The sequence below is a fragment of the Sinorhizobium chiapasense genome, assembly GCF_045277575.1.
Taxonomy (GTDB): Bacteria; Pseudomonadota; Alphaproteobacteria; order Rhizobiales; family Rhizobiaceae; genus Ensifer; species Ensifer chiapasense_A.
This window is the reverse complement of record NZ_CP144205.1, coordinates 571568-683971: the sequence shown is the minus strand read 5'-3', so window position 1 is coordinate 683971 and position 112404 is coordinate 571568. Positions and strand designations below refer to the sequence as shown.

General features: G+C 62.9%; 105 protein-coding genes, 2 tRNA genes, 1 pseudogene and 1 riboswitch (2 of these 109 only partly in view). Of the genes and pseudogenes, 52 read left to right on the top strand and 56 right to left on the bottom strand.

Annotated features, from left to right (window positions below; translation table 11 throughout):
* Window positions 1–178, top strand: the end of a protein-coding gene (betA, locus tag QM996_RS03280) for a choline dehydrogenase (protein ID WP_500269276.1). 1472 nt of this gene lie to the left of the window's left edge; the window shows 178 of its 1650 coding nt (coding positions 1473–1650); its start codon lies off the left edge, out of view; the stop codon is at window positions 176–178.
* Between the two features lie 3 nt (window positions 179–181).
* Here the strand turns inward: betA and QM996_RS03275 are convergent, their stop codons facing one another.
* The gene (locus QM996_RS03275; protein WP_500269275.1) at window positions 182–664 is read right to left on the bottom strand and encodes a DUF2214 domain-containing protein; all 483 of its coding nucleotides are present in this window, start codon (window positions 662–664) and stop codon (window positions 182–184) included.
* On the bottom strand, window positions 661–1050 hold the full coding sequence (locus tag QM996_RS03270) for a DUF6152 family protein (RefSeq protein ID WP_500269274.1): 390 nt from the start codon (window positions 1048–1050) through the stop codon (window positions 661–663). The genes QM996_RS03275 and QM996_RS03270 overlap by 4 nt, the downstream gene beginning before the upstream one ends.
* 383 nt (window positions 1051–1433) lie before the next feature.
* Between QM996_RS03270 and QM996_RS03265 the strand changes: the two genes are divergently transcribed.
* From QM996_RS03265 to QM996_RS03245, 5 genes are all read left to right on the top strand, one after another.
* Window positions 1434–3347, top strand: coding sequence for a HAMP domain-containing methyl-accepting chemotaxis protein (locus QM996_RS03265; RefSeq protein WP_500269273.1), 1914 nt, complete (start codon window positions 1434–1436; stop codon window positions 3345–3347).
* Between the two features lie 233 nt (window positions 3348–3580).
* On the top strand, window positions 3581–4339 hold the full coding sequence (locus QM996_RS03260; RefSeq protein WP_500269272.1) for a phosphoadenosine phosphosulfate reductase family protein: 759 nt from the start codon (window positions 3581–3583) through the stop codon (window positions 4337–4339).
* Window positions 4340–4382: 43 nt separating this feature from the next.
* Window positions 4383–5336, top strand: coding sequence for a sulfate adenylyltransferase subunit CysD (cysD, locus tag QM996_RS03255; RefSeq protein WP_500269271.1), 954 nt, complete (start codon window positions 4383–4385; stop codon window positions 5334–5336).
* Window positions 5336–6841 carry a sulfate adenylyltransferase subunit 1 gene (gene cysN, locus QM996_RS03250; RefSeq protein ID WP_500269270.1) on the top strand — a complete coding sequence of 502 codons (1506 nt, stop codon included), beginning with the start codon at window positions 5336–5338 and terminating at the stop codon, window positions 6839–6841. The genes cysD and cysN overlap by 1 nt, the downstream gene beginning before the upstream one ends.
* Before the next feature lie 138 nt (window positions 6842–6979).
* Complete coding sequence (locus tag QM996_RS03245; protein ID WP_500269269.1) at window positions 6980–7174, top strand: hypothetical protein; 195 nt, start codon at window positions 6980–6982, stop codon at window positions 7172–7174.
* Between the two features lie 20 nt (window positions 7175–7194).
* On the opposite strand, the gene QM996_RS03240 is transcribed toward QM996_RS03245, so the two are convergent.
* Window positions 7195–7338 (bottom strand): hypothetical protein, encoded by a 144-nt coding sequence (locus tag QM996_RS03240; protein ID WP_291153720.1) that lies wholly within the window; start codon window positions 7336–7338, stop codon window positions 7195–7197.
* A gap of 542 nt (window positions 7339–7880) precedes the next feature.
* Between QM996_RS03240 and QM996_RS03235 the strand changes: the two genes are divergently transcribed.
* The gene (locus QM996_RS03235) at window positions 7881–8054 is read left to right on the top strand and encodes a hypothetical protein (protein WP_500269268.1); all 174 of its coding nucleotides are present in this window, start codon (window positions 7881–7883) and stop codon (window positions 8052–8054) included.
* Window positions 8055–8137: 83 nt separating this feature from the next.
* On the opposite strand, the gene QM996_RS03230 is transcribed toward QM996_RS03235, so the two are convergent.
* Complete coding sequence (locus QM996_RS03230) at window positions 8138–8536, bottom strand: hypothetical protein (protein ID WP_500269267.1); 399 nt, start codon at window positions 8534–8536, stop codon at window positions 8138–8140.
* 245 nt (window positions 8537–8781) lie between these two features.
* A tRNA-Pro gene (locus tag QM996_RS03225) sits at window positions 8782–8858 on the bottom strand.
* Window positions 8859–9175: 317 nt separating this feature from the next.
* Between QM996_RS03225 and QM996_RS03220 the strand changes: the two genes are divergently transcribed.
* On the top strand, window positions 9176–9613 hold the full coding sequence (locus tag QM996_RS03220; protein ID WP_500269266.1) for a hypothetical protein: 438 nt from the start codon (window positions 9176–9178) through the stop codon (window positions 9611–9613).
* Window positions 9614–9679: 66 nt separating this feature from the next.
* Here QM996_RS03220 and QM996_RS03215 read toward each other — a convergent pair whose 3' ends face one another.
* Both QM996_RS03215 and QM996_RS03210 read right to left on the bottom strand, forming a co-directional pair.
* Window positions 9680–9862, bottom strand: a complete 183-nt coding sequence (locus QM996_RS03215; protein ID WP_500269265.1) for a YegP family protein — start codon at window positions 9860–9862, stop codon at window positions 9680–9682.
* A 1143-nt stretch (window positions 9863–11005) separates the two neighbouring features.
* A tRNA-Gln gene (locus QM996_RS03210) sits at window positions 11006–11080 on the bottom strand.
* 211 nt (window positions 11081–11291) lie between these two features.
* Between QM996_RS03210 and QM996_RS03205 the strand changes: the two genes are divergently transcribed.
* From QM996_RS03205 to QM996_RS03195, 3 genes are read left to right on the top strand one after another with little or no spacing between them, the layout of a single operon-like run.
* A complete protein-coding gene (locus tag QM996_RS03205) occupies window positions 11292–11588 on the top strand; it encodes a cupin domain-containing protein (protein WP_077962107.1) in 297 nt (98 codons plus the stop codon).
* 17 nt (window positions 11589–11605) lie between these two features.
* Entirely contained in the window at window positions 11606–12529 is a 924-nt protein-coding gene (locus QM996_RS03200; RefSeq protein WP_500269264.1) for an MBL fold metallo-hydrolase, read from the top strand.
* A 2-nt stretch (window positions 12530–12531) separates the two neighbouring features.
* Entirely contained in the window at window positions 12532–12984 is a 453-nt protein-coding gene (locus tag QM996_RS03195; RefSeq protein ID WP_500269263.1) for a thiol-disulfide oxidoreductase DCC family protein, read from the top strand.
* Between the two features lie 132 nt (window positions 12985–13116).
* On the opposite strand, the gene QM996_RS03190 is transcribed toward QM996_RS03195, so the two are convergent.
* The gene (locus tag QM996_RS03190) at window positions 13117–14025 is read right to left on the bottom strand and encodes a DUF1499 domain-containing protein (protein WP_500269262.1); all 909 of its coding nucleotides are present in this window, start codon (window positions 14023–14025) and stop codon (window positions 13117–13119) included.
* 267 nt (window positions 14026–14292) lie between these two features.
* On the opposite strand from QM996_RS03190, the gene QM996_RS03185 reads away from it, so the two are divergent.
* Together QM996_RS03185 and QM996_RS03180 are read left to right on the top strand one after the other, a co-directional pair.
* Window positions 14293–14676 carry a hypothetical protein gene (locus QM996_RS03185; RefSeq protein WP_500269261.1) on the top strand — a complete coding sequence of 128 codons (384 nt, stop codon included), beginning with the start codon at window positions 14293–14295 and terminating at the stop codon, window positions 14674–14676.
* A gap of 308 nt (window positions 14677–14984) precedes the next feature.
* Entirely contained in the window at window positions 14985–15236 is a 252-nt protein-coding gene (locus QM996_RS03180) for a hypothetical protein (RefSeq protein WP_500269260.1), read from the top strand.
* Window positions 15237–15407: 171 nt separating this feature from the next.
* Here QM996_RS03180 and ppdK read toward each other — a convergent pair whose 3' ends face one another.
* Window positions 15408–18074, bottom strand: coding sequence for a pyruvate, phosphate dikinase (gene ppdK, locus QM996_RS03175; protein ID WP_500269259.1), 2667 nt, complete (start codon window positions 18072–18074; stop codon window positions 15408–15410).
* Between the two features lie 361 nt (window positions 18075–18435).
* Here ppdK and QM996_RS03170 point away from each other — a divergent pair, with 361 nt between their 5' ends.
* Entirely contained in the window at window positions 18436–20211 is a 1776-nt protein-coding gene (locus tag QM996_RS03170; RefSeq protein ID WP_500269258.1) for a caspase family protein, read from the top strand.
* A 3-nt stretch (window positions 20212–20214) separates the two neighbouring features.
* Here the strand turns inward: QM996_RS03170 and smc are convergent, their stop codons facing one another.
* The 4 genes from smc to QM996_RS03150 all read right to left on the bottom strand — a co-directional run bounded on the left by smc (window position 20215) and on the right by QM996_RS03150 (window position 25813).
* On the bottom strand, window positions 20215–23676 hold the full coding sequence (gene smc, locus QM996_RS03165) for a coiled-coil domain-containing protein (RefSeq protein ID WP_500269257.1): 3462 nt from the start codon (window positions 23674–23676) through the stop codon (window positions 20215–20217).
* Window positions 23677–23911: 235 nt separating this feature from the next.
* Window positions 23912–24283: an endonuclease domain-containing protein gene (locus QM996_RS03160; RefSeq protein ID WP_500269256.1), complete on the bottom strand. Its 372-nt coding sequence runs from the start codon at window positions 24281–24283 to the stop codon at window positions 23912–23914.
* An 86-nt stretch (window positions 24284–24369) separates the two neighbouring features.
* Window positions 24370–25191 (bottom strand): DsbA family protein, encoded by an 822-nt coding sequence (locus QM996_RS03155; RefSeq protein WP_500269255.1) that lies wholly within the window; start codon window positions 25189–25191, stop codon window positions 24370–24372.
* A 115-nt stretch (window positions 25192–25306) separates the two neighbouring features.
* Window positions 25307–25813: a DUF721 domain-containing protein gene (locus QM996_RS03150; RefSeq protein WP_500269254.1), complete on the bottom strand. Its 507-nt coding sequence runs from the start codon at window positions 25811–25813 to the stop codon at window positions 25307–25309.
* A gap of 93 nt (window positions 25814–25906) precedes the next feature.
* Between QM996_RS03150 and mutY the strand changes: the two genes are divergently transcribed.
* Window positions 25907–26995, top strand: a complete 1089-nt coding sequence (mutY, locus tag QM996_RS03145; protein ID WP_500269253.1) for an A/G-specific adenine glycosylase — start codon at window positions 25907–25909, stop codon at window positions 26993–26995.
* Window positions 26996–27115: 120 nt separating this feature from the next.
* Window positions 27116–27733, top strand: coding sequence for an HAD family hydrolase (locus tag QM996_RS03140; protein WP_429807828.1), 618 nt, complete (start codon window positions 27116–27118; stop codon window positions 27731–27733).
* A 52-nt stretch (window positions 27734–27785) separates the two neighbouring features.
* On the opposite strand, the gene QM996_RS03135 is transcribed toward QM996_RS03140, so the two are convergent.
* The 4 genes from QM996_RS03135 to QM996_RS03120 all read right to left on the bottom strand — a co-directional run bounded on the left by QM996_RS03135 (window position 27786) and on the right by QM996_RS03120 (window position 30367).
* A complete protein-coding gene (locus QM996_RS03135) occupies window positions 27786–28187 on the bottom strand; it encodes a YkvA family protein (protein WP_500269252.1) in 402 nt (133 codons plus the stop codon).
* A gap of 239 nt (window positions 28188–28426) precedes the next feature.
* Window positions 28427–29557 (bottom strand): site-specific DNA-methyltransferase, encoded by a 1131-nt coding sequence (locus tag QM996_RS03130; protein ID WP_500269251.1) that lies wholly within the window; start codon window positions 29555–29557, stop codon window positions 28427–28429.
* Between the two features lie 135 nt (window positions 29558–29692).
* Window positions 29693–30043: an antibiotic biosynthesis monooxygenase family protein gene (locus tag QM996_RS03125; protein WP_173515850.1), complete on the bottom strand. Its 351-nt coding sequence runs from the start codon at window positions 30041–30043 to the stop codon at window positions 29693–29695.
* Between the two features lie 3 nt (window positions 30044–30046).
* Window positions 30047–30367, bottom strand: coding sequence for an NIPSNAP family protein (locus QM996_RS03120; protein ID WP_500269250.1), 321 nt, complete (start codon window positions 30365–30367; stop codon window positions 30047–30049).
* A 93-nt stretch (window positions 30368–30460) separates the two neighbouring features.
* Here QM996_RS03120 and QM996_RS03115 point away from each other — a divergent pair, with 93 nt between their 5' ends.
* The gene (locus tag QM996_RS03115; RefSeq protein WP_500269249.1) at window positions 30461–31141 is read left to right on the top strand and encodes an ArsR/SmtB family transcription factor; all 681 of its coding nucleotides are present in this window, start codon (window positions 30461–30463) and stop codon (window positions 31139–31141) included.
* A 23-nt stretch (window positions 31142–31164) separates the two neighbouring features.
* On the opposite strand, the gene QM996_RS03110 is transcribed toward QM996_RS03115, so the two are convergent.
* A complete protein-coding gene (locus QM996_RS03110) occupies window positions 31165–31833 on the bottom strand; it encodes a GntR family transcriptional regulator (protein WP_500269248.1) in 669 nt (222 codons plus the stop codon).
* Between the two features lie 180 nt (window positions 31834–32013).
* On the opposite strand from QM996_RS03110, the gene QM996_RS03105 reads away from it, so the two are divergent.
* Together QM996_RS03105 and QM996_RS03100 are read left to right on the top strand one after the other, a co-directional pair.
* Window positions 32014–32709, top strand: a complete 696-nt coding sequence (locus QM996_RS03105; RefSeq protein ID WP_500269247.1) for an HAD family hydrolase — start codon at window positions 32014–32016, stop codon at window positions 32707–32709.
* Window positions 32710–33035: 326 nt separating this feature from the next.
* Window positions 33036–34142 carry a type 1 periplasmic-binding domain-containing protein gene (locus QM996_RS03100; RefSeq protein WP_500269246.1) on the top strand — a complete coding sequence of 369 codons (1107 nt, stop codon included), beginning with the start codon at window positions 33036–33038 and terminating at the stop codon, window positions 34140–34142.
* A gap of 68 nt (window positions 34143–34210) precedes the next feature.
* On the opposite strand, the gene QM996_RS03095 is transcribed toward QM996_RS03100, so the two are convergent.
* The gene (locus tag QM996_RS03095) at window positions 34211–34762 is read right to left on the bottom strand and encodes a hypothetical protein (protein ID WP_500269245.1); all 552 of its coding nucleotides are present in this window, start codon (window positions 34760–34762) and stop codon (window positions 34211–34213) included.
* Between the two features lie 380 nt (window positions 34763–35142).
* Here QM996_RS03095 and thrC point away from each other — a divergent pair, with 380 nt between their 5' ends.
* From thrC to QM996_RS03075, 4 genes are all read left to right on the top strand, one after another.
* The gene (gene thrC, locus QM996_RS03090) at window positions 35143–36543 is read left to right on the top strand and encodes a threonine synthase (RefSeq protein WP_500269244.1); all 1401 of its coding nucleotides are present in this window, start codon (window positions 35143–35145) and stop codon (window positions 36541–36543) included.
* 16 nt (window positions 36544–36559) lie between these two features.
* Window positions 36560–37861 (top strand): M16 family metallopeptidase, encoded by a 1302-nt coding sequence (locus QM996_RS03085; RefSeq protein WP_500269243.1) that lies wholly within the window; start codon window positions 36560–36562, stop codon window positions 37859–37861.
* A gap of 385 nt (window positions 37862–38246) precedes the next feature.
* Entirely contained in the window at window positions 38247–38858 is a 612-nt protein-coding gene (locus tag QM996_RS03080; RefSeq protein ID WP_173515843.1) for a GNAT family N-acetyltransferase, read from the top strand.
* On the top strand, window positions 38858–41767 hold the full coding sequence (locus QM996_RS03075; RefSeq protein ID WP_483501628.1) for an EAL domain-containing protein: 2910 nt from the start codon (window positions 38858–38860) through the stop codon (window positions 41765–41767). Before QM996_RS03080 ends, QM996_RS03075 begins: the two co-directional genes overlap by 1 nt.
* Before the next feature lie 122 nt (window positions 41768–41889).
* Here the strand turns inward: QM996_RS03075 and QM996_RS03070 are convergent, their stop codons facing one another.
* Window positions 41890–42495, bottom strand: coding sequence for a YqgE/AlgH family protein (locus QM996_RS03070; protein ID WP_429808907.1), 606 nt, complete (start codon window positions 42493–42495; stop codon window positions 41890–41892).
* A gap of 169 nt (window positions 42496–42664) precedes the next feature.
* Here QM996_RS03070 and QM996_RS03065 point away from each other — a divergent pair, with 169 nt between their 5' ends.
* Together QM996_RS03065 and QM996_RS03060 are read left to right on the top strand one after the other, a co-directional pair.
* Window positions 42665–43507, top strand: a complete 843-nt coding sequence (locus tag QM996_RS03065; protein WP_500269242.1) for a protein-disulfide reductase DsbD domain-containing protein — start codon at window positions 42665–42667, stop codon at window positions 43505–43507.
* A 74-nt stretch (window positions 43508–43581) separates the two neighbouring features.
* Window positions 43582–44067, top strand: a complete 486-nt coding sequence (locus tag QM996_RS03060; protein ID WP_500269241.1) for a peroxiredoxin — start codon at window positions 43582–43584, stop codon at window positions 44065–44067.
* Between the two features lie 46 nt (window positions 44068–44113).
* Here the strand turns inward: QM996_RS03060 and rnhA are convergent, their stop codons facing one another.
* From rnhA to coxB, 13 genes and pseudogenes are all read right to left on the bottom strand, one after another.
* Window positions 44114–44581 carry a ribonuclease HI gene (gene rnhA / locus QM996_RS03055; protein ID WP_113537975.1) on the bottom strand — a complete coding sequence of 156 codons (468 nt, stop codon included), beginning with the start codon at window positions 44579–44581 and terminating at the stop codon, window positions 44114–44116.
* A complete protein-coding gene (locus QM996_RS03050; protein ID WP_500269240.1) occupies window positions 44578–45558 on the bottom strand; it encodes a homoserine kinase in 981 nt (326 codons plus the stop codon). The genes rnhA and QM996_RS03050 overlap by 4 nt, the downstream gene beginning before the upstream one ends.
* Before the next feature lie 39 nt (window positions 45559–45597).
* Complete coding sequence (ispH, locus tag QM996_RS03045) at window positions 45598–46608, bottom strand: 4-hydroxy-3-methylbut-2-enyl diphosphate reductase (RefSeq protein ID WP_173515839.1); 1011 nt, start codon at window positions 46606–46608, stop codon at window positions 45598–45600.
* A 3-nt stretch (window positions 46609–46611) separates the two neighbouring features.
* Window positions 46612–46980 carry a DUF1304 domain-containing protein gene (locus QM996_RS03040; protein WP_500269239.1) on the bottom strand — a complete coding sequence of 123 codons (369 nt, stop codon included), beginning with the start codon at window positions 46978–46980 and terminating at the stop codon, window positions 46612–46614.
* Between the two features lie 56 nt (window positions 46981–47036).
* Window positions 47037–47804: an SURF1 family protein gene (locus QM996_RS03035; RefSeq protein WP_500269238.1), complete on the bottom strand. Its 768-nt coding sequence runs from the start codon at window positions 47802–47804 to the stop codon at window positions 47037–47039.
* Complete coding sequence (locus QM996_RS03030) at window positions 47773–48156, bottom strand: DUF983 domain-containing protein (protein WP_500269237.1); 384 nt, start codon at window positions 48154–48156, stop codon at window positions 47773–47775. Before QM996_RS03030 ends, QM996_RS03035 begins: the two co-directional genes overlap by 32 nt.
* Window positions 48153–48358 (bottom strand): annotated as a pseudogene (locus QM996_RS03025) (L,D-transpeptidase family protein); the annotation flags it as partial. The pseudogene QM996_RS03025 and the gene QM996_RS03030, both read right to left, overlap by 4 nt.
* A 113-nt stretch (window positions 48359–48471) precedes the next feature.
* Complete coding sequence (locus QM996_RS03020; RefSeq protein WP_483501618.1) at window positions 48472–49350, bottom strand: cytochrome c oxidase subunit 3; 879 nt, start codon at window positions 49348–49350, stop codon at window positions 48472–48474.
* Between the two features lie 64 nt (window positions 49351–49414).
* On the bottom strand, window positions 49415–50008 hold the full coding sequence (locus QM996_RS03015) for a cytochrome c oxidase assembly protein (protein ID WP_500269236.1): 594 nt from the start codon (window positions 50006–50008) through the stop codon (window positions 49415–49417).
* Between the two features lie 10 nt (window positions 50009–50018).
* The gene (locus tag QM996_RS03010; RefSeq protein ID WP_113537983.1) at window positions 50019–50159 is read right to left on the bottom strand and encodes a cytochrome c oxidase system small membrane protein; all 141 of its coding nucleotides are present in this window, start codon (window positions 50157–50159) and stop codon (window positions 50019–50021) included.
* A complete protein-coding gene (locus tag QM996_RS03005; protein WP_500269235.1) occupies window positions 50159–51115 on the bottom strand; it encodes a protoheme IX farnesyltransferase in 957 nt (318 codons plus the stop codon). The genes QM996_RS03010 and QM996_RS03005 overlap by 1 nt, the downstream gene beginning before the upstream one ends.
* 98 nt (window positions 51116–51213) lie before the next feature.
* Window positions 51214–52902 (bottom strand): cytochrome c oxidase subunit I, encoded by a 1689-nt coding sequence (gene ctaD, locus QM996_RS03000; protein WP_500269234.1) that lies wholly within the window; start codon window positions 52900–52902, stop codon window positions 51214–51216.
* Window positions 52903–52922: 20 nt separating this feature from the next.
* Entirely contained in the window at window positions 52923–53804 is an 882-nt protein-coding gene (coxB, locus tag QM996_RS02995) for a cytochrome c oxidase subunit II (protein ID WP_500269233.1), read from the bottom strand.
* Window positions 53805–54146: 342 nt separating this feature from the next.
* Between coxB and QM996_RS02990 the strand changes: the two genes are divergently transcribed.
* Window positions 54147–54701, top strand: a complete 555-nt coding sequence (locus QM996_RS02990; RefSeq protein ID WP_373419799.1) for an invasion associated locus B family protein — start codon at window positions 54147–54149, stop codon at window positions 54699–54701.
* Between the two features lie 139 nt (window positions 54702–54840).
* Here QM996_RS02990 and ribB read toward each other — a convergent pair whose 3' ends face one another.
* The 3 genes from ribB to QM996_RS02975 form a co-directional block, all read right to left on the bottom strand.
* Window positions 54841–55941, bottom strand: a complete 1101-nt coding sequence (gene ribB / locus QM996_RS02985) for a bifunctional 3,4-dihydroxy-2-butanone-4-phosphate synthase/GTP cyclohydrolase II (RefSeq protein ID WP_500269232.1) — start codon at window positions 55939–55941, stop codon at window positions 54841–54843.
* Between the two features lie 133 nt (window positions 55942–56074).
* On the bottom strand, window positions 56075–57181 hold the full coding sequence (gene aroC, locus QM996_RS02980; RefSeq protein ID WP_500269231.1) for a chorismate synthase: 1107 nt from the start codon (window positions 57179–57181) through the stop codon (window positions 56075–56077).
* A 114-nt stretch (window positions 57182–57295) separates the two neighbouring features.
* The gene (locus QM996_RS02975) at window positions 57296–60469 is read right to left on the bottom strand and encodes a bifunctional diguanylate cyclase/phosphodiesterase (protein ID WP_500269230.1); all 3174 of its coding nucleotides are present in this window, start codon (window positions 60467–60469) and stop codon (window positions 57296–57298) included.
* Window positions 60470–60764: 295 nt separating this feature from the next.
* Between QM996_RS02975 and QM996_RS02970 the strand changes: the two genes are divergently transcribed.
* Window positions 60765–61025, top strand: a complete 261-nt coding sequence (locus QM996_RS02970; protein WP_113538088.1) for a DUF1344 domain-containing protein — start codon at window positions 60765–60767, stop codon at window positions 61023–61025.
* Window positions 61026–61072: 47 nt separating this feature from the next.
* On the opposite strand, the gene QM996_RS02965 is transcribed toward QM996_RS02970, so the two are convergent.
* The 4 genes from QM996_RS02965 to QM996_RS02950 all read right to left on the bottom strand — a co-directional run bounded on the left by QM996_RS02965 (window position 61073) and on the right by QM996_RS02950 (window position 64503).
* A complete protein-coding gene (locus QM996_RS02965; protein WP_429807752.1) occupies window positions 61073–61657 on the bottom strand; it encodes a histidine phosphatase family protein in 585 nt (194 codons plus the stop codon).
* A gap of 49 nt (window positions 61658–61706) precedes the next feature.
* Window positions 61707–62525: an enoyl-ACP reductase FabI gene (gene fabI, locus QM996_RS02960; protein WP_113537991.1), complete on the bottom strand. Its 819-nt coding sequence runs from the start codon at window positions 62523–62525 to the stop codon at window positions 61707–61709.
* Between the two features lie 210 nt (window positions 62526–62735).
* Window positions 62736–63842, bottom strand: coding sequence for a DnaJ C-terminal domain-containing protein (locus tag QM996_RS02955; RefSeq protein ID WP_500269229.1), 1107 nt, complete (start codon window positions 63840–63842; stop codon window positions 62736–62738).
* A gap of 208 nt (window positions 63843–64050) precedes the next feature.
* Window positions 64051–64503: an RT0821/Lpp0805 family surface protein gene (locus QM996_RS02950; RefSeq protein WP_500269228.1), complete on the bottom strand. Its 453-nt coding sequence runs from the start codon at window positions 64501–64503 to the stop codon at window positions 64051–64053.
* 71 nt (window positions 64504–64574) lie between these two features.
* Here QM996_RS02950 and pdxH point away from each other — a divergent pair, with 71 nt between their 5' ends.
* The gene (gene pdxH, locus QM996_RS02945) at window positions 64575–65264 is read left to right on the top strand and encodes a pyridoxal 5'-phosphate synthase (RefSeq protein ID WP_500269227.1); all 690 of its coding nucleotides are present in this window, start codon (window positions 64575–64577) and stop codon (window positions 65262–65264) included.
* 103 nt (window positions 65265–65367) lie between these two features.
* Here the strand turns inward: pdxH and QM996_RS02940 are convergent, their stop codons facing one another.
* Window positions 65368–66429 (bottom strand): polysaccharide deacetylase family protein, encoded by a 1062-nt coding sequence (locus QM996_RS02940; protein ID WP_500269226.1) that lies wholly within the window; start codon window positions 66427–66429, stop codon window positions 65368–65370.
* Between the two features lie 238 nt (window positions 66430–66667).
* On the opposite strand from QM996_RS02940, the gene QM996_RS02935 reads away from it, so the two are divergent.
* Entirely contained in the window at window positions 66668–67942 is a 1275-nt protein-coding gene (locus QM996_RS02935) for a serine hydrolase (RefSeq protein WP_500269225.1), read from the top strand.
* Window positions 67943–68100: 158 nt separating this feature from the next.
* Here the strand turns inward: QM996_RS02935 and tldD are convergent, their stop codons facing one another.
* Window positions 68101–69516 (bottom strand): TldD/PmbA family protein, encoded by a 1416-nt coding sequence (tldD, locus tag QM996_RS02930; protein WP_500269224.1) that lies wholly within the window; start codon window positions 69514–69516, stop codon window positions 68101–68103.
* Between the two features lie 179 nt (window positions 69517–69695).
* Complete coding sequence (locus tag QM996_RS02925) at window positions 69696–70892, bottom strand: winged helix-turn-helix domain-containing protein (protein ID WP_500269223.1); 1197 nt, start codon at window positions 70890–70892, stop codon at window positions 69696–69698.
* Between the two features lie 130 nt (window positions 70893–71022).
* Between QM996_RS02925 and QM996_RS02920 the strand changes: the two genes are divergently transcribed.
* Genes QM996_RS02920 through QM996_RS02900 form a run of 5 tightly spaced genes read left to right on the top strand, consistent with a single transcriptional unit; the run spans window position 71023 to window position 75569 of the window.
* Window positions 71023–71703: an energy-coupling factor ABC transporter ATP-binding protein gene (locus tag QM996_RS02920; protein WP_500269222.1), complete on the top strand. Its 681-nt coding sequence runs from the start codon at window positions 71023–71025 to the stop codon at window positions 71701–71703.
* Window positions 71697–72302, top strand: a complete 606-nt coding sequence (locus QM996_RS02915) for an energy-coupling factor transporter transmembrane component T family protein (protein WP_500269221.1) — start codon at window positions 71697–71699, stop codon at window positions 72300–72302. The genes QM996_RS02920 and QM996_RS02915 overlap by 7 nt, the downstream gene beginning before the upstream one ends.
* Before the next feature lie 37 nt (window positions 72303–72339).
* Window positions 72340–72903 (top strand): biotin transporter BioY, encoded by a 564-nt coding sequence (locus tag QM996_RS02910; RefSeq protein WP_500269220.1) that lies wholly within the window; start codon window positions 72340–72342, stop codon window positions 72901–72903.
* Window positions 72904–72907: 4 nt separating this feature from the next.
* Complete coding sequence (locus tag QM996_RS02905) at window positions 72908–74410, top strand: class I adenylate-forming enzyme family protein (protein WP_500269219.1); 1503 nt, start codon at window positions 72908–72910, stop codon at window positions 74408–74410.
* Complete coding sequence (locus tag QM996_RS02900; protein ID WP_500269218.1) at window positions 74388–75569, top strand: thiolase family protein; 1182 nt, start codon at window positions 74388–74390, stop codon at window positions 75567–75569. The genes QM996_RS02905 and QM996_RS02900 overlap by 23 nt, the downstream gene beginning before the upstream one ends.
* 54 nt (window positions 75570–75623) lie before the next feature.
* On the opposite strand, the gene QM996_RS02895 is transcribed toward QM996_RS02900, so the two are convergent.
* Entirely contained in the window at window positions 75624–76025 is a 402-nt protein-coding gene (locus QM996_RS02895; RefSeq protein ID WP_500269217.1) for an acyl-CoA thioesterase, read from the bottom strand.
* Between the two features lie 16 nt (window positions 76026–76041).
* Between QM996_RS02895 and QM996_RS02890 the strand changes: the two genes are divergently transcribed.
* From QM996_RS02890 to dxs, 5 genes are all read left to right on the top strand, one after another.
* Window positions 76042–77013, top strand: a complete 972-nt coding sequence (locus QM996_RS02890) for a zinc-dependent alcohol dehydrogenase family protein (RefSeq protein ID WP_500269216.1) — start codon at window positions 76042–76044, stop codon at window positions 77011–77013.
* Between the two features lie 62 nt (window positions 77014–77075).
* Window positions 77076–78005, top strand: a complete 930-nt coding sequence (locus QM996_RS02885) for a histone deacetylase family protein (protein ID WP_500269215.1) — start codon at window positions 77076–77078, stop codon at window positions 78003–78005.
* A 2-nt stretch (window positions 78006–78007) separates the two neighbouring features.
* Window positions 78008–78259 carry an exodeoxyribonuclease VII small subunit gene (locus QM996_RS02880; RefSeq protein WP_043619815.1) on the top strand — a complete coding sequence of 84 codons (252 nt, stop codon included), beginning with the start codon at window positions 78008–78010 and terminating at the stop codon, window positions 78257–78259.
* Between the two features lie 162 nt (window positions 78260–78421).
* The gene (locus QM996_RS02875) at window positions 78422–79345 is read left to right on the top strand and encodes a pirin family protein (RefSeq protein ID WP_500269214.1); all 924 of its coding nucleotides are present in this window, start codon (window positions 78422–78424) and stop codon (window positions 79343–79345) included.
* Between the two features lie 245 nt (window positions 79346–79590).
* The gene (gene dxs, locus QM996_RS02870; protein ID WP_500270245.1) at window positions 79591–81504 is read left to right on the top strand and encodes a 1-deoxy-D-xylulose-5-phosphate synthase; all 1914 of its coding nucleotides are present in this window, start codon (window positions 79591–79593) and stop codon (window positions 81502–81504) included.
* Here the strand turns inward: dxs and QM996_RS02865 are convergent.
* From QM996_RS02865 to QM996_RS02855, 3 genes are all read right to left on the bottom strand, one after another.
* Window positions 81501–81704 (bottom strand): dodecin family protein, encoded by a 204-nt coding sequence (locus tag QM996_RS02865; RefSeq protein ID WP_173515806.1) that lies wholly within the window; start codon window positions 81702–81704, stop codon window positions 81501–81503. The two genes, dxs and QM996_RS02865, sit on opposite strands and share 4 nt — an antisense overlap.
* A gap of 45 nt (window positions 81705–81749) precedes the next feature.
* Window positions 81750–82256: an Hsp20/alpha crystallin family protein gene (locus QM996_RS02860; RefSeq protein WP_500269213.1), complete on the bottom strand. Its 507-nt coding sequence runs from the start codon at window positions 82254–82256 to the stop codon at window positions 81750–81752.
* 209 nt (window positions 82257–82465) lie between these two features.
* Window positions 82466–82756 (bottom strand): DUF3175 domain-containing protein, encoded by a 291-nt coding sequence (locus QM996_RS02855; protein WP_500269212.1) that lies wholly within the window; start codon window positions 82754–82756, stop codon window positions 82466–82468.
* Between the two features lie 271 nt (window positions 82757–83027).
* Here QM996_RS02855 and QM996_RS02850 point away from each other — a divergent pair, with 271 nt between their 5' ends.
* Entirely contained in the window at window positions 83028–83798 is a 771-nt protein-coding gene (locus tag QM996_RS02850; protein WP_173515803.1) for a TlyA family RNA methyltransferase, read from the top strand.
* Window positions 83795–85045, top strand: coding sequence for a class I SAM-dependent RNA methyltransferase (locus QM996_RS02845; protein WP_500269211.1), 1251 nt, complete (start codon window positions 83795–83797; stop codon window positions 85043–85045). The genes QM996_RS02850 and QM996_RS02845 overlap by 4 nt, the downstream gene beginning before the upstream one ends.
* Window positions 85046–85285: 240 nt before the next feature.
* Here QM996_RS02845 and mcpU read toward each other — a convergent pair whose 3' ends face one another.
* Window positions 85286–87382, bottom strand: coding sequence for a methyl-accepting chemotaxis protein McpU (gene mcpU / locus QM996_RS02840; protein WP_500269210.1), 2097 nt, complete (start codon window positions 87380–87382; stop codon window positions 85286–85288).
* Window positions 87383–88055: 673 nt separating this feature from the next.
* On the opposite strand from mcpU, the gene QM996_RS02835 reads away from it, so the two are divergent.
* On the top strand, window positions 88056–88574 hold the full coding sequence (locus QM996_RS02835; protein ID WP_500269209.1) for a hypothetical protein: 519 nt from the start codon (window positions 88056–88058) through the stop codon (window positions 88572–88574).
* A gap of 239 nt (window positions 88575–88813) precedes the next feature.
* On the opposite strand, the gene QM996_RS02830 is transcribed toward QM996_RS02835, so the two are convergent.
* Both QM996_RS02830 and QM996_RS02825 read right to left on the bottom strand, forming a co-directional pair.
* Window positions 88814–89566 carry a Clp protease/crotonase-like domain-containing protein gene (locus tag QM996_RS02830; protein WP_500269208.1) on the bottom strand — a complete coding sequence of 251 codons (753 nt, stop codon included), beginning with the start codon at window positions 89564–89566 and terminating at the stop codon, window positions 88814–88816.
* An 11-nt stretch (window positions 89567–89577) separates the two neighbouring features.
* On the bottom strand, window positions 89578–91359 hold the full coding sequence (locus QM996_RS02825) for an acyl-CoA dehydrogenase family protein (RefSeq protein ID WP_500269207.1): 1782 nt from the start codon (window positions 91357–91359) through the stop codon (window positions 89578–89580).
* A gap of 290 nt (window positions 91360–91649) precedes the next feature.
* Here QM996_RS02825 and QM996_RS02820 point away from each other — a divergent pair, with 290 nt between their 5' ends.
* Together QM996_RS02820 and QM996_RS02815 are read left to right on the top strand one after the other, a co-directional pair.
* Window positions 91650–92639 carry a transporter gene (locus QM996_RS02820; protein ID WP_173515798.1) on the top strand — a complete coding sequence of 330 codons (990 nt, stop codon included), beginning with the start codon at window positions 91650–91652 and terminating at the stop codon, window positions 92637–92639.
* Window positions 92640–93079: 440 nt separating this feature from the next.
* Entirely contained in the window at window positions 93080–94231 is a 1152-nt protein-coding gene (locus QM996_RS02815) for a glycoside hydrolase family 25 protein (RefSeq protein ID WP_500269206.1), read from the top strand.
* Window positions 94232–94236: 5 nt separating this feature from the next.
* Here the strand turns inward: QM996_RS02815 and QM996_RS02810 are convergent, their stop codons facing one another.
* Both QM996_RS02810 and QM996_RS02805 read right to left on the bottom strand, forming a co-directional pair.
* Window positions 94237–95331, bottom strand: a complete 1095-nt coding sequence (locus tag QM996_RS02810) for an FAD-binding oxidoreductase (protein ID WP_500269205.1) — start codon at window positions 95329–95331, stop codon at window positions 94237–94239.
* Between the two features lies 1 nt (window position 95332).
* Window positions 95333–96577, bottom strand: coding sequence for an aromatic ring-hydroxylating oxygenase subunit alpha (locus QM996_RS02805; RefSeq protein WP_500269204.1), 1245 nt, complete (start codon window positions 96575–96577; stop codon window positions 95333–95335).
* A 104-nt stretch (window positions 96578–96681) separates the two neighbouring features.
* A riboswitch (cobalamin riboswitch) is annotated at window positions 96682–96885 on the bottom strand.
* A 299-nt stretch (window positions 96886–97184) separates the two neighbouring features.
* Between QM996_RS02805 and QM996_RS02800 the strand changes: the two genes are divergently transcribed.
* From QM996_RS02800 to QM996_RS02790, 3 genes are all read left to right on the top strand, one after another.
* Window positions 97185–97784: a DUF6656 family protein gene (locus QM996_RS02800; protein ID WP_500269203.1), complete on the top strand. Its 600-nt coding sequence runs from the start codon at window positions 97185–97187 to the stop codon at window positions 97782–97784.
* Between the two features lie 79 nt (window positions 97785–97863).
* Window positions 97864–98838: an L-threonylcarbamoyladenylate synthase gene (locus QM996_RS02795; RefSeq protein ID WP_500269202.1), complete on the top strand. Its 975-nt coding sequence runs from the start codon at window positions 97864–97866 to the stop codon at window positions 98836–98838.
* A 121-nt stretch (window positions 98839–98959) separates the two neighbouring features.
* The gene (locus QM996_RS02790) at window positions 98960–100393 is read left to right on the top strand and encodes an FAD-binding oxidoreductase (protein WP_500269201.1); all 1434 of its coding nucleotides are present in this window, start codon (window positions 98960–98962) and stop codon (window positions 100391–100393) included.
* Between the two features lie 74 nt (window positions 100394–100467).
* Here QM996_RS02790 and QM996_RS02785 read toward each other — a convergent pair whose 3' ends face one another.
* Window positions 100468–102942 carry a DUF1217 domain-containing protein gene (locus QM996_RS02785; RefSeq protein WP_500269200.1) on the bottom strand — a complete coding sequence of 825 codons (2475 nt, stop codon included), beginning with the start codon at window positions 102940–102942 and terminating at the stop codon, window positions 100468–100470.
* A gap of 331 nt (window positions 102943–103273) precedes the next feature.
* Between QM996_RS02785 and QM996_RS02780 the strand changes: the two genes are divergently transcribed.
* On the top strand, window positions 103274–103840 hold the full coding sequence (locus tag QM996_RS02780; protein WP_429812091.1) for a DUF6101 family protein: 567 nt from the start codon (window positions 103274–103276) through the stop codon (window positions 103838–103840).
* A gap of 423 nt (window positions 103841–104263) precedes the next feature.
* Here the strand turns inward: QM996_RS02780 and ubiA are convergent, their stop codons facing one another.
* From ubiA to QM996_RS02765, 3 genes are all read right to left on the bottom strand, one after another.
* A complete protein-coding gene (gene ubiA, locus QM996_RS02775) occupies window positions 104264–105223 on the bottom strand; it encodes a 4-hydroxybenzoate octaprenyltransferase (RefSeq protein ID WP_500269199.1) in 960 nt (319 codons plus the stop codon).
* A gap of 70 nt (window positions 105224–105293) precedes the next feature.
* Window positions 105294–106100 carry a MipA/OmpV family protein gene (locus QM996_RS02770; protein ID WP_500269198.1) on the bottom strand — a complete coding sequence of 269 codons (807 nt, stop codon included), beginning with the start codon at window positions 106098–106100 and terminating at the stop codon, window positions 105294–105296.
* 178 nt (window positions 106101–106278) lie between these two features.
* Window positions 106279–107094, bottom strand: coding sequence for an AraC family transcriptional regulator (locus tag QM996_RS02765; RefSeq protein ID WP_500269197.1), 816 nt, complete (start codon window positions 107092–107094; stop codon window positions 106279–106281).
* Window positions 107095–107202: 108 nt separating this feature from the next.
* Here QM996_RS02765 and QM996_RS02760 point away from each other — a divergent pair, with 108 nt between their 5' ends.
* From QM996_RS02760 to purD, 4 genes are all read left to right on the top strand, one after another.
* Window positions 107203–108399, top strand: coding sequence for an MFS transporter (locus tag QM996_RS02760; protein WP_500269196.1), 1197 nt, complete (start codon window positions 107203–107205; stop codon window positions 108397–108399).
* A 171-nt stretch (window positions 108400–108570) separates the two neighbouring features.
* Window positions 108571–109611 (top strand): ABC transporter substrate-binding protein, encoded by a 1041-nt coding sequence (locus tag QM996_RS02755; RefSeq protein WP_500269195.1) that lies wholly within the window; start codon window positions 108571–108573, stop codon window positions 109609–109611.
* Window positions 109608–111977, top strand: coding sequence for a putative bifunctional diguanylate cyclase/phosphodiesterase (locus QM996_RS02750; protein ID WP_500269194.1), 2370 nt, complete (start codon window positions 109608–109610; stop codon window positions 111975–111977). Before QM996_RS02755 ends, QM996_RS02750 begins: the two co-directional genes overlap by 4 nt.
* 106 nt (window positions 111978–112083) lie before the next feature.
* On the top strand, window positions 112084–112404 hold the start of the coding sequence (gene purD, locus QM996_RS02745) for a phosphoribosylamine--glycine ligase (protein ID WP_500269193.1). It continues 951 nt past the right edge of the window; 321 of the gene's 1272 nt are visible here — the first part of the coding sequence; the start codon lies at window positions 112084–112086; the stop codon falls past the right edge of the window.

Sequence of the window (112404 nt, the reverse complement as noted above, 5' to 3'; positions counted from 1 at the left end):
CGAGGGCCTTCGCGTCGCCGACTCGTCGATCTTCCCGCACGTGACCTATGGCAATCTCAACAGCCCTTCGATCATGACCGGCGAAAAGGCGGCCGACCACATTCTCGGCAAGCAGCCGCTCGCCCGCTCCAACCAGGAGCCGTGGATCAACCCGCGTTGGCAGGTCAGCGACCGCTAAGGGCTATCCGACGAAGCCGATCCAGCGACCGGCGAGCAGCGCACCGAGCCACAGGATGAAGGAGCCCAGCGCCTGCACGCGCAGACGCAGCGCGATTGTTCCGCCTGCGATGGCGACTGACCAGCCACGACTCATGCGGACCGAAAGCGCGTTCAACGTGCCGAGCGTCAGAAACGCGAGCTTGGTCAGGAATGCCGGATTGGCGAGATAGGCGGAAGGCCTGACGCTGAAGAGGCAAAGGCCGGTGACAACGGCCAGCGCGAGGCCAATGACTGCGGCCCGAGCAAGGAACGGGCCGAGCACCGCGACCGGCGCCTCTCCGACGAGACCAAGCAGCCTAAGGTCAAGCGGCAGGATGGCGCCGATGAGCAGGCCAATCGCCAGGATGTGGGCTGCGTTGACCAGGAGATAGAGCAGCGCCGAGCGTCTGAGCGCCGCGCCGACCGGCCAGCCGGCGATCCATTCGACGAGGTCCGCCGCGCTCATCCACCGGCCCGGATGCGTTCCGGATAGATGTCATAGGTCTTTCCGGCAACGGTGATGCGCACCGCCTTCATGCGCTTTTCGCTGGGGTCGAGCGAACGGTTGCCGAGAACGACAATCGCATCGCCTGCCTTGGCCGACCCTTCGACGAATCCGGAGCGCTCCGTCTGCCGGGGATTGCCGAGTTCGACGCGCCACATGCCATCCGCGGTCGATTCCACTTGAAGGGTCGGGTGCGGCGGCGCCATCGAGATCTCGCGAATGGTGCCCTTGAGCTCGATCTGGTCGGCCTCGGCCCAGGACCAGCCGTGATGGGCGTAAGCGCCGGTAACCAGAAGCCCCGTCAGGATGACCGCGGCAACACCACGGTGCGATATGGCTTTCAACATCTGCCCGCTCCTTCGCCAGTTTCGAAGAGGCGGCAGCTTGAACCCGAAGAACGATTTGCGAAAGGACGTGGTCTTCAACACTTCTTGAGCGTCGCCATTCGACTGCCCCCTGCGGCTGCAATGACCATGGGTTGCGCGAATCTTACTCAACAGCTTAAAATTTAGCCATTCTTAATCTCCGGTTGTTATGTCTATATAAGACGGAGTGAACGCTGGGCGAACGTGCCATGACGGCAGTTTCGCCGCGTGATAATGCGTGCTCCATCCCATCATCGTCATCACTCCCCTGCCAAGGCGAGCTCGCTTCCCGATGCCCACGCGGCCTTGTCCGCGGCCATCGGGCGAGGATGATTTGCCTTGCGGGCAACCGCGGAGCGTTATCCATGACAATCAAGACACGACTCCTCGTGTGCTTGTCCCTGCTCGCCGTCGCCATGCTGGTCATGATTGTCACGGCCTTCAATGCGATGACTTCGATCTCCAACCGCACCGAAACGATCGTCGCCGACCGGCTGTTGCCGGTGGCGCAGATCGATACCGTCGCTGACATGTATGCCGTCGAAATCGTCGACACGGCCCACAAGATGAGAAGCGGTGCGCTCGGATGGGCGGACGGCAAGGACAAGATCAACGCGGCGCTTGCCACCATCGACGAGCAATGGCGGGCTTATAAAGCAACGAGACTGACGCCTGAGGAAGAGAAGCTTGCAAAGACCTTCGACGCAGCCCGCGTCGATAGCGAGCAGGCGGTCAGAGACATGCTCGAGATCATCGACCGACAAGACATGGCCGAGCTCGGCCGGTTCATCGACAGTCGCCTCTACGCGGCTATTGACCCGCTGGCCGAGCCGATCGGCGCCCTGGTCAAGCTCCAGCTTGCTGAAGCCAATCAGGAGCTGGAAGCGGCGAAGGTCGAAAAGGACACGCTGACACGCTGGCAGGTCATGATCGCCGCCTTTGCCATCGCGCTTCTCGGGGCAACAGTCTGGTTCGTGGTCTTCGGCCTGTTCCGGCCGCTGACGAAGCTGCGCGAGGCCATGCGGCAGCTTGCGGCGGGTAACCTCAAGACGCTGATCTTCGGTGAGGGTCGTCGTGACGAGATCGGCCAGATGGCCGGCGCCGTCGCGGTCTTCCGCGACAATGCGCTGGAACGCCAGCCGCTCGAGCAGGAGGCGGAGGCGGGCCGAACGCTTTCCGAACGCGAGCGCCAGCAGCGCGAGGCGCAGAAGGCCAAGGAAGCCGCCGAGATCCAGACCGCGGTCAATGCCCTCGGCTTCGGCCTCGACCGTCTGGCCGAGGGCGACCTCACCTATCGCATCGAGACGCCGCTTGCCGAGCGGCTCGACGCCTTGCGCAGCAACTTCAACAGCTCCGTCGCGAATCTCGAAGATGCGCTGCGTTCGGTCGGCGAAAACGCCCGCAGCATCAGTGCCGGCGCCAGCGAAATCCGCTCCGCGGCCGGTGATCTCTCCAAGCGCACCGAGCAACAGGCGGCCTCCGTGGAGGAAACGGCTGCCGCACTCGACCAGATCGCAACCACCGTGGCAGACGCAAGCCGGCGGGCGGAAGAGGCAGGCACCTTGGTGACGCGCACCCGCGGCGCGGCGGAGAAATCCGGCGAGATCGTCGGCAATGCCGTGACCGCCATGAGCGGCATCGAAGCCTCGTCGCGGGAGATCTCCAGCATCATCGGCGTCATCGACGACATCGCCTTCCAGACGAACCTCCTGGCGCTCAATGCCGGCGTCGAAGCAGCACGCGCCGGAGAAGCCGGCAAGGGCTTTGCCGTCGTCGCCCAGGAGGTGCGCGAGCTCGCCCAGCGCTCGGCGCAGGCGGCCAAGGAGATCAAGGTATTGATCGCCACATCCGGCGAACAGGTGAAGTCCGGCGTCACCTTGGTGCGCGAAACCGGCACGGCCCTCGAAAGCATCATCACTGAGGTCAAGGAGATCAGCAGCCACGTGACCGCAATCGTCGAAAGTGCGCGCGAGCAGGCGGCCGGCATCCAGCAGATCAACACCGCCGTAAATGCGATCGACCAGGGAACGCAGCAGAACGCCGCGATGGTGGAACAATCGACCGCCGCAAGCCACAGCCTGGCGCGCGAGGCCGGTGCGCTCAACGATCTGCTGATGCGCTTCAAGACCGGCAATGGCTCTTCGGCTGCGCCCCGTCTCGTGACGAGCACGGCCCGGGAGACCGCCGCCCCCTCGCCCACACGCGCCTTGAGCCGCAAGCTCGCCAGCGCCTATCGCGGCGCTGCGCGGCCGCAGGAGGACGGCTGGGCGGAGTTTTGACGATCGGTGCAAAGAAGGCGCGAACCGCCTGGGACGCGCCTTCTCTTGTTATACGGCCCTATGCCGCAATTAAAGTATAAAATCTAGTAATTTACTAGTCTATATTCGGTTTTTCGCTGCCTTTCGTTCTGAGAGGCAGATTTGCTCCAAACAAAGAGCATTAGAAACCGCTATTTCTGTCCATTGCCGCATCGGGCTGCGATATTCCGACCAAGTTGGAACAGGACGCAGCCATGACCACGTCATCCCTCGAAGCCACCGCCAAGGCACTGAACGAGACGCTCGAAGGCCTGGATCTCGCCGGTCGGCTGGCGCTTGTCGCAAGCCTTGATGGGCGTGCGGTTTTCACGACCTCGCTCGGCATCGAGGATCAGGTGATCACCGCGGTCATCGGCAACGACAAGCTTTCCGTCGATGTCGCAACGCTGGAGACCGGCCGCCTGTTCAACGAGACGGTCGCCCTCATCGACAAGACGGAAGAAACCTACGGCATCCTGGTCAAGCGCTATCATCCGGAGCAGGCCGACGTCGACGCCTATGCGGCGCGTTACGGCCTCAACGGCTTCTATGAGAGCGTCGAAGCCCGGCATGCATGTTGCGACGTGCGCAAGCTGAGGCCGCTTGCGCGCGCACTCGAAGGGGCAACCTTCTGGATCACCGGCCTGCGCCGCGGCCAGTCCGGCAATCGCGCGTTGACCCCGTTCGCAGAAGCCGATATCGATCGTGGCCTCATCAAGGTCAATCCGCTGGCCGACTGGGACATCGAGACTATCCGCGCTTACGTCGCCGCCAATGCCGTTCCGGTGAACCCGCTGCACGCGCGCGGTTATCCGTCGATCGGCTGCGAGCCCTGCACCCGCGCCATCAAGCCCGGCGAGCCGGAGCGCGCCGGCCGCTGGTGGTGGGAGAACGACGAGAAGCGCGAATGTGGTCTGCACGTTCCGGAAGCCGCCGCCAGTTCCATCATCCCGAATTCGAGCAGCGCCGCCTGAGGCTGGCGCGCTCTTCTGAAGACAAATCCTCCCGGAGACTGAAATGCCCCATATCCATCCGGAAACGGAACTGCATAACCCGCAGAGCACCAAACCGCCGCTCGACCCGCATCTGAAGGCCTTGGAAAACGAGGCGATCCACATCTTCCGCGAAGTGGCGGCCGAGTTCGAGCGTCCGGTGATGCTTTATTCGATCGGCAAGGATTCCTCGGTGCTCTTGCATCTGGCGCGCAAGGCCTTTTACCCCGGCCGCGTGCCCTTCCCGCTGTTGCACGTCAACACCGGCTGGAAGTTCGCGGAGATGATCGCGTTTCGCGACGAGATCGTCGAGCGCTACGATCTCGACCTGATCGAGCACATCAATCCGCGGGGTGCTGCCGAGAACGTCACGCCGTTCTCCCACGGTTCGGCGCTCTATACCGACATCATGAAGACCGAAGCGCTTCGCCAGGCGCTCGACGCCGGCCGGTTCGATGCGGCTTTCGGCGGCGCGCGGCGCGACGAGGAAGCAAGCCGTGCCAAGGAGCGCATCTACTCGTTCCGCACGCCGGACCATCGCTGGGATCCGCGCAACCAGCGTCCGGAACTCTGGAACGTCTACAATGGCATGATCCGCAAGGGTGAAAGCGTACGCGCCTTCCCGCTGTCCAACTGGACCGAGGTCGACATCTGGCGTTACATCCAGGCCGAGGACATTCCGATCGTACCGCTTTACTTCGCTGAGAAGCGCCCGATCGTCGAACGCGACGGCATGATGATCCTTGCCGAGGATCCGCGCCTCGAACTGCTGCCGGGCGAGACCAAGCGCGAAGAGGTGATCCGCTTCCGCACGCTCGGTTGCTTCCCGCTGACCGGCGCCATCCGCTCGAACGCCACGACGCTCGACGACATCATCTCCGAACTCGAAACCGCGACCGTTTCCGAACGCCAGGGCCGCGCCATTGACCGCGACCAGTCCGGCTCGATGGAAAAGAAGAAACGCGAAGGATATTTCTGATGACCGCACCCGCAACCGCGAATGCCGTTCAGGACGTTGCTGCCAGCGAAGTCCTCGCCTTCCCGGCGCAGGAGTCGGCGCGCGCCACCCGTGACAGCCGCCCGCTTCGCCTGATCACCTGCGGCTCGGTCGACGACGGCAAGTCGACGCTGATCGGCCGCCTGCTCTGGGACACCAAGGCGGTCAAGGAAGACCAGGCGGCGACGCTGCAGCGCGATTCCAACGGCAAGCAGAACGATCTCGGCCTGCCCGATTTCGCGCTGCTGCTCGACGGCCTGCAGGCCGAGCGCGAACAGGGCATCACTATCGACGTCGCCTATCGCTATTTCTCGACCGACAAACGCTCCTTCATCGTCGCCGACACGCCCGGCCACGAGCAATATACCCGTAACATGGCAACCGGCGCCTCGACCGCCGACCTCGCCGTGCTGCTGGTCGACGCCCGCGTCGGCCTGCTCGAGCAGACCCGCCGGCATGCGACGATCGCGACGCTGATGGGCATCAAGCAGTTCGTGCTGGCGGTCAACAAGATCGACCTGACCGACTACGACCGCGCCCGCTTCGAGCAGATCAGCCACGAGTTCAAGGAATTGGCGCTGTCGCTCGGTGTGCGCCAGGTCACGGCCATTCCGGTCTCGGCACTGAAGGGCGAAAATGTCGTCTATGACGGCAGCGCCTCCATGCCGTGGTACGAAGGCCCGACGCTGATCGAGGTGCTGGAACTGGCAACGACACGCTCGGCGCAGACAGTCGGCTTCCGCCTGCCGGTACAGCGCGTCTCGCGTCCCGGCGAAAGCTTTCGCGGCTATCAGGGCACCGTTGCCGGCGGCTCGGTGAAGCCCGGCGACAGCGTCGTCATTCTTCCCTCCGGCATGGTCGCCAACGTCACCAAGATTGTCACCTTCGACCTCGTGCGCAACGCCGCCGTTGCCGGTGACGCGATCACGCTCGTGCTCGACCGGCAGGTCGACGTCTCGCGCGGCGACATGATCGTGGCGATCGACAGCCAGCCGCTGACAGGCCTTGCCTTCGACGCACAGCTCGTTGCCCTGCAGCCGGAAGGCATCCAGCCGGGCAAGCGCTACTGGCTGAAGAGCGGCAGCCGCCGCCAGCGCGTCCAGGTCCAGCCCATCAGCCAGCTCGACCTCAAGACCAGCAAGTGGAACCACGCCGAGCAACTGCCGATGAACGCCATCGGCAAGGTGCATCTCGCCTTCGACGAGCAGGCGATCTTCGACACTTACGAGCAGAACCGCACCACCGGTGCCTTCATCCTGATCGACCCGGACACCAACAACACGGTGGCCGGCGGCATGATCACGGCGAAGCGTTCGGCGCTCGGCGGCATTCACACGGAAGACGCCCGCGTCATCCTCTCGCTGCCGGCCGACCTCGCCGATCAGTTGATGGCGACCGAACTGTTCTCGGGCCGCCGCGAGGAGGCCGAAGTCCGACGCGTAAGCGCCGGCAAGGCAATCGAGATCATCGACGACATCGACGGCTGACCGACAGCCGCAACAGATAGCAAAAAGGGGCCCGGTCGAGGCCCCTTTTTTGTTGCCGGAATGGCGACCGCTCCCGGTCGCCTTGGCCTTTGCAACCTGATCTTCCGCCCTATCTCCCTGTTGCATGGGAGAAGCGCCATGAAGACGGAACATCAAGGCGAGGATGCGCGGCCGAAAGGCTTTCGCGGGCGCATGATATCGATCCAGGCATTTGCGCGGAAATATCGGCTCGATGCGGACGAGGCCGAGCGACTGGAGGACCAGTTCGGTGCGGCCGCCGGCGAAATCGACCTATTGCAGGCGGCCCGGCGCAACGGCATGCCGGAGGAGTGATCCCCTGCCGGCATTCATCGTCAAAGCTGTTGCTCGATCGCCGGAAGGATCATCGTCAACGGCGCCGGCTCGGCGTGCTGCCAAAGTTGATAGCCGACGACGCTGCCAAGTATGGCAGTCCATATGGCGATCTCGCGAAAGGTGAGTATCGGTTCCTTCAACATCTGAGCCTCTCAGGCAAGAACAAGTGTTGAGAGGAATATCACCCTGATTGTTCACGCTGATAAGACGCCATTCCGTGAACAGGTCGTTTCAAAGTGAACAATAAAACGGTGCGCATCGCTCGCATAACAGGGAATCGCCCGGGGTGGAGGGCCCGCCTGACACGGGCCCCCGGCCCGCTCCTCTGCGGCAGGCTGCCGTGACGCCTTGGAGCCCTCACCGTCCCAAAACGGGACAGGACAGGCAATCGCTTCACCCTGACCCGAAATCGTACAGATCGCACCTTTTCATCCGTCTACGCATTCGTAAGTTGGCGCGTCGATCATGAGGATCGATAGGGCTGTTTCACCGTTTCTGGACGTCGTGGGACAGTCCGCCTGACCGTGAGCCGGCAGCGAGGTGCGCCCGGCACGCACAGTTTCCCGGGACTCTCGCCGCACAGCGATCCATGTGTCTGACACGGCGGCACCGATGGACAGAACCGACCTCTCCGGCGTATCTGGACGACTTTCGCAACGACGGGCCGAATCAGGGAGACGAGAAGGTGAGCACGGACAAGCAACCGGAAACCACCGTGAAGGTCGAGAAACGCATCGACGGCAAATGGTGCTTCGTCATCACGTATCGCGGCGTCACCTATCCCGCCCAGGGCAATTTCACGTCGATGCTGCAAGCGCAGGCCGCAGCGCAATCGGCGCTGAAGGCACTCGAGAGGTAGCTCTGACAAGGGGACCGAGCGTTGCCAGATCGATGCTGGAAACGCTCTCCTGCCCCTCCCTGTGGGCCGCACCCGCCGGCTCTTTACTCGACTGCGGAGTGGATGATGTTGCAGATCCCCTCCTGCACCACCTGTTTGGTAGCCACCTGCCCCACCTGAATATCGAACATCGCATCAACCCGCGTGCCTGAGCCACGCTTGCGGGCAACGACGCGCAGCGTCTGCAGCCGTCCGGAGCCGGCGGTATCCTCATAGGCCTCGATGGTGCCCCCCGAAAACCCTTCCGCGGCGACACCTCGTGCCATCCCCTGCATGGCGGTCTCGGGCTTCAGCTTCGGAAACTCCTGCCAGGTCTTGTAATAGACCGGCGTCACCAGCGGCACGCCCGAGGCCTTGAAATTCTTCTCGCAACTCTGCGCAACGGCCACCGAATGGCTGGCCATAAGCAGAACTGCCGCAATGGATAGGTGCTTGATCGACATTCCCGTTCCTCGTCGTCATTGATCGCATGACGGGAACCTAGAACCTTCGCTTGCGCGCAGACAGGTCGACCCAGGCGCGAATACACGGCTATTCGATAAACGGCTTGGAGGAAGCGACGAATGGCTGAGGCTGGCGGGTGAGAAGGTGTAGGGATCGACGCCGAAACAGGTGGCACAGATCAAGCGCAATCGGTCCGCCGGGGGGCGGAATACATCAGATCATATGTCTAAGGGATTGATTTGGCTGGTCGGAGTGGCAAGATTCGAACTTGCGACCCCCACGTCCCGAACGTGGTGCGCTACCAGACTGCGCTACACTCCGTGACCAGCGGCGCCTCTATAGAACAGGCATTTTGATTTCACAAGCGCCTATCTCGAAAAACCTTGCACCTTTTTCAAAAAATTTGTGACGGTGGAAAACTCGTGCGGAAATTGCCGTTTACCGCGGGGCAGTGGTGCCTGAAGCACGCCCGATAGGGACTTTGTGCAACGCTTCATATTTTCCTGAAATGCGAGGCGCGGCGTGGATTTCCTTTCGCTTGGTTTGGCGCTAGAGGCACAACGGAAAGCGCCGAAACCCAGGGGATACGGGCTTCCGCGCCATGCCTATTTCAGAACGAGAGCCAAAGGGACAGAAACATGAACTTCCGCATGATGACGGTGGCGGGCCTTGCGCTCGTGCTCGCCGGCTGCACGACGACAACGACTGGGATCAGCAGGAACGCGGTCGAGGCCCGTTGGCTGGGTCAGCCGGCCGGCGGCTTCTTCGCTCAATACGGCCCGCCGATCTCCGATGTCGAAAGCGGCAGCTCCACCGTCTATAGCTGGAAGGGCGGCTACAAGACCCGCAAGGTTCCGGCGCAGTACGAGACGACCAAGGACGGCAAGCGCGGCAAGCGCATCGCCTCGGCCCGCACGGAGTATCTGAGCTGCTCGGTCCAGCTCACCGTCTCGTCCGACTACGTCATCCGCTCGATCCGCATTGCCGGCGACCACAAGCGTGCCGATGGCCCGAGCTGGTGCGAAGAGTTCCTGGGCGCCCCGGCCCAGACCAAGCCGGCGGTAACGGCAGGCTAAACTCCAGGAAGCAAAAAACCCGCCGGTGGAAATCGGCGGGTTTCTTCTGGGAGAGTGTGGTCGAACTCAGCTGGCGCTGTTGTCCTCGACGGGCGCGTCGGGACCGTTCTTCTTGATTGAGTCGATGGCGTTCTGCGCGCTGGCCTTGGTCTTGTAGCCCTCGGTCGAGAACATCACTTCGCTGTTGTACTTGAAGCGAACCCGGTATTCACCAGCCTTGTCTTTGTAGATTTCGAATTTGTGAGCCATCTTCTCCCTCATACAAGTAGGAATCACCGCGGTTAGCGTGTCAGTTGCAGCGTGACTTGACAAGAGCACAAGTAGCGCCGGCGCAAACTGGGGTTGGCCGTTCCGAACCGGATGATTGGAAGAGTGTGGCTAGGGTGCCGGAAGCCCCTAATTACCTCGAGTCGATGAATAACGGCGGTTGAAGAGTGTCTGTCCCGGCACCGCGTGAACTGGTCAAGGCGATAGGCAAGATGCCCCTGCAGCGTCTCTCGGCGCCGGCAGCCATACAGAAGCGACCAAGCAAAAGCACGCTGTCGTTGCTGAATTTCTCCAGATTATCGAAGCTGCGCCGGGTGGGCGTGCACCGCCTCCTTAGGAATTGCTTTTGGAATTGCTGCTCCTGCTGCGTCTTGCCGGTAGTTTTCTGCGGGATACCAGACGGCTTTTCACGCTCCATGAACAGGCACGGCGTCATCCGACCTATATCGAGCGCCGATTCACGATCGTTCCCCTGAACAAAACTCTTTCCCCGACTTCTTGAAGTATTACTGTGAAATTAGCCAGTTGCGTTCGTGAATATGACTGATAATATAGGTCTGTTATTTTAACTTAAGTATAATTAGGTGGATCATGTCGAAAGATAATACAAAAGCATTAGAAAACACCCCCGAAGAACTGACATCGGAAGCTGAAGCCCGCCGAAGCTTTCTCATGAAGGCTGGGCGTTTTGCCGCCGTAACCCCTCCCACCATAACCCTACTGCTTGGCACAAGCTTAAATTCGCGTGCCATTGCCAAGTCCAGCGGCGGAGGCCCGCGTGGTCATGGAGGGGGAGGCAAGACCAATGGTCAGCCCAGCCTTCCAATTCCTGTGAACTTTTCGCCTCCCGTTTCCAAATCGATCAACAGGGCGCCGACTTGGACACAAAGGGAAGATCGCTATTCTCGAGAAAACAGCGACAGCAGGTCATCCCATAGCCACTGGTAAAGACCGCCCTAAACAAGAAATCGCCCGGCGCGGGGCCTCGTAGATGTCCCCGACCTCTCCCGCCTTGTGGCTGCAGAGGCGAACCGTTGGATGGAAAAACCGAGCGCACTCGTTGAGTGCGCATGGCGAGGCGCGCGCCTTCATGCAAGTGATCGAAGTTATCTACTTGAGAGTAGATGGCTGGGGCGCCAGGATTCGAACCTGGGAATGCCGGTACCAAAAACCGGTGCCTTACCGCTTGGCGACGCCCCAACGGATTGACGGGACGATACGTCCGCCAAATCGAGCGCCTGATTATCAAAGCTCGCCGCCGGTCACAATCACTAAGTTGGCACTAAGTTGAATTTTCGGCGGATTTGTTGCGCCTTGTGCAAAAGGCAGTCCGGCTCCCCCACATGGCTCGCGCATGCGCCCTTCCCTTCGCCGACCGCACCTCCTATTGTCCCGGCGAATGGAGAATGCCATGAGCCAGTTTCGCGCCCGTCCCCCTGCCGTTCCGAGCGTGCTCGTCGATGACGCGGTTGTCAGGATCACCCGCTGGGATTTCGAGCCAGGCGCCGATACGGGCCATCATGTGCACGGTCTCGGCTATGTCGTCGTGCCGATGACCGATTGCCAGTTCCTGCTCGAGGAAGAAGCAGGCAGCCGCCGCGTCGATATCGCCAAGGGGGCTGCCTATCGCCGCGAGGCGGGCGTGGCGCACAATGTCGTCAATGCCGGAGCCGAGCCGATGTCGTTCATCGAGATCGAGTACAAGTGAAAGCCAGGAAGAGACGCATGCAGGGGCCAGATTTCGATCTCGATTTCAAACCGGCCCATGGCGAGGCCGTGACGGTGGCGGACGACGTGCAGCGCATCACCGTCAACAATCCCGGCCCTTTCACCTTCCACGGCACCAACAGCTATATCGTCGGAAAAGGCTCCGTTGCCGTCATCGACCCCGGTCCGGATGACGAGGCGCATTTTCGGGCGCTGATGTCGGCCCTCGCCGGCCGCGAGGTCACCCACATCGCCGTCAGCCATACGCATCGCGACCACTCGCCGCTCGCCCGCCGCCTGAAGGCTGCGACGGGTGCGCTGATCGTGGGCGAAGGCCCGCACCGCTCCGCCCGCCCCCTGCACATGGGCGAAACCAATCCCTTTGCCGAAAGCTCGGACATGGAGTTCGCGCCTGATCTCGTGCTTGCCGATGGCGGGCGCATCGAGGGGGATGGCTGGAGCCTGACGGGGCTGACCACTCCGGGCCACACGGCCAACCACATGGCCTTCGCGCTCGATGGCACCGGCATTCTCTTTTCCGCAGACCACGTGATGGCCTGGGCGACGACGATCGTCGCACCACCGGATGGGGCCATGGCGGACTACATGGCCTCTCTCGAGAAGCTGCTTTACCGCGACGACCACCTCTACCTGCCCGGCCACGGCGGCCCGGTGACCGAGCCGGCCTCCTTCCTTCGGGGCTTGCGCGCCCACCGCAAGATGCGCGAGCGCGCCGTGCTCGAACGCATCCGTGCCGGCGACAATCGGATTCCAGCTATGGTCAAGGTCATCTATGCCTCCACCGATGTCCGGCTGCATGGGGCCGCCGCGCTCTCGGTCCTTGCGCATCTCGAAGACCTGATCGAGCAAGGACGGGTCGAGACCGATGGGCCGCCCTCGCTCCTCGGCACTTACCGGCTGGCGCCCGGCGGAGCCGGCTGACCATGCGACGGGAGGCCTACAGCTATCGCAGCGACGCCTCGGTGCCTGCCTTTGCCGATGACAAGCCGGTGATCGTCTTCGACGGTGAATGCATCCTCTGTTCCGGCTGGGTGCGTTTCCTGCTTCGCCATGACCGGCGCGGGCAGTACCGCTATCTCACGGCACAGTCGCCGATTGGCCAGGCGCTCTATCGGCACTACGGGCTCGATGCCCGCAGTTTCGAAAGCAACATCCTGATCGAGGGCGGCATCGCCCGCTTCAAATCCGACGGATCAATCCGAACGCTTGCGCGGCTGGGCCTGCCATGGTCGCTGGTGAACGTCTGCCGCATTCTGCCCGTTGCCCTTCGCGACCCGCTTTATGATCTCGTTGCGAGAAACCGCTATCGCATCGCGGGGCGCCGTCGGAGCTGCATGGTGCCGACGCCCGAGGAGCGTGGGCGCTTCATCGCATGAAGGCGGGAATCATGGCCAATGGCAGAGTCTCTGCCAGCAGATCTTCGGGCGCGATTGGGTTCGTCCCACCGTTGCTTCGATGATCGCGGCGCCGTTGTGCGCGACTGATGCCACCTGCCGGCTCGATGCCGATCAGTCGCCGGCGATGCCGAGCAGTTCGGCATCGAGCGCCCGCAGGAATTGGTCGGCAAAGGCTGCCCCCATGCCGAGGTCATGCGGACCGTAGCGGGAGGCAACGCGCAGGTCGACGAAGGTCGTCTCGGCCTCTTCGCGCAGCCGGATCAACACATCGAATCGAAAGCCGGCAATCAGCGTGCGCCATTCGCCCTGGAGCACGACGTCGCTGGCGCGGCGTCCCGCAATCGCGCCCTCGAGCGACAGTTCCGGCCGCGCCGCCGGCACCGGGACGTTTTCCGGCTCGACGGTCGTTTCCGCCCCGGCATTCGGCCGCACGGTCAGGTCCTCGAGATCGGCGCGGGCGTTCTCGACGCCAAGCTCCTCGATGATGCCGACACGGTTCTGTTCGATGACCGTGCGCACGCCCTGGTAAACGCGGTCGAGCGCACCATCATAGCGCCGGCCGGTGAGGCCCGGATAGGCAAGGATCTGCGCTTCCCGGTCCTCGGGCGTCACGGCGTCCTTGCGTTTCAGCCAGCTCTCTTCGGTCTGTGGCACCTTGAGCCATGGCGGCGGCGTCACCGTATCGGTGCTGACATCGTAGATCGCCGGACGAGTTAAATATTGCACGGCGCCGAACCCGATGAAACCGAGCGCCGGCGCGGCATAAACGAGGGCCGCAGCGGACGCGAGGCCACCGATCGCAGCCACCTGCCAGAGGCGTGCAAGACCGACGGCGGCAAGCAATACGCCAAGCAGCGCAAAAACGCCGGACAGGCCGACGAGGGCCAGGAAATGCGGTGTCGTCAGTGGCCCGAAGCGATGTGCGAGCAGCGAGAGCGCGAAGAGTACGAAGGAGACACGGGCGAAACGACGCGCCCAATGGGCGGCATAGGAATAGGGACGCTCGTATCGGATCATCATGTAGTTGAATCAATCCCCTGCCGCGAAACAGACCGCATTCTTAGACCATGCCCCGTGCCGTGAAAACAGGCAATGGGCCAGTCGACCGCCGCGCCGCAGGCCGCGCCCGGGGCTTCGCCGCAAAATCGCCATTCTCGTTAACCACCTATCAACACATGGGAATGTGCCCGCGCGCCCAAGAATAGGCCGGCACGCGGAGTTTCAATCGGAGGCAACGGTCGCGCACGGCAGAGTATGAAAGTGCGCGGCGATCGACGGAGAACCGACATGGGCGCATCGCAAGCAGCCGTGGCTATTGCCACCCCCACCCCCCTTCCTGCGGGCGACGGCGGCATTCCGATGGGGCTCCTCGAGTTGGAACTCTCCCTCGACGGCTTCTCCGGAAACAAGGACGATTTCCCTGGTTTTGTCCGGACCATTGCCGACAATGCCGGCGGCGAGTTTCTGTTTGCATTGCCTGCCTCGGAGCTGGTCGATGACTGCCTGAGCATCGCCGTGCTTCGACTCGGCGAGGCGGACACCGAAACATCGATCCTGTTTGCCTGCCTTGATGAGCAGGGCGCGACTATACGCATCGAACATCCGAGCGACGGCACGCGCGACCTGGAGCGCTTCGCCGAGTCCTTCGTCGGCGTGCTCGAGCGCATGTGATCGCCGCTCGGCGGTACCCCTCCACTTGATTTGATGCAAGCGATTGCACGCCAACGCAGCGAAGCGCTTCGTCGAGAGCGTTCCGTCAGCGCCCGCTGGAACTGCACGTCGATCACGGCCGGCAGACCTGCCGAAAACCCACCTCCAGCACCACGTCCGGCGGTCGCATGGTACCGTCTGCGCACAACCGTACATTCGCCGCAGATTTGCCGCGGTTCGCTTCGATTTTCGGCGCAACTCCCTATATTAATTACGATTCGAGAATGAATCCGCCGGCGGCGCGCCGGCACTCTGGAGGCACGAAGATCATGACGACCCGATTGACGATCCTTGTCGCGGCTGCCTTGCTGCTGACGGCGTGCCAGACGATGACACCGGAGGAGCGGCGCATCGCCGACGGCAACACCTGCGCCTCCTACGGCTTCCGCCGCGGCACCGACGCCTTCGCCACCTGCCTGCAACGCATCGAACTCGACCGACGCGCTCAGACGCGCGCCTTCCGCTACGAAAACGACATGATGATGTGGGGCTGGAACCGCCCCGTCGTCATCATGCGCTGACGGGACGTCGTTCAAGCGGAGCAAAGCAAGCGCCGTCATGCCGGCACCAGTTCGCGGGCGTCGGCTTCTACCCTGCGCGGTCCTTTAATCGTTGCCGGTTAAGGACAAGACATGCGCCACTTCAACGTGCTGCGTGACCTCGCGCGTCCGAGGAGACGCGCTGCGCGTAGTTTACCCCTTGCCGTTGATTGCCGCCTGGGCCGCGGCAAGGCGAGCGATCGGCACGCGGAAGGGCGAGCACGAGACGTAGTCGAGACCGGCGTCCTCGCAGAAGCGGATCGAGGCCGGGTCGCCGCCATGTTCACCGCAGATGCCGAGCTTCAGGCCGTTCTTGGTGCGCCGTCCACGTTCGGCGGCGATCTGGATCAGTTCGCCGACACCATCGAAATCGAGCGAGACAAACGGGTCCTGCTCGATGATGCCCTTCTGCTGATAGGTCGACAGGAACTGCGAGGCGTCGTCGCGCGAGATGCCGAAGGTCGTCTGCGTCAGGTCGTTGGTGCCGAAGGAGAAGAAGTCGGCCGCTTCGGCGATCACGCCGGCGCGCAGTGCTGCGCGCGGCAGTTCGATCATTGTGCCGACGAGATAGTCTATATCGATCCCGGCCTCACCGATCACTTCCTTGGCGACCGCATCGATGCGTTCCTTGACGTAGTCGAGCTCTGCCTTGAGGCCGACGAGCGGTACCATGATTTCGGGAACGACGGCCGCGCCGGTCTCGCGCGCCGCCTCGACGGCAGCCTCGAAGATCGCACGCGCCTGCATCTCGGCGATCTCCGGATAGGAAATCGCCAGACGGCACCCGCGGTGGCCGAGCATCGGGTTGAACTCGTGCAGTTCGTCGACGCGCTGGCGCAGTTCCGACGGGTCGAGCGAAAGGGCGCCAGCGACGTCGGAAATTTCCCCGTCGGTCTTCGGCAGGAACTCGTGCAGCGGCGGGTCGAGCAGACGGATCGTCACCGGCAGGCCGTGCATGATCGAGAACAGCTCAGCGAAATCCGAGCGCTGCATCGGCAGGAGCTTGGCAAGTGCCAGGCGCCGGCCAGCCTCGTCGTCGGCGAGGATCATCTCGCGCATGACGTTGATGCGGTCGTCCTCGAAGAACATGTGCTCGGTGCGGCAGAGGCCGATGCCTTCCGCACCGAAGGAGCGCGCCGCGCGCGCATCCGCTGGCGTTTCGGCATTGGTCCTGACGGTCATGCGGCGGCTTGCATCCGCCCAGGCCATGATCTTACCAAAGTCGCCGGAAAGCTCCGGCTGCAGCATGGCGATCGCCCCTTTCAGCACCTGGCCGGACGAACCGTCGATAGTGATGATGTCGCCCTTGCGAAGCGTCACGCTTCCGGCCGTCAGCAGTTCGTTGCGAAAATCGACGCGGATGCTGCCGGCGCCGGAAACACAGGGCGTGCCCATGCCGCGCGCGACCACGGCCGCGTGGCTGGTCATTCCGCCGCGCGTCGTCAGGATGCCTTCGGCCGCGTGCATGCCGTGAATGTCTTCCGGGCTGGTTTCGACACGCACGAGGATGACCTTGCGGCCTTCCTTGTCGGCCTGAACCGCCTCTTCGGAGGTAAAGACGATCTCGCCAGTGGCGGCACCCGGAGAGGCCGGCAGGCCGGAGCCGATGATGTCGCGACGCGCATGCGGATCGATCGTCGGGTGCAACAGCTGGTCGAGCGAAGCGGGATCGATGCGGGCGACGGCCTCCTGCTCGGAGATCAGCCCCGACTCCGCCATGTCGACGGCGATCTTCAGCGCCGCCTTGGCGGTGCGCTTGCCCGAGCGGGTCTGCAGCATCCAGAGCGTACCGCGCTCGATGGTAAACTCGAGATCCTGCATGTCTCGGTAGTGCCGCTCGAGCGTATCGCAGATCGAGCGGAACTCGGCAAAGGCCTCGGGCATCAGCTTTTCGAGCGACGGCTTGTCGGAACCGGAGGCGATGCGGGCCGCCTCGGTGATGTTCTGCGGCGTGCGGATGCCGGCGACGACGTCCTCGCCCTGGGCGTTGACGAGGAACTCTCCGTAGAGCTCGCTTTCGCCGGTCGAGGGATTGCGGGTGAAGGCGACGCCGGTTGCCGAGGAATTGCCGAGATTGCCGAAGACCATGGCCTGGACGTTGACGGCTGTTCCCCAGGCGGCGGGTATGCCGTGCAGGTGGCGATAGGTAATCGCACGCGGGTTCATCCAGCTCGAAAAGACGGCGCCGATCGCACCCCAGAGCTGCACTTCCGGATCCTGCGGGAAGGGTTCGCCGAGCGCCTCTTCGATCGCCTCCTTGTAGCGCGCGATGACGTGCTGCCACTCGACGGCAGAAAGCTCCGTGTCCTGCTCGTGGCCGAGGCGCGCCTTTTCATCTTCCAGGATCTCCTCGAAGACATCGTGGTCGACGCCCATGACGACATCGCCATACATCTGGATGAAGCGGCGGTAGCTATCCCAGGCAAAACGCGCATCGCCGGCGTCATGGCCAAGGGCATGCACCGACTGGTCGTTGAGGCCGAGGTTGAGAACGGTATCCATCATGCCCGGCATCGAGGCCCGGGCGCCGGAACGAACCGAAAGCAGCAAGGGATGGATCGTGTCACCGAAGACGCGGCCGGTCACCTCTTCCATCCGGCTGATGCCCTCGCGCACCTGGTCGCGTAGGCCTTCCGGCATCTGCCTGCCATTGTCGAAGAAGCTGTTACAGGCATCGGTGACGATCGTCAGGCCGGGCGGCACCGGCAAGCCGAGGTTGCACATTTCGGCAAGGTTTGCGCCCTTGCCTCCCAACCGCTCGCGGTCACCTGCACGTCCCTCGGCCTTGCCCCCGCCGAAGGTGTAAACCCATTTCGTCATGCCTGCTCTCCACCCAAAACAGTCTTTTATGACGATCTACAGTATATGTTTCAGGCTGAAAATGCACCGGGCGAAGATTTATGCTGCAGCGCATCATTTTGTGTAACAATGCAACATATTGGCGGGCCAGGAGTCAGATCCCGCACGACACAGGCTTTACCGCGTCTATCGGCACCGCAAATGCCTGCCAGAAGCTTAGAGCGTTTCATTGCCGGCTCCATCACAAAAATCTAATATAACCTCACGCGATGGGGCGCATCCAAGAATAACCCGTCATGGCAATTCGTTTCAGTCCCGTGGGCTTGGAGGGTCGGTCATGCAATGGCGTGCGAAACTGAGGTCCTGGATCCTCTCGATCCCGATGGTCCTGCTTGTCGTCGGACACAGCCTCGCCGAGGAGAGCGGCAAACGGTTGGCACTCGTGGTTGGCATGACGAACTACGTCGCGGCGGGAAACTTGCCAAACGCCGCGCGTGACGCCGAAGCATTCGGCACTTTCCTCAAGGAGCAGGGGTTTGAAACCGATCTTGTGCTCGACGCGGATCGCAAGGGTCTTGCCGACGCACTTTCAAGCTTTTCGCACAAAATCAACCCGGACGATGTCGCGCTGTTCTACTACGCCGGACATGGCATGCAGTTGCGCGGCGAGAATTTTCTCGTCGGCACGGACGCAAGGCTCGAGAGTGAGTTCGGCGTCCCCGCCGAAACCATAGCGCTCACCGAGATCATCAGCGCGCTGGAGAAGCGCGCCAGGATATCGATGATCTTCCTCGACGCCTGCCGCAACAATCCACTCGCCGAGCGGCTCACGCGCGAAGTGGAGGGTGCCACCCGCGGCGGCGCTACCAGGGGGCTGGCGCCGATCGAGACGCAGAGCGGCGGAACGCTCGTGGCATTCGCCGCCGCCCCCGGCCAAGTTGCCGCCGACGGCACTGACGGGCATTCGCCGTTTACCCGCGCACTGATCGCCAATCTCTCAGGCGCTGGGTTGGAGGTCGGCACCGCCTTTAAGCGGGTCGTGCGCGACGTGCGCAAGGAAACGCAGGGCAAGCAGCAGCCACAGATCCTCTCCTCCCTGTCGCTGGAATTTTACTTTGGGCCGGAAACGGCAGCACCGCAGACTGCAGCCGTCCAGCCCGCCGTTGCGGTACCGGCCGCAGACCCCGAGGCCCTTGTCGCGGAAAAGGACTTCAAGAAAGCGCTGAGGGTCGGCACCGCGCGCATCTGGCGCTTCTTCGTCGAAAAGCATCGCACCGGCGAATACGCAGAACTCGGGCGTCAGGCACTGGCACAGATCGAACCCGCAGCCGTGGGCAACGAGTCCCGTCTGCCGCAATCAGTCGAAGCGCGGCTGTTGCCTGACAAAGACCGTCGACGCGATGTCCAACTCGCACTGACGGCCAGGGGGTTTGATGCTGGCACCGCCGACGGCATTTTCGGCGGACAGACGCGCGAAGCGATCAAAAGCTACCAGCGCACCAACGGCCAGGGGGGATCGGGTTTCATCACCGAAAAGACGGCCGCAAGCCTTGGAATCAAGGTGAATGCTACCGCCGAGGGCATTTACAGTTCCAAGACGGCGCGAATCTACGACATCAGGGATGTTGTGGGGCTCGAAACGGACCAACGCGTCCTGACTGCCATCAAATGCCTGGGTCACGAGCCCTCCGTTTATGGCGCATTCGGGGGCCATCTCTATGTCGTGGCACGAACGGGGCCGACGCGCTCTTCTTATGCTGAGACCGTCGCCAAGAACTGCGGCACATACCTTGCCTCGATCACGTCGGACGCCGAGAATGCCTTCATCGCGTCGCTGTTCAACGCCGATCCAGACTTCTTCGACATGGGATACGACCCTCCCTACAATATCAGCTACAAAATCGGGCCGTGGATCGGCCTGGTTCAGGACCCGCAAGGCAAGGAGCCCAAAGGCGGCTGGCATTGGGACAGCGGCGAGGCCATGACTTACACCAAATGGCTCCCGGGCGCGCCGTACGAATTCAGACCGGGCAACGATGTCGCGATGTACTATACCCAGCGCGATGGCCGGCAAGACATGAAGAGCATCTATCTCAACACATGGCAAGACATGGGGCTCAGCAATATGAGCCCGAGCCTCGTGCTGGAATTTGAGTGACCCTTACACCACTTCTCTCAATCGTTCGGCCGTCTGCAGGTCGACCGAAACGAGTTGGGATACGCCCTGCTCGGCCATGGTCACGCCGAAGAGACGGTTCATGCGGGCCATGGTGATCGGGTTGTGGGTGATGATGATGAAGCGGGTTTCGGTCGAGGCCGCCATCTCGTCCATCAGGTTGCAGTAGCGCTCGACATTGTGGTCGTCGAGCGGGGCGTCCACTTCGTCGAGCACGCAGATCGGCGCCGGGTTGGTGAGGAACACGGCAAAGATCAGCGCCATCGCGGTCAGCGCTTGCTCGCCGCCCGAAAGCAGCGTCATCGTCTGCGGTTTCTTGCCTGGCGGGCGGGCGAGGATTTCAAGACCCGCTTCCAGCGGATCATCGCTCTCGATCAGTTGCAGTTCGGCAGTGCCGCCGCCGAAGAGATGGGTGAACAGCCGCTGGAACTGCACGTTCACCACGTCGAAGGCGGCGATCAGGCGCTCGCGGCCTTCGCGGTTCAGGTTCTGGATGGCACTCCTGAGCTTACGGATCGCCTCGATGACGTCGTCGCGCTCCCTGAGGATGAGAGCGAGCTTTTCGGAAAGCTCCTTCTGCTCCTCTTCTGCGCGCAGGTTGACGGCGCCGAGCCGTTCGCGCTCGATCTTCAGCCGCTCGAGTTCACGCTCGATGTTGCGCATGTCCGGCAGCGCTTCGTCGACGGCGAGCCCGGTCAGGCGCATGACCTCATGCGGCGCACAGGAGAGCGCCTCCTGGATGCGCGCTTCGATCTCGACACGGCGTTCGCGGGCCGAGACCAGTCGCTCCTCCGCGCGGCCACGCTTCTCGCGCGATTCCGCAAGCTCGGAAAGCGCGGTTGCCGCCAGCCGATCCGCCTCGCGCTGGTGATTTTCCGCCTCGGCGAGGAGGTCGGCCGCCTCGCGCCGAGCCGCTTCCGCCTTCTGCAATTCGCTCATCAAGGAGCGGCGTTTGTCATCGAACTCGTCAGGGGCGTCGATCAGCTCTTCCACTTCATCGCGGGCTTCCGCTTCGCGGTCGCGCAGCGTCGTGATGTGTTCCTCGGCGCTTGCGGCGCGCGCCTTCCAAGTCTGGCGCTCGTTGGCTATCGCGGCGATGCGCCGCTGGCGGGCCTCGTTCTCGCGCGCCAAACCGTCATGGGCGGCACGGGCTTCGGCAACGGCGGCACGATCGGCAGCGACATCGGCCGTCTGCGTGCGCAGTTTCAATTCAAGTTCAGAGAGATCGGGCGCATCCGCCAGCGCGTCGTTCGCCGTTTCGATCTGCTCGGCCACTTCCTCGACCTGGGCTTCGATCTGGCTGCGTGTTTCCGCCAATACCGCGCGCCGGCGGGCAAGATCGCCCGAGGCGCGCTCGGCAGCCGCAAGGGCGTCACGGGCTTCGGCGAGCTGCCGCGTTATCATGCGCTGCGCATCGCGCGCGAGCCGCAGCCTTTCGTCTTCGGCACGAATGCGCGTGCCGGCGGCCGCCAGTTCGGCCTCGGCGCGGCGCAGCGCCTCTGCGGCACTTTCCGTTTCCATGTCGAGTTCGGCGAGGCGGTTCTTCTGCGCCAGCCGCAGGGCGGCAGCGCTCGGCGCCTCGGAACCGGTCACGTGGCCGTCCCAGCGCCAGACGGAGCCTTGCTTGGTGACGAGGCTCTGACCGGGCTTCAACGATGGTAGCAGCCGCTCCGCTTCCGCCTCGCTTGCGACGATGCCGATCTGCTTGAGCGCACGCGTCAGCGCCTCCGGCGCCTTCACATGCGCGATCAGCGGGCTTGCGCCTTCGGGCAAATCGGCGTCGCCAGCATGATCGCCCGGCGCGCGCCAATGGGCCGGCGCGTGCCTGTCGAGCGGCGAATCGAGATCGTCGCCAAGCGCGGCACCCAATGCGGTCTCAAAGCCGCGGTCGACCTCCATCTCCTCGACGACAGCCGGATAGGCGCCGCCGGCAACCGCCTCCAGCATGCGGCGGATCGTGCGCGCTTCGGTTTCTATGCCGTTGAGAGCGGCACGTGCGCGGTCAACCGGTGGACGCGCCTCAACCTCCGCGCGCCGCGCGTCGGCCAGAGCCTCCTCGATCGCAAGCACATTGGCTTCCGCTTCTTCGAGCGCAGCCTCGGCGACCTCGACCTGCCCCTGCTTCTCGTGCGGGTCGGGAAGTGCGGCCATCTGCCTGTCGAGTTCATCGAGATCGCGCGACTGCTCGGCCAACTGCCGGGCAAGCCGGGCCTGTCGCTCCGAGAGATCGCGCAGCGTCCGCTCGAGCTGGTTGCGACCGGCCTGGGCCTCGGCGCGTTCAGCGGTCAATCGCGCCAACAACGCTTCGCTGCCGGCGAGCTTTTCATTCGCTTCCTCCAGCCGCTCACGCGCTTCCGTCGCGCGATCGTCGGCTTCGGCAAGCAAATCGACAAGTTCGGCCTCCTCCTCGTCGAGCCGCGCCAGAATACCGGCATTGTCGACGACCAGCCTCTCTTCGCGGGCGATGTCTTCGGCAAGCTGCGCCAGGCGACGATGCAACTCGTCGCGCCGCCTAAGGATCCGGCCGGCATCCTCTTCGAGCTGCGCGCGGGCGATCTGCAGACGTTGAAGTGCCGCCGCGAACCGCGCCTCGTTCTCCCGCAGTTCCGGCAGCTTCAGGCTGGCAATCGCCTGTTCCTTGGCCGCCTGCATCTGCAGTTGCGCCTTTTCGGCGACCAGTGCGGTGATCTGGTTGAGCTGGCTCGTCGCCTCGGCCTCCGCCTCCTTGGCCTGCACCCAGCGGATATGGAACAGGATCGCCTCATGCTTGCGGATATCGGCCGACAGCATCTTGAAGCGATTGGCCTGGCGCGACTGGCGCTTGAGGCTCTCGATCTGGCTTTCGAGCTGTGACGTGACGTCGTCGAGACGCTCGAGATTGGTCTCCGCTGCCCTGAGGCGCAATTCCGCCTCGTGGCGGCGCGAATGCAGGCCGGAAATGCCGGCCGCCTCTTCGAGCAGTTGACGGCGGGCCTGCGGCTTGGCCGCGATCAGCTCGCCGATACGCCCCTGCCCGACCATCGACGGCGAACGCGCGCCGGTCGAGGCATCGGCGAAGAGCAACTGCACGTCCTTGGCACGCGCCTCCTTGCCGTTGATCCGGTAGACAGAGCCCTGCTCGCGCTCGATGCGGCGCGTCACCTGGATCTCGTCGCTGTCGTTGAAGGCCGCGGGTGCCGTGCGATCGCTGTTGTCGAGATAGAGGCCGACTTCCGCCGTGTTGCGGGCTGGACGGTTGCCGGATCCGGAAAAAATCACGTCGTCCATGCCGGAAGCGCGCATGTTCTTGTAAGAGTTCTCCCCCATCACCCAGCGCAGCGCTTCGACGAGATTGGACTTGCCGCAACCATTCGGCCCGACGACGCCGGTCAGGCCCCGCTCGATGATAAATTCGGTCGGTTCGACGAAGGATTTGAAGCCGAGCAGGCGGAGCTTGTTGAACTTCATGCGGCGGACGCTGGGGCCAGATACCCCCCTCTGCCCTGCCGGGCATCTCCCCCACAAGAGGGGAGATCAACTTGCGGCGATGTCCCACGTACCCAGCCACCATTGCGTGGCGGCGAAAGGGTAATCAGATCTGGTGGTAAGACGGTTGCCGAGGACGCGAGCGTGTGCCCCAACCGATCTCCCCCCTTGTGGGGGAGATGCCCGGCAGGGCAGAGGGGGGGAAGCCACGAGCGCCTCATTCAAACGCCCCCTTTCCAATCACGCGCAAAATATGCTCGCAGATGTTGTCGATGTCGCGCAGTACATCGTCGTTCCAAAAGCGCAATACCGTCCAGCCGTCAGCCTCCAGCCGTTGGGTACGCTGCAGATCGTAGTCGGCGTCGTCTGCCCTCGCATGCTGCGACCCATCGACCTCGACGATCAACCTGTGCGTCGCGCACGCAAAATCGACGATATACCCCGCAATCGGAACTTGCCGTCGAAAGCCGAGCCCCATGAATCGGTGCGCGCGTAGTTCGTTCCAAAGCTTGAGCTCGGCATCCGTCATGGCCCTTCGCATGCGACGGACGTTCGTACGGGCCTTTGGTGAAACGTCAGCGTGCGGCATGTCGTGACCCCGCTTGCCGCAACGCTACGAACAAAAAAACGGGCACACGGCTGCTGCCGTCGCCCGTTTTCAGGAAAAGCGAAGGATCAGAGCTTGCTGTCGATGAGGGCCGACATAACGTCAACCGACATGTCCCCCGAATAGTGCTCACCATTGACGAAGAAGGTCGGCGTCGACTGAACGCCGAAATCCTTTGCGCCCCGCTGCATGACAGAGTTCACATCATCCAGAAGTTTTTGGTTCGTCAAGCAGGCCTCGAAGCTCTCCTGTGTAAAACCGGCGAGTTTGGACATCTGCAGCAGCGCGTCACGGCCATTCTGGGCCGCGGCCCACTGCTGCTGCTGCTTGAAGAGCATGGAGATCATCGGGAAATACTGGCCTTCCGGCGCACAACGCGCCAGCATGAAGGCAGCCGCCGCACGCGGATCGAACGGGAATTCGCGTACGATGAAGCGCACCTTGCCGCTGTCGATGTACTTCGCCTTGATCGCTTCGAAGGTGTTGTTGTGGAAGGCCGCGCAATGCGGGCAGGTCATCGACATGTATTCGACGATTGTCACCGGCGCATTGGCTTCGCCCAGCGCCATTTCCGGTAGAGCGCCCGGCTCGAGCAGCTTGGCCTGATCGACCGAACCTTCCGAGGAAGGAAGCTCGACCTTCGCGGGGGCGGTGGTCGACTGAGCGACTTCGGTGCCTGCGGCCGGCTTGGCTTCGGTGCTTGCCGGGGTCGCAGTCGTCGATGCGGTCGTGGTGGCGTCCGTTGCGGGCTTTGCCGCCGTCTCGGTCGGCGCGGTCGTCGAGGCCGTTTCCTTCTTTTCGTCGCTGCAGGCAGCAAGCACCAGGGCGACGGTTGCGATGGCGGCACCGCTGAGCAGGCGTTTCGTAAGGTTCTTTGCGGAAGCGGACATGAATTTGACCCGTGTTCGGAGGGATTTATGCTGCGGATTCGATATCTTGCTGCGCGCAGGGCGGCAAGTGGCCGGGCGTCAACAGAATTCAAAGAATTGTGACCGGCTGATGGCCCTATCGCCGTCGCGGCGCCAGCACGGCCGTCCCAAGCCGCCGCAAGGCTGCCTTCAGTTCTTCGCTCTCAATGCCCTCGACCATCGCCTCCAGCCGGCGCGCGGGCTCGCCCGAAAGCGGCTTCGGCTTGCCGCGGTGTTTCGGCTGCGGCGAGACGGGCTTCTGAACGATGCGCAGTTGCCCGATGGCATAGAATCCGAAGAAGCCGTTGATGCGCTGGATCAGTTCTCCCTGGGCATGGGTCAGGAAGAGTGCACGCGCGCCTTCGCAGGCGACGGTCAGCACGCCCGGCTGGTAACCGCCCTCACCCGCGATTTCCGAGGCGCGGCGCGGCCAGGCGATCTTCTCTGGCCGCGTGCAATCGGCGAAGTCTTCGCCGGCAATTTCATCCCAGGAGCCGAGCAGCATGGTGTTGATGCCTGCGCGCTTGGCAAGCACGGGGTCGATCAGGCCGTTGGCGACCTCGCTGATCTGGACGACGCCCTTGCGGGGCTTCTGCTCACTCACGAAAGCGACTTTCTGTATGCAATGTCGATTGAGCCTTGATGCCGCGGCTCCGCTTCGCCAAGTATAGGCCGGAAACAGAACTCCCGGCAAATCATGCACAATCCGATACCGGCGGCCGACGCCGCACCCCTTCTTTTGGAATGGTACGACAGGCACCACCGCGACCTGCCCTGGCGCGTCTCGCCGCCTATGGCCAAGCGAGGGGTCGTCGCTGATCCCTATCATGTCTGGCTGTCGGAGGTCATGCTGCAGCAGACGACCGTCCAGGCGGTAAAAGCCTATTTCGAGAAATTCCTGTCGCTGTGGCCGACCATCGAGGACCTGGCCCGCGCCGACAACGAGGACGTGATGAAGGCCTGGGCGGGGCTTGGATACTATGCCCGTGCCCGAAACCTGAAGAAATGCGCCGAAGCCGTCGCGAACGATCATGGCGGCCGCTTTCCCGACACGGAAGACGGGCTGAAATCCCTTCCGGGTATCGGCGATTACACCGCTGCCGCAATCGCCGCGATCGCCTTCAACCGCAAGAGCGCGGTGCTCGACGGCAATGTCGAGCGGGTGATCTCGCGGCTCTATGCGATCGAAATGCCGCTGCCAGCAGCGAAGCCCGAGATGCGCGCCCGCGTCGCCGCCCTCACGCCCGACGATCGCCCGGGCGATTTCGCCCAGGCGATGATGGATCTCGGCGCGACGATCTGCACCCCGAAGCGGCCCGCCTGCTCGCTCTGTCCCTTCCGTGCGCATTGTCGAGCGCTGGTCGTTGCCGACCCCGAGACCTTTCCGCGCAAGGCACAGAAGAAGGACAAGCCGCTTCGGCGCGGCGCCGCCTTCGTCGCGATCGATGCCGACAATGCCGTCTATCTGCGCAAGCGGGTCGAAACCGGCTTGCTTGGCGGCATGACCGAGGTGCCCGGCACCGACTGGACATCGCGACAGGACGGTGACACCTCGCTCGCCTCCCAACCCTTCGCCGCGCACTGGGAAGACTGTGGTACCATCAGCCACGTCTTCACACATTTCGAGTTGCGTCTCTCCGTCTACCGCGCCAATGTCGCGCGCGTCGGAGCGGACGGCGACGGCTGGTGGGAACCGGTTCATTCGCTGAAAGCCCAGGCGCTGCCGACGGTCATGAAAAAGGCGATCGCCCAGGCGATTCCGCATGCCTTCAAGGCGGAGCGCTAGAGCAAACGGAAAGATGCTCTAGAAACCAAGTGCTGGAGCGGGATGAGGAAAAATGTGCGGTTCTCCGCCCACATCCCGGCCCAACTTCTGATCTAAAAGACCAAGCCAAGGAATACGTCCATGAGCAGCATCGAGATCCGCCACATCGTCTTCGACATCGGCAAGGTGCTGATTCATTATGACCCCAACCTGCCGTTCAGCCGCATCATCCCCGACGAAGCGGAGCGGGAATGGTTCTTCGCCAATGTCTGCACCCATGACTGGAACATCGAGCAGGACCGCGGCCGTTCCTGGGAGGAGGCCGAGGCGCTTTTGATCAAGGATTTTCCCGATCGCGAAGTGCAGATCCGCGCCTTCCGCAAATACTGGCAGGAGATGGTGCCGCACGCCTATGTCGAGACGGTTTCGCTGCTGGAACGGCTGATTGCCGAGGGGCGCGACGTGACGATGCTGACCAACTTCGCCTCCGACACGTTCCGCGAGGCCCAGACCCTCTATCCCTTCCTGACCCTGCCGCGCGGCGTTACCGTTTCGGGCGACGTCAAGCTCATCAAGCCCGATATTGCCATCTACGAAACGCATGCGCGGACCTTCGGCCTGACCCCGTCGGCGACCCTCTTCATCGATGACAGCGTCGCAAATGTCGAAGCCGCGCGGCTCGCCGGCTGGCACGCGGTGCACTTCGTCGACCCCGAGAAATTGAAGGCCGACCTCGCTTCATACGGCATCCATCCCTGACGCAAACGGTTTAGCCCGGTCGATGGAACGACGGCTAAGCTACGGTGCGCCTTCAGCTTTCGGGCGAAACGATTCGCCACGCCACCCAGCCGGCAAACGCTGCGGCCGCCAACCAGATGCACAGGATCGCGACCAGGCCGCCACGGCTGGATGGGCGTTCCTCCAATGCCGTCGCCCGATCCCGAAATTCGTGCATGAGCGTCGGCGGGACGAGACGCACCGCCAGCAGGATGCCGAGCGGAACGATGACCAAATCATCAAGGTAGCCGAGCACCGGAATGAAATCGGGGATCAGATCGACCGGCGACAGCGCGTAGGCGGCGACTGCGCCGGCAACGAACTTCGCTGAAAGCGGCGTTCGAGGGTCGCGCGCGGCGAACCAGAGCGCGACGACGTCGCGTTTGATTTGACGCGCCCACTGCTTCGCGCGTTGGAGTCGATCGGGCGAGGTCATGCCGATGGCAACCCTTGTTCGGGTGAAGACTGGTTTCTCCGAACCCTATTTCCGGACTCAAGGATTGGCAATCAGGCGAAGCTTCCTTGCCTCTCGCGTCAACGATCCGGCAACCCAGAAAACATACAAATGCCCGGAATCCCCCTTGAGGATTCCGGGCATTTAAAGCTCTCCTTCCGGGACTGAAGGTACAAAAACCGGTCGGAGCGCCTTTCGAAGGATCTGGCCGAACTGGTTGATCAGTTCAGTTTTGCCAGATCATTTCGAATGACGGTTCTGAGTTCGTCGATGGGCTTCAGGGTGTTCCCCTCTTCGAAGTGCCAGAATGTCCATCCATTGCATGCATCAAGTCCCTGGACCTTGGCGCCCAGGCGATGAATTGAGCCGGCCTCGCCACCGGAAGCGAGCGTGCCGTCGGCGCGGACAATGGCGCTGTAGCGGCGCTTTGCGTCCGTGAGCACCGTGCCGGGCTTGATCAGCCCGCTTTCGATCAGCGTATTGAAGGCGACACGCGGCTCGGCCTTCTTGCCGGTCATGACCGAGAGCATGGCCTTGCCGAGCGGTTCGACGGCATCGATGCGCGCCGATGCCGCATCGATGTAATCCTGCTCGCGCTCGATGCCGACGAAGTGACGGCCGAGACGCTTGGCGACGGCACCGGTCGTGCCAGAACCGAAGAAGGGATCGAGCACGACGTCACCCGGCTTGGTCGAGGCCATGAGGATACGGGCGAGCAGCGCTTCCGGCTTCTGGGTCGGATGCACCTTCTTGCCGTCGTCGTCCTTCAGCCGCTCGTGTCCGGAGCAGATCGGGAAGAGCCAGTCGGAGCGCATCTGCACGTCGTCATTGGCGGCCTTCATCGCATCGTAATTGAAGGTGTAGCCCTTGGCGTTGGCATTCGGCGTCGCCCAGATCAGCGTTTCATGGGCGTTCTGGAAACGGCGGCCCTTGAAGTTCGGCATCGGATTGGTCTTGCGCCAGATGATGTCGTTGAGGATCCAGAAGTGCAGATCCTGCAGGATGGCGCCGACGCGGAAGATGTTGTGATAGGAGCCGATGACCCAGAGAGTACCGGTCGGCTTCAGCACGCGGCGGCAGGCGAGCAGCCATGCGCGGGTGAAGGCGTCATAGGCTTCGAAGGAGGCGAACTGATCCCATTCGTCGTCGACGGCATCGACCACCGACTGATCGGGACGGGTCAGCATGCCGCCGAGTTGGAGGTTGTAGGGCGGGTCGGCGAAAACGACGTCGACCGAATTGTCGGGAAGCGCATTGAGCGCCGCAACGCAGTCACCCTTGATGATGCTGTCGAGCCAACCCAGCGGGCGGGTGGAGCGGGAGACTTCGGCAAGCGAAACAACTGAAGACATGGACAACTCGCAAATACGCTTACTCGGAACGGGCTATGGAGCTTATGGTTACCGAAGATGGTTACCAAAGCCTGAAGGCCATTCCGAAAAAGTGCGTAGTCACGCCATGTTAGTGAGAAGTTTTGCTGCTCCGATTCATTTGGAGTCGTGAAAGGCGCGGCTGTCGGCCGGCGCTTCACGACGCTCGTTCAACCCGTAATCGCGGATGACGGAGGCGATGCGCAGGCGATAGTCGGCGAAGACGCCGTGACGCCCCGCATCCTGGGCGGCGCGGTGTTCGGCGCCGTTCCGCCAGGCCTTCACCGCCTCCTCGTCGCGCCAGAAGGACAGGGACAGCACCTTGTCGGGATTGGCGAGACTCTGGAACCGCTCGATCGAGATGAAACCATCGATGTCGTCAAGCAGAGGGCGCAGGTCGGCGGCGATACCGAGATAGGTGTCGCGGCGGCCCTCGGCCGGCAGGACTTCGAAGATGACGGCAATCATGATTCACTTTCCTCCGATGGCCGCGGATACCTTCTTCAGGAAAATGCGGTCTTCCTTCAGGATAAACCGTTCGCGGCGGGCGAAGGCATAATTTTCCCGACCGAGCGGGTCGGCGGCAAGCCGGGCGCGATAGGCCTCGTAGGCCGCAAGGCTCTCGACATTGTAAACGCCGTAAGCCGTCGTCGCCGACCCCTCATGCGGCCCGAAATAGCCGATGAGATCCGCACCGCAGCGCGGGATCGCTTCGCCCCAGTTGCGCGAATAGGTGGCGAACTCCTCCTTCTTGAAGGGATCGATTTCGTAGCGGATGAAGCAGGTGATCATCGTCGTCTCCTTGTGGCCTAGCCTGTCGCCTGGCCTTCGATGGGACGACTATGCCCGCTTGTTCGACGGGAATGCTTCGACTACGATCGAAGTATGAAGGAAGGTCCTGACATCGCTCTCATCGGCTCCCTGATCGGAGATCCCGCCCGCGCCAACATGCTGACGGCGCTGATGGGCGGTCGGGCGCTTACGGCGACCGAACTTGCCACCCATGCCGGGATCACGCTTCAGACCGCAAGTTCCCATCTTTCGAAGCTCGAGACCGGTGGCCTGCTCAGCCAGCGCAAGCAGGGGCGGCACCGCTATTTCCAGCTCGCCGAGGATGAAGTCGGCCTGATGCTCGAAAACCTGATGGGCTTCGCCGCCAGCCGCGGCATGAACCGTCATCGCCCCGGCCCGAAGGATCCGGCGCTGCGAAAAGCGCGCGTCTGCTACAACCATCTCGCCGGCGACTATGGCGTGCGCATGTATGACAGTCTGATCGCCGAGAAGCAGATCGAGATTAACGGCGACGACCTCGCATTGACGCCGGCTGGCCAAAATCGGATCGAAGCGCTGGGCATCGGCTATGCTTCTCTGAAGAAATCGCGTCGCCCGATCTGCCGCACCTGCCTCGACTGGAGCGAGCGCCGCTCGCATCTTGCCGGCTCGCTCGGCGAGGCGCTGCTGACGCTCTTCATCGACAAGGGCTGGGCGAAGCGCGAAGCGAACAGCCGCGCCATCCGCTTCACCGCGTGCGGCGAGAAGGCGTTTTCGGAGCTGTTTCCGCAATAGGCGGCCGTAGCGCAGACGCGATCTTAGCCAACAATCGAGAAGGCTTCGCGGGTTTCGCCCGCAGCGTTCCTGACCGGCGTCTTGCCGATCCATCCCACGTGGCGCTCGAGGATCTTCGCAGCTTCGTCGCCACGGCCTTCGCGCAAGGCGGCAAGGATGGCGCGATGGTCATGATCCGTGCGCGCTTCCCAGCTCGTGCGCCAGGCAGAGAAGAGAAAACGGGCGCTCGCCGCATGCAGATCGTCGATGGCCGCGAGCAGCCGCGGCATGCCGCAGGGCTGCAGGATCAATCGGTGAAAGGCGCGGTTCGCCGCTTCCCAGGAGCGCACATCCCGCGAAGTATCGGCGGCAACCGTCGCCGCCTCCGCCCGGTCAAGGATCGCCGGCGTCAGATGCGGGATGGCGTGGCGAAGGGCCAGAACCTCGAGAACCGCACGCATTTCGGCAACCTCCCTCACCTCCTTGAGATCGAAGGAGGCGACGCGAACGCCGCGGCGCGGTTCGCTGACGGCAAGTCCCTGGGCCTCCAGCCGCCGAAAGGCTTCGCGAACGGGAACATGGCTTGCGCCGAATTCCTCGGCGATATGATCCTGCCGCAAGCGCTCGCCAGGCATCAGGATGCCAGAGATGATCCTCTCGGCGAGAGCCCTGCTGATGCGACTTGCAAGCGTATCGTCCTGTTGCTTTTCCATCGCCTACAGATAGAGCCGCGAAACAATGCTGTCGAGCAAGGGGAGCAGCGGTTTCGATGATTTCCAAAGGTTGAGCTTTCGGCCACCTTCGTATAAAGCTCTGGCGTACGAAAGCCCCGCGCCGCGCAAGCTATCCTCCCCCTGCCTGCGGCGCCTTCTCCTCCCAGGGAACTGTTCCAAATGACCGGTATCGATCTCATCATTTTTGATTGCGACGGCGTTCTCGTCGATTCCGAAATCATCGCCTCGGAAGTCGAAGCCACGCTGCTTACCGAAGCGGGCTACCCGATCAGCGTCGAAGAGATGGCCGAGCGTTTTGCCGGCATGACCTGGCACAACACGCTGTTGCAGATCGAGAAGGAAGCGAGCATCCCGCTTTCCGCGTCGCTGATCGGCAAGGTAGATACCATTCTCGACAAGCGCCTGGAACGCGACGTCAAGATCATCGATGGCGTCAAGCCGATGCTGCTGCAACTGACGTTGCCCCATTGCATCTGCTCGAACTCCACCTCGGCGCGCCTGGCGATGATGCTCGGCAAGGTCGGCATCAAGGACCACTTCGGCCCGCATATCTACTCGGCGCGCGACCTCGGACCCGATCGCGTCAAGCCGAAGCCGGACATCTTCCTGCACGGTGCCAAGCAGATGGGCGTCGACCCGTCGCGGGTGCTGGTCATCGAGGACTCGGTGCATGGCATCCACGGCGCCCGCGCCGCTGGCATGCGCGTCGTCGGCTTCACCGGCGGCTCCCACACCTTCCCGTCGCACGCCGACAAGCTGACGGAAGCCGGCGCCGAAACCGTGATCTCGCGCATGACGGCCCTTCCCGGCGTGATCGCAGCGCTTTCCGAATGGTCGGAGTCCATGACGGCGTAGCGCCGCAAAGGCCACGTCCGGCCGCACCCCTTTCGCCCCGGCTTTCGGCCGGAGCGGGAAAAAAGCCTTCGGCCACCACGGCAGGCGTCCGATTAGGCGCCGAGGGACACGATGACACATTGAAGTGGCGCCGCGTCCCTCCGAAAATCTCTACGGCGATCCACCGCCTGTCGGAGGCGCAAAGGTCGCTGTAGCACTCTGAAATGCTGCATGTTTTCGTCCTTTGGCCCGTTACGGTTCAAGGACACGTACAGTAGGTTTTCGAAGCCGCGCACGAAGGCCATATCAAGCAAGCCCCATCAGGGGTATTTCTAGGAGGAAACACTATGCGTCTTTCAATGTTGACCGGCCTGACCCTGGCGGCCAGCGTCGCCTTCGGCCCGCTCGCCTTCGCCGATATCACCGTTGGCGTCATCACGCCGCTCACCGGCCCGGTCGCGGCCTATGGCGAGCAGGTGAAGAACGGGGCGGAAACGGCCGCTGAAGAGATCAACAAGGCTGGCGGCATCAACGGCGAAAAGATCGTTCTGAAGCTGCTCGACGACGCCGGCGACCCGAAGCAGGCCGTGTCGGTTGCCAACCAGGCGGCCGGCGAAGGCATCCGCTACGTCGTCGGCCCGGTGCTCTCGGGCACCTCGATGGCGGCTTCCGACGTTCTCGCCGAAAACGGCATCCTGATGGTGACGCCGACGGCAACGACGCCTGACCTCACCACCCGTGGTCTCTGGAACGTGCTGCGCACCTGCGGCCGCGACGACCAGCAGGCCGAAGTTGCCGCTGCCTATGTGGTCAAGAACCTCAAGGACAAGAAGGTCGCCGTCCTGCACGACAAGGCTCCTTACGGCAAGGGCCTCGCTGACGGCTTCAAGAAGGCTATCAACGCAGGCGGCATCACCGAAGTCGTCTACGAAGGCCTGAACCCGGGCGACAAGGACTTCAGCGCCATCGTCACCCGCCTGAAGGCCGAGAAGGTCGATGTCGTCTACTTCGGCGGTTACCATCCGGAAGGCGGCCTGCTCGCACGCCAGATGCACGACCAGGGCGTGAAGGCACAGATCTTCGGCGGCGACGGCCTATCGAACACCGAGTTCTGGGCGATCGGCGGCGAAGCTGCGACCGGCACGATCTACACCAACGCTAGTGACGCGACCCGCAACCCGGCATCGGCTCCGGCCGTCGAAGCGCTGAAGGCGAAGAACATTCCGGCCGAAGCCTTCACCCTCAACGCCTATGCCGCCGTGCAGGTGCTGAAGGCCGGCATCGAAAAGGCCGGCTCCGCCGAAGACGCGACTGCGGTTGCCACCGCGATCAAGTCCGGTGAAGCGATCGACACCGTACTCGGCAAGCTGACCTATGGCGAAGCCGGTGACCTCACCTCGCAGGCTTTCTCGCTCTACAAGTGGGAAGGCGGCAAGAGCGTTCCGGCTGAGTAATCGGAGCAAGTCGGAAATGAAAACGCCGGGGCAAGCCCCGGCGTTTTTTGTGCGGTGTGCGCCGCAGCTTACTTCTTCTTGGCCTTGGCCGGCGGACCCTCGTCGAAGCCGACATAGACGGTGACGTTGGATCCGGCGCCGGCCGGCAGCGTCACGTTTGCCTTGGTGAAGACGAATTGCGCCGAGCCGGTCGAGGGAACTTCGACCGCATGCTGCGTCAGCTCGGAGTAAAGCGTCTTGTCTTCGTCGGTCGCAGCGACACGGATCGGCATGGTGATCTTGCCGGGGCCACCCGCCGGGCCGCTGACGACGCGTCCCTGCACCACGACTGTCATCGTCAATGCGCCTTCGCTCTGCACGCACTGGCGCGTGGTGTCGGCGAGCGAGGCCTGGTAGACGACCTTCGTCGGGTCGTTTTTGGCACCCTTGGCGTAGCTGGTGAACACCGACGTGCCATCGCGCAGGACGACCTGCGGGCACGCGGCCTGGACGACGGCTGGTGTCGGAGCGGTGGCACTGCCGCCCGCATCGATCGCTCCGCCGGATTGCGTCTTGTTACAGCCGGCGAGGATCGCGAGAAAAGATATTGCGAGAACAGGCCGGGATACTTTGCCAAACACGTTGAACAACCTCTGCTGGACCGGTTGAAACTCCTTGACCGAAATCTCGGCCGGAAGACCTTTCGTGGCCTTCGGGCATCGTCTATAGCAGCGACAAACTGAAAAATCGATCGGGTCGGCGTGTCCCTTCCGAATTTTCCGAAGCCTGATCTACAGTCGGAAATTGCGTCGGTGACAAGAATAGATGCAGACTTTGTCAAGGACTGACGCAATAAGACGGGGCATGCCGCGGCGCCGTTTCCTACTGCATGTTTCCTTAAATCGTAGCCGATTTGAGGAAACATGCAGCAACTGAAAGTGCTACAGCGACCTTTGCGCGTCTGATAAGACGCGCGGCGCTGTAAGTCGCGGCAATCCTAGAGGTGGGACGAAGGACAATCATGGTGAAGTATATTTCGACGCGCGGCGAAGCCGCTCCTCTCGGCTTCTGCGACGCGTTGCTTGCCGGTCTGGCGCGCGACGGCGGTCTCTATCTCCCCAAGGAATGGCCAAAGTTTTCCAAGAAGGAAATCCGTGGCTTGCGCGGCAAATCCTATCAGGAAATCGCGTTCACCGTGCTCGAACCCTTCACCAATGGCGAGATCCCCGCGGCCAAGTTCCGCGAAATGATCGACGAAGCCTATGCCACCTTCCGCCATCCGGCGGTGGCACCGCTGGTGCAGACCGGACCGAACGCCTTCGTCATGGAACTCTTCCACGGCTCGACGCTCGCCTTCAAGGACGTGGCAATGCAACTGCTTGCGCGTCTGATGGACTATGTGCTGGCCGAGCGCGGCGAGCGCGCCACGATCGTCGGCGCGACCTCGGGCGACACTGGGGGCGCCGCGATCGACGCCTTCGCCGGCCGCGAACGCACCGACATCTTCATCCTCTTCCCGCACGGCAAGGTTTCGCCGGTGCAGCAGCGGCAGATGACGACGTCGAAGGCATCGAACGTTCACGCCATCGCCGTCAAAGGCAACTTCGACGACTGCCAGAACCTCGTCAAAGGCATGTTCAACGACGCCGCCTTCCGTGATCGCGTCAGGCTTTCGGGCGTCAACTCGATCAACTGGGCGCGCATCATGGCCCAGATCGTCTACTACTTCACCACGGCGGTCGCCCTCGGCGCGCCGGACCGCAAGATCTCCTTCACGGTCCCGACCGGCAACTTCGGCGACATCTTCGCCGGATATGTCGCCAAGCGCATGGGCCTGCCGATCGACAAGCTGGTGATCGCCACCAACGAGAACGACATTCTGGCCCGCACGCTGAAGACCGGGCGCTACGAGATGCGCGACGTCAAGGCGACGACCGCGCCGTCGATGGACATCCAGATCTCGTCGAACTTCGAGCGGCTGCTGTTCGAGGCGAACGACCGCGACCCAGGCGAAGTGCGCTCGGCCATGGACGGCCTCAAGCAGTCCGGGTCCTTCACCATTCGCGAAAAGGCGCTGAAGGCCATTCGCAAGGAGTTCCGCGCCGGCCGCGCCTCGGAGAAGGAAGTGGCCAAGACGATCGCCAAGACGCTGGAAAAAACCGGCTATCTGCTCGATCCGCACAGCGCCGTCGGCGTCTTCGTCGCCGCGAAGCACGAGAAGCCGTCCGCCCCCATGGTGACGCTCGCCACCGCCCATCCGGCGAAATTCCCGGACGCGGTAAAATCGGCCAGTGGTATTGACCCGGCGCTTCCGACGTGGCTTGCTGACCTGATGAACAGGGAGGAGCGTTTCGATATCCTGGATCCGGACCTGAAGAGCGTCGAGACCTTTATCGGCGAGCGCACCCGTCTCCGGGGGTAAGAACGAGAAGAAACGTATGATGAAAGTTGAGTGCACCCGGCTCCCTTCCGGGTTGACGGTGGTAACCGAGCAGATGCCGCATCTCGAAAGCGTGGCGCTCGGGGTGTGGATCAAATCCGGTTCGCGCAATGAAACCCTGGGCGAACATGGCATTGCCCACCTGCTGGAGCACATGGCTTTCAAGGGCACCGCGCGACGCACCGCCCGCCAGATTGCCGAAGAAATCGAAAATGTCGGCGGCGAAGTCAACGCCGCCACGTCGACCGAGACGACCTCCTACTATGCCCGCGTCCTCAAGGATCACGTGCCGTTGGCCGTCGACATTCTCGCCGACATCCTCACCGAATCCACCTTCGACGACGAGGAGTTGCGGCGCGAGAAGCAGGTGATCCTGCAGGAGATCGGCGCCGCCGACGACACGCCCGACGATGTCGTCTTCGACCGTTTCGCCGAGACCGCCTATCGCAACCAGACCGTCGGACGTCCGATCCTCGGCACCCCCGAGACGGTCATGTCGTTTTCCGCCGATCAGATCCGCCAATATCTCGGCCGCAACTATACGACCGACCGCATGTTCGTGGTCGCGGCCGGTGCCGTCGAGCACGAGGCTTTCGTGCGCCAGGTCGAGGAGCGCTTCTCGGCGCTTCCGCGCACGCCGGTTGCGACGCCGGTACTCGAAGTCGCCCGCTACACGGGCGGCGACAGCCGCGAGACGCGCGACCTGATGGACGCGCAGGTCCTGCTCGGCTTCGAGGGCAAGGCCTATCACGCCCGCGACTTCTACTGTTCGCAGATCCTCGCCAACATCCTCGGCGGCGGCATGTCCTCACGCCTCTTCCAGGAAGTGCGCGAGCATCGCGGCCTCTGTTATTCGGTCTACGCCTTCCATTGGGGCTTTTCCGACACCGGTATCTTCGGGGTGCACGCAGCTACCGGCGGCGAGAACCTGCCGGAACTGATGCCCGTCATCGTCGACGAGCTGCGCAAATCCTCGATGAACATCGAGCAGCAGGAAATCGAGCGTGCCCGCGCCCAGATCCGCGCGCAGTTGCTGATGGGCCAGGAAAGCCCGGCGGCCCGGGCCGGCCAGATTGCCCGCCAGATGATGCTCTATGGCCGTCCGATCCCGAACGAGGAACTGATGGAGCGCCTCTCCGGCATCACCATCGAGCGTCTGACCGACCTTGCCGGCCGGCTGTTCTTCGACACGACGCCGACGCTTTCGGCCATCGGCCCGCTGGAGCAGCTTGCCCCGATGGGCGATATCCTGTCGTCCTTGACCGGCAAGGCCGCCGTTCCGCACGCCGTCGCCAGCTAAACTGGCCCTACTGCATGTCTCCTCAATCGACCTCGATTTGAGGACGAAGACATGCAGCAAATCAAAATGCTACAGCGCCCTTTGCGCGTCTGATGAGACGCGCGGCGCTGTAGGTCGTTTCATGGTTTCATCGAAACCGTGAAATGATCTTGCCTTTCCAATTCCTGGCGGAAAAGCGTTCGCCACTTTCCTGGGATTGCTCTCGTCCGCCGAGGGGCGCAAGCACCGTATTCGAAATGGTGAAGTCTTTGCGTCTTTTCGCAAAATCGGATTCGATTTGCGCGCAAAGTTGTGCAACGTTTCGGTTTGTGACAGCGCAAAGGCGCGCTGCCGGGCGGACGATAGAGGATCCCCGCACGCAAACTGGACGGCCTCGGAGGCAGCTATGACACGATCGGTTTTTCGGTTCCTGTCGCGGCAGCCGGAGACGATCGAAATCGCCGATCAGAACTACCTGCTGCGGCTCCCGCGCTATGCCGATTATCGCCAGTGGTATCAGCTGAGGAGCGAGAGCCGCGCCTTCCTCGAACCTTGGGAGCCGACCTGGCGTCCGGACGAGATGACCGAGAGCGCCTTTCGCAGCCGGGTCATCCGCAACGAGCAGGAATATTCCTCCGGCCAGGCCGTACCGCTCTTTCTTTTCCACAAGCCAGACGAGATGCTGCTCGGGGGGCTAACCATCGGCCACATCCGCCGCGGCGCCGGGCAAAACTGCATGATCGGCTATTGGATGGGAGAACGCCACGCCGGCAAGGGCCATATGTACGCGGCCCTGAGGCTCGCCATTCCCTACATCTTTTCGACCCTTGAGTTGCACCGTATTGAAGCAGCCTGTATTCCGGACAACTCAAGAAGCATCCGGCTCCTTGAAAAGGCCGGTTTTGAGCGTGAAGGCTACTTAAGACAGTACTTGAGAATCAATGGCCAGTGGCGGGACCACGTGCTCTTTTCTCTCCTGTCCGACGATGCCCTACCGAACAGGAATATGCCCCTTTGATGCCTCTAACCCGCTCGCCCTTCGCCTGGTCAGCTTCGAAGCTGGCAGCGTTTCTGATTACGCTCACGACGTTTTTCTGCGCGCTCGGCGGTGCGGCCCAGGCTCTGGAGCCGGTGAAGATCTCGCGCGAGGACACCGCGCTCGACCTGACGGCGACGACCGAAATCTACAGCGGCCGCAACGAAGCCTTCCAGGTCTCGACGGCGCCCGGAACCGATGGCATCGTGCGCCGCATCGAGGTACGCTCCAGCAGCGAGGACCATCAGGGCGACTGGGCCGTGTTCGCGCTCGCCAACGTTTCGGCCGAACCGCTCGACCGCGTGATCGTCGCACCGCATTTCCGACTGGTGAATTCCAAGCTCTTTTGGCCGGATCTCGGCTCCAAGCGCATCCTTTCGATCACCCCCAGCGAAGGTTTTGCGCTCAGCCGCGAACCGAGCGACGAGGCGGACGTCTTCCGCATCACGCTGGCGCCGGGCGTCATCATCACCTTCGTCGCAGAACTGGCGACGCCGGAACTGCCGCAGATCTACCTGTGGGAACCGGATTCCTACAAGGATACGGTCAACGCCTTCACGCTCTATCGCGGCATCGTGCTCGGCATTGCCGGCCTACTCGCGGTGTTCCTGACCATCCTCTTCGTCGTCAAGGGAACCTCGATGCTGCCGGCAACGGCGGCACTCGCCTGGGCGGTTCTCGCCTATATCTGTGTCGATTTCGGCTTCCTGTCGAAACTCATCAGCGTTACGGCCGGCGACGAGCGAATATGGCGAGCGGGCACCGAGGTCTTCCTGGCGGCGGGCCTCGTGATCTTCCTGTTCACATATCTCAACCTCAACCGCTGGCATCAGCATCTCGGTTACGCCACGCTCGCCTGGATCCTGGGTCTCGGCCTGCTCTTCGGCGTCGCGGTCTACGATCCGGCGATTGCATCCGGCATCGCCCGCCTCTCCTTCGCTTTGACCGGAACGGTCGGGATCGTGCTGATCGCCTATCTCGGCTTCAACCGCTACGACCGTGCAATCCTTCTGGTGCCCGCCTGGCTGCTCATCCTCGTCTGGCTCTTCGGCGCGTGGTTGACCGTCACCGGCCAGCTCGCGAACGACATCGTGCAGCCGGCGCTCGGCGGCGGTCTCGTGCTCATCGTGCTGCTGATCGGCTTCACCGTCATGCAGCATGCCGTTGCCGGCAGCGGCTACCAGCAGGGCCTGTTCTCGGATCTCGAGCGCCAGTCGCTGGCGCTCACCGGCTCCGGCGACACCGTCTGGGACTGGGATGTCGCCCGCGACCGGGTCGTCACCATGCCCGATATATCGACCCAGCTCGGGTTGTCGCTCGGCAGCATGCACGGCCCCTTGCGCAACTGGTTGCCGCGCCTGCATCCTGACGACCGGGACCGTTTCCGGGCGACCCTCGACGTGCTTCTGGAGCGCCGCCGCGGCAAGCTCAACCACGAATTTCGCGTGCGTGCCGAAGACGGCCATTACCACTGGCTCGCCATCCGCGCCCGGCCGGTTCTCGGCGCCAACGGCGAAATCATCCGCTGCGTCGGCACGATCATCGACATCACCGAGCAGCGCAATTCCGTCGAGCGGCTGCTGCACAATGCGCTGCTCGACAATCTGACCGGCCTTCCGAACCGTCAGGTCTTCCTCGACCGATTGCAGGCGATCCTGCTGATGGCCGACGGCAGCAATTCGGTTCGCCCGACGGTGCTCGCGATCGACATCGACCGCTACAAGCAGGTCAACGACCTCCTGGGCATCGCCGCCGGCGACAACATCCTGATCGCCTTGACCCGACGCCTGCGCCGGCTCCTGCGCCCGCAGGACACGCTTGCCCGCCTCGGGGGCGACCAGTTCGGTCTGATCCTGATGTCCGAGCGCGACCCCGCCAAGGTCGCGGATTTCGCCGACGCGGTGAGCAAGGCAATCATGGTGCCGCTCAACTACGGCAACCGCGAAATCAACCTGACGGCATCGATCGGCCTCGTCTCCTGGCTCGACCAGGAGCAAAGCGCTGCGGGCCTGCTCGACGACGCGGAGCTCGCCATGTTCCGGGCGAAGAAGGAAGGCGGCAATCGCGTCGAACCCTTCCGCCCGGCCTTCCGCACATCCGGGTCGGACCGGCTCCAGCTCGAAGCCGACCTCAAGCGGGCGATTGAACGCAAGGAGCTCTCGCTGGTCTACCAGCCGATCGTTCGACTGAACGACGCGGAGATCGCCGGCTTCGAGGCGCTGATGCGCTGGGATCATCCGAAGCGCGGCAATATCTCGCCGACCGAGTTCATTCCGATTGCCGAAAATTCGGATCTCATCAGCCAGCTTGGAATGTTCGCTTTCGACAAGGCGACGAGCGATCTGACGGAATGGCAGCTCCAGACCGGCGACCTGCCGATCTTCGTCTCGATCAACCTTTCGAGCGCGCAGCTTCTCAACAACGAACTCTATGACGACGTCCGCGCCATCCTCACCAAGAACCGCTGCGATCCGGGCAAGGTGAAGATGGAACTGACGGAATCGCTCGTGATGGAAAACCCCGAGCAGGCCCGTCTCGTCCTTGAAAAGCTGAAGGAAGCAGGCCTGAAGCTGGCGCTCGACGACTTCGGTACCGGCCATTCGTCGCTCTCCTACCTCACGCGGTTCCCCTTCGACACGATCAAGATCGACAAGGCACTGGTGCGTGACCCGAGCGACAAGCGCGGCATTCTCCTGCGCTCGGTGATCACCATGGCGCGTGAGCTCGATATGCAGGTGGTGGCCGAGGGTATCGAATCCGAGGACGACGCAATCCAGCTCTCGCAGATGGGCTGCGACTACGGCCAGAGCTTCCTCTTCGGACCGCCGATCGGCTCGGAATCGATCCAGCGGCTGCTGAAAGAACGCTTTCCGCTGATGAAGCGGGCGTGATTTCGGCAAGGCGACGCCGCTCTTCGAGAAGCACACCATCGTCCAAAGCCCGTCGGGCAACAGTCCGGCGGGCTTTGCTTTTCAGCATGAATGTTCTGAAGAAAGCGGGCTAATCCGACAAATCAGGCGTGGCCAGCATCCGCGGAGAGCATCGCGGCCGACACGCCCATCAGGGCCAGCGCCCGGTCGTATTTGTCGTCCAGCGCCTTGTCGAAGATCAGTTCCTCACGCGCCGGGCATGTGAGCCAGCCGTTCTGGGTGATTTCCGCTTCGAGTTGTCCCGGTCCCCACCCGGCATAGCCGAGCATCATCGTCGCCTTGACCGGCCCCTCCCCGCGCGAAATGGCGCGGACTATATCAAGCGTTGCGGTGAGGCAGATGTCGTCGCTGACGGGGATGCTGGAATCGCTCAGATAATCGTCGGAATGCAGCACGAAGCCGCGCCCGGTCTCGACCGGCCCGCCGGCCTGAATCTGGAAATCCCGTGTCATCTGCGGAAGGCGGATCGCCTCTTCCTCGTCGAGAATATCGAGATGGAGCAGCACGTCCGGAAAGGTCAGTTGCTGAGGTCGATTGAGCACGAAGCCCATCGCGCCATCGTCTGAATGGGCGCAGATGAAGATGACCGTACGGGCGAAATTGGCATCAAACATTCCCGGCATGGCGATCAGGAACTGACCGTCAAGGAAACCTCGCTCCCGTCTCTTCTGCGCCATCGGAGTCGACATCATGGGAACAGCCTATCAATTCACCGCGAAATGAAAAGCGCCTCAGCGTCGCGGTCCGGAAATATTGCACGCACGACGTTCACTTCGCCGTGTCCGATCAAGCGATTATGATCATCGCTCTCCTTGCAGCGTCTGGAGCCTCGCCGGCAAAAGCGATATTGCTTCCAGCATGATCCAGCGCTCCACATACCAGAACATGGCCCAGTTCATTGGCGCGGCAAGCCTCATCGCCGCTTTTTTTCTTCCGGTGGCGACACAGGCGGCCACCAGCGAGTGGGTGACCTCCCCGGGCGGCATGGTCCGCCTGGTCGCGGCCCAGCCCAAGCAGGACGGCACGATCCCGGCAACGCTTGAGGTCAAGCTCAATGCCGGCTGGAAGACCTATTGGCGCGAACCGGGCGCAAGCGGCATCCCTCCGCAGGTGACGATCGACCCGACGAGCGGCGTCGTGCTCGAGAAGATCGGCTTCCCGGTGCCGAAGACGTTCGACGACGGCGTGGTGCGCTATGTCGGCTACGACAAGCCGGTCGCTTTCCCGCTGACGCTGAGGCGCGTCCAAGGCATCGGCGACGTCAATATTCGCGCCTCGGTGTTTCTCGGCATCTGCGAGGATATCTGTATCCCGGTCCAGGGCGAGTTGACGCTGGCGCTGAATGAGGGCGATCTGGACAATCCGCTCGACGGCGCGCGCATCGATGACGCGATCGCCGCATTGCCGGAAGCACCTTCCAAGGATTTTGCCGTCACGGCGAGCCACTTCGATGCGGATAAGGCCGTGCTGCACCTTTCCTTTCACTTGCCCCATGGCAATGACCATCCTGAGCTGTTCCTGGCCGGCCCATCCGGTGTTTCCTTCGGCAAGCCAGAGATCACGACGGAGGGCGAAACCGACGTCGGCGCGACCGTCCCGGTCCGGCTCCCCGGCAAGGACAAGGAACTCAAGGGCAAGCCGATCGTTGTCACCATACGCGCGAAGGGCCGCAGCATGGAGACGACCCTTGCCTTTGATTAGGCCGCATCTATAGTCCCGCAGGTTCTCCGACACGAGCGGAGGAGCGAAGACGCAAGCAACGCAAGGAGAGTGCCGTGACCATTGCCGTCGGAGACAAACTGCCAGCCGCAACCTTCAAGGAAAAAACCGCCGATGGTCCGGTGGAGGTCACCACCGATCAGCTGTTCGCGGGCAAGCGCGTCGTGCTCTTCGCCGTTCCCGGTGCCTTCACGCCCACCTGCTCTCTCAACCATCTGCCCGGCTACCTCGAGAACCGCGACGCGATCCTTGCCCGCGGCATCGACGATATCGCCGTGGTCTCCGTCAACGACCTGCATGTGATGGGCGCCTGGGCAACCGCGTCAGGCGGCATGGGCAAGATCCACTTCCTCTCCGACTGGAACGCCGCCTTCACCAAGGCGCTCGGCATGGACATCGATCTCTCCGCCGGCACGCTCGGCGTGCGCTCGAAGCGCTATTCGATGCTGGTGGACGATGGCGTGGTAAAGTCGCTCAATCTCGAAGAAAGCCCGGGCCAGGCAACTGTCTCGGGTGCCGCCGCGATGCTCGAGCAGCTCTGAGCGCAGAAGTAGGTGCAAATGGAAACGGGCCTCTACGGCCCGTTTTTCATTTCACGAGGAGAGAATCCGAACGGCGCCCCTTCTTGTAGGGTTCCATGCCCTTGCGGGCGAGCTCATCGGCGCGCTCGTTTTCCGGATGACCAGCATGGCCCTTGACCCAGTGCCAGGTCACCTTGTGCCTCCGGTTGGCTTCATCCAGCCGCTGCCAGAGCTCGCCGTTTTTCACCGGCTTCTTGTCCGCGGTCTTCCAGCCGTTCTTCTTCCAGCCGTGGATCCACTTGGAGATGCCGTCCATCACATATTTGCTGTCGGTATGGAGATCGACTTCGCAGGCGCTCTTCAGCGCATCGAGCGCCGAGATCGCCGCCAACAGTTCCATGCGGTTGTTGGTGGTCTCGGCCTCGCCGCCGGAGAGTTCCTTTTCCACCTCGCCGTAGCGCAACACCGCGCCCCAACCGCCTGGCCCCGGATTGCCGGAGCAGGCCCCGTCCGTGAAGATGTCGACGTGTTTCATACTCGGCCCTCTTCGCGTCTCAGGCCGTATTCCGCGCTCGAAGCGATGGCGCGGTGAAAACGGATCTTCGTCAGGTATTCGAGCGGGTCTTTCTTGACGACGAGCGCGCCCGCAGGCGTCATCAGCCAATCGTAGAGCCGCGTCAGGAAGAAGCGCAGTGCCGAGCCGCGGCAGAGCAGTGGCAGCGCGTCGACCTCGGCGGGCGTCAGCTTGCGCACGCTCTCATAGCCCGAAAGCATCGCCATGCCCTTGGTGATGTTGTAGGAGCCGTTCTTTTCGAAGCACCAGGAATTGAGGCAGACGGCGACGTCATAGGCGAGATAGTCATTGCAGGCGAAATAGAAATCGATCAGGCCGGACAACCGGTCTCCGAGGAAAAAGACGTTGTCCGGGAAGAGATCGGCGTGGATGACGCCTTCCGGCAGGGATTTCGGCCAGTGGCTTTCGAGGTGTTCGAGCTCCGCCGATATCTCGTTCTTGAGACCCGCCTGCACCTCGTCCGCACGCGCCTCGGAATTGACCCAGAGCGGCCGCCAGCCGGTGACGGAAAGCGCATTGGCGCGCTTCAGCGCGAAGCCTTCGCCGGCAAGATGCATGGCGGCAAGCGCCCTGCCGACTTCGTGGCAGTGCTTTGCCTCGGGCTTTCTCAGCCACATGCCCTCGAGGAAGGAGATGACAGCGGCAGGGCGGCCGGAGAGCTCACCGAGCAGCTTGCCATCGGCCCGCGGCAGCGGCAGCGGGCAGGACAACCCCCTTTCCGCCAGATGATGCATCAACCCGAGGAAGAACGGCAGGTCGTCGGCGTTCACGCGCTTTTCGTAAAGCGTGAGGATGTAGGAGCCCTTGGTCGTGTGCAGCAGGAAATTGGAATTCTCGACACCTTCGGCAATCCCCTTGTAGGAGGTCAGCTGGCCGACGTCATAGGCGGTGAGAAAGCGGGAGAGATCGTCTTCCGTGATATCGGTGTAAACTGCCAAGGTCTTCCACTCTCAAGAAATTGCGGCAAGAAGTGCGGGTTATTCGCCGTTGACGAAGGCCATGTCGGCGGCGGTCAGCGGCACGTGGCGGATCTCGCGGTTGACGAGGAAGTTCTCGTTCTCCTCGACCGTGTCGGCGAGTTCCACCCTCGCGTCGTAACGCTCGCGGAATGCCTCGATGATCTCGTTGACGATCACTTCGGGCGCCGAGGCGCCAGCCGAGAGGCCCACCGTCGAGATATCGCCCATCTCGGCCCAGTCGATTTCCGACGCGCGCTGGACCAGCACGGATTTCTTCGCGCCCGCCTTCAGCGCCACTTCGACGAGTCGCTTGGAATTGGAAGAGTTGGGCGCACCGACGATGAGGAACAGGTCGCAGCCGGGGGCTGCCTGCTTCACTGCCTCCTGGCGGTTGGTGGTGGCGTAGCAGATCGAATCGGCCGCCGGCGCCGTCAGGTTCGGGAAGCGCTCGTGCAGCCGCTTGATGACACCGGCCGTGTCGTCGACCGACAGCGTCGTCTGGGTGACGAAGCCGAGATTGTCCGGATCCGGCGGCTGGTAGACGTCGGCATCCTCGACCGTCTCGACCAGCGACACGGCGCCTTCAGGCAACTGCCCCATGGTGCCGATCACCTCCGGGTGGCCGGCATGGCCGATCAGCACGACATGGCGGCCGAGACGGTGATGGCGCATCGCCTGCTTGTGGACCTTGGAGACCAGCGGGCAGGTGGCGTCGAGATAGAAGAGATTGCGGGCATCCGCATCCGCGGGCACCGACTTCGGCACGCCATGCGCAGAAAAGACGACCGGCTGCTTGCGATGCTCCGGCGGGATCTCGTCGAGCTCCTCGACGAAGATCGCGCCCTTGGCCTCGAGGCCTTCGACGACATAGCGGTTGTGCACGATCTCGTGGCGGACATAGACGGGTGCGCCGAACTCCTTCAGCGCCAGGACGACGATCTGGATCGCCCGGTCGACGCCGGCGCAGAAGCCGCGCGGCCCGCAGAGGCGAATGGTGATCGGGGATTTTGCTGCCGCTGATGATGCCATGGATCAGGATGCCATTAGAACGAAAACGAGCGCTGCGATCGCCGGGCCGCCCTGGATGAAGAGGATGCGCGGCTTGACCGACCACGCGCCATATATAGCGGCAACGATCACGCACACAAGGAAGAACACCTTCAGTTCGAAGGCAAAGGACGGTTCCGATTGGATCAACGACCAGAACAGGCCGGCCGCGAGAAAACCGTTGTAGAGCCCCTGGTTCGCGGCGAGCACCCGCGTCGTCTCCGCCTGCTCCGGCGTCATGCGGAAGACAGCCCTCCCCCGCGGCCCAGTCCACAGAAACATCTCGAGCACGAGAAAGCCGAAATGCAGCAAGCCCGTCAAGGCAATCAGAGAGTTTGCGACGATCGCCGCCATCCTTGTTCCCCACCGTCGATCCCGTCAGCAGGGTTAGCACGGCGACGGTTGCGGGGCTATCGCCCGCGGCGCACCAGGTAGATGCCGCTGACCAGCACCAGCGCTCCCGCCAATCCATACCAGGTCAGCGCGTATTGGAGATGGTTGTTGGGCAGATCGAACTGGGTAACGCCGCCGATCGGCAGACCACCGGGATTGGGCGTCGCATCGGCATCGACGAACAGTGGCAGCACCTTGTCGGCGGGGAGCCCGACGGACGACGCCATCGTGTCGAGGTCCTTCCAGTAGAAGATGTTCTTGGCGAGATCGTTGTCCGGCACGAGCGACGACGGCTTCTGGTCAAGCTTAGGCCGGGCAAGGCCCTGGACGCCGACGAAGGCCGGAAGCTCGCCGGCAAGACGAGTCGACGAATCCTTCTGTTCGAAGGGCACGAAACCACGATTGACGAAGAGGAAGCGGCCATCGTCCAACGTCAGCGGCGTGAAGACATAATAGCCGGTACGGCCATTGTAGGTCGCGAAGAAGTGTCGCTCCTTGGTGTGATCGAAGGTGCCAGTTACCGAGACGGTGCGGTAGTCGATATCCACGCCGTCTGCGAGCATCTTCTCGATGTCGGCGAGCGATACCGGAGGTGCCGACCGGCGCTCCTGGATCGCCGTCAGCAGGCCTTCCTTCCACTGCAGCCGCTGCATCTGCCAGGTACCGAGCGAGATAAGAATGGCGAAGGCGGCGGCGAGCAAAACGAAGGCGCCGAGACGTCCGAAAAGGCCCCGCTTCCTCCTGCTCTCGAGCTCAACCACGGTCAATCTCGCCCGAGCGCGCATTGTTGCGGTACTGCAGGTTGATCAAGACGCCCTTCAGTATGCGTGTCAGCCCAAGGCTGAGAATGGTCGCAAGCGGAATCCACAATAGGAAATGCAGCCAGAGCGGCGGGCTGAAGTTGACCTCCGCCCAGAGCGCCGCGCCGACGACGACGAAGCCGACGATCAGGATGACGAAGACCACCGGGCCATCGCCGGAATCGGCGAAGCGATAGTCGAGGTCGCAGCTCGTGCAGGCCGGCTTGACCTTGAGGAACCCGTCGAAGAGCTTGCCCTGGCCGCAACGCGGGCAGAGCCCCTTGATGCCGGTCATTACCGGATCCACCGGCGGGAAATGTGCTTTGTCTTCGCTCACGGCTTGATCTCGATCGGTCTGTTGTTGGGCACCATCGCCCAGATTTCATCCATTTCGGCATTGGTAACGGCAACGAAGCCATCCGTCCAATCGAACTGCTGCGTCAAAACGCCAACCAGCCGAAATAATTGGGCTGGCCGTGGATCATGATCATGCCGCCCGGGTCGACCCCGCGTGCGGCAGCGGCACCGACGTCGGCCGGAGCATTCCGCATTTCGCATCCCCGTCGCGTTTCAATCACCACAAGCCAACAAAAGAACAAAGCGGCTGCATGGCTGCAACCGCCTTGTTCGCAACAGTCAGATGCTCGCGGAATTAGCCGTGAGCGATCGGTGCACCCCAGCTGCCCCAGATGTAGATGGAGAAGAAGAGGAACAGCCAGACGACGTCAACGAAATGCCAGTACCAGGCCGCCGCTTCGAAGCCGAAGTGCTGCTTCGGGGTGAAATCGCCACGCAGAGCGCGGAACAGGCAGACGAGCAGGAAGATCGTGCCGACCAGAACGTGGAAGCCGTGGAAGCCGGTCGCCATGAAGAAGGTCGCGCCGTAGATCGAGTCCTTGAAGGCGAACGGAGCGTGGGCATATTCGTAGCCCTGGACGAAGGAGAACAGCACGCCGAGCATGACCGTCAGCGTCAGGCCGGAGACGAGGCCCTTGCGGTCGTTGTGCAGCAGAGCGTGGTGCGCCCAGGTGACCGTCGTGCCCGAAAGCAGCAGGATGACGGTGTTGTAAAGCGGCAGGTGCCACGGGTCGAGCACTTCGATGCCCTTCGGCGGCCAGACACCGCCAGTGAAGGTGGCGCGGGTTGCCTGGATAGCTTCGCCCGGGAACAGGCTTGCATCGAAGAAGGCCCAGAACCAGGCCACGAAGAACATCACTTCCGAAGCGATGAACATGAGCATGCCGTAGCGCAGGTGCAGCGACACGACGCGGGTGTGGTGGCCCTCATGCGCTTCCTTTACCGTGTCCGACCACCAGCCGAACATGGTGTAGAGAACGATGATCAGACCGGCGAGCAGGATCCAGACGTTGGCGAGCTCGAAGCCGAAGATCTTCAGCGAGCTGCCCGCGAGGTAGCGCATGTAGCAAATGCCGCCGAACGCCATGACGAAGGCGCCGATCGAGGCAAGCAACGGCCAAGGGCTCGGGTCGATGATGTGGTAGTCGTGATTCTTCTGATGCGCACCGGCCATGTCAGTAATCCCCGATAAGTCTCTCTCTTGTCGCCTTTCCGGCATAGCCGAAAAGGACCTCCAGTCAAAGTTTGTTCTCTTCCGTCTTCACCTGCGCCACCGGTTTCGACGGTTCGCGCGGGTAGAAGGTGTAGGAAAGCGTCAACGTCTTGATGTCCTTGGTCTCCACCGCCTTGACGATGTCCGGATCGACGAAGAATACCACCGGCATCTCCATCTCCTCTCCCGGCTGCAGCGTCGTCTCGGTGAAGCAGAAGCACTGTACCTTGTTGAAATAGGTACCGGCCTGCATCGGCGTGACGTTGAAAGTCGCCTGACCGGTCGTCGGCTTCGACGACAGGTTCTTCGCCCGGTACATCACCTGCACCGTTTCGCCGATGCGGATATCGATGTCGCGCTGGACCGGCTTGAACTCCCAGGGCAGACCGCCCGAAGTGTTCGCGTCGAAGGTGACCTTCACCTTCTCGTCCAGAATCACATCGGAAGCCTGCTCGACACGCTGCGTCGTACCGTTATAGCCGGTGACGCGGCAGAACATGTCGTAGAGCGGCACGGCCGCATAGGCCATGCCGACCATGCCGGCGACGAAGGCGAGGCAAGTGCCGACGACGACGCGGTTCGAGCGCTGCTTCGGCGTGGTTTCCGGTAAATTCGTCATGCCATCCGCCTCAGTTGACCATGCCGTTGCCGAACTTGATCAGCGTGACGATGTAGAAGAGGACGACGAGCCCGGCGAGGACGAAGCCGAGCGCAATGTTGCGGCCGCGGCGCGACTTCTTCTGGGCTTCCGTGAGCTTGACGGTTTCCATCAGGCAATACTCCCGGCATTCAGCCAGATATTGACGATCAGGTGATCCGCCATCAGGGCGGAGAAGATCACGAACAGATACATGATCGAGAAGGCGAACAGCTTCTTGGCCGGCAGCATGCGCTCATCCGCCTCCGGCATGCGCAGCACGCCGATCGAATACCAGATGAAGCCGAGGCCGAGTGCCGTTGCGACGAGGCCGTAACCGATGCTCGCGAAGCCGAGCAAGGTGGGACAGATACCGATGAGCGCGGTCAGCACGGCATAGATGACGATCTGCTTCTTGGTGGTCGCCTGACCGCAGACATTCGGCATCATCGGCACGCCGACGGCGCCGTAGTCGCCCATCTTGAAGAGCGCAAGCGCCCAGAAATGCGCCGGCGTCCAAAGGAAGGTGATCAGGAAGAGAACGATGCTCTCGATCGACACGGCGCCGGTGACGCAAGCCCAGCCGATCATCGGCGGGAAAGCACCGGCCGCACCGCCGATGACGATGTTCTGCGGCGTCGAGCGCTTCAGCCACATCGTGTAGATGATCGCGTAGAAGAAGATCGTGAAGGCGAGCAACCCGGCTGCGAGCCAATTGACGGCGAGCCCGAGGATGATCACGGAAAAGGCGGAGAGCGTCAGACCGAAAGCCAGCGCTTCCTGCGGCAGGATCTTGCCTGCCGGGATCGGGCGCTTGGCGGTACGGCTCATGACCGCATCGATATCGGCGTCATACCACATGTTCAGCGCACCGGACGCGCCTGCGCCGACGGCGATGCAGAGAATGGCGATGAAACCGATGAAGGGATTGATATGGCCCGGCGCGAGTACCAAGCCTGCGAGTGCCGTGAAGACGACGAGGGACATGACACGCGGCTTCAGCAGCTCGAAATAATCGCGCGCAGAGGCTTCGGACAGACGCGGTGCGCCTTCCATGCCGACTGCTTCGTGATTGTCGATGACCGTCATGTCCTGTCCCTGCATTGGTCCCGGCCGCAAGGGCCGTGTATCGCCGGTTTCCCGGCGGGGTGAAGCCGCCGGAACCGGCGGCTTCTGTTCGTTGCCCGTCACTTGATGCGCGGGAGTTGCTCCCACTGGTGGAACGGCGGCGGCGAAGACAGCTGCCATTCCAGAGTGTTCGCACCCTCGCCCCACGGGTTGTCGCCAGCGACGCGCTTCTTGGCGAAGGCTTCCAGGACGCCGAAGAGGAAGATCAGGACGCCGACGGCTGCGATGTAGGAGCCGTAGGACGAAACCATGTTCCATCCGGCAAAGGCATCCGGGTAGTCGATGTAGCGGCGCGGCATGCCGGCGAGGCCCAGGAAGTGCTGCGGGAAGAAGATCAGGTTCACGCCGATGAACATGACCCAGAAGTGCAGCTTGCCGATGAACTCGGAGTACATGTAGCCCGACATCTTCGGGAACCAGTAGTACCAGGCGGCGAAGATCGCGAAGACGGCGCCGAGCGACAGAACGTAGTGGAAGTGAGCAACCACGTAGTAGGTGTCGTGCAGCGAGCGGTCGAGGCCGGCATTGGCGAGCTGAACGCCCGTGACGCCACCGACGGTGAACAGGAAGATGAAGCCGATCGCCCAGACCATCGGGGTCGTGAAGCGGATCGAACCGCCCCACATCGTCGCGATCCACGAGAAGATCTTAACGCCGGTCGGAACAGCGATGACCATCGTCGCGAAGACGAAGTAGCGCTGCGTGTCGAGCGACATGCCGACGGTGTACATGTGGTGCGCCCACACGATGAAGCCGACGGCGCCGATCGCGACCATGGCGTAGGCCATGCCGAGGTAGCCGAAGATCGGCTTGCGCGAGAAGGTGGAGACGATGTGGCTGATGATGCCGAAGCCCGGCAGGATCAGGATGTACACTTCCGGGTGACCGAAGAACCAGAACAGGTGCTGGAACAGGATCGGGTCGCCGCCGCCCTCAGGCGCGAAGAAGGCCGTGCCGAAGTTGCGGTCGGTGAGCAGCATGGTGATGCCGCCTGCCAGAACCGGCAGCGAGAGCAACAGCAGGAAGGCGGTGATCAGAACCGACCAGGCGAACAGCGGCATCTTGTGCAGCGTCATGCCCGGGGCGCGCATGTTCAGGATCGTGGTGATGAAGTTGATCGCACCGAGGATCGAGGATGCACCGGCGATGTGAAGGCCGAGGATCACGAAATCCATGGCAGGCCCGGGCATGCCCGCTGTCGAGAATGGTGGATAGATCGTCCACCCGCCGCCTGCACCGTAGGCACCGGCCGGTCCCTCGACGAACATCGACAGGAGCACCAGCAGGAAGGCTGGGACGATCAGCCAGAAGGAGATGTTGTTCATGCGCGGGAACGCCATGTCCGGCGCACCGATCATGATCGGCACCATCCAGTTGGCGAAACCGCCGATCAGCGCCGGCATGACCATGAAGAAGATCATGATGAGCGCATGCGCGGTCGTGAAGACGTTGAACATGTGCTTGCCGCCGTCGATGGCAGCATCGCCCTCAAAGCCGTAGACCATCTGTGCCAGACCGTGGAAGATCTGGATGCCGGGCTCCTGCAGTTCGGCGCGCATGAACACCGAAAGCGTGCCACCGATGATGCCCGCGATGATCGCGAAGATCAGGTAGAGCGTGCCGATGTCCTTGTGGTTGGTCGACAGGAACCAGCGCTGGAAGAAGCTCAGAGGCTTGTGCGCATGGTCTGCGTGGCCATGATCGGAGTGATCATGGCGTTGATCGTGATGAACGGCTGTTCCAGCCATGGGTCGAGCTCCCCTTCCGATTACTGTGCGGCGTTAGCGGCGACGTCGACGGTCTTGGCCGCTTCGATGGACGCCATGAGCGCCTTGTTCGCATCGCCGAGATTGGTAGCGGCGGCTGCGAGCCAGGTGTCGTATTTTTCCTGCGAAACAACGCGGATGGCGATCGGCATGTAGGCGTGATCCTTGCCGCAGAGCTCGGAACACTGGCCGTAGTAGAGGCCTTCACGGTCAGCCTTGAACCAGGTTTCGTTCAAGCGACCGGGAACGGCATCGATCTTCACGCCGAAGGCAGGCATTGCGAAGGCATGGATCACGTCGGCGGCGGTGACGAGGACACGAACCGTCTTGCCGACCGGGATGACAACTTCGTTGTCAACGGCGAGCAGGCGCGGATATTCCTTCTTGTCCTCCTTGCCGAGGGCGGCGCGGTCTTCTTCCTTCATCAGCAGGCTGTCGAAGGAGAGCGGGCTTTCGCCCACCTCATATTCATAGGACCAGTACCACTGGTTGCCGGTCGCCTTGACCGTCAGATCCGGATTGGCCGGCGGCGTGAGCTGCGCGGTCAGGAGCTGGAAGGACGGAATGGCGAGGAAAAGAAGCACGATAACCGGACCGACGGTCCAGACGACTTCGATCGCGGTGTTGTGGCTGGTCTTCGAGGGAACCGGGTTGGCGCCTTCACGGAACTTGACCACGACGATGATCAGCAGGAGGAGAACGAAGAGGGTGATCGGAATGATGAACCACAGGGTGTAATGCTCAAACCACGTGATTTCTTCCATGATGCCCGTAGCGGCCGGCTGAAGATTCGTCTGCCATTCGACAGGCTTGTCAGCAAAGGCGCTAGAAGCAAAAAGCAGACAGGCAAGCGCTGCCAGAACTGCATAAGCCTTGTTTTTCACAATGTGTCTCCCCAATGCGCTTGATCAGGATCAAACCGGAACGCAGAATCCCTGCGATACTGCTGCGCTTCAAACCACAGTTTGTCCGATGCCGCAACATCTGACCAATCAACCCCATGCGGCATTTTTGCACAAACGCATCTTTTCACACAGGCACCCCTTAGAAGCCGTCACGAATCGACTTATATGACGTCTTCCGTGCCTATAGCGGCGCGATTGCACGCGGTTGGCGCGGCAACACACAGGATGGGGGCGTTTACCCGCCCAATTTCCGCCATATGACGCTGGAATGTGCCCCGCAGGGCTTTTCATTTATTCCCGCGCGCTTCAAGAATAGCCCTGATGATTCGACGTTTTGAGGTTTACATGGGCCTGCCCCTCTTTTCGCGACTGTCGGCCTTCGCCGCCTTCGGCCTTGCCGTTCTCGCACTCCCCGCTCAGAGCCTGGCCCAGCAGCCCGCCGGAACCCCCGGTACAGTCAAGTCCAATCACGGCGCATGGTCGATCGTTTGCGATCAGCCGGCCGGCGCATCCACCGACCAGTGTGCGCTGATGCAGAACGTCATTGCCGAAGACCGGCCGGAAGTCGGCCTGTCGGTCGTCGTCTTGAAGACGGCGGACCGCAAGGCGAAGATCCTGCGCGTGCTCGCCCCGCTCGGCGTCCTGCTGCCGAACGGCCTCGGCCTCAATGTCGACGGCAAGGATATCGGCCGCGCCTACTTCGTGCGCTGCTTCTCCGATGGCTGCTATGCGGAAGTCGTGCTCGAAGATGAATTGCTGAAGACCTTCCGTTCCGGCGCCACGGCCACTTTCATCGTCTTCCAGTCGCCAGAGGAAGGCATCGGCATCCCGGTTGATCTCAAGGGCTTCGGCGAAGGCTACGACGCCCTGCCCTGAGCGGCCCGCGGAACCCACGCGAACAAGACAGAACGCCGCGCTTCGAGCGCGGTTTTTTGTTGGCGCCGGTACAAACGACAAAGCCCGGATCGAGGATCCGGGCTTTGTCGTATTCAGTCGTATTCAGAAGCGTCGTGCTTTAGATGATGTCGGTTCCGGCAATCTTGATGCCGAAGCCTTCGAGGCCGACATAGTGGCGCTCGCGCGAGGCAAGAAGGCGGATCGAGCTGATGCCGAGGTCCTTGAGGATCTGCGCGCCGAGGCCGATTTCCAGCCATTCGTTCTCGCGCGCCTGCGCCTCGTCATGCACTTCACGATCGTGTTTGCCCTTGCGGGCCGTTTGCGACACGCCGACGCCGACCGATCCTTCACGCAGGTAGACGATGACGCCCCTGCCCTCTTCGGCGATGCGCTTCATGATGCGATCGATCTGGCAGTCCTTGCCGAAGACATCGGCGCCGACATTTTCGAGATGCAGCCGGACCGGGATGTCGACGCCGTCGCGGATATCGCCGAAGACGACGGCGAGATGCTGCATCGGATCCCAGGGCAGCGAATAGGAATGCCCCTTGGCCGGACCGTATGGTGTTTCGATGTCGAAGGAGCCGCCCTGTTCGATCAGCGTTTCCTTGCGCTGGCGATAAGCGATGAGGTCGGCGACCGAAACCTGCTTCAGGCCATGGGTTTCGGCAAAGCTCGCGACCTGCGGCCCGCGCATCACGGTGCCGTCGTCGTTGACGAGTTCGCAGATGACGCCGATCGGCGGCAGGCTTGCGAGCTTGCAGAGGTCGACGGCAGCTTCCGTGTGACCGGAACGCATGAGAACGCCGCCTTCGCGCGCGACCAGCGGGAAGATGTGGCCGGGGCGAACGAAGTCCGTCGGCCCGACATTGGGATTGGCGAGATTGCGCACCGTCAGCGTGCGGTCGTCGGCGGAAATGCCGGTCGTCGTGCCATGTTTGAAATCGACCGATACGGTGAAGGCCGTCGTGTGGGCGGAATCATTTTCAGCGACCATGGCGTTGAGGTTGAGGCGTTTCGCCTCCTCGCGCGGCATCGGGGTGCAGACGATGCCGGAGGTATGGCGCACGATGAAGGCCATCTTCTCCGGCGTGCAATGCACCGCGGCGACGATCAGGTCGCCCTCGTTCTCGCGGCCATCGTCATCGGTCACGACGACGATTTCGCCGGCCTCGAAGGCGCGGATGGCGTCGACGACACGCTTCTGATCATAGGACATGGTGCTCTTCCCGACTTTCTTGGCCGAACTGCTGAGGCCGAATTACTTACAGCGCCGCGCGTCTACTAGACGCGCAAAGGTCGCTGTAACACTTTAAGTTGCTGCATAATTCTATCCTTAAATCGTTTCCGATTTAAGGAATTGTGCAGTGACGGCCGGTCTGGCCGCGGTCACGCAGATAGTGATCGGCGATCGTGCAGGCAAGCATCGCCTCGCCGATCGGTACGGCGCGAATGCCGACGCAAGGGTCGTGGCGGCCCTTGGTGCGGACATCGACTTCGTTGCCATCGCTGTCGACCGAGCGGCGCTCGGTGAGGATCGACGAGGTCGGCTTGATGGCAAAACGCGCGATCACCGGTTCGCCGGTTGCGATACCGCCGAGAATACCGCCGGCATGGTTGGAGAGGAAGACCGGCTTGCCGTCGGGGCCGATACGCATCTCGTCGGCGTTCTCCTCGCCGGTGATCTCGGCGGCGCCAAAGCCGTTGCCGATCTCGACGCCCTTGACGGCGTTGATCGACATCAGGTTGGAGGCGATGTCCTGATCGAGCTTGGCATAGATCGGCGCGCCGATGCCGGCAGGCACGCCCTCGGCGACCACTTCCACCACGGCGCCGATCGAGGAGCCGGCCTTGCGGATCCCGTCGAGATACTCTTCCCACACCGGCACGATCTCCGGGTCAGGGGCAAAGAAGGGGTTGTTGTTGACCTCGGCCCAGTCCCAGTTGGCGCGATTGATCTTGTGCTTGCCGATCTGCACGAGCGCACCGCGCACGACGAGCCCCGGCACGACTTTGCGGGCGATGCCGCCGGCAGCGACCCGCGCCGCGGTCTCGCGCGCCGACGAACGGCCGCCGCCGCGATAGTCGCGAATGCCGTATTTCAGGTCGTAGGTATAGTCGGCATGGCCCGGGCGATAACGCTTGGCGATCTCGGAATAGTCCTTCGAACGCTGGTCGGTGTTTTCGATCAGCATGGAGATCGGCGTACCGGTCGAGATCATCGTCTCGCCGTCCTCGTCGAACATCACGCCGGACAGTACCTTGACGAGATCGTCCTCGCGGCGCTGCGTAACGAAGCGCGACTGGCCGGGCTTGCGCTTGTCGAGCCAGGCCTGGAGTTCGGCGAGCGTGAAGCGGATGCCGGGCGGGCAGCCGTCCACCACGCAGCCCAGCGCCGGCCCGTGGCTTTCGCCCCAGGTGGTGACACGGAAGAGATGACCGAAAGTATTGTGCGACATGAAGGCTACCGGACCTTAAGCAAGCAACGGCCGTACATTTCGTACGCGGATGCCCTCTCTTAGTGGAAAGCCGGGGACGGGGAAAGACTTTTGCGCCTGCCGCCGTCGCCTTCGTCACGAAGCCAGGCGCAGGCCACGCTCGGTGGCAAAGGCGAGGAACTTCTCCGAGCTCAACGGCCTGGCGAAGGCATAGCCCTGCAGAACGTCGCAGCCGAGGATGCCGAGCATTTCGGCGTGCGCCATGGTCTCCACGCCCTCGGCCACGGTCTCGATGTTGAGGGAGCGGGCAATGTCGATGATCGAACGGACCAGCGCCTGCTCCCTGCGCGCGCTCAAGACCGGAACGACGAGCTGCCGATCGATCTTCAGCCGCTTCGGCTTGATCTTCAGCAGGCTGACGATCGAGGTGTGGCCGGTGCCGAAGTCGTCGAGTTCGATGTCGATGCCAAGCTTCTTGATGCCTTCGATATTGGTGGCAACGATGTCGTCGCTCTCGTCGAGGAAGATCGATTCCACCAGTTCGAAGCAGATCTGGCCGGGCGCGATGCTGAGGCCTTCGAGGGAGGACAGGAGGTCGTCATCCTGAAGCCGCTTGGCCGAGACGTTGACCGAGATCTTCGGCACTCGCACGCCGGCAGCGGCCCACCGCATCTGGTCGGCCAGCGACTTTTCGAGCACGAGGCGATCCAACGCCGCCGTGACGTTCAACTCCTCGGCGATGCCGAGAAAACGATCCGGCGTCAGGATGCCCTCACGCGGATGGTTCCAGCGCACCAGCGCTTCCACCCCGCAAAGCGCGAGCGTGGTCGCGTCGAACTGCGGCTGATACCAGGGCTCGAACTCGTCGCGCTCGATGCCTTCGAGGATTTCGTCCGCGATCCGCTTGGCGGTCACGACCTCGGCCTGCAGCACCTCGGTGAAGAACTGATAGCGGTTGCGGCCCGCCTCCTTGGCACGGTAGAGCGCGATGTCGGCATTGACGAGCAGCTTGCGCGCATCGATCTCCGCCCCGCGGCCGACGGCAACACCGATGCTGACGCCAAAACGGCAGGGAAAGCCGTTGTAATCGACCGGCTGGCGCATCGCGGCAATGATCCGGTCGCAGCGCGCCGCCAGTGCCGCCTCGCCCGGCGCGCCGATGGCGGCGACCACGAACTCGTCGCCGCCGATGCGGGCGATGATGTCGCCGGGCGACGTATTTGCCCGGAGGATTTCGGAAGCGTGGATCAGCATGGCATCGCCGGCGGCATGGCCGAGCGTGTCATTGATCTGCTTGAAACGGTCGAGATCGATATGGAGGATGGCGATATCCTCGCGATCACCGGACCTTGCCAGGCGCTCCAGCGCCTTGTCGAGCATGCGGCGGTTTCCGAGGCCGGTCAGGGGATCATGAAGAGCGTTGTGCTCGATCCGTACCCGTGCCTGTTCCAGCTCGGCGTTCTTCGCATCCGCCATCGCCTTGGCCGCGCGCAACTGTTCGGTCATCAGCACGTCTTCGGTGACATCGAGCGCCATGCCGACAAACTTGCGCGCGCCATCCGGCGCCATGTGAAGCTTGCCGACCGACCGGATGTGGCGAACGCCGCCGGCCGGCAGAACCACGCGCGCCTGGTGCACATAGGTCTCGTCCGCCGCAATGGCGCGGTTGACCGCGTCCAGCGCCGACGCCCGATCTTCGGGATGAAGCGCGGTGAGCCAGGTCTCCTCATTGGTGATCCCATCGGTATAGACGAGACCGTAGAGCTGGTGCATGCGGTCGTCCCAATAGGTCAGTCCGCTATCGAGATCGGCCTCCCACATGCCGCATCGATAGGAGTCGAGCGCCAAGTCGAGGCGGCGCGAGAGCAGTTCAAGGTCCTGCTCGCGCTCGTAAAGACCCTTCAGCGCCTGCTCGAGTTCGAGATTCTGCTGATCGACCTGGGCCTTGGCCGCAGTCAGCCGCTCGGTCTTCATGACGTCATCTGTGACATCCCAGCTAATGCCGGTGACCTTTGCACGGCCGTCGGCACCGCGATGGCTGGAACCGACGTTGCGGATATGGCGCACCGCACCGTCAGGCAGGACGACCCGGTATTGCGAGCGGTATTCCAATCCGTCGTCCAAGCTGCGGAACAGCGCGTTGGCGGCGATGCAGATATCTTCCGGGTGCACGGTTGCGCGCCACTCTTCATAGGTCGGTTCCTCCAGATGGACCTCGAGCCCATGCAGATGGAACATGCGATCGTCCCAGGAGCGCTGCTGCGTTTCGACGTCGATCTCCCAGATGCCGATCTTGGAAGCGTCAAGCGCGAGGTTCAGCCGGTGAGACAGCGTCATCAGCTCCCCTTCCCGCGCCTTCAATTTGGCAATGTTGCGCTGCCGCTCGTTGACGAGCCCGCCGGTCAAAAGGATCGGGATCACCACGATGGCGACCGCGGCGGCGATCGCCAGGCGAATGCTCTCTATGTTTTCAGGAAGCTGGTCCCAGCCCCCAACCGGCATGGCCGCGAGCTCCCAGGCGCCGCCGGCCAGATCGAGCCGGCGCGTCACCGGCGCCTTGCGAAAAAGCGCGTCGTCGCCGAAGAACGCATCCTGGATCCGCTCCTGCTCGGAGATATCCCTGATCGCGAGGTGAACGTCGATGTGCCGATGATCCTTCGTCAGCTCCGGTGCTTCGCCGCCGGTCTCCAGGAGGCGCGCCGCGCGATAGAGCGCCTTCTCGTCGAGGATGGCCTCGACATAGCCCCAGCGCTCCATGCGCCCCTGGATCTTGGAAAAGACCGGCAGGAAGAGCTCGAAACCGTTGCGTCCGCTCGGCAGGCGAATGGGGCCGATCATCACGGGCCTCACCGTCGACGACGCCCGCTCAATGGCGTGCCTCGTCGCGCCGAACCTGTTGAAATCGGTGCCAACGAACCATTGCTGGCTCTCACGCGGAAAGGCGATCCACACCACGCCGCCGGGCGCAGCCGAAGCGCGCACCATCTGCGGGTTCTGCAGCAGGAGCTTCGTTGCCATGATGGTAAAATCGTCAGGCGTCATTGCCGGGTGCACGCCGATGCTGTTAGCGAATCCGTTCAGCGCCGCAATGTTGGTGTTTATCGCCGATTGCAACCGGTTGGCGATGAGGTTCAGCTCATTCTCGACGTCGATCCGGAGATCATTCTGGAAATTTTCGCGATTTTGCCGCTCGTAGACGTAGCCGCCGGCAAAGACGACGAGGCCGGCGATCACCGCTGGTATCAGCGATGGTTTCGCAAATCTGGCGGCCGCCCGAACGCGCTGGCGCAGAACGTCGATGATCTTCAATCTATTCCCCTCGATCCCCAACCAAAGGTAGCGAGCGAGTCTTAAGATTGGCTTTCGTCACAATTCCTTGGAAAACCCTATGATTCATGGGGAAATCGGCGCTCTGCCTCCCGGACTTCGGCGCCCACCCGCTTGAAAAAAGCGGTGTCGCCGTCCAGTCTTCCGGCGTCGGACGGCCCGTCAAAAAACCGGGGCCTGACGGCCAAAAGCCAAGCTACAAGGCAATTTTTGCCACAATCGGGGGCCAAGGGTGATGACAGGGATGTTCGCAGAATCGTTGAAGAGGGCAAGAAAGATGCGTTTTGTCATTGCCGCGCTCATGGCCACCGCCGGCTTGCTTTCGCCTTTATCCGCTCTTGCGGAAAGCGCCGACGTGGAAGCTACCATTACGGGTGTCGATACCGAGCGCCTCAGCCTCCAGCTCGATGACGGCAAGAGCTACCAGGCACCTGAAGAGTTCAATTTCGAGGGCCTGAAGGCAGGCGTGAAGGTTCTGGTCTTCTACACGGAAGTCGATGGCAAACGGGTCATCAACGATCTCGAAATCGTACAGTAAAGCAACGATCCGCCCTTCTCTCTGGGGCGGCTCTTTCATTTCAGCGGTCAGATCCAGCCGATGGTCCCGCCGGAAATACGCAGGAGGCGGTCCTGCGGGATCGCCGCAGACGCAGCCTCCTCGGCCTCCATTTCCCCAAAGAGCTTGAAAAGCGATCGGATGACGCCGCCGTGGCTGACGCACACGGTCGGCTTGGTCACATCCTTGAGCCAGGCGGCAACACGCCAGGACAGTATCTCATAACTCTCGGCATCGGGGCCTGGCGGAATGAAGTCCCATTTCACCGCGCGCCGTTCGGCGATTCTTTGCGGCGCCGAACGCTTGAGTTCTGGAAGCGTGTGCCCTTCCCAGTCGCCGAAGGAAACTTCCTTCAGCCGTTCGTCCGTTCGGTAGACAGTGGGATCCAGCCCCATCGCCAGCCTCACGCGCTCCATGGTCTCGCGCGTGCGGCCAAGCGGGCTCGCGACGAAGTCGAAATGCGCGGCGTCGGTACCGAGGATAGCGGCAAGCGCTGCGCCATTGCCGGTCGCCTGCTGGCGACCGAAATCATTAAGCGGGATGTCCTTCTGCCCCTGGAGCCGGCTTTCGGCATTCCAGTCGGTCTGTCCGTGACGGATCATATAGATCAGCACAACATGTCTCCGGGCAGCAGGCCGTACCGAACCCGTCTTGGGGGTTCGGTCAGTCCTTGATCACGGAGATATCGGGTGCATCCACCGCCTTCATGCCGACGACATGGTAACCGCTGTCGGCATGGTGGACTTCACCGGTAACCGAACGCGACAGGTCGGAGAGCATGTAGAGGCCGACATCACCGACTTCTTCGATCGTTACGGTCCGGCGCAGCGGCGCGTTGTACTCGTTCCACTTGAGGATATAGCGGAAGTCGCCGATGCCGGAGGCAGCCAGCGTCTTGATCGGGCCGGCCGAAATCGCGTTGACGCGGATGTTCTTCGGGCCGAGATCGACCGCGAGATACTTCACGCTGGCTTCGAGCGCAGCCTTCGCGACACCCATGACGTTGTAGTTCGGCATGACCTTTTCGGCGCCGTAGTAGGTCAGGGTCAGCATCGAGCCGCCATCGGTCATCAGCTTTTCAGCGCGACGGGCGACCGAGGTGAACGAGTAGACCGAGATCTGCATCGTCTTGGCGAAGTTCTCGGGCGACGTATCGACGTAGCGGCCGGTCAGTTCGTCCTTGTCGGAGAAACCGATCGCGTGAACGACGAAATCGATCTTGCCCCAGTGCTTTTCGAGCGTGTCGAAGACGGCGTCGATGCTGGCTTCGTCGCTGACGTCGCAATGGCCGGCCATGAAGCCGTCGATCTCGGCGAGCAGCGGCTCGACACGCTTCTTGAGTGCGTCGCCCTGATAGGTCAGCGCAACTTCACCACCCTGCGCGTGGATGGCCTTGGCAATGCCCCATGCGATGGAACGGTTGTTTGCAACGCCCATGATGACGCCGCGCTTGCCCTTCATCAGACCGGATGCCTGAGCCATGGTAAAGTCCCCAATACTATTTCCAGCGACGGCCGGCGCCGTTGCCGAAGTTCACAAATGTCGCAGACGCACCGCCGGAACGGGTGCGGCAAAATGTCGAGAATTGCCTATGGCATAGCCGCCGGAGTGGTTCAAGCGCGGCCGACATCAGGAACTGTTAGTCCCCGTAATATTGGTTCAAAGTGTCAGAGAACTGTCACAAATGGACCGTCACAAATAGAGTCCGTCGCGCTGCGACTTCATCAGATCGGTCACCTTCTCATCCGGCGTGTCATTCAGAACCAGGCGCAGTTCGATCAGGAGATCGCCGTGGGTGCCGTAGCTTCCAGGCAGGCCTCGGCCCGTGAGGCGGATGGTCTTGTCCGACCCGGACCAGGCAGGCACGACGACGGTCACCGGGCCGACCGGCGTCTCGATGCGCTCCTCGCAGCCGAGGACGGCGCCCTGGAGATCGATCGACAAGGTCGTCAGCAGGTCAAGGCCGCGGGTGCGGAAAACGCCACCCTGATCGACCCGAAGCGTAACGACCACGTCGCCGCGGCTCATGCCGGTGACGCGATAGCCCTGTTCGGCAAGGCGAATGGTCTGGCCGTCGACAGCACCCGCGGGAATTTGAACCTTCAGGCTCTCGCCATCCGGAAGTTCGACCGTCAGGCGCTGGCGATTGATCAGATCCTCGATGCTGACAGCCAGATCGACGGCCAGGTCGGGCACCTTCTCTGCGGTCTTCGCGGCACGACCGCGGATGCGCCGGACGATGGCGGCGACAAGTTCGGCTGCGGGCGCTGCGGCGCGCTGCATGAACGGCGATTCCGCTTTGGCGGCCGCTTCTTGCTGTACCTCGGCCGCAGCTTGAGACTTTGCCTCGGTTGTATGTGCAGGCCGCTCCGGTTCCTTCGCCGCGGCCGGTTTCGGTGCGGGCTTGGGCGACGGGTTCGATGTGGGCTTTGGCGACGGCCGGGCCGACTTGGCCCGCGCCTCCGCACCAAAAATCTGCGAGATGGCGTCCTCGGCGGTCTCCGCGTCGACAGGCGCCTCCTCCTGCACGTTACCGCGCATCTTTGCCTTCATCGCCTCCATGCGACGTAGCTCGGCCTCACGGCGCGCATAGTCGTAGCGGCTCCTGAGCTTCGGATCGCGCAAAAGTTCGTACGCCTTGCCTGCCTCGGCAAAGCGCTCGGCCGCGGTGGGATCGTCCTGATTATGGTCCGGATGCACGGCCTTTGCCAGCGAACGCCAGGCCGCCTTGATTTCGTCTTGGCCGGCATTGCGCCGGACACCGAGGATCACATAGGGATCACGCATGGCTTCTACCATCTTCTCTGATCGGCGGCCTCTCCCTGACGCCCGCCTCATGCCCCGATTGAAGGCGTCGTTGTCGCCCGTCCACTGAGCATCGATGATCCGGAAAACTTGCTAAATAGTGGTTAGCCGCAGCAGCGCCGCCGGCACTGGAATGAGCGCCAAGGACGATCGTTCGCACCTTTAGAGAATTGTGGTTAATCGCCGATTTCCGAGCTTTGTCTCAGCCGCGCGGGCCGAAGCTCGTCAGATACCAGGCACCATCGCCGCCCTGGCACGTGCTGCCGTCGAACTTTGCGATACCCTCATAGGAATGGCGCGTCGTGGTGAAACGGCGGCAGAGCATGCCGCTCGCGCGGTCTTCCTGAATGCTGCTGATGACACCGGCACTGCCCGAAGTCGCATTGGCCCAGGGGATCGGGTTGATCATGCCGCCGCCTAGTTCCGCCGAGGTCACGGCATTGCGAACCATCACGGCGTCGGAGAGACCATCGGACGTCTTGGCAACGGGAACGGTACCGGTGGAGACCGTGCGGTCGACGCTGCTGCCGAAGAGATCGAGCCCCGCGCCCATGCAGCCGGAAAGCGCCAGGACCGGCAGGCAAATTGCCGCGCTACGCAGCAAGGCGAAGGAATACCCCTTCTTGGCGTCGATCCACTTTGCTATGTCTTGCACGGCAATCCTGTCAGACTCGCTGGAGCCGCACGTTTCTCGACAAGGTCAACATACAGGCTCCGACATTTTCGATGCGGAAATACTGGTCGGGCTCATCCCGAAGCATTTCCGCGCCAGACATCACGGCATTGGAACGCAATATGGCGGCGAATGAGTTAACAAGCGGTGACTTCACCGAATCAAATGAACCCTTTTCCCTGTTTGGCACATGGCTGAAGGACGCGGAAGGCAGCGAAATCAACGACCCGAATGCGGTCGCTCTCGCCACCGTCGACAGTGATGGATTGCCGAATGTCCGCATGGTGCTGCTGAAGGGCTTCGACGAGCGCGGCTTCGTTTTCTACACGAATTTCGAGAGCCAGAAGGGCCAGGAAATCCTTGGCGCCCGCAAGGCGGCCATGTGCTTTCACTGGAAGTCCCTGAGGCGGCAGGTGCGCGTGCGCGGTCCGGTCGAGATCGTCACCGACGAAGAGGCGGACGAATATTTCAAGAGCCGGCCGCGCGGCAGCCGCATCGGCGCCTGGGCATCGAAACAATCACGCCCGCTTGAAAGCCGCTTCGCGCTGGAAAAGGCTGTTGCCGAATACACCGCCCGCTACGCGCTCGGCGAAATTCCGCGCCCGAGTTACTGGTCCGGTTTCCGCATCCGCCCGACTTCGATCGAATTCTGGCACGATCGCCCGTTCCGGCTGCATGACCGGTTGGAATTCCGCCGGGCAACACCCGAGGGCGGCTGGGAAAAGGTACGGATGTATCCGTGAGGTCGCCGTTCAGGCGCACGCTCCTGCATGTTTCCTTTGATCGTAGCCGATTGAAGGACAAAGACATGCAGCAATTCAAAGTGCTACAGTGACTTTTCCGCGCCTAACAAGACGCGCGGCGCTGCAGGCGGAAAGGGATGCCCGAGGCCAGTGCCGAGACGTAACGGGCCCGCTGGAAATGACCGTTCAGCGAAATGCGCGGCAGCGCGTGAAGCCGGGAGTGGGCGCGTGCGACCAGCGTACCGGGTTGGGTCGTGACCGCGAGAGTGAAACCGAGATCGGCGACGATCCGATGATCACGCGGCGAGACCGCCGGTGCGTCGCCATAGGGATAAGCGAAAGTCAGGGGCCGGCGGCCGGTAATGGCCTCGATACGCTCCGCCGACTCGCGGATCTCTCGTCTTGCATCCGTGTCGCTCAGGCGTGCAACGGAGCGATGGCTGATCGTGTGCGCGCCGAGGCTTGCCAGCGGGCTTTCGATCAGCCGCCGCAACCCCGTCTCGTCCAAAGTCAACCGTTCGGTGATCGCCAGCGGATCGATGCCGTGTTCGGCCGCTGCGGCGTTCAGCAATGCAATGGCCGTCGCCTCATCGCGGCCATGGACGAACGCCGCGACACGGTGGAAAGCTGCCTGCTTTTCCGCAGCCACGCGCGCCTGCAGAGTCTCGACACCGTTGCCGAAGTCGAAGCGCAGTCTCTCGTTCGTCGCGAGCAGGTCGGCGAGCGTTTCCCACCAGAGCGTATGGGTGCGGTCGATGAAGCCGCCGGTGACGAAGACTGTGAAGGGCACCTGATGGCGCTCGAACACCGGTAGTGCGTGCTCGAGATTGTTCCGGTAGCCGTCATCGAGCGTGAAACAGGCGATTGGCCCGCCCCCCGCGGCCAGCGCAGCGGGCAACTGTTCGAGCGCAACGAAACGATTGCCATCGCGCTTCAGCGTCGTCAGCGTCGCGTCGAGGAATTCCGGGGTGATCTCCAGATGGCCGTTGGGATCGAAGGCACGTTCGAGCTTCGGCCGGACATGGTGCAGCGTGAAGATGGCGCCCTGCCCGCGCGCGCCAGCCATCAGCCCGGCGCGGCTCAGCCCGCCGGCGACCTCCAGCCCGCCGGCGATCGCGGCGCGGCGAACAATCGTCCTGATCGTGTTCTTGATGGTCGGCCCCATGTTTCCCCGTGCGGCGCCAGGGCGTCCTTCGCTTCGTGCTCTGCAGGCTCTAAGGTTAACGAGGATGGCGTTAAACCTTGTTGAACGAGAAGACATTTATCGCCCATTTACCACAACCTCGAAAACAGGGCTGGAGCGTCACATTCCGCCCTAAAGTTGCAGCAAAGACACGGATCTTGTCACAAAACGAAACAGCATCGCGCCTGGGTCCGATGGCGCTTTTTCGACGGGGATAGACATGAAAACTTTGCGCTGCCTCCTGCTGGCGACCTTCGCATTCGCGCTTGGGTCGGCGACAGCGATCGCCGGGAGTGCGTCGCTGGTGCTCGACGCGCGCACGGGCAAGGTTCTCTCGGCAGAAAATCCTGACGCCCTCAACCACCCGGCGTCGCTGACCAAGATGATGACGGTCTATTTGGCCTTCGAGGCGCTCAAGCGTGGAGAACTCTCCTGGGATAGCAAGATCAAGGTCTCGAAGGCAGCGGCGGCCAAGCCGCCGATGCGCCTCGGCCTCAGGCCCGGCATAACCATCACGGTCCGCGAGGCGGTGCTCGGCATGATCGTGCGCTCGGGCAACGATGCGGCAGCGGCCATGGCTGAGAAGCTTGGCGGCACGGAAGCCAACTTCGCGCGGATGATGACCGCAAAGGCGCGCCAGCTCGGCATGAACAAGACGGTCTTCATCAACGCCTCGGGCCTGCCGGCGAGCAAACAGGTGACGACGGCCCGGGATATGTCGACACTGGCGGTCGCGCTGATGCGCGACTTCCCGAAAGAGTATCAGCTCTTTGCGACCGAGAGCTTCAATTTCCGCGGCCGCAAGGTCCGCGGCCACAACAACCTGATGTATCGCTACGAGGGCATGGACGGCATCAAGACCGGCTATACCAATGCTTCCGGCTTCAATCTCGTCAGCGCCGTCAAGGACGGCAATCGCCGGGTGGTCGGCGTCGTGCTCGGCGGCAGGACGGCGCGCAGCCGCGATGCCAAGATGGCGGCGCTTCTCGATCGCCATGTCGGCAAAGCGGCAAAGGGCGGGCGGCAGCTCGTGGCGTCGACGCGTGGTGGCAAGCCGGTCGAGAGCGCGGTGGAAGTGGCATCCGTAGCAACAGCCGAAGCTCCGATGCCCTACGCCGCGCCACAGCGCGCCAAGCAGGATTCCGTTGCGGCGCTGATCGCAGCGACATCCGCGACGGCGATCCCCACGGAACGGCCGACCGAGGTTGCCGAGATCGAAAATACTGCGGCGACGGCTGCATCCGGCGGCTGGCAGATCCAGATTTCGGCGGCACCGTCGGCTGAGGCGGCGCGCATGCTGCTCGCCCAGGCGCGCTCCGAAGCCGGCGCTCCCCTCGCCGGAGCCACGCCCTATACCGAAGCTGTCGGCAAGGGTGCCAATGCGGTCTACCGCGCCCGCTTCGTCGGCTTTTCGAGCCGGGACGCGGCAGCGGCCGCCTGCAACGCGCTCAAGCAGCGCTCCTATGACTGCATGATGCTGCCGTCACGTGGCTGACGGCGGCGGCTCGACCGCGCCGCTGTTCAATTGCAGTTTTGCGGAAGCGATTGGCGAGCCACCAGTCGCATTGTTCCTCGGTGTAACAGCAGTCCTTCTTCGCCCGCATCCCTTCGAACCGGAGTTCGTGGCTGGGTGGCGGTCCGCCATGGCCATCCTTATGCCTGCGTGCCACCGACTGTGATCTGGTCCATGCGCAGATGCGGCTGGCCGACGCCGACGGGCACCCATTGGCCGGCCTTGCCGCAATTGCCGATGCCGGTGTCGAGCTTGGTATCGTTGCCGACCATGGTCACCCGCTTCATCGCGTCCGGACCATTGCCGATCAGCATGGCGCCCTTCACCGGCGCGCCGATCTTGCCGTTCTCGATCAGGTAGGCCTCGGTGCAGCCGAAGACGAACTTGCCGGAGGTGATGTCCACCTGGCCGCCGCCGAAGGAGACGGCATAGATGCCCTTCTTGACCGAGGCGATGATTTCCTCGGGCGTCCTGTCGCCGGAGAGCATGTAGGTGTTGGTCATGCGCGGCATCGGCACATGGGCGTAGCCCTGGCGGCGGCCGTTGCCGGTGGGCTGCATGCCCATCAGCCGGGCGTTTTGGCGGTCCTGCATATAGCCGACGAGCTTGCCGTCCTCGATCAGCACGTTGTAGCCGGACGGCGTGCCTTCGTCGTCGATGGAAATGGAGCCGCGACGCGCCTCGATTGTACCGTCGTCGACGACGGTCACGCCCTTGGCCGCGACCTGTTCCCCCATAAGGCCGGCAAAGGCCGAGGTCTTCTTGCGGTTGAAATCACCTTCGAGGCCATGACCGACCGCTTCGTGCAGCATGACGCCCGGCCAGCCGGATGCCAGCACCACGTCCATGGTGCCGGCGGGCGCATCGATCGCTTCGAGATTGACCAGTGCCTGGCGCAGTGCCTCATCGGCGCCCGTCTTCCAGTTTTCCTCGGTGACGAAATCGCCGAAGCCGCGGCGTCCGCCGGTGCCGAAGGAGCCGCTCTCCTGCCGGTCGCCGTCGCCGGCGACGACGGAAATGTTGATGCGCGTCATCGGCCTGACGTCGTGGACGCGATGGCCGTCGGCCCGGAGGATATCGACGACCTGCCAGCTCGCAGCGATCGAGGCCGTGACCTGGCGGACCTTCGGATCCTTGGCACGCAGATAGGCGTCGATCTCCTGCAGGAGCGCAACCTTCGCCTCGAAGCTCGGCTCGCCGATTGGGTTTTCGTCGCCATAGAGCTTCTTGTTGGTACGCTGCGGCGCTGCGGCATAGGAGCCGGCGTAACCGCGCGTCACCTGCGCCACCGCGTCGGAGGCTCGACGCAGCGCAGACAGGGAAAGCTCGCCGGAATGGGCGTAGCCCACCGCCTCGCCGGCGACGGCGCGAAGGCCGAAGCCCTGGTCGGTGTTGAAGCTGCCGCCCTTGAGGCGACCATTGTCGAAGGACAGCACCTCGGCCTGGGCATGCTCGAGGAACAGTTCGCCGTCGTCGGCAGCGGCGAGCGTCTCCGAGAGAACCTTGCGGATCGTTGCCTCGTCGGCATCGAAGAGGCTCATCAGATCGGTGTTCATGTGCTGCGCTCCCGCATCAAGATATCTATGGCCTCCATTTAGGAAGGCCGCGGGTTCAAGCCAAGGAAAATCTCACTTAGAGCGGGATGAGGAGTGTGTGCGGTTTTCCTCATCCCGCTCTAACCTATGAGAAACGATCACGATGATTTTTGATCGATGCGACCCAAAATCACCCTGATCTAAAGCGCCGCGTTCCAGCCTTCGAGGCGCTCGACTCGATCGACGCCTGCAAAACGGGCGACACGGTCGAGCTCCGCATCGATGCGGTCCAGGCGGCCCGCCGACGCCCGGACGCCTTTCTCGAGCCAGAGCTTGCGGACGTCGAGGCTGCCGCGCTTGCGGTCCGCCTTCATGTCGATGCGGCCAATCATCCGATCGCCCTCGATCAGCGGAAAGACGTAGTAGCCATATTCGCGCTTGGCCTCGGGCACGAAGATCTCGATGCGATAGAAGAAGCCGAACAGGCGCTCCGTGCGGTTGCGATCACGCAACAGCGGGTCGAAGGGGCTGAGCACCCGGACACGGCCCGGCGGCTCGGGAATATCGCCCAGCGTTTCCGGAAAACCGGTGAAGGCAAAAGCGGCGCGCGGGCGCCCACCATCGATCGCCTCGATCGCGATTTCATCGAGCTCGTCGCGATGCTCGGCAACCCAGGCCTTGGCTTCATCAGGAGACACCAGATCCCAGAAGGCGGCGATCTCGCCGTGGGTCGCAAAGCCCAGGCGCTCGAGCGCGCTGCGGCAAGCCCAGTCGATAAACTCCTGATGGCTGACGTCGCCGTCCTGATGATGCGGCGGGATCACCCGCTCGGTCAGATCATAGACTTTCTGGAAATTTTCCCGTCTTGCGATCGCCAGCTTGCCCGTGCGCCAGAGCACTTCGAGCGCCGTCTTCGAGGGATGCCAGTTCCACCAGCCGCCGGATTCGTGTTCGGCCTCCTTGAGGTCGCGGGCGAGCACCGGTCCACCCTCGGCGATGCGCTGATAGGTCTCGTCGCAGCCCTTTTCGAAGCCTTCGCCGCGCCACTTCCGCCAGCGCTCGACAATCGTCTCGCCCTCCCATTTGAAGCGATGCTTCCAGTAGCGGAAGAAGCTGCTCGGAATGATCGAGGCGTCATGGGTCCAGTGTTCGAACAGATCGCGGTCGTCTTCCAGAAGCGCGGTCAGATGCTCGCGGCGATAGGTCTGATTGCGGGCAAACAGAATCTGATGATGGGCGCGCTCGACCGTGGCGATGCTGTCCACCTGCACGAAACCGATGTCGTGGATGAGTTTGAGCAGCCCCTCCTTGCCGAGCGCACGGTTCGGCGCACCGGAAAGGCCCTGCTTGGCGAGGAAGATGCGACGGGCGTCGCTGTTGGAAAGGCGAATCGTCATGGCGACAAGAATAGGCTTTTATTCCCATAATTCAAACGCGCATCAGGCAGATCACGCGCATTGCCCTTGTTGTCGGACTTGGCCTATAGAGCAACCCGAAAACGGCACGGCCGAAGACAGCGAGGACGGAATGGACATCCGCTTTACCGATTGCGCGGTCCGCTTCGGCGAGCGGGTGGCGTTGCATCCCCTGACCCTCACGCTCGGCGAGAGACGCGTCGGCATCATCGGCCTCAACGGTTCCGGCAAGACCACGTTCGCCCGGCTGATCAATGGCCTGGTCAAGCCTTCCGCGGGCCGAGTTATGGTCAACGGGCTGAACACGGTCGAAGACGATCGCGCCGTGCTTTCCGAAGCCGGCTTTATCTTCCAGAACCCGCAGCACCAGCTCATCATGCCCATCGTCGCCGAGGATATTGCCTTCGGCTTGAAGAACCGCGGCCTTTCGCGCGAGGAAATCGATCGCCGCATGCAAGGCGCGCTCTCGCGCTTCGGCATCGAACATCTGGCGCGCCGGCGGGTGCATGAGCTTTCGGGCGGCGAGACCCAGCTCGTCGCCATGGCGAGCGTCGTCGTCACCGACCCGAAGATCCTCATCCTCGACGAGCCGACGAACCAGCTCGACCTCAGGAACCGGCGCCGGGTGGCCGCGGCGATCGATGATTTGCCGGAGGATACGGTGGTGATCACCCATGACCTCGCGCTCGTCGAGAACGTTGACCGGCTGCTGCTCTTCCACGAGGGTCGGCTTGCCGCCGATGGCAACCCACACGAGACGATCCGCCACTACCACGAGATCGCCGGATGCTGACGAGCCTGCATATCGAAGGCGACAGCCTGCTGCACCGCCTGCCGGTGAGATTGAAGCTCATTGCGCTCCTGATGCTGAGCATCTTGCTTTTTCTCAGCTCGTCGCTCGCGCTTCAGGCCATCGCCTTCATCATTGCCGCCGGCCTCTATCTGTCCGTCGGGCTCTCCCCGAAGGAGGCGTTCAAACGTGTCGGCTTCGTCTTCCTGACGATCTTCTTCCTCGCTGCCGTCAACCTCTTTCTTCTGCCCGTTGCCGAGGTCGCGACTTTGACACTGCGTCTGATGGCGCTGGTGCTGTTCGCCGCCGCAGTCACGGCAACGACGACGATCAGCGCCTTCATGGACGAAGTCACCATCCTGCTGACACCGCTCGAACGGCTGGGCTTGGTGCGGGCGGCGGATGTCAGCCTGGCACTGGGGCTCGTGCTGCGTTTCGTCCCGGATATCTTTGCGCGCTACGAGGCGATCCGCGAGGCCCATCGCGCCCGCGGGCTCCCCGTCAGGCCGTTGACGATCATCGGCCCGCTGATCATCCTGACGCTTAAGGATGCCGATACGATTGCCGCGGCAATTGACGCGCGCGGCTTTCGCCGTCAATAAATTCGCGCCCACTAATACACAAGGGAACCGGATCCGCATGAATACCAGAGACCTCGTCCTCATCGCCCTCTTCGCCGCGATCGTCGTCGTGCTCGGCCTCATCCCGCCGATTACGCTCGGCTTCATTCCCGTACCGATCACCGCGCAGTCGATGGGCGTCATGCTCGCCGGCTGCATTCTCGGCGCCAAGCGCGGGGCGCTTGCCTTCCTCCTGTTCCTGCTGCTGGTCATCATCGGCCTGCCTGTGCTTTCGGGTGGGCGCGGTGGCCTGGCGGTGATCGCCGGACCGTCCGGCGGCTTCATCATCGGCTGGGTCGTCGCCGCTTTCGTCACCGGCCTCATTGCCGAGCGTATGGTGCGCGAGGGCCAGGCGGAGACGCGGCAGTTCATCGGCTTCTTCCTCGCCTCCGTTCTCGGCGGCATCGTCGTGCTCTATGCGATCGGCATGCCCTGGGTGTCAGTGGTTACCGGAACGCCGCTCCTGACGGTCGCCACCGGTTCGCTCGCCTTCATTCCAGGTGACCTCTTGAAGGCTGCGATCGCGACGCTTGCCGCGCGCGCAGTCTATGCCGGCTACCCGCTGCTGCCGGCGCGCACCTGAGCCAATGCCGTTTGCCGCCGCGGTCAATCGCCACGCGGATGAACATCCGCACAGCCCGGCCTTCCAAATCGAGGGCCGGGTCTTCACATTTGGCGAATTGCAACACTTGGCCGGACAGCTTGTTGCAACATTCGACGAACTGGCCGGGAGCGCCTTGCACCGCAGCGTCCTTGGCAACCGATCGCGCCTGATCGCGCTGGAAGCCGGCAATCATCCGCTTTTCGCTGCCGCCTTTCTCGCCGCCACCAGTGGCGGCCACTGCGTCGCGCTGATCGATCCGCATCTGCCGGCCTCAACCCGAGAGGCCATGCGCGATCGCCTGTCTCCCGATCTCATCATCAGCGCCAATGGCGCCGACTTATCTCTCCAGGTCCCGGCAAGCGGCGAGACGCGTTCCTTCCGCGAGACCGATGGCAAAGAGCGAGCGCCGCTTGCAGCCGGCGCCGATACCGAGCCATTTCTGATCGTCTTCACATCCGGAACGACGGGCACGCCGAAAGCGATCATCCGCGATCGCGGCTCATGGCGGCGAAGCCTCGCGACCGGCGAACGCTTCTTCGGCATAAACAGCGAGACCCGTACATTCGCCCCCGGCCCGTTGGCACACGGGCTGACGCTCTATGCGCTGGCTGAAACGCTCGTTGCCGGCGCCGAATTCATCGGCACCGCCCACTTCGACGCGGTGCGATCGCAGCGCCTCATCGAAGCGGGGGCGGTGAAGCGCCTGGTTCTCGTGCCGACGATGCTGCGGCGGCTTTGCGCCGCCGCCGGCGGCAATCCATGCGCATCCGTCACACAGATCACGGTCGCCGGTTCAAAGCTGACGACCAACGATCGTGCCGACGCCGCCATTGCCTTTCCGGAGGCTGCCGTCATCGAATATTATGGCGCCTCGGAACTGGGCTTTATCAGCGTCGCCTCGGAAAACGACACCGCTTCGGCCACCGCCGTCGGCCGCGCCTTTCCCGGTGTCGCGCTCAGCATTCGCAATGACACGGGGGACGAAGTGCCCGCAGGCGAAACGGGGACGATCTTCGTCGATAGTACGCTCGTCTCCGACGGCTATGTCGGCGACGCCGATGGCGCCGTCTTTCGTCGCCTTGGCCCGTTGGCGACGGTCGGCGACCTCGGCTTTCTCGATGAAAACGGCACGCTTCATCTGCTCGGCCGCGCCGGCGGCATGGTGCTTTCAGGCGGCAACAACATCTATCCGCAAGAGGTGGAAGCGACGCTGGCCGCCCATCCCGGCGTACACGCCGCTCTCGTCCTCGGACTGGATCATCCGGATCTCGGCAGCGAACTCGTTGCCGTCATCGAGCCAGAAGGCAGCGCGTTTGACCGGGCAGCGCTTGATCGCCATCTTGCCGCCCACCTGCCCCGCTATAAACATCCGCGTCGCCTCTGGCTCTGCCGGAAGATGCCGATGACGCGCTCGGGCAAGGTGGCGGCCGGCCTACTCAGACAATGGATCGCGGACGAAAACGATGGCCTCGAACGCATCGACTGATCCATCGCGCGTGCCGGTGATAATCGCGGCACTCAGAACGCCGATCGGCCGTGTCAATGGCACGCTTCGCGACGTCGAGCCGTCGCGGCTGGCGGCGGCGCTGATTACCCGCCTTGTTGCGGATGTCGGGCTGGCAGCGACCGATATCGACGACGTCATACTCGGCAATGCCGCCAATAGCGCCGGCAATCTCGCCCGGCTCGCAGCGCTCGAAGCAGGCCTGCCGGTTTCGACCCCGGGCGTCACCGTCGATCGCCAATGCGGATCGGGGCTGGAAGCCATCACGCTTGCGGCGCGGATGATCCAGGCCGGCGCAGGGCGCTTTTATCTCGCCGGTGGCACCGAGAGCGCCAGCCGCGCGCATATCCGTCTGAGACCGCCGCTGGAGCGTGGCGGCGAACTTGCTCCGGTCAAGCGCGCCCGCATGGCGCCGGACGAGATCGGCGATCCGGACATGGGCGTCGCCGCCGAGAATGTTGCGGTGGCCTGCAGCATTTCTCGCGAACGGCAGGACAGCTTTGCACTTCAAAGCCATCGCCGCGCCGTCGAAGCCGAACTTGCCGGCCGTTTCCTCCGTGAAATCGTGCCGATCGAGACGGCGGCTGGCGTCGTGTCACGGGACGAATGCCCGCGCCCCAATGCATCGATGGAAACGCTGCAGCGGCTGAAGCCGGTCTTCGTCGAGGGCGGCACGGTGACGGCCGGCAATGCCTGCCCGATCAACGACGGCGCCGCCGTGGCGCTTGTGACGAGCCTTGCCGAAGCACAGCGACTTGGCGCGCGCTTCGCGCTTGAGTTCGTCGATGCGGCGACGGCGGGCGTCGATCCCAACCTGCTCGGGCTCGGCCCGGTTCCGGCAATGCAGAAGCTGAAGGCGCGACAGCCTGCGCTCGATCCGGCAAAGGTCGATTTCATCGAATTCAACGAGGCTTTCGCTTCGCAGGTGCTCGGCAGCCTCGACCAGCTCGACATTCCGGCGGAGAGGGTCAACCTCGATGGCGGCGCCATCGCGCTTGGCCATCCCTATGGCGCCTCGGGGGCGATCCTTACCGTCCGGCTCTTCTCGCAGATGTTGACGGCGCCATCGGGTACGGAGGGGCTGGCGATGATGGGCGTTGGCGGCGGGATGGGTATCGTCGCGCTGTTTCGCGCCGTTTGAATGCACGCGATTGCGGGCGAAAATTGCCTCGCACCTTTCGCGGAATTGCGGTGGCTAAACAGAGAAGGCCGCCAGCCATTCCCGCGTCGCGGTCGGCAGCGGCAGCGGCGTGTGCCGTTGCGGATCGACCGCGACCCAGACGACCTCGACTTCCGCCGCGAGCTGACCGCGGGCTTCGACCTTGACGGCAAAGCTGATCGAACTGCCGCCGATCTTCGCCACGTTGACCGTGAGGCGAGCCGGCTCGTCGTAGCGCAGGCCGCGGTGATAGACGCAAGCGGAGCGGCGCACGAGATAGCTCGGTTCGTTCACCACGTGCGGGCGATGGCGCCATAAATTGGAGAGAGCGGCCTCGGCGTGGGCGTAGTAGGCGGCATTGTGCATATGGCCGTGCATGTCTATATCGCGAAACGGAATACGAATTTCCGTGACGTTCTCCAGTTCCCTGCCGTCCATGCGAGGCTCCCTGACGATGCGCTCCACCCTCGTTAGACAGTTCGGCGACCCCCGGCAAGTAATTGCGCTCGTCGATGTGGAGCGCGCCGCACCGGGACCAGGGGACGTCGAGGTGGCGCTGTCGCTTGCCGCCATCAACCCGTCAGACCTCATCCCGGTGACCGGCGCCTATAGCGCACGCACCAGCCTGCCCTTCGTACCGGGCTTCGAAGGCTTCGGCACGGTGACGCGTGTCGGCGCGGGCGTTACGTCGCTGAAACCCGGCGACCGCGTGGTGCCGATCGGAGCCAGCGGTCTTTGGCAGGAGTACCTGATCAGGCCGGCCGAATGGTGCTTCGCCCTGCCCGACGACATCAGCGAGACCGATGCGGCGACCTGCTACGTCAATCCGCTGACGGCGCTGCAATTGATCGCGGCGCTGCGCGGACATTTCGGCCCGCTTGACCGGCGCCGCATCGGCGTCACGGCGGCAGGGTCTGCGATCGGCGGCATGCTGATGAAGCTGCTTGCCGGCGAAGGGGCGGAGGCCACCGGCATCGTTCGCAGCCAGCGTGGCGCCGAGCGGCTTGCGCGTGAAGTTCCCGGCCAGATCGCGCTTGGAGACGAACAGCGCCTGCCGGAACTCCGCTTCGACGCGATCATCGACGCCGTCGGCGGTCCTTTCGCCGGTGACCTCATCCTGCGAACGCTCGAACCCGGCGGCGCCTTCATCCAGTATGGCGCGCTGAGCAACGTACCGGTCCCGCAGGCAGCGATCCAGGCACGGCCGGACATCCGCTTCTCTTTCCTGTGGCTGCGCACCTGGGTGCATTCGGCGGGGCGTGCAGCGATCGAGGCCGCTTTTGCCAAGAGTTTCGAAGGCTTGCGAAGCGGCCTCTTCAGGAGCCGCATCGCAGAGATCTATCCGCTGAGCAGGCTCGATGCGGCACTGGCGCATCAGGCGGATTCCGGCCGCGACGGCAAGCTGCTTCTCGATCCGCGCTGTTGAAAATTCCGCCTTTCCGCCGCCTCGCCATGGACCTTGACAGGTTACAGCACTAGTTTCCCGGCATGACCACGTTCCTCTACGAAAACCCGGTCTTCCTGGAACACGAGGTTCCGGAGGGGCATCCCGAACGGCCGGACCGGCTGAAGGCGCTGAACATTGCGCTCGAACATCCGAACTTCGCCGATCTCAAGCGGATCGAAGCGAAGAAGGCGAGCGAAGACCTCGTCCTGCTCGCTCACCTGGAAGAGCATCTGACCGCCGTCCGGAGCGCCATTCCGGAAGAAGGCCTCAACCATTTCGAGGCGGACACCTATGCGAGCCCGTTGAGCCTGGAGGCGGCGCTGACCGGTATCGGCGGGGCGGTTGCGGCGGTCGATGCGGTCTTTAGGGGCGAGACCGACAACGCCTTCGTGGCGGCGCGGCCACCAGGACACCACGCCGAGAAGAACAAGGCGATGGGCTTCTGTCTTTTCAACACGGTGGCGATTGCCGCCCGATATGCCCAAAAGGTTCACGGCGCCGAGCGCGTCGCGATCGTCGACTGGGACGTGCACCACGGCAACGGCACCCAGGACATCTTCTGGAACGATCCGTCGGTGCTCTTCTGCTCGACGCACCAGATGCCGCTTTATCCCGGCACCGGCGCCAAGGACGAGACAGGCGTCAAAGGCAATATCGTCAACGCGCCACTCTCGCCGAACAACGGCAGCGAGCACTTCCGCGAGGCGTTCCGCACCCGCGTGCTTTCGGCACTCACCAATTTCCGGCCGGACTTCATCCTGATCTCGGCCGGTTTCGACGCGCATCACCGCGATCCGTTGGCCCAGATCAACCTCGTCGCCGAGGATTTCGACTGGGCCACCGGACGCCTGCACGAGATCGCCGATCGCAGCGCCGGCAACCGCATGGTCAGCCTGCTCGAAGGCGGCTATGACCTTCAGGGCCTGGCCGAATCGGCTGGCCTGCACATTCTGAGACTGATGAGAGGGTAACCATGAACACCACCACGCAACCGGACGTTTCCGCCCTCTCCTTCGAGCAGGCCGTCGAGGAACTGGAGCGGATCGTCTCGGCGCTGGAACGCGGCGACGTGGCACTCGACAAGTCGATCGAGATCTACGAGCGCGGTGAGGCACTGAAGAAGCATTGCGAGGCGCTCTTGAAGGCGGCTGAAGACCGCATCGAAAAGATCCGGCTCGATCGCGCCGGCAAGCCTCAGGGCGTGGAGCCGCTCGACGCCGACTAAGCCATCAATGCGCTTGGAGCGTCCTTCATGCGTTCATCTGAACGCATAGAGCTCCAGGGGGATTGATCGCCCGCGGAAACGCTGCGTATCGGCCTGGTCTCTAGCCGCCTCAAAGTGCAGGCGTTAGTTATTGATGCGACAGCAAAAACCGGGAGCACGCGCATGTCCTTCTTTCCAGGCCCCGATCCATTGGCCGGCGACAAGCCCGCCTGCGATGCCATCGAACATCTGATCGTTCCGCGCACCAGCGACATCGGCGGACTGCAAGTACGCCGCGCTTTGCCGACGGCGAAGCGGCGCCTCGTCGGACCCTTCATCTTCTTCGACCGCATGGGACCGGCGCTGTTACGAGCCGGCGAAGCGATCGACGTGCGCCCGCACCCGCATATCGGCCTTTCGACGGTCACCTACCTCTTCGACGGCGAGATCAAGCACCGCGACAGCCTCGGCACCGAGATGGTCATCCGCCCCGGCGACGTCAACCTGATGACCGCCGGCCGCGGCATCGTGCATTCCGAGCGTTCTCCTGAAAACCAGCGCGGCCATGCGCGCTCGATTTCGGGCCTGCAGACCTGGCTGGCGCTGCCCGACCACAAGGAAGAGATCGATCCGATCTTCAGCCACACCGAGGAGCGGGCGCTGCCGCATATGAGCGACGACGGCATCAAGGCGCGGGTGGTGATCGGCAATTTCGAAGGCGCCAAGTCGCCCGTCTCGGTCTTTACCGACACCATCTACGTCGATCTCAACATCGCGCCGGGCAAAAGCGCCCCCTTCGCCGCGCAGTGGGAAGAGCGTGCGCTCTATATACTCTCCGGCGAGGCGATCATCGCCGGCGACCATTTCGCCGAAAACCAGTTGCTCGTCTTCCGCCCGGGCGATGAGATTACCATGACCGCCGGGCCTGAGGGCTGTCACGTCATGCTCTTCGGTGGTGCCGCGCTCGGTTCGGCCCGCCACATCTGGTGGAACTTCGTCTCCTCGTCCAAGGAGCGCATCGACAAGGCGAAGGAAGAGTGGCGCACCGGCCGCTTCGACATCGTGCCCGGAGACGAAGAAGAATTCGTTCCGCTGCCCGAAGGCTGATTTCGACCAAAAGTAGAGTCGAGATGAGTGCATAAAACCGCGCAACATTGCCTCATCCCGCTTGAATCGATTTCGATTCACAGAATCATGCGCTAGTCTCTTGGTCGACGACGCAGGAACGCCTAATTTTGCATTCAGCAACGATTGCGTCTAAAGAGCCGCTTCGACGGTACCACCAACTATCGCGCGCCTGATCCCGCGGCGCGTATGAGGCATGCAGCGTGACACAACTGCCAACCAATCCGATGCCGGCTACTCCCTTGCTCGACAAGGTGACCTTCCCCGACGATCTGAAGAAGATCGACGACAAGGACCTGCCGCAGCTTGCCGGAGAAGTCCGGGCGGAGATGATCGACGCGGTGTCGCGCACGGGCGGCCACCTCGGCGCGGGGCTCGGCGTCGTCGAACTGACGATCGCCATCCACAAGGTCTTCAACACGCCGCATGACCGGCTGATCTTCGATGTCGGCCACCAGTGCTATCCGCACAAGATCCTGACCGGCCGCCGCGACCGCATCCGCACGCTTCGCCAGGAAGGCGGCCTTTCCGGCTTCACCCGTCGCGCCGAGAGCGAATACGATCCCTTCGGCGCCGCCCATTCCTCAACATCGATATCGGCCGGCCTCGGCATGGCCGTCGCCGCCGATCTCGACGGCAAGAACCGCAACGTCATCGCCGTCATCGGCGACGGCGCGCTTTCGGCCGGCATGGCCTATGAGGCGCTGAACAATGCCGGCGCGCTCGACGCGCGGCTGATCGTCATCCTCAACGACAACGACATGTCGATCGCGCCACCGACCGGCGCGATGAGCGCCTATCTGGCGCGCCTTGCCTCCGGCCGCACCTATATGGGCATCCGCGAGGTCGGCAAGAAGCTGACCGCCTATCTCGGCAAGACCGTCGACCGGGCGATCACCCGCGCGGTCGAACATGCCCGCGGCTACGTCACCGGCGGCACGCTCTTCGAAGAGATGGGCTTCTACCATATCGGCCCGATCGACGGACATTCCTTCGACCATCTGCTGCCAGTGCTGCGCAACGTGCGCGACAATGCCAAGGGGCCGGTGCTGATCCATGTGGTGACACAAAAGGGCAAGGGCTATCCGCCGGCGGAAGCCGCCGCCGACAAGTATCACGGCGTCAACAAATTCGACGTCATTACCGGGGCCCAGGCGAAAGCCAAGCCGAATGCGCCCGCCTATACCGCCGTCTTTGCCGATGCGCTGACGCAGGAGGCGAGCCTCGACGACAAGATCGTCGCCGTCACCGCCGCCATGCCCTCCGGCACCGGTCTCGACAGGTTCGCCAAGGTCCATCCGTCCCGCTGTTTCGACGTCGGCATTGCCGAACAGCATGCGGTGACCTTCGCCGCCGGCCTCGCCGCCGAGGGATACAAGCCGTTCGCTGCCCTCTACTCGACCTTCCTGCAACGCGGCTATGACCAGGTCGTGCATGATGTGGCGATCCAGGGCCTGCCGGTGCGCTTCCCGATCGACCGCGCCGGCTTCGTCGGCGCCGACGGACCGACCCATGCAGGTTCGTTCGACACGACCTATCTCGCGACGCTTCCCGGTTTCGTGGTAATGGCAGCCGCCGACGAGGCGGAATTGAAGCACATGGTGCGCACCGCCGCCGCCTATGACGCCGGCCCGATCTCCTTCCGCTACCCGCGCGGCGAAGGCATCGGTGTCGAGATGCCGGAGCGCGGCCAGATCCTCGAGATCGGCAAGGGCCGCATCGTCAAGCAGGGATCGAAGGTGGCGCTGCTCTCCTTCGGCACCCGCCTCGCCGACTGTCTGATGGCGGCCGAAGATCTCGACGCCGCCGGCCTCTCGACCACGGTCGCCGATGCGCGCTTCGCGAAGCCCCTCGACCATGACCTCATCCGCCAGCTTGCCCGCCATCACGAGGTGCTGATCACCATCGAGGAAGGGGCCGTCGGCGGCTTTGCCAGCCATGTGCTGCAGTTCCTGGCCGAGGACGGCCTGCTTGATGGCGGTCTCAAGGTGCGCCCCATGGTCATGCCCGACATCTGGATGGAACAGGCCAAGCCCGAGGCGATGTACGCCGCCGCCGGTCTCGACCGCGCCGGCATCGTCTCGACCGTCTTCAAGGCGCTCGGCCAGAAGCAGGATATCGGTATCGGCGCCGCCGGCTAATCCTCCAACACAAAGGTCACCTTCAGGATAACCTTGTAGGAAACCGGAGCACCGTTTTCGACCGCAACCTCCTGCTCTTTCACCCAGGCCGCCTTGACGCCGCGCAGCGTCTGGCAAGCGCGCGTTATGCCGGAGTTGACGGCGTCTTCGAAGCTGACAGACGATGTTGACGAGATTTCGGTAATGCGGGCAATCGACATTGCTATCCTCCCTGGCGTGCGTGTCGTCCCTTTCTCAATCCGCTCTCAGCCTCCCGAGCCCGCATCGGCCTCAGCCTCAACGGGAATGCGCCGAGCCTTGGACTGCGCGCGTTCGGTCTTGGGCATCGTCACATGGAGAACGCCGTTCTTGAATTTGGCGCGGATCTGGTCGTCCTGCACCTCCGTGCCGATCGGTATCCGGCGTTCGAAACGGCCATAGTACCGCTCCGAAAACCGCCTGTCCTTGGATTCCATATCTTCCCGCTTTTCGCCCTTTAGAACCATGGCCCCGTCATCGAAGGTGATTTCGATGTCCTTCTCGTCCATGCCGGGCATCTCCGCGGTTATGCAGATTTCACGCTCGCTATCCGTGACCTCGACACGCGGCCATGTCGTGCCGTACAGGCGGCTGTAGAGCCGTCCGCCTTCGAGGCCCCTGAACGCATCATCGAACAACCGATCCATCTCCCGGCGGAACGCCATGAAGGGGTCGTCGCGATAGGCGGGAAGATTGTCCCCGCGGCTCCATGGAATAAGATCTCGAATTGCCATTGAAACCTCCTTCTCGCGCCATCCCAGCCGAACGGTCGCCCGGGATGGCGACGGTTCATCGGTCGGTACCCGCCTCGTCGCGCACGCCCGTGCGCGACGGCTTTGGGCGCAGCCGCCCACCAAACCATGCGACGCTCAAATGGTTCCATCGCCACAAGGATCGCCAACTCGCCACGCGCATGCTCGAGAGCAACGGAAGCGAAGGCCGCTCACGCCTTGGGGCGCCGGCCGTAAGCGCGCCGCAGTTCATCTTTCGCGTCTTCCAGAATTTTCTTCCTGTCGTCCGACAGGTTCTTGCCCGCACGATTGACATAGAAGGTCAGCATCGACATGGCCGACCGAAAGGGCCCGGCCTTTCGCCTGCTGCTTCTGTCGGCAGAACGCTTCAGCGACGCCGCGATCTCCTTCGCATCATCCATTTCAAACACATGAGGCTCGAGCTCGAGAGCGTTGCTGTGGCGCGTGACGTCTTGGGACCACTGTTTCGGGCTGTGGGTCATCGCTTCTTCCGTTTGCTGGCCCGGCTACTCGCCGCGCAACTTGGAGGCAATGTGACGCGAACCCAAAATGAGCGGTAATGTTCCAAACCGCGCTTATCCGTGACCTACAGCGCCGCGCGTCTTATCAGACGCGCAAAAGGTCGCTGTAGCACTTTGAAGTGCTGCATGTTTTTTCCTTCGATCGGCTACGATTAAAGGAAACATGCAGTAGAGCCGGCGCTCCGAGCGCGGGGGGCTTGCCATTGCGGCGGCAAGTCGCCATGAGAAACGCATGTCAGAAGAACGCCAGAACGAAGAACACAGAAACCGGGTCCGTCTCGACCAGTTGCTGCTCAATACGGGACTAGTCGCCAGCCGTGCCCGTGCCCGCGACGCAATCCAGCGCGGCACCGTCAAGGTCGACGGCCGCACGGTCAACAAGCCGTCGTCGATGTTTGCCGAGAGCGTGACGATCACCATCGATGATCCGGCGCAGGACTATGTCTCCCGCGCGGCTCTGAAACTTGTCGCAGCGCTCGATCATTTTGCGCTCGATCCCGCCGGCGAAAGCTGTCTCGATATCGGCGCCTCGACGGGCGGCTTCACCGAAGTCCTCTTGAAACGCGGGGCCGAGCATGTCGTGGCGGTCGATGTCGGCCATGGGCAAATCCACCCACGCATCGCCGACGACGAGCGTGTCACCAGCATCGAGGGCCTCAATGCGCGCGCGATGACGCCCGAAGACATTGACGATCGCGAGGTCACCTTCGTCGTCTCGGATGTCTCGTTCATCTCGCTGAAGCTTGCCCTCCCTCCGGCGCTGGACATGGCGCTTCCCGGCGCACACTGCATCCTGCTCGTAAAGCCGCAATTCGAAGCGGGTCGCGACGCGATCAGCAAAGCGGGCCTGCTCAAGGATCCCGACAGCGCTCCGGCCGTTGCTGCCGAACTTGAGCGCTGGCTCGTCGAAGACATGGGCTGGCAGAGCCTCGGCCTCATCCCCTCGCCCATTGCCGGCGGCGACGGCAATGTCGAGTTTCTGCTGGCGGGGAAGAAGCCATGAGCACCGAGACCGTCACCATCAACCGCCTTGGCGCCCAGGGCGACGGTATTGCGGAAGGCCCTGATGGGCCGATCTATGCGCCCTTCACGCTGCCTGGCGAGAGCGTGGCGCTGGCGGTCAACAAGTCGCACGGCACGCTGATCGCGCTGAAGGAGCCTTCCGCCGAGCGCGTCGAGCCGCCCTGTCGGCACTTCGGACCTGACGGTGTCAACGGCACCTGCGGTGGCTGCACCATGCAGCACGCCTCGGACACGCTCTATCGCGGGTTCAAGCGCGATCTCGTCGTTGCCGCCTTGAAGTCGAAAGGGCTGAAGCCCGAAGTGGCGCCGCTGATCGTCGCCCATCCCGGCCAGCGCCGGCGCGCGGTCTTCACCGCTCGCAAGACCGAGAAGGAACTGCTTCTCGGCTTCAATCAGGCGGAAAGCCATCACATCGTCGCGATAACAGAATGTCCGATCGCGAGCCCGGGCATCGTCTCGAAGCTCGCGGCGATCGCCAGGATTGCCGCCGCCATGGCCGTCAGTGCCGAGCCGTTCCGTATCACCGTGCTCGAAACCCTTTCGGGCCTCGATCTCGCCGTCGAGGGCATCAAGAAGCTCGACGACCGCGAGCGCCGCCGCACGGTTGAAGCGGTCCTCGGCACCCGCGGCATCGCCCGCGTCAGCCTCAATGGCGAGATCATCGTCGAACCGGTGAAGCCGTTGATCGATTTCGGCGGCGTTTCCGTTTCGCCGCCGCCTGGCAGCTTCACGCAGGCAACGGCCGAGGCCGAGGAGGCGATGGCGAAGCTGGTGCTCGATCACCTCGGCAAGGCCAAGCGCGTCGCCGATCTCTTTGCCGGCTGCGGCACCTTCGCACTGCGCATCGCCCGCAAGGCGCGCGTGCACGCGGTCGAAGGCGAGGACAAGGCGCTGAAGGCGCTCGATTTCGCCGCGCGCAACACGCAGGGGCTGAAGCCGGTGACGGTCGAGAGGCGTGACCTGTTCCGCCGCCCGCTCATGGCGCAGGAGTTGAAGGTCTACGATGCGATCGTCTTCGATCCGCCGCGCGCCGGCGCCGAGGCGCAGTGTCACGAGATCGCCCGCTCCGGCGTCAAGAAAATCGCTGCCGTGTCCTGCAATCCGGTCACGCTGGCACGCGATCTTTCCATCCTTACCGCCGCAGGCTACCGGATCACTTCGGTGACGCCGATCGACCAGTTCCTCTGGTCGGCCCATGTCGAGGCGGTCGCAACGCTCGAGAAATGAGAGAAGGCCGGGAGACTGGTCTACGATTTGCCCTCTGTCCCCGAACGTGGCTCATCTCCTCCGCCCCTGGTCGAGTCCGAGGATGACAGGAGCTGCGAACGAAGAACATCAATGAGAAAGGCCCGGTTTCCCGGGCCTTTCTCATATCAGGCTTGAAGCAATTGCCATGCTGATTCATGGCAATGACCTATCCCTTTGTTATTGCGGCGTTCTGCCCCCGAGATAGGGGCTCGTCTCCGATCAGGCCGCGCGGCGACGGGCACCGCTTCCGGCGTAAACAGCTTGCGTTTCGCCGAGGTTGAACTGGGCAAGCAGTGCATTGAGCGAGGCGGCCTCGGAAGCAAGACCGTGGCTTGCCGCAGTCTGCTCTTCGACCATCGCCGCATTCTGCTGCGTGCCCTGGTCCATGGTGTTGACCGCCGTGTTGATCTCCTGGAGACCCGTCGACTGTTCGCGCGTCGCCGTGACGATCGCGCTCACATGCTTGTTGATCTCCTGGACTTCGGCGACGATCGTCTCCAGCGCCTTGCCGGTGTCGCCGACCAGCGTCACGCCATTCCTGACCTGATTGCCCGAAGTGGTGATCAGCGCCTTGATCTCCTTCGCCGCATTGGCCGAACGCTGGGCGAGTTCGCGCACTTCCTGGGCGACGACGGCAAAACCCTTTCCTGCTTCACCGGCACGGGCCGCCTCGACGCCGGCGTTCAGCGCAAGAAGATTCGTCTGGAAGGCGATGTCGTCGATGACGCCGATGATGTTGGAGATCTCGCCCGAGGACTTCTCGATCGCGTGCATCGCTTCGACGGCATTCGCCACGACGTCGCCGGACTTCTCCGCACCGGCACGGGTGCGGGCGACGAGCGCTCCGACTTCCTCGGCCCGGCGGGCAGAATCCTTGACGGTCGTGGTGATCTCTTCGAGTGCGGCTGCAGTCTCTTCAACAGAAGCCGCCTGCTGCTCGGTGCGGCGGGCGAGGTCGTCGGCAGCCGAGCGGATCTCCGAGGCGCCGGCGTCGATGCCGCGGGCGTTCGCACCGACGGCGCGCAGCGTGTCATGCAGCTTGGCGACGGAGTTGTTGAAGTCGGCGCGCAGACGATCGAGGCGATCGGCGAAGGGGGTGTCGATCCGGTAGGCGAGATCGCCGTCGGCAAGACGACCGAGGCCGGTTGCCAGGCCGTCGACGGCCTGCTGGATTTCGGCCGCATCCCGCGCCTTCTGCGCTTCGCGCTCCAGCCGCTCACGTTCCGACAGCGACCGGTTCGCATCCGCTTCGCTCTCGAGGCGGGCGCGTTCGACGGCGTTCGCCTTGAAGACGGCGACAGCCGCGGCCATCGAGCCGATCTGGTCGCGGCGCTCTTCGCCGGGGATTTCGACGTTGTGATTGCCGGCAGCAAGCTTTTCCATCGCACCGGTCATGTCCGTCACCGGACGGATCACGAGACGGCTGAGGAAGGTCGCGAGGAAGACGATCATCACGCCGACCGCCAGGATCGTGGCAATGGTTGCGGCAATACGGAACTTGTCGATCGCCGAATAGGCGGCATCGGCGTCGATGACGAAGCCGACATACCATTCGACCGAGGGAAGGCCCTGCACCGGAACGAAGCTCACCAGCATCGGCTTGCCGCCGAGCTCGGTGTTCATGATGCCGGAACCGATCGTCGGCGTGTCGATCGGGAAGGCATCGGCGAGCGACTTGGTGACGAGCTTGGCATCCGGATGCACGAGGATCTGGCCGTCCTTGCTGGCGAGGAAGGCGAAGCCTTCGCCGCCGACGTCGACGCCCTTGATCATCGCTACCAGCGTATCGAGCGAAAAGTCGCTGGCAGCAACGCCATAGAGCTTGCCGTCACGCTTGACCGGCACCGCTGCACTGATGATGAGCGCACCGCTCGATGCGTCGACATAGGGCTCGGTCAAAACGCGGGCATCGGCCTTGACGGCCTGCTGGTACCACGGGCGCTGGCGCGGGTCGTAGCCGGCCGGCATCGGGTTGTCCGGCCAGGTGATGAACTTGCCGCTCTCGTTGCCGACATAGCTCGACATGAATTCGCTGGTCAAAACGTCGTTCTTCAGGATCGGCTGGATGGCACCATCATCGGCCACGCGGCCGGTGGCATCGGCGACCAGTGCGGTCAGCGTGACGCGGCCGTTCAGCCACTTGGCAACGCTCTGCGCGGCCTGCGTGCCGGAGGAGGCAATGTTCTCCTCGACGGCCTTGGTGGTGGTGCTACGCTGCAGCGTGTCGATGTAAACGGAAAAGCCGGCAAAGGCGCCGACGACGACACAGGACGCGGCGACGAGGATGCGCGTCATGAGGTTCGATCGCTTGGACAAGATGGGCTCCCAATGGATGCCGGCGACTGCCGCCGGACATGAGCTCTCGATGATTTTCGCGCAGCATCCATCGTCCGCCGGAGGGGCGGAGCGCTGACGTCTACGGGAAAACGTTGAACATGCCAGAAGGCGGAGCCAGCCATGCTTCATGCGGCTGGGGCCCCTCGAAATGAGGATAGGCCTATCGCGCCGCACGCTACCGATCGCTATTTAAGAAGCAATTAAAATTGACTTATGCAAGTTCGCGATGCCGGCGGCAACGGGATCTTTACCGTGCGGAGGCTCGTGGTGAAAATCTGACGCTTGGTACCGGAGCAGAAATACCGGTTTCGACCTATGCGGTCATCGGCATCCGGTACGATGAATGGCTCGGTTTGGCTCATCCTCGCAATGGGCAAGAGCCTCACGCGATCGAGCAAGCTAGACGCGATCGTCAGGACTCGGCATAGTTCAACCAGTGGGAGAAATTTAGCGCTTTGACGTCACAAGCGGGGGATGTCGGTGGATGCAAGAACGAACGGCTTCATCACATCGGTTAGGAGGCAAAGGAAATCTAGTTCTTCGACCTATCCGCTTGACACGACACCTTTTCCTTGGCCCGCTGGGCATCGCCGTTGGCGTGTTGATACTATGGGCAACCTTCACCTTGCCATCTCCTACGGTTCTGCTCGTTATGGCTGATATCCTTCAGTTGGCTACGGGAGCCTTTTTCCTTCTCGGTGGCCTGCTGATGGTGTTGCTTCCTTGGATCAAATCCGCGCGCTTGGAGCTTTCTGGTCGCCGCCTGATTTTCAGCGGCCTCCTTCGTCAAACAATCCTCGACCTGAACGAGTGGGGAAAGGCGACTCTCGTACAAACGTCAGAAGGCATTTGGCTTGCCTTCTTCACGCTGGAAGAGGAGCGGGCACTGGCTGCCAAGGGCGATAACTCAAAACCAGGCGTGTTCAGTGCGACTAAGACCATCCTTGTGTCGCCATATATCGGCAACGATATTGCACGCGCACAAGAATTCGCTGACGAGGTAAATTCACGCCGGGACGTTCTGGCAGAAGACGTTGCTGTCGCTGATTCTGATGCGGTAGTGGCGAGAATGAAGCAGAGGGAAAGACGCCGACACTGGATCGTGTTTCTCATCATCATGGCCATGGCAATATTCGCCGCATTCGCGCGACGTGACATCCATTCGATCTGACACGCTCCGGCTTTCGTTTCGACCCCAAGCGTTCGCCGGGCGACAGACAGAAGGAAGTCCCGACTTGGAGCTAACCAGACCGGAGGCGACAGGCTGTCGAACTTTTGCTCCCCACCCAAAACGGCAGCCCGTGTCGGGTACTAAGCGTCAGGTTTTCACCACTAGGATAATGCCCCCGAACGCAAAACGGGTGCCATGCGGCACCCATATCTCGCCTGGCAATGCACAGAGCGAATGCGTTAGCGGCGCATGAAGGCCTCAAAGGCCGCACGCGCCTCGGCGCTCTTCAACTGTGCGGCAAAGTGCTTGGCTTCCTCGTCAATGCGCGCCAGAACGTCGCTGCGGTCGCCACGGACGAGGTCGCGGGCGATGCGAAGCGCCTCCGGCGGCTTCTTGGCAAGACGGGCGGCAAGCGCCAGCGCCTCACCTTCAACGACATCCTGGGCGACGACCTTCCAGATCAAGCCAGCGTCCAGCGCCTCGCGGGCCGTCAGAGGCTCGCCGGCGGCAAGCAGCGCAAAGGCCCGCTGGTGGCCCATGATGCGCGGCGCGATCAGGCTGGAAGCCGCTTCCGGCACCAGCGCCAGATCGACGAAGGGCGTCTTGAACACGGAACGCTCGGACGAGACCGTCAGGTCGCAATGGAGATGGATGGTCGTGCCGATGCCGATCGCCAGGCCGTCGACCCCCGAGACGATAGGCTTGGTGGCGGTCGCCAGCGCCTTCAGGAACTCGATCACCTCCATGCCCATGGAACCGCCCATGGCGAAGGCGAGGAAGTCGGCCATGTCGTTGCCGGCGGAGAAACAGCCATCGGTGCCCAGAAAGGCGGTAGCGCGCACGGCCGGGTCGCTTGAGGCGACCGTCAGCGCATTGGTCATCTTCGCGTACATGTCGCGGGTGATGGCGTTCTTCTTCTCCGGCCGGTTGAAGCGGATCACCTGGACGCCGGGATAGGCTTCCGGCCTTTCGATGAGGACGTGGTCGGTCATGGATATTCCTCTCAAGCCAGAACGGCGCGGGCGACGGCCAGGCTGTCGGCGCCGTTGACAACACGATCCTTCAGCGCGGCGGTTTCCGCCAGAAGGTTTTCCGCCGTGAAACGGCAGAGCGCGATGCGCTGGTCTTCCTTGCCATCGCTCACTTCAGCCAGACCACCTTTTGCGAGATAGGCGCCGGTCAGCGCCAGGCCGAACAGGCGCTGATAGGCCGTGGCGCCGGCCAATGCTTCGGCGAGCCTGCCGGCGGCGACCGCCGCGATCAGCCACTCGGTCGCAGCCGACAGATCATCCAGCGCCGCGTCGAGACGCGCGGCCGTCTCGCCGAAACCGCTCCGGTTCGAGGCGCGCACCGCCTTGGCGATTTCGCGAAGCTCTCCGATGAAGCCGCGGACATGGGCGCCGTCGGAAAGCGGCAGCTTGCGGGTGACGAGATCGATCGCCTGGATGCCGTTCGTGCCCTCGTAGATCGGCGCGATGCGGGCATCGCGCAGGTAGCGCGCCGCACCGGTTTCCTCGATGAAGCCCATGCCGCCGTGGACCTGTATGCCCATCGAGGCGACGTCGACACCGGCATCGGTCGAGAAGGACTTGGCAATCGGCGTCAGCAGGCTCGAACGTTCCTGCCAGTATTTCGCCTTCTCGCCTTCGGCAGCGTGCGCCATGTCAACGGCATGGGCGCAGGCATAGGAGATCGCACGCGAGCCTTGCGTCAGCGCCTTCATCGTCAAAAGCGTGCGGGCGACATCGGGATGCTCGATGATCGGGCTCATGCCCTGCCCCGTCCAGCCGGGCGCCTTGCCTTGGGTGCGCTCCTTGGCGAAGGCAATCGCCTTCTGCGTCGCGGCGTCGGCAATGGCGACACCTTGCATGCCAACGGCAAGCCGGGCGTTGTTCATCATGGTGAACATGCAGGCAAGACCGCGATTCTCCTCGCCGATCAGGTAGCCGATCGCGCCCTTTTCGGCGCCATGGCGTCCGTCACCATAGATCATGGTGCAGGTCGGCGAGCCATGGATGCCGAGCTTGTGCTCGAGCGAATGGCAGAAGAGATCGTTGCGTTCGCCGAGCGAACCATCGGCCTTGACCAGGAATTTCGGCACCAGGAAGAGCGAGATGCCCTTGGTGCCGGCCGGCGCATCGGGAAGCCGCGCCAGCACCAGATGGACGATGTTGTCGGTGAAGTCGTGCTCGCCCCAGGTGATGAAGATCTTCTGTCCGAAGATGCGGTAGGTGCCGTCGTCGCGGCGCTCGGCGCGGGTCTTGAGCACACCGAGGTCGGAGCCGGCGTGCGGCTCGGTCAGGTTCATCGTGCCGGTCCATTCGCCGGAAACCATCTTCGGCAGATAGGTGGCCTTCAGCGCGTCGGAGCCATGCTTCTCCAATGCCTCGATCGCGCCCATGGTAAGCGTCGGGCCGAGCGCAAAGGCCATGGAACCGGCGTTCCACATTTCCATGGCGGCGACATGCAGCATGTGCGGCAGGTTCTGGCCGCCGAATTCTTCCGGAGCCGTCAGGCCGTTCCAGCCGCCGCCGATCCAGTTGTGATAAAGGTCGCGCCAGCCCTCCGGCGTCTGAACGTTGCCTCCGACGAGGCGCGAGCCCTGACGGTCGCCGATATCGCCGAGGGGGGCGACCTCTTCCGTCGCGAACCGGCCGGCTTCCGCAAGGATGGCATCGACCAGGTCCTCGCCGAGGTCGCCAAGGGCGCCCGATCGCAGCGCGTCGGCCATGCCTGCCACGTGTTTCAGCGTGAACGCAATCTCGTCGACGGGTGCCTTGTACATGATCATCCTCCCAGATAGCCAGGTCGCGCAGAGCGCATCCTCGTTGCGCCGAACACTATTGATTTTTACGTAAACGTCAACGTCAATTCCCACCCCTGTGCGGACACCGCGCCGTGCTTGCCTGTAACAAAACTGTCATCAGCCGGGCATAGAAGCCAAGGCATACAGCGCCGCGCGACTTGGTAAGACGCGCTAGGGTCGCTGTCGCACTTTGAATGGCCGCATGTTTTCTCCCTTAAATCGGTGGCGATTTAAGGGAACATGCGGTAGGCCCCTGCCAAGGCATTCCGATGAACCTGATTTCCCCCGAAATACCCGGCATCGTATGGGCCTATCGTTTTCTGCCCGGCGAAAGCCGCTGCCAGCGTATCGCCACCGACGCGTCGATCGACAGCCTGCTTGCCGGCGAAGGATGGGTCTGGGTTCATCTGGCGCTCTCCGATGCACGCACACCGGCCTTGATCGAGCGGATCGGTAACCTTCCGCCGCTCGCGGTCGCGACGCTCACCAGCCACGACACGCAGGCCGCGATTACGGTCTCGGACGATATCGTACACGGGACGCTCGTCGACTTCGAGCGCACCTTCGACGCAGTGACCAAGACGATCGGCTGGCTGCATTTCGCCGTCAGCGACAGGATCATCATCACCACGCGTCTGCACCCTCTGCGCAGCATCGACCGCGTCAAGGCAGCGGTCGAGAAGAGCGCGAAATGCGCCCGCCCGATCGATCTCTTCGAAATGATCGTGATCGAATTCCAGCGCACTTTGATCTCGCTGGTCCTGGAACTGACCGAGGACCTGAACGTCATCGAGGATCACGTCTATGGCGAAGCGGGGCATCGCCAGCAGCCGGGTCTCGCGCCGCTCCGCCGTACGGTCGTTCGGCTTCACCGGCATCTGCGCACGATCCTGGCCTTGCTGAGACGGGCTGCCGCCTCGGACGAAGACGAGGTGCCGCCCGGCTTCATCGACGCCGCCGAGCGGCTTTCAGACCGGCTCGAAGCGGTTGACCGCGACGTCTTCGCCTTGCAGGAGCGAGCGCGTCTGCTGCACGAAGAGATCGACAGCAAGATTTCCTCGGAAACCAACCGGCACCTCTACATCCTGTCGCTGATGACCGCTTTCCTGCTGCCGCCGACGCTCGTCACCGGCTTCTTCGGCATGAATACCGGGGCGCTGCCCTTCGCCGATGGCACCGGCACGCTCTATGCGGCGCTGTTCATCGCGCTCTCCATGGGCTTTGCCTGGTGGATCCTGAGGCGGATCGGTATCCTCTAAGAGCCGGGAGCCAAGCCCGGCCATCAAATCCTCCACCGCGAAAACACATTCCGTGAGCCTGGAAGACTTCAAGCGACGATCGCGATCTCAACTTCTGCATGATTCGCCCGGATCGGCGCCCATCCAGGGATCTCCCTCAGCCGGAATATCCGAAATCGCGCGGCAGCGCATAGACCTCCGGCTTGTTCCGCCTTCGGAGACCGTCCGGGCCATTTGCAAAGAGCCCGCCTGCAACTGGAAATCAGCCGGCGGCGCCCGGCTTTCAAGCCTTCCTGCCGTCGATCGCCTGCAACCACGAGACGAAGAGATACAACGTCGCTATGCAAGACATCACTCACATACAGCCGCAGGTCGGTATACATTCACGTTTGCCTCCAGCACAGTTCGCGCGGGGGCTGAGATTTACGATGCATTAACGATACTGTCGGCAATCTCAGAGAATGGCTAAGCGGTATATCTCCACCACAGGGATGATTCTGCGCCTCGCGACCTTCCTGGGTCTGATTTTCGCGGCGGCGACCGCACGCGCCGGTGAACTGGAACCCTGGAAGACCAAGTCGAATTCCATCATTGTCGACGCCTATGAAATGAACAGCATCGACTGGGAAGTCATGCTCGCCGACAAGCGCATCTCCGGCTTCATCGCCAAGGCCTCCGACGGTCTGCCCGAAAGCTTCTCCTGCACCGGCGACCACAACGGCGACACCTTCAACCACTGCAAGACCATGTGGCGCAAATACGCCGTCAGCCGCGAGCTCTACCAGACCCGGCGCATGATCGCCCGCTCGCACGGGCTGCTATGGGGCGCCTACCATCTCGCCCGTCCCGGCAACCCGGTGGACCAGGCGAATCATTTCCTCGACTACGCCGAGCCGCGCGACGACGAGCTGATGGTACTCGATCTCGAAGGCATCGATCCCGACAAGTACATGTCGCTCGAGGATGCCGCCATCTTCGCCGGTCACATCAAGACCCGGACCGGACGCTATCCAATCCTCTATACCAACCACATCACGGCCAAGTACATCGCCACGCACCGCGCCAAACACCGGCTGCTATCGCGCCTGCCGCTCTGGTATGCCCGCTACAAGCCGGATATCCGCCAGGTCTTCCCGATGGGCAACTGGGACAGCTATGCGCTGTGGCAGTTCTCCTCCGGCGTCAATTGCGGCAAGCGGCGCTGTCCCTATCGTGTGCCCGGCACCTTGGATGACATCGACGTAAACGTCGCAGCGATGTCGCCGCTGGCGCTGAAGGCGATCTGGGCGCAAGGCGCATTGCTGCCGGAAAAACCAATGCCGATCACCCTCGTCGCGCAAGCTGCGCAAGGGACCGGAGTGCACGCGGTCACACGGGCGACCGCAACGCTTGGTGAGCCGCTACTCGTCAGCCGTGCCGGTGCCACGAGCGGCGCCGGCAGCAGCGTCGACATGCTGGTGACCGGCTCTATCGATTTCGCGCGCCACGAGCGCGCGCTGCAGGTGGCAGTCGCGGCCGATGACGCCGCGCAGGGCGGATGCCCCAAGCCATCGGCCTATTCTGGCGGCTCAGGGCTCGCCACCGTCCAGCCACCGCCCTGTAACACGCCGTAAACCCTTCAGGCTTCGATCTGGACATCTCCCAGCGGCCGCGAGCAGCAGGCGAGGATGTAGCCCTCGTCGATCTCGTCATCGAGAATGCCGCCATTGTGGCTCATCTCGACCTCGCCTGCGACCTTCATGACCCGGCAGGTGCCGCAGATGCCGCCCTCGCAGGCCGCACCAATCCTGACGCCGTTGGCGCGGGCCGTCTGCAGGATCGTCTGGCCGGGCTTTGCTTCGACTTCCTTGCCGCTCATGGTGAAGGCGACCTTGGCCATCTGGACCTCGCCGTCATCGCCGATACCAGCGCGCACGGCGATTTCTTCCGCAGCAGGCGCGGCCGCCGGCTGGAAGCTCTCCTCGTGATAGCGGCTCATGTCGAAACCGGCTGCCTTCAGCATCTCGCGCACACCGCGCATGAACGGCTCCGGCCCGCAGCAGAACACCGTGCGTTCCAGGAAGTCGGGAGCGAGCAACGGCAACTTGGCACCGTCGATGCGGCCACGCAGACCATGCCAGCCGTGGCGCGCCTCATGTCCCTCGACGATGAAACCGAGGTTCAGCCCGGACATCTGCGTTGCCAGGACCTCGAGCTCCGAGCGGAACAAAAGATCCTCCGGCCGACGGGCGCAGGAGATGAAGGTGACGTCCGTCTCCGGCACGCAGTCCGCCATCCAGCGGGTCATCGACATCATCGGCGTGATGCCGGAGCCGGCCGAGATGAACAGGTACTTGTCGCCCGGATGGCGGACGAAGCTGAAATCGCCGAGCGGCCCGAAGGCTCTCAGCTTCATGCCCGGCTTGAGATGGTCGAACATCCAGCGGGTGCCGATGCTGTCGGCCTGCGCCTTCACCGTGACCGCGATCGAGAGTGGCCGCGATGGCGTCGACGACAGGGTATAGGTGCGCATGACCGGTTCGTCCGCGACCGGCAGTTCGAGGGTGACGAACTGGCCAGGCAGGTATCGAAACCAGGCCGGCTTCTCCGCGCGGAAGGTGAAGGTCATGACATCGGCGGTCTCGACGACCGCCGAAGTGCATTCGAGCATCTGCTGCCGGTCGATCCAGACATGCAGTTCGTCGAAATGGTGGAAGGAAGGTGCCATCTGCATGTCAGGCGACCTTCGACAACGGAGCCGCATCGCCCTCGAGGCGCTGCTCCATGAACTTGCAGTACCATTCGACGAACTGCATCACACCGCCTTCATGCTCCGGCGAATAGGGGCCGGACTCATAGGCCGGCGAGCGGATGCCGAAGGCGTTTTCCTCGACGATCTGACGATCCTGGTCGTTGGTCTCGGTCCAGACATGGGTCAGGTCATCGAGCGTATAGTCGACGCCTTCGACCGCATCCTTGTTGACCAGCCACTTCGTCGTCACTTGCGTGAGCTCCGGCCCGAGCGGTAGCACGCGGAAGGTGATGGCGTGGTCGGAAAGCACATGGTTCCAGGTGGTCGGGTAATGGAACATCAGGAGCGTGCCGATCTGTTTCTGCCGGACATCGGCCGACAGCGCCCTTTTGACGGCGGGCGCACCCGACATGGTGTAGCTTTCGGCATTATCGACCAGCGGCATGCGCGCGGCGCGGAACTGGCCGGTCGGCGACATCCGGAACTCGCTCGGCAGGCCCTCTGCCTCGCATTTCGCCCAATGGGCGGCAATCACCGGATCGTCCTTGGCGCCCTGCACCCCGGTCGCGGTCGGCGCTTCCGGATAGGTCCGGCAGAGTTCGGGGTGATTGGCGGCGCAATGGTAGCACTCGCGGTTGTTTTCCCAGACGAGCTTCCAGTTGCCCTTCTCGATGATGGTGCTTTCGAAGGCGACCTTGGTCTCCCCCAGCCGGTGCGGAGCGAGATAGGGGGTGACCAGTTCACGGAAGGCCGCGAAATCCGCCGGTGTCTCCGACAGGTTGATGAAGATGTAGCCGCCGACCGTCTCGCAGTGGATCGGTTTCAGGCTGTGGGCCGCCTTGTCGAAATCCTCGCCCATCTGGCGGGCGAAGAGCAGCGAGCCATCGAGCTCGTAGGTCCATTGATGATAGGGACAGACGAGCTTCGCCGCGGACCCCTTGTGCTGCGTGCAGACGCGGGAACCGCGGTGCCGGCAGGAATTGTGGAGCGCGCGGATCGTACCCTGGCGATCGCGGGTGACGACGACGGGAAAATCGCCGACCTGGACGGTGAAATAGTTGCCGGCCCGCGGGATCTCGCAGTCATGGCCGATGAACAGCCAGTCCTTGTACCAGATGTTTTCCAGATCCTGCCGGTAATAGTCGGGATCGATGTAGAAGGCCCGATCGAGGCTGTAGCCGTCACGCCGGCCCTTCAGCTTGCGAAGCATATCGGTCTTGGTATCCATGTCCTGTCCTCATGCGCCATGTTTCGGAGAGGCAGGACAGGAACCCGCACGGGCGCGCACCCATGCGTTTCAGGCTCCGATCCGGCTGCCCGCCGCAACCCGTTACGGTTATGTCCGTCAAGGCTGGTTTCCGGGCTCAGGAGCCGTCCTTTGCGGACCAGCCCGGCGCCTTCCCGGACGGAACCGTCCAGTGGCTTTTGCCGAGGCTTTCGCTCCACCACCGTTGCGGGGGCAGCGCCGGGATTTGACCGGCTTCCCAATTCTCCGCCTCCCCTTTGGAAGGCGACACCTTGAGTAAGGCTATGTAAGCGTGGGAGGCATCTCGGCAGGTGCCGGATAGCGACATCCAATTCCAGAATGACGACACGATGGAAACCGCTCTCCCAAGCCAACGTCGGAAATTTTTCACTTTATAAACAGATAGATAGATCAAATATTGGGCATATGCCACCTTTTATGGCTGATATGGCGCAGTCATGGGAGTAGTTCGCCCGTTTGCGACATTTCCATGAAATGTACGTTCTTCCGCTAGTGAAAGGAAATCCTTCATTAACCATAAGTCACTAGGCTTGCCGGCGGACGACGATGTCCTGCAGGCAGATGACGCATGGCAAAATTCAGATATTACGACGCAGCGGCCGAGAAGCCGCCGGCCGTCGTGCCGAAGACGGCGGTTCACAGCGAGTTCCTGCGCACCGGCAGGATCAACCGCCGGCAATGGGTGCCGAGCGAACGGCGGTATCTGAGCTATGAGGAAGTCGCGGACAGAACCGGCAAGAAGCTCGCGACCGCCGGCGACACGACGCACAAGCGGATCAACGGCTTTCACGCCTCGATCCAGTTCCCGAAGCTGATCTTCCACCGCACGCTCGTCGGCAAGCCGCATCTCGGCTATTGCCATGTGACGGCGGCGCGCACCGCGGTCACGCCTTCCAAGGACATCACCTGGTCGTTCTACTTCGCCAATTTCTTCAGCGACCTTGGTGACGAGACCCATTTCTTCGACCGCATCCAGAGCGGCTACTCCCGCATGTATTTCGCCGTCGCAATCGAGCCGAACGCCGAAGACGGACAGATGGTCATCAACCGCAACGTCCGCGACAACGGGCTGCTCTTCCGCACGGACGACCCCAAGGTTGCTCTCAAGAACGTGCTGATGCTGGGTGCCCGGGACGACGCGCTGCGCCGCATCATCCGCAGCCTCTGAGCCAGTAACCGATTCCCGCAAAGAAAATCGTTCTGTTTTCCCGGCACGTCCGCTAAGGAAGCGTCGGAAAGGAAATGGCATGGCAGAGATCATCGACACGGGCAGGGAACCGGACCGCGCAATCGAACGCGCCTGCGCCGTTCTTGCCGAAGGCGAACCGGTCGCCATTCCCACCGAAACCGTCTATGGCCTTGCCGCCGACGCCACCAATCCCGACGCGATCAGCCGCATCTACGAGATGAAGGGGCGGCCGCGTTTCAATCCGCTGATCTCGCATGTTTCCGACATGGCCATGGCCGAGGCTCATGTCCGCTTCGACCCCGTGTCCCGACGCTTGGCGGAAGCGTTCTGGCCCGGCCCCCTGACGTTGATCCTGCCGCAGCGGCCTCAGAGCACCGTGCATGCGCTTGCCTCGGCGGGCCTCGACACGCTTGGCATCCGCATGCCCGACGGCTTCTCGCGCCGGGTGATCGCTCGCTTTGGGCGGCCGCTCGCCGCGCCCAGCGCCAATACCTCGGGCAAGATCAGCCCCACCAGTGCGGCCCATGTCGACGCCGATCTCGGCGAGAAACTGAAGCTGATCCTCGATGCCGGCCCGGCCGAAATCGGCCTGGAGTCCACGATCATCAAGGTCGACGGCGACGAGATCCGATTGCTGCGCCCGGGCGGCCTCGATGCTGCCGAGATCGAGCGCCTGCTCGATCGTCCGGTGATCCGGCCGGAAACGGCGGGCGCAACGATCGAGGCGCCGGGCATGCTGGCCTCTCACTACGCGCCGGGCGCTGCCGTGAGGCTTGATGCCGCCGATGTGCGCAGCGGTGAGGCGCTGATCCGCTTCGGCGGCGACCGGATCGCCGGCGAGGAAGAGGCGGCCGTGGTTCTCGATCTCAGCCCGACCGGAGATCTTCGCGAAGCGGCAGCCAATCTCTTCGACTATATGAAGCGCGCGGACGCCAGCGGCGCTGCGACGATCGCCTTCGGGCCGATCCCTTCGGAAGGATTGGGCGAAGCGATCATCGATCGGCTGCAGCGGGCGGCGGCGCCGCGCGGGTGAGATTGCGTGCGGCATCTCCTCCGCACCGCGATTGCGGTTATGATCGCGGTCGATACGGAGGATCGTGTCTTCAGATCGACCGGTCCGATAGCGTGCGCAGGCGCAATATGAAGGCAGACCTATGACGACGACCCTTCCCTCCCCCGAACTCATCGCCTCCTTCGTCGAGATCGTCGGCAGCGCCAATGCGCTCACCGCCGAAGCGGACAAGGCCCGCTATCTCGTCGAATCGCGCGGGCTCTATCGCGGCACGACGCCGATGGTGCTTCGTCCCGGCTCGGTCAACGAGGTCTCGCGCATCATGAAACTCGCCAGCGCGACCCACACGGCGATCGTGCCGCAGGGCGGCAATACCGGCCATGTCGCCGGCCAGATCCCGCGGGAAGGCAAGGCGGATATCGTGCTTTCGCTCGGACGGCTGAACCGGATTCGCGATGTCGATCCGGTCGGCAACGTGATCGTGGCGGACGCCGGCTGTATTCTCGCCGATATCCAGAAGGCGGCAGACGACCACAATCGCCTGTTCCCGCTGTCGCTCGGATCGGAAGGCTCCGCCCGCATCGGCGGTAATCTCTCCACCAATGCCGGCGGCACGGCGGTGCTCGCCTATGGCAACATGCGCCAGCTTTGCCTCGGCCTCGAAGTGGTGTTGCCGACCGGCGAAATCTGGGACGGCCTGCGCCGGCTGAAGAAGGACAATACCGGCTACGATCTGCGCGATCTCTTCATCGGCGCCGAGGGCACGCTTGGCGTCATCACAGCTGCCGTGCTCAAGCTCTTTCCGAAGCCGCTTGGCCATCAGGTGGCCTTCGCCGGCGTCGGCAGCGTCGAGCATGCGCTCGCTCTCTTCGAGAAGGCCTCCAGTCTGTGCGGGCAGGCGCTGACGGGCTTCGAACTCATGCCGCGGATCGGCGTCGAATTCACGACGAAGCACATTCCCGGCGTTCGCGACCCGCTGGAGACCGTCCACCCCTGGTACGCGCTGATCGACATCTCGACCTCCGATTCCACCGAAAGTGCAGAGCGGATGGTGCACGATCTCCTGGAACAGGGTTTTGCAGCCGGCCTCGTCGAAAATGCCGTGATCGCTGCCAACGAGACGCAAGGCAAGGCGCTGTGGCATATGCGCGAAAGCATGTCGCCGGCGCAGAAGCCCGAGGGCGGCTCGATCAAGCACGACGTTTCGGTACCCGTCTCCAGCGTTCCCGCCTTCATGAAGGAGGCGGATGTCGCTGTCATGAAGGCGATCCCTGACGCACGCATCTGCTCCTTCGGCCACATGGGCGACGGCAACATCCACTACAATATCTCGCAGCCGGTCGGCGCCGACAAGCAAGCCTTCCTCGATCGCTGGCGTGAGATCAACGCCATCGTCCACGGCATCGTTCTCAAGTACAACGGCTCGATCTCGGCCGAGCACGGCATCGGCCAATTGAAGCGCGACGAACTTGCGGAGATCCGGTCGCCGATCGAGATCGAGCTGATGCAACGGATCAAGCATGCCTTCGATCCGGCGGGCATCATGAACCCTGACAAGGTGTTGCGCGCGGATTGATGACCGCGAACAGCCCTAGGCTTGCAGGCTCGTGCACCCGCCGCAGGAGATCGCCAGACTTCCGGCAGCCCGCGTCAGCGACCGCCTGTGCGCAATTGCGAGAGGGACAGGAGCGTCTCGGCGCTGACGCCGCCACCACCGCTGCCGCTGAGGATCGCCAGCCCCGGTGAAACGTCCGTGTTGTTTTCGACGTCATAAAGCGCCGTGAACCGCTGCAGGAGCTTTTCGAGCTTCGCCGGGTCCTGCAGATCCTTGATGTCGATGACGCGCTCGATATAGGCGGCCTGCGCCTCGATCTTGGCGTTCTGCAGCCCCTCCGGCATGCTGTAGGCCGTCTTGACAACCTGGAACAGCGCCGTCTCGGCCAGGATGTCGTAGGCCGTGTTGATCTCCGGGGCCTTGCGTTTGAAATAGAGTGCCAGGCGAACGCCGCCGTTGTCGGCACCTTCCGACTCCTCGAGCGACTGATTGAGGTAGAGGTCGACGGTGGTGATCAGCCCGCGCCGGGTCTGGATCTGGCCGGCCTCGCCCCGCACGATCTTGCCATCCGTGTCGAAGTTGAAGGAGGCGACGATCTCGCGATATCTGAGCCCGTTCGGATCGGTATTGATGAAGCTCTTGGGATCGTCCAGGTCGGACGTGAACATGTCCTTGAGGTATTCGGTCTTGACCGTTTCCGGATCGATGCCGGCGCCGACGAGAACGAAATCGACCAGACGCCGGTTCGCAAGAAAGGCGTCGAGCGTCTCGATCTTCTCGATCTCGGCAGTGTAGTATTTGGCTTCCTCCTGCGCCTTATCCTTGGCCACCTTCTTCTCTTCATCCGTGCCGAAGCGGGACTTGGCGATCACATAGGCCTTGGCCGTGTTCATGATGTCGGCTTCACTCTGCGCCAGCTTCGGCGCGCCGAGCGTGCCGTCCGGATTGAAGTTGAATGCCTTTACCAGCTTGACGTAGCGCTCATCGCGCAGCGTATTGGCATAGCTCTTGGGATCGTTGAGATCGCTGGTCAGGATACGCTTCAGCGTTCGCGTGCTCAGATCCTCGTTTTCGAGGCCGAAGGCACGCAGCATGAATTTCTTCATATCATTGTTGGCCAGCAGTTCGTCGACCGATTTCATCGTACCGATCAGCAGCTTGAAGCGTTTGACCAGCGCTTCGTCCTCGGCATCGCTCTTGTCGTTGTAGCGCACCATGTAGCCGTCGGACGTCGTCTTCATCTGGTCCGCATCCTGCGCGGTCTTGCCGGCTTGCAGCGTACCGTCGGTCTGGAAGTTGAAGGCGGCGAACATCTTCTTGTAGGCGGCGTTGTATTCGCCGCCATATTTGTTCACGTAGCTCTCGGGGTCGTTGATATCGCTGGTGAGGATGTTCTCGACCGTAGAGGGCATCGTCGTCGCGGATGGCAAGCCGAAGGCCGTGACGATGTAATTGAACAGACGGCTATCGCCGACCAGATCCGAGACCGTGGCGATACTGCCGATCTTCTGCTCGTAATATTCCTTGTTGAGCAACGCCCCGGCGCCGGTCAGTCGTGCGGCGCCCGAAGGTGTGACGCCGGGGCGCTGGAAGACATAGGCCTCGTTGAGCAGCGCCTTCTTTTCGTCGCTGATTGCCTTCTCGCCGGCAGGCACGCTGCCGTCGGCATCGAAATTGAACGTCGAGGCGAGCTGGATATAGATATCGAGACTGCGGACCTGCCTGTCGAGCGTCGTCAGTTCCAGTGAGAGCTGCGCCTTCAGGGCGGGCGCCTGGTCGCGCGGTGGCAGCCTGGCGTCGAGTTCGGCCACGATCGCGTTCTGCTCGTCGATCTTCGCCTGGATGGCCGGCTTCTCGGCATCGGGCGCTGCTGCCAGCTGCTCCGTCAGGCTGGCGATCTGCGAAAGCGCGGTGTCGCGCGCCCCGAGGTCCGTCAGCTGCTTCGTCGCCTCCGTCATCCTGGTCTTGGCGGCTGTCTGGTTGGCCGTAAGCGTCGCGGGATCGCTGGTCAGCGCATTTCGGACGTCCGTATAGGAAAATGTCTTCGGGTCCAGTCCGAACACCGTGAAGGCAAAGCTGCGCAGCTTTTCGTTACCCAGGAACTGGTCGACATCCGTGACCAGATCCATGGCCGCGCCAAAATAGGCCATCTCCTGCCGCATGACTGTATCGAGATTGTTGATACGGTCGTTGTAGAGGCCGATCAGCGCATCCTGCTGTGCGTTGGTTTGGGCCACCGCGGTTGCCGAACTGAAGTTGAAGGCCTGCGCAAAATTGCGGTAGCGTTCATCCGTGAGACGATTGGCAAAACTGTTGTCGTCCTTGAGGTCGCTTTCCAGAACCTTGCGCATGAAGGCCTTGGCATAGGTCATGTCCTCCAGGCCGTGCGCCTTCATCGCGTAGGAATAGAGCCGGTAGTCGTCGAGGAACTCGTCGACGGTTTTCACGCTGCCGATGTTTTCCCGGTAATACTCGGCTTCGCGCGCGATCTGCGGCTGCTGGGCAACACGGTTGAGGCTGCTGCGCAAATCACGCGTGATGCGACTGTAGTCGAGATAGGTCGATACCATGCCTGGCCCCGTCGGTTACCCATGGGGTGGGCGAGCCATCCCCGAAACAGAATTCTGACGCGTCATGATTGCAGCACTGGCTTGTGTGTGGCTTTTCGCCGACGGCCGGCGGCCCGCGTGCATCCGATCGGGACAAGACGGTCCGAGCCGTTGACGAAACGGAAACCCTGAGCGGTCGGCTTTTGCTAACCATCGAAAAACGCAAAGTTTTCTTAACCGCGATTCTTAAGCCGTTCGGAAAGGGGGGCGCCTATTCTCCAGCCATAGAGGACGAAAAGTCCCGACGAGAAGACCGGAAACCGGCTCTCAAGGAAAAACAAGGGCGATTGAAATGCGCAATACACTCTCTCAACCCGCATGGGTCGAAAACACGCTCCGTCTTGATCCGAAGCGCTTTCCACAGCAGGCAAGCTACGCTTTGCGCGGTCATACGGGTAATGTCACGATCAGCCTGGACGAGCGTGGCGCAGTTCTGCGCAAGGTGCTACCATCGAGCGGCCTGCCGCTTTCGATCGCACTTCCGGCGCGGGCATTCAAAGGGGTCGCGGCTCGCGCGATCGATCACGGCGACGGAGACGTTACAGTGACGCTGGAACTTCATCACGACGACCCGGACCTCTGCGTTCCGCTGCTCGTCGCACACGACCTGTCCGACATCGCGGCCGACTGGCGCGCCTGGGCGGAGGCCTATCGCATTCCGATGCTGATGGTCGAAGCGGACGGCGTTGCAAGGCCGCTCGAAGAACATCTCGGCGACGTGCGCACCGCACCGGTCAAGCCGCGGCGCCGCCACTCCTTCTTCGCCGAGCGCCGGCCGCGTTTCCTCGTGCGTCGTTCCACGGGCAAGCTTGGCGTTCACATGAAGATCGACGGGCGCGAGATCATCGCCCGCAGTTGATCCGCAGCAGCACTTCCAGCGCGACAGCCGGCCGTTCCCTGCGGTCGGCTGTTGTCGTTTTGCGAGCCGCCTGTTTGGGCATGCGGCTTCGGACGGCACGCATTCACAGTTTTCCTGGGACTGCTCGAGATGTTCCCGCGGAAACAGCTCCGTCGCCTTTTTCGTGCCATATCGGCTTCATAGCCAAGATCACGAAAGAAGGAGAAACCCGATGCGCAAGCATATCGCCGCCGCCGTTGCCGTCATCCTGTCCAGCTTCCGTGCGCGTCACGAGGCGAAGGAGCGCAAGGCCGCCCGCGAGATCAGCTGGGCCTGACACTTACGGGCCCGCCGCTACAGCGCCGCGCGTCCTATCAGACGCGCAAAGGTCGCTGTAGCGAACCGAATGCATGAAGAGGATTCTCCGCCACGACGGAGGATTTTTCATATCAGGCGAACAAGAATCGCCAACACCAGACCGGCAAAGATTATCAGGCCGACGACCCCATTGAACTTGAACAGCGCCAGACACTGCGCCGGATCGTGGATGTTCAACACCAGGATCTGGTAGGTCAGCATCGCCGCGGCAATCAGAAGGCCGATATAGGCGACAGCGCCGGCACCGGCAGCCACGAAGGACATGAGCAACAGCAGCGTCGCGATGCCATAGAGGCCGATCAGCCACGGCCGCGGATTTTCGCCGAACCGCCGTGCCGTCGAACGTACGCCGATCAGCTCGTCGTCCTCTCTGTCCTGGTAGGCGTAGATCGTGTCATAGCCGATCGTCCAGGCAATCGCCGCACCGTAGAGCAACACGGCTGCCAGCGAGAGCGTGCCGAACTCGGCCGCCCACCCCATCAGCGCCCCCCAGGAAAATGCCAGGCCCAGGAAGAATTGCGGCCAATCGGTAAACCGCTTGGCGAAGGGATAGATCGCGACGATCGCCAGCGACAGGATGCCGAGCACGATCGAGAACGTGTTGAACTGCAGCAACACGACGAGGCCGACGAGCGCCTGCAGCACCATGAACACCTTCGCCTGGAGACGCGAAACGCGCCCCGACGGCAGCGGCCGCGAACGGGTGCGTGCAACTTCCATATCGATGTCGTGGTCGACGATGTCGTTGTAAGTGCAACCGGCGCCGCGCATGGCGATCGCGCCGGCGGTGAACAGGAAGCAATGGTACAGGAAGCGGCCGAACGAGAACGCCTCGGTGCCCGCCACCGTGCCCGTAGCCAGCGCCACGGACCAGAGGCAGGGCAACAGCAGCAATTGCCAGCCGATCGGGCGGTCCCAACGGGCAAGCTGCGCATAGGGCCAGAGCGCGCGCGGCATCACGCGATAGACCCAGTTGTTGGACGGCGCGTCATGGACGCGGCCGGAATCGGCGGAAAAGGTGTTCATGCTTCTGTTTGACGCCGCGCGTCCGGCCGGTCAAGCGGCGAGATCGTCGCGGCGCCGGACCAGCGTAGCGTCACGGAAGGCTGAAGTCGAAGCGGTAGGTTGCCGACAGGCCGACCAGCACCTGGTTGCGGCTGCCGCGCTCGCGAACGAGGCTGGAATCGGCGGCAGGGCCGAGCAAACGCCGGTACTCGGCATAGGCACTCGTTTCGAGCTTCTCCGTTGCCTGCCAGGTGATCGCGGCGCCGACGCCGGCGGACCCGACGCCGCCATGCGGATAATACGTGGCGAGGCCGGATGCGGCAGACTCGCGATCGTTCACGCCATAATAAGCGCCGTAGTAGTCGCTGGTCGCAGCGGTCAGGCGTGGACCGCCGGAGATGCGGACATTGCTGCTGACGTCAGTGAAGGCGTCAGCCGCGACATCGGCAACGACGCCGTGGTGGCTGCGAATGCCCTGGCGGACTTCGGCACGCACCCGCAGCCAGTCGGTCGGATAGACCTCCGCAAAGCCACCGACTTCACCGCCGAACTTGATCGGATCGAGGCCCTTCAGATCGCTGGAGGTGCCGGCATCGCGCTCGAAGATCAACTTGCCGACGAGACCGGCACGGAAACTTCCCTGGTCGACCAGCGCATAGGACATGTTGTCGTTGCGCGAGGAGAAGCGGACCGTGCTGCCGGCCTTGCCGAGCGAGATCAGCGGTGCGGCCTGGAACATGCGCTTCGAGGCGCCTTCGTATTTCGGGCCGAGGAACCCGGTGGCTCCGACCTTCAGATACCAGTCACCGGACCAGAAATACTGGCCGTCACCGGCAGAGGCGGCGTTCGCCGACAGCAAAAAGGTTCCAGAAAGGAAGACAAGAGAACGGATACGCAAGAAACAACTCCGGAAGAATCATTCGCCGGGGCGAAGCATTGAACGTGCGGACAGGCCGAGGGAGGGAGGCAAACGTGGACTGGAGCGGCACAGGGCGACTTATTGCGGCTTGTTCCTACGATTCCGTTAACCAGGTCAATTCAACCTTCCTTTGCCATACCCGATTGGCCGACGCCGATCACTGCCCAAGGTAGGTCTTGAGATAAACACTCGGCGGGCTGCCGAGCATGCGGCGGAACATGGTGGTGAATGCGGCCACGTTCTCATAGCCGGCATCGAGCGCCACGTTGGTGATCGGCTCGCCATCGGCCAGCAGCGGCAAGGAGGCGAAAATACAGGCCTGCTGGCGCCAAGTGACGAAGCTGACGCCCGTTTCCTTGCGGAAGAACCGCGTGAACGATCGCCGGCTGAGACCCATCCGGTCCGCCCACTGGTCAATGCTCGCTGCCGCCGACGGCGCCTGCAGGAACTGCCGGCAGAGTGCCGCAAGCTTCTCGTCGCGCGGGAACGGCAGGCCGAGCGGGCGTTCCTGCAGCCGGCCGATTTCTTCCAAAAGCAGATCCGTGACCAGTTGTTCGCGCCGCTCTGACATCGTCTCGTTCTCGACGCCGACGAGCGCATCGACGAGGCTGCCGGCGAGCGGGTTGATTTCCATGACCATCGGCCGCTCGGCGCGAAGCAGGTCCGGCGCGAAGTAGATCGAATGCATGCGCACATCGCTGATCATCTCGGCCGAGTGCTCCATGCCGGCCGGGATCAGCAGGGCATGGCCGGGCGGAACCATCCAGCGTCCGCGTTCGGTGCGCATCAGCACGACGCCGCCGCGTGCCCACCAGAGTTGCGTGCGCGTATGGCTGTGGAAAGGGACGAGAAGGCCAGCACTGTAGTCTCGCCCCAGTGCCAGCACCGGGGCGTTTCCCGTCTCGATCCAATCGAGGTTGCGGAAGTGATCCTCATCGGGAAGTTGCGGCAAGGGAAATCGGCGGATCGGCATCTGGCCCACTCACGAAAGAACTCGACCAGATCACAAAAGCAGGCCAATCGCAACCTCAGTACAGATAACCACGCCGCATACAACCTTCGAGACGGCAAGGAATCACCCATGTCTACCGTGACCTCAACTTCCGGGATCACCCCAGAAAAGACGGCCTTCTCCGTCATCCTGGCTGTCAGCTTCTGCCACATGCTGAACGACATCATGCAGTCGCTGCTGACCGCGCTCTATCCGCTGCTCAAGGCGAACTACGCGCTCGATTTCGTGCAGATCGGCCTCCTGACCTTCACCTTCCAGTTGACGGCGTCGATGCTGCAGCCGGCCGTCGGCATCATCACCGACCGCTGGGCGCTGCCCTATTCGCTGCCGCTCGCCATGCTTTCGACCTGCAGCGGCCTGATCCTGCTCGCAAACGCGAATGATTTTTGGGTCCTGTTGGTGGCGGCAAGCCTGATCGGTATCGGTTCGGCGATATTCCATCCGGAATCCTCCCGCATCGCCCGCCTCGCCTCCGGCGGTCGCCACGGCCTGGCGCAATCGCTGTTTCAGGTGGGCGGCAACGCCGGCAGCGCCATGGGGCCGCTGCTTGCCGCCTTCATCGTCATTCCCTTCGGCCAGGGAAGCCTCAGCTGGTTCTCGATCGTCGCGATCATCGGCTTCTTCGTGCTCTCCTGGGTCAGCACCTGGCATGTCCGCCATCGCCGCACGACGATGAGCCGGCCGGCGCCGAGCCGCACCCTTCCCCTGCCGAAGGGGCGGGTGATGTGGGCGGTTGCCGTACTGGTGCTGCTGACGGCCACGAAGAACGTCTACATGGCCAGCATCTCCAGCTATTTCACCTTCTTCGTCATCGAGAAGTTCGGTGTCGGCGTTCAAGAGGCACAGCTCATGCTGTTCCTGTTCCTCGGCGCGGCCGCGGCCGGAACTTTCCTCGGGGGCCCGATCGGCGACCGTTACGGCGCCCGTTTCGTCATCTGGTTCTCGATCCTCGGCGTCATCCCCTTCGCCTTGCTGCTGCCCTATGCGAATCTCTTCTGGACCGGGGTCCTGTCGATCATCATCGGCCTGATCTTCTCCTCGGCCTTCTCGGCGATCGTCGTCTTCGCCCAGGAACTGGTGCCGGGTCGGGTCGGGCTGATCGCCGGCGTCTTCTTCGGTTTCGCCTTCGGCTTCGGCGGCATGGGCGCGGCCGTGCTCGGCATCTTCGCCGACCGGCAGGGCATCGAGTTCGTCTACACCGTCTGCTCCTATCTTCCGCTGCTCGGTATCCTCACGATCCTGCTGCCGAAGATCCCCGCGCGGTAGGCTCTTCGCGCCGAATTCGCTTTCGTTTTCGCCGGGCGCCGTCATGCGGCGCCCGGTTTTCGTTTGAGCGGCAAGTAGCATCCGACACGCCGCCCTCGTCGCAGCCCCCCGTAATCATTCATCAATTTTTGCGCGCTACGGTCGTCTGACGGGCTTGGGCAGGGGTATGCAATGCAGGGGCGAACGGTGATTCCGGCCTTTCTGGCGACGTTGCTTTTTGCAACGGCGGCACCGGCCGAGACCCTGAACCTGCTGATCTGGGAATCCTATATCGACCAGAAGATCCTCGACCGCTGGACGGCGATCACAGGCGTCGCGGTGCATCAGGTCTATTACGATAGCGGCGACACGCGCGACGAAGTGCTGGCCGACCCGAACAGCCGCGTCGACCTGGTGGTCACCGGCGAAAACAGCGCCGCCCTTTTCGGCCGCAAAGGCGTGCTCGAAAAGCTCGACGAGACCAATGTCGCCTCTCTGCGGGACTACGACGAAAGCTGGCGCAAGCGCTGCTCGGGCCGCGGCCTGCCCTACCTCTGGGGCACGATGGGCATCCTCTACCGATCGGACGTCGTTACGGAGGCGCCGACCTCCTGGCAGGATCTCATGCGCCCGGCCCCGGCGCTCGCCAAGCATGTCGCCATGTACGACGACCACAACGAGGCCTTCGTCGCGCCGCTGATGCTGCTCGGCCAATCGATCAACACCAACGACAGCGCGACGCTGAAAGCGGCCTTCGGGCTGATGAAGGGACAGGCACCTTCGGTGCTCACCTACGAATATATCATCAGCTCGATCCAGAACCCGGCGGTCAGCAAGGACATCTATATGGCGTTGGGCTACAGCGGCGACCAGCACGTGCTCAACGACAAAGCCGGCACGCCCGGCGTCTGGCGCTACGCTGTTCCCAAGGAAGGCACGCTTTCCTGGCTCGATTGCATGTCGGTCGTCGCCAATTCGCCGAACAAGGATCGCGCGCTCGCTCTCCTCGACTATCTCGGTTCGCCCGGAAGTGCCGCCGCGAACGCGCTGGCGCTCAACATGCCGACGGCAAGCCGGGCCGCCTATGCGCTGCTGCCGGAAGAAGTCCGCGCCGACCCCGCCATCTACCCCTCGCCCGACATCCTGGCCAGGAGCCAGTATCAACAGGAACTGTCCACAGAGTCGGTGCAATTGCGCCGGCGCATCATCAGCACATTGGCGAACTTCCAGTGAACCTCGGCAAACGCGCGCTCATCCTGATCTTTCCCGTCGTTCTCGCTGGCTACCTGCTGGCAGCGGTCTCGGTCCACGTCACGCAAAGCCGCTCGATCCGTGCGCTCGAGCACGCCAAACTGTCGCAACGACTGGAACATGCGGCCGCCGTTTTTCAAAACGAGATCGGCCGCAGCAAGGCCTTCCTCAATGCGCTCCTGAACGGCAACTCGCTGCGCCAGTATGTTTCCGAAACGGATGAGAACTACCGCGCCAATGCACTCGGCGTCAGGCTGCAGGAGAGCCTCAAGTCGCTTCTGGACGACCCGACAGACTACGTCTCGCTGGCGCTGCTGACCTCCGACCTGAAAACGGACTACTATTTCGAGAACAGCTGGGATCCCTTCGCCCAGATCGACGATGCCCAGCTCAACCTCGCCCGCCGGCTGATCCGCGAAGACAAGCTCGCCGACTGGACCTATCTCTACGAGGCCGGGCAAAGACCGCGCATCGTCTATTCCTTCTTCCTCGATCCGGTTGCCTTCACCCGGCCGCTGCCCAGCAAGAAATCGAGCGCCCTGCTCGTCCAGGTCGCGATCCAGCCGGACCGTTTCCTCGACATGCAGCAGGCGCTGAAGAAGGAATACGGCTCTGACATCGTGCTCCAGCCCTGGCCGCTGGCGACCACCGATGAGCTTTCGGCAAGCGTCCATCTCGGGCCATCGCTCTACGCGACGCTGACCGTTCCCAGCAAGCATTTCGATGCGCTGATGGCCCGGCAGAAGTTTCTGCTGGCGCTCGGCGCCCTCGCCATGAGCCTGTTCTCGATCTGGCTGATCATCGTGCTGATCCGCCGCTTCATCACCGATCCGATTGCCACCCTCGACGCCAATGTGATGGCGGTGATGGTGGGCGTGCGCGACGAGATCCGCGACATGGAGGAGAAAGGCGAGATCGGGCGGCTGACGGAGAATATCCGCGAACTGCATCGGCACTCGGTGCAATCGTTGAAGCTGGTGCAGCGCAGTTCCTGGACCGACACTCTGACCGGGATCAGCAATCGCGGCCATTTCAATGCGCTTGCCGCCGGTGCCGTGCGCGAGGCGATCGCGGCCGGCGAGAAGTGCAGCCTGCTGTTCATCGACATCGACAACTTCAAGTTCGTCAACGACAAGCATGGCCATGAGATCGGCGACGAGCTTCTGAAGACGCTGGCCGTGCGGATCGGCGAGCGGGTCGATGCGATCACCGAGCGGCGCGGCCAGAAGCCGGCCATTCTCGCCCGTCTCTCCGGCGACGAATTCGCCGTCTTCGTGCGGTCGCGGCCCGGCGATGGCACGGTCCGGGAAATTTCGGCCGCCATTCTGGAGCTGTTCGAAGACGGCTTCGAAGTCGCCGACAAGCGCTATCCGGTGACGGCAAGCATCGGCGTGGCGATCTGCCCTGATGACGCGACCAACCTGGCCGAGCTGATCTCGAACGCCGATGCCGCGATGTATCAGGCAAAGACCAGCGGCAAGAACCGCTCGGCCCGCTTCTCCCGCGCCCTTCACGACAAGCGTACGCGGCTGCGCCAGATCCAGGACGAACTGCGTTCGCTGGATCCGGACGAACAGTTTCACCTCGTCTATATGCCGATGGTCGACACCAATGGTCGCGTCACCGGCTGCGAGGCGCTTTTGCGCTGGTACTCGCCCGTTCTCGGCAACGTTACCCCGGACGAATTCGTGCCGATCGCCGAAAGCTCGGGCCTTTTCACCAAGATCGACTGGTGGGTGATCAACAAGGCGATGTCGGATTGCGGCCAGCTCAAGGCCCTCTTCGGCCCGGAAACGGTACTGGCGATCAACATCTCCTCGGCCGAACTGCATTCGAAGGCGATTGCCGACCATTTCTCCGACTGCCTGGAAACGCATGGGCTGGAGGCGCGTTCGATCGAAATCGAGCTCACCGAAACCTTCGCCGTCAAGTTCAGCGACCAGCTTCGCCGCAATATCGACGCCCTGCGCCAGAAGGGCTTCCGCCTTTCGATCGACGATTTCGGCGCCGGCTACACCTCCGTGCAGCAGATCATCGAATACACCGCCGACACGATCAAGCTCGACCGGGCGCTGGTCTCGAACCTCACTGCCTCGCAATCTCTACCGGTGCTTAAAGCATTGATCGCGCTCTGCCACGCCAAGGACGTCGCCGTCGTCGGCGAAGGCATCGACACACCGGAAAAGCTCTCCATGCTGACGGCTGCCGGCTGCGACCTGCTCCAGGGCTATCTCATCAGCAAGCCGCTGCCGATCGAGGATCTGGCGATCTGGGCGCTGACACGTACCGCCCGCTACGCGCATGGCGATGGACAGGATGACCTGCAAAACCGGCAGGCCATCGCCTGAACGGCGACGATTGCGGGATTCGTTGGCCGGACTCCCGTTTTCCCTTGACCTTGCCGCCCTGCCGTCCTAACCGCAGCGCAGCAATTTCGGGATATCGGGGGCTGCAATGAAGGTTCTTCTGATCGGATCGGGTGGGCGCGAGCACGCCCTTGCATGGAAGATTGCACAGTCTCCCAAACTGACGAAGCTTTATGCGGCACCGGGCAATCCCGGCATCGCCGAAGAAGCTGTTATCGTCGCGCTCGACACGGAAGACCACGCGGCCGTCGCCGCCTTCTGCCGCGAGGAAGCGATCGATTTCGTCGTGGTCGGTCCCGAAGGGCCGCTCGTCGCCGGTCTCGCCGACGTCCTGCGCGCAGCCGGCATCGCCGTCTTCGGCCCGTCCGCAGCCGCCGCCCAGCTTGAAGGCTCCAAGGGCTTCACCAAG

What these genes read in the sequence shown, in the direction of transcription:
- QM996_RS03200 (WP_500269264.1), top strand. Translation starts at nt 11,606, where the DNA reads ATGCAGGGGCCAGATTTCGATCTCGATTTCAAACCGGCCCATGGCGAG.
- ribB (WP_500269232.1), bottom strand. Translation starts at nt 55,941, where the DNA reads ATGTCCTATGATCAGAAGCGTGTCGTCGACGCCATCCGCGCCTTCGAG.
- rnhA (WP_113537975.1), bottom strand. Translation starts at nt 44,581, where the DNA reads ATGAAACACGTCGACATCTTCACGGACGGGGCCTGCTCCGGCAATCCG.
- QM996_RS03275 (WP_500269275.1), bottom strand. Translation starts at nt 664, where the DNA reads ATGAGCGCGGCGGACCTCGTCGAATGGATCGCCGGCTGGCCGGTCGGC.
- QM996_RS02815 (WP_500269206.1), top strand. Translation starts at nt 93,080, where the DNA reads ATGGCTAAGCGGTATATCTCCACCACAGGGATGATTCTGCGCCTCGCG.
- QM996_RS03220 (WP_500269266.1), top strand. Translation starts at nt 9,176, where the DNA reads ATGAACTTCCGCATGATGACGGTGGCGGGCCTTGCGCTCGTGCTCGCC.
- QM996_RS02955 (WP_500269229.1), bottom strand. Translation starts at nt 63,842, where the DNA reads ATGGTAGAAGCCATGCGTGATCCCTATGTGATCCTCGGTGTCCGGCGC.
- QM996_RS02860 (WP_500269213.1), bottom strand. Translation starts at nt 82,256, where the DNA reads ATGGCAATTCGAGATCTTATTCCATGGAGCCGCGGGGACAATCTTCCC.
- QM996_RS02795 (WP_500269202.1), top strand. Translation starts at nt 97,864, where the DNA reads ATGGCAGAGATCATCGACACGGGCAGGGAACCGGACCGCGCAATCGAA.
- QM996_RS02880 (WP_043619815.1), top strand. Translation starts at nt 78,008, where the DNA reads ATGAACACCACCACGCAACCGGACGTTTCCGCCCTCTCCTTCGAGCAG.
- QM996_RS03215 (WP_500269265.1), bottom strand. Translation starts at nt 9,862, where the DNA reads ATGGCTCACAAATTCGAAATCTACAAAGACAAGGCTGGTGAATACCGG.
- QM996_RS03240 (WP_291153720.1), bottom strand. Translation starts at nt 7,338, where the DNA reads ATGTTGAAGGAACCGATACTCACCTTTCGCGAGATCGCCATATGGACT.
- QM996_RS02920 (WP_500269222.1), top strand. Translation starts at nt 71,023, where the DNA reads ATGGACATCCGCTTTACCGATTGCGCGGTCCGCTTCGGCGAGCGGGTG.
- mutY (WP_500269253.1), top strand. Translation starts at nt 25,907, where the DNA reads ATGCACAATCCGATACCGGCGGCCGACGCCGCACCCCTTCTTTTGGAA.
- QM996_RS02970 (WP_113538088.1), top strand. Translation starts at nt 60,765, where the DNA reads ATGCGTTTTGTCATTGCCGCGCTCATGGCCACCGCCGGCTTGCTTTCG.
- QM996_RS03170 (WP_500269258.1), top strand. Translation starts at nt 18,436, where the DNA reads ATGGTCCTGCTTGTCGTCGGACACAGCCTCGCCGAGGAGAGCGGCAAA.
- ispH (WP_173515839.1), bottom strand. Translation starts at nt 46,608, where the DNA reads ATGGCATCATCAGCGGCAGCAAAATCCCCGATCACCATTCGCCTCTGC.
- ubiA (WP_500269199.1), bottom strand. Translation starts at nt 105,223, where the DNA reads ATGAACACCTTTTCCGCCGATTCCGGCCGCGTCCATGACGCGCCGTCC.
- QM996_RS02855 (WP_500269212.1), bottom strand. Translation starts at nt 82,756, where the DNA reads ATGACCCACAGCCCGAAACAGTGGTCCCAAGACGTCACGCGCCACAGC.
- QM996_RS02905 (WP_500269219.1), top strand. Translation starts at nt 72,908, where the DNA reads ATGCCGTTTGCCGCCGCGGTCAATCGCCACGCGGATGAACATCCGCAC.
- QM996_RS03265 (WP_500269273.1), top strand. Translation starts at nt 1,434, where the DNA reads ATGACAATCAAGACACGACTCCTCGTGTGCTTGTCCCTGCTCGCCGTC.
- QM996_RS02785 (WP_500269200.1), bottom strand. Translation starts at nt 102,942, where the DNA reads ATGGTATCGACCTATCTCGACTACAGTCGCATCACGCGTGATTTGCGC.
- QM996_RS03260 (WP_500269272.1), top strand. Translation starts at nt 3,581, where the DNA reads ATGACCACGTCATCCCTCGAAGCCACCGCCAAGGCACTGAACGAGACG.
- QM996_RS02940 (WP_500269226.1), bottom strand. Translation starts at nt 66,429, where the DNA reads ATGGGGCCGACCATCAAGAACACGATCAGGACGATTGTTCGCCGCGCC.
- cysN (WP_500269270.1), top strand. Translation starts at nt 5,336, where the DNA reads ATGACCGCACCCGCAACCGCGAATGCCGTTCAGGACGTTGCTGCCAGC.
- QM996_RS02810 (WP_500269205.1), bottom strand. Translation starts at nt 95,331, where the DNA reads ATGCAGATGGCACCTTCCTTCCACCATTTCGACGAACTGCATGTCTGG.
- QM996_RS03075 (WP_483501628.1), top strand. Translation starts at nt 38,858, where the DNA reads ATGCCTCTAACCCGCTCGCCCTTCGCCTGGTCAGCTTCGAAGCTGGCA.
- QM996_RS02760 (WP_500269196.1), top strand. Translation starts at nt 107,203, where the DNA reads ATGTCTACCGTGACCTCAACTTCCGGGATCACCCCAGAAAAGACGGCC.
- QM996_RS02820 (WP_173515798.1), top strand. Translation starts at nt 91,650, where the DNA reads ATGAACCTGATTTCCCCCGAAATACCCGGCATCGTATGGGCCTATCGT.
- QM996_RS02895 (WP_500269217.1), bottom strand. Translation starts at nt 76,025, where the DNA reads ATGGACGGCAGGGAACTGGAGAACGTCACGGAAATTCGTATTCCGTTT.
- QM996_RS03125 (WP_173515850.1), bottom strand. Translation starts at nt 30,043, where the DNA reads ATGATTGCCGTCATCTTCGAAGTCCTGCCGGCCGAGGGCCGCCGCGAC.
- QM996_RS02935 (WP_500269225.1), top strand. Translation starts at nt 66,668, where the DNA reads ATGAAAACTTTGCGCTGCCTCCTGCTGGCGACCTTCGCATTCGCGCTT.
- QM996_RS03155 (WP_500269255.1), bottom strand. Translation starts at nt 25,191, where the DNA reads ATGTCCGCTTCCGCAAAGAACCTTACGAAACGCCTGCTCAGCGGTGCC.
- QM996_RS02780 (WP_429812091.1), top strand. Translation starts at nt 103,274, where the DNA reads ATGCGCAATACACTCTCTCAACCCGCATGGGTCGAAAACACGCTCCGT.
- QM996_RS02765 (WP_500269197.1), bottom strand. Translation starts at nt 107,094, where the DNA reads ATGCCGATCCGCCGATTTCCCTTGCCGCAACTTCCCGATGAGGATCAC.
- QM996_RS03245 (WP_500269269.1), top strand. Translation starts at nt 6,980, where the DNA reads ATGAAGACGGAACATCAAGGCGAGGATGCGCGGCCGAAAGGCTTTCGC.
- QM996_RS03135 (WP_500269252.1), bottom strand. Translation starts at nt 28,187, where the DNA reads ATGACCTCGCCCGATCGACTCCAACGCGCGAAGCAGTGGGCGCGTCAA.
- ppdK (WP_500269259.1), bottom strand. Translation starts at nt 18,074, where the DNA reads ATGACGAAATGGGTTTACACCTTCGGCGGGGGCAAGGCCGAGGGACGT.
- fabI (WP_113537991.1), bottom strand. Translation starts at nt 62,525, where the DNA reads ATGGCTCAGGCATCCGGTCTGATGAAGGGCAAGCGCGGCGTCATCATG.
- QM996_RS02990 (WP_373419799.1), top strand. Translation starts at nt 54,147, where the DNA reads ATGATTCGACGTTTTGAGGTTTACATGGGCCTGCCCCTCTTTTCGCGA.
- QM996_RS03040 (WP_500269239.1), bottom strand. Translation starts at nt 46,980, where the DNA reads ATGGCGGCGATCGTCGCAAACTCTCTGATTGCCTTGACGGGCTTGCTG.
- QM996_RS03110 (WP_500269248.1), bottom strand. Translation starts at nt 31,833, where the DNA reads ATGGAAAAGCAACAGGACGATACGCTTGCAAGTCGCATCAGCAGGGCT.
- QM996_RS02850 (WP_173515803.1), top strand. Translation starts at nt 83,028, where the DNA reads ATGTCAGAAGAACGCCAGAACGAAGAACACAGAAACCGGGTCCGTCTC.
- QM996_RS03130 (WP_500269251.1), bottom strand. Translation starts at nt 29,557, where the DNA reads ATGTCTTCAGTTGTTTCGCTTGCCGAAGTCTCCCGCTCCACCCGCCCG.
- QM996_RS02830 (WP_500269208.1), bottom strand. Translation starts at nt 89,566, where the DNA reads ATGACCGACCACGTCCTCATCGAAAGGCCGGAAGCCTATCCCGGCGTC.
- QM996_RS02885 (WP_500269215.1), top strand. Translation starts at nt 77,076, where the DNA reads ATGACCACGTTCCTCTACGAAAACCCGGTCTTCCTGGAACACGAGGTT.
- QM996_RS02805 (WP_500269204.1), bottom strand. Translation starts at nt 96,577, where the DNA reads ATGGATACCAAGACCGATATGCTTCGCAAGCTGAAGGGCCGGCGTGAC.
- QM996_RS03140 (WP_429807828.1), top strand. Translation starts at nt 27,116, where the DNA reads ATGAGCAGCATCGAGATCCGCCACATCGTCTTCGACATCGGCAAGGTG.
- QM996_RS03080 (WP_173515843.1), top strand. Translation starts at nt 38,247, where the DNA reads ATGACACGATCGGTTTTTCGGTTCCTGTCGCGGCAGCCGGAGACGATC.
- QM996_RS03195 (WP_500269263.1), top strand. Translation starts at nt 12,532, where the DNA reads ATGCGACGGGAGGCCTACAGCTATCGCAGCGACGCCTCGGTGCCTGCC.
- dxs (WP_500270245.1), top strand. Translation starts at nt 79,591, where the DNA reads ATGCCGGCTACTCCCTTGCTCGACAAGGTGACCTTCCCCGACGATCTG.
- QM996_RS03065 (WP_500269242.1), top strand. Translation starts at nt 42,665, where the DNA reads ATGATCCAGCGCTCCACATACCAGAACATGGCCCAGTTCATTGGCGCG.
- QM996_RS03185 (WP_500269261.1), top strand. Translation starts at nt 14,293, where the DNA reads ATGGGCGCATCGCAAGCAGCCGTGGCTATTGCCACCCCCACCCCCCTT.
- thrC (WP_500269244.1), top strand. Translation starts at nt 35,143, where the DNA reads ATGGTGAAGTATATTTCGACGCGCGGCGAAGCCGCTCCTCTCGGCTTC.
- QM996_RS03105 (WP_500269247.1), top strand. Translation starts at nt 32,014, where the DNA reads ATGACCGGTATCGATCTCATCATTTTTGATTGCGACGGCGTTCTCGTC.
- QM996_RS03115 (WP_500269249.1), top strand. Translation starts at nt 30,461, where the DNA reads ATGAAGGAAGGTCCTGACATCGCTCTCATCGGCTCCCTGATCGGAGAT.
- QM996_RS02825 (WP_500269207.1), bottom strand. Translation starts at nt 91,359, where the DNA reads ATGTACAAGGCACCCGTCGACGAGATTGCGTTCACGCTGAAACACGTG.
- QM996_RS02925 (WP_500269223.1), bottom strand. Translation starts at nt 70,892, where the DNA reads ATGACGATTCGCCTTTCCAACAGCGACGCCCGTCGCATCTTCCTCGCC.
- QM996_RS03085 (WP_500269243.1), top strand. Translation starts at nt 36,560, where the DNA reads ATGATGAAAGTTGAGTGCACCCGGCTCCCTTCCGGGTTGACGGTGGTA.
- QM996_RS03190 (WP_500269262.1), bottom strand. Translation starts at nt 14,025, where the DNA reads ATGATGATCCGATACGAGCGTCCCTATTCCTATGCCGCCCATTGGGCG.
- QM996_RS02790 (WP_500269201.1), top strand. Translation starts at nt 98,960, where the DNA reads ATGACGACGACCCTTCCCTCCCCCGAACTCATCGCCTCCTTCGTCGAG.
- QM996_RS02845 (WP_500269211.1), top strand. Translation starts at nt 83,795, where the DNA reads ATGAGCACCGAGACCGTCACCATCAACCGCCTTGGCGCCCAGGGCGAC.
- QM996_RS02835 (WP_500269209.1), top strand. Translation starts at nt 88,056, where the DNA reads ATGGCTGATATCCTTCAGTTGGCTACGGGAGCCTTTTTCCTTCTCGGT.
- pdxH (WP_500269227.1), top strand. Translation starts at nt 64,575, where the DNA reads ATGCGGAAATACTGGTCGGGCTCATCCCGAAGCATTTCCGCGCCAGAC.
- QM996_RS02915 (WP_500269221.1), top strand. Translation starts at nt 71,697, where the DNA reads ATGCTGACGAGCCTGCATATCGAAGGCGACAGCCTGCTGCACCGCCTG.
- QM996_RS03160 (WP_500269256.1), bottom strand. Translation starts at nt 24,283, where the DNA reads ATGCCGCACGCTGACGTTTCACCAAAGGCCCGTACGAACGTCCGTCGC.
- QM996_RS02900 (WP_500269218.1), top strand. Translation starts at nt 74,388, where the DNA reads ATGGCCTCGAACGCATCGACTGATCCATCGCGCGTGCCGGTGATAATC.
- QM996_RS03120 (WP_500269250.1), bottom strand. Translation starts at nt 30,367, where the DNA reads ATGATCACCTGCTTCATCCGCTACGAAATCGATCCCTTCAAGAAGGAG.
- QM996_RS03230 (WP_500269267.1), bottom strand. Translation starts at nt 8,536, where the DNA reads ATGTCGATCAAGCACCTATCCATTGCGGCAGTTCTGCTTATGGCCAGC.
- ctaD (WP_500269234.1), bottom strand. Translation starts at nt 52,902, where the DNA reads ATGGCTGGAACAGCCGTTCATCACGATCAACGCCATGATCACTCCGAT.
- QM996_RS03005 (WP_500269235.1), bottom strand. Translation starts at nt 51,115, where the DNA reads ATGACGGTCATCGACAATCACGAAGCAGTCGGCATGGAAGGCGCACCG.
- QM996_RS02910 (WP_500269220.1), top strand. Translation starts at nt 72,340, where the DNA reads ATGAATACCAGAGACCTCGTCCTCATCGCCCTCTTCGCCGCGATCGTC.
- QM996_RS03070 (WP_429808907.1), bottom strand. Translation starts at nt 42,495, where the DNA reads ATGTCGACTCCGATGGCGCAGAAGAGACGGGAGCGAGGTTTCCTTGAC.
- QM996_RS03180 (WP_500269260.1), top strand. Translation starts at nt 14,985, where the DNA reads ATGACGACCCGATTGACGATCCTTGTCGCGGCTGCCTTGCTGCTGACG.
- aroC (WP_500269231.1), bottom strand. Translation starts at nt 57,181, where the DNA reads ATGTCGCACAATACTTTCGGTCATCTCTTCCGTGTCACCACCTGGGGC.
- cysD (WP_500269271.1), top strand. Translation starts at nt 4,383, where the DNA reads ATGCCCCATATCCATCCGGAAACGGAACTGCATAACCCGCAGAGCACC.
- QM996_RS02890 (WP_500269216.1), top strand. Translation starts at nt 76,042, where the DNA reads ATGCGCTCCACCCTCGTTAGACAGTTCGGCGACCCCCGGCAAGTAATT.
- QM996_RS03015 (WP_500269236.1), bottom strand. Translation starts at nt 50,008, where the DNA reads ATGACGAATTTACCGGAAACCACGCCGAAGCAGCGCTCGAACCGCGTC.
- tldD (WP_500269224.1), bottom strand. Translation starts at nt 69,516, where the DNA reads ATGAACACCGATCTGATGAGCCTCTTCGATGCCGACGAGGCAACGATC.
- QM996_RS03035 (WP_500269238.1), bottom strand. Translation starts at nt 47,804, where the DNA reads ATGCGCGCTCGGGCGAGATTGACCGTGGTTGAGCTCGAGAGCAGGAGG.
- QM996_RS03100 (WP_500269246.1), top strand. Translation starts at nt 33,036, where the DNA reads ATGCGTCTTTCAATGTTGACCGGCCTGACCCTGGCGGCCAGCGTCGCC.
- QM996_RS03020 (WP_483501618.1), bottom strand. Translation starts at nt 49,350, where the DNA reads ATGGCCGGTGCGCATCAGAAGAATCACGACTACCACATCATCGACCCG.
- smc (WP_500269257.1), bottom strand. Translation starts at nt 23,676, where the DNA reads ATGAAGTTCAACAAGCTCCGCCTGCTCGGCTTCAAATCCTTCGTCGAA.
- QM996_RS03010 (WP_113537983.1), bottom strand. Translation starts at nt 50,159, where the DNA reads ATGGAAACCGTCAAGCTCACGGAAGCCCAGAAGAAGTCGCGCCGCGGC.
- QM996_RS03205 (WP_077962107.1), top strand. Translation starts at nt 11,292, where the DNA reads ATGAGCCAGTTTCGCGCCCGTCCCCCTGCCGTTCCGAGCGTGCTCGTC.
- QM996_RS03270 (WP_500269274.1), bottom strand. Translation starts at nt 1,050, where the DNA reads ATGTTGAAAGCCATATCGCACCGTGGTGTTGCCGCGGTCATCCTGACG.
- QM996_RS02755 (WP_500269195.1), top strand. Translation starts at nt 108,571, where the DNA reads ATGCAGGGGCGAACGGTGATTCCGGCCTTTCTGGCGACGTTGCTTTTT.
- QM996_RS02865 (WP_173515806.1), bottom strand. Translation starts at nt 81,704, where the DNA reads ATGTCGATTGCCCGCATTACCGAAATCTCGTCAACATCGTCTGTCAGC.
- QM996_RS02875 (WP_500269214.1), top strand. Translation starts at nt 78,422, where the DNA reads ATGTCCTTCTTTCCAGGCCCCGATCCATTGGCCGGCGACAAGCCCGCC.
- QM996_RS02800 (WP_500269203.1), top strand. Translation starts at nt 97,185, where the DNA reads ATGGCAAAATTCAGATATTACGACGCAGCGGCCGAGAAGCCGCCGGCC.